Here is a 115343-nt window from a genome sequence, read left to right on the forward strand (position 1 = left end):
CCATCCCGAACTCAGAAGTGAAACGATGCATCGCCGATGGTAGTGTGGGGTTTCCCCATGTGAGAGTAGGTCATCGTCAAGATTAAATTCCGAAACCCCAATTGCGAAAGCAGTTGGGGTTTTGTTTGTCCTTGAAAAAAGCATCCTGAGATTATACGGAGGTTGACCGTCAACCACGTTAGAGTAGGTCCATGGTGACCATGGAATCAGCCATACGGTAGCCCATCGCTTTGTAACCCGCCTGGCGCTTATCCCACATTCTCAGCAGCGCGACATTTCCCCCGTCAACGAAGTCAATCACTCGCACGTCGGCCTTATCGGCATGCGATCGATGCAACCGCCCTGCATATTGCTGAAGGATTCCCTTCCATGAGATGGGCATTGCCAGTACCAGCGTGTCCAACGGCGGGTGATCGAAACCTTCACCTACTAGTTTTCCTGTTGCCAACAGCACCCGTGGAGCATCAGGGGGAAGGGACTCAAGGTCATGCATGCGGGAAATGCGCTGTTTCTTAGGTACTCGCCCATGAAGCGTGAAAAGGTTATGCACGCGCTGCTTCAATTCTAATTCAAGGGCATCCACATGTTCCGTCCGCTCCGTTAGTACTAGAATTTTTCTACCCTCCCTGTACGCCAACTCAATCTCCGAAACGATTTTGGCTGTTCGCTCAGAGTCGTCGGCTAGATGCCGAAAAACGTCCTGAATCCCAAAGCCGTCGGGGACCACTATTGGTTTTGACAGCAATCGAGGCACGACAGATAGGTCATGAGGCGCACTCGCTGGCCGAGCAGCAGAATGTCGGATCGGTCCGCACTGCATGAAAATAATAGGCTGTTGCCCATCTCGACGCACTGGGGTTGCGGTGAGTCCCAGTACGTACCGCGCGGTCGCGCTCCTCAGTAGTGCCTCGAATGACACGGCTGATAGGTGATGACACTCATCAACGATGATCTGGCCGTAGTTTTTTACCTGATCGCTGATCTCGCCTTTTCGCGATAACGACTGCATTACGGCAATGTCGATGATGCCGGTAAGCTTCGTTTTTCCGCCCCCAAGGGTACCAACGACACCATTCCCGACTCCCAGGAACGCCTGCAAGCGCTCTTGCCACTGCCTTAACAGCTCCGTCCGATGCACAAGCACCAACGTGTTAATGCCACGTGCGGCAATCAACGCAGCAGCACTCACCGTTTTACCGAAAGCTGTCGGTGCGCAGAGGATACCGGTGTCATGACTTAGCATTGCGCTGACAGCGGCCTCTTGGTCAGAACGCAGGGTCCCGAGAAAGCTCACGTCGATGGGGGCGCCCGCGAAGCGTTCGTCTTTAAGAATAGGGGTAACCCCGTTTTCCTCTAAAAGCTCCAGCGCAGCATCCAAACAGCCACGCGGTAACGCAATATGTTTGGGGAAATTCTGGGCACAGCCGATAATCCTTGGCTTGTTCCACACTGACATGCGCATGGCCTGAGCTTTGTAGAACTCAGGATTTTGAAAAGCAGCGAGCCGGACAAGCTGGTTTGCCAATGGCTGTGGCAATCCCGACTTTTCAAAGTAAATTAGGTTGGCCAGCGTGATGTTGACAGCAGCAGGCAACGGGCATGTCAATTTACGTGATCTCGATTCACGATCTTTCCAAGGTTCCGCATCACCTTCGTCATCGACATAGGCGACCCCTAGAGGGTCTCGATTACCCATCGCCTGGATAATAACGGGCTGGATATCTTTTGGGCTCATGCGTTGAATCGATGCCAGGAAGGCCCATTGATCAGGATGGGGCTCAAGCGAGTCGTCTACAAAAATGCTGTTGTTTTGGGCCCTGGCGCGCTTTTGCAAAGGGAGCGCTATGAGATTTCCAAAGCCGCCTTTGGGCATATAGTCCTGGTTTGGAAACAGTCGATCATAGGAGCTGAGCGCCAACTGGCGGGTGCGCTCACAGGCATGACTGATGATTGCGGCACCGAGGCGGCGCGCATCGCAGGCAGGAACATTACGCTCAAAGAAAATCCAGCCATGAGCCCCTTGGCCTGAGCGCGATATTTCAAGCGCCACCGGGACGTTCAGCTCATGGCATGACTGCACAAAAGCTTTGGAATCATCACGCCATTCGGCTTCATCGAAGTCGACAGCCAAAAAATAACAAGTGTCATCAGAGAGTAGGGGGTAGATACCAACGACCACTTCGCCCGCCAGATGGCGATAGACCACCTCATCGGTCAGCGGAAGCAGCTGGCGGTTACCGCAGTCGCCACATTTAATTCGGGGCTTCTCACAAACGCCTGGCCTCCATTCGTTTGCGCAAGCGGGTGCGTATCCTGATTTGCCTGCCTTGCTTTCCCAGCGGATGGGATAAACGTCCGTCCTGCCACGAAACAAGCTTCGGAATAGGGCAAGCTTTCCTTCAGTATCGAGTTGCTGTGATTGCTCTGCTTGGACAATCGCTATTTTGACTGGCTCAGCAGGCGGGCGCCATTCGATGCCATGAGCATTCAGCAAGGCAACCAATCTTGCATTCTCAGCTCTTAGCTTCGCCACCAGACTAGTGTCTATCACCGCCTTCAGCCTCTACGTCTCAGGTGAAGCCTGTAGCCTCGAGCTACAATCCTCAGTCCATCAGTAAAACATAGAGGTTATCAAACAACAGGGGGTCGGTTCAGGAGCTCAAGAGGTCCGCCCCAGTCCCAATCAAATCATTGGCTGGCTCAATCTGCCGGTGAGGGATACAGAGCGCGCAGTTGCTGGCATTCGGCTAGCGTGGAAAGTTCCAGGATTTTCCTGGGCGCAGAGTGATCAGGTTTGTAGTCAGCAGGTAGTAGTAGCGCGTCGATTTCGAGTTTGAGTTCATGTGGTCGTTCAAAAACCAAACGAGATATTCAGTGCGCCACTATCAATGCCGAAGGTGCACCGAAATCAAAACCCGCTGGAGCCAACGCCTGCCAGCTCACCGCAACCCTCTGTGGGAGCGAGCTTGCCCGCGAAGGCGCCAGCCCAGCCAACACAAAACCCAGAACTGAACCACAACCCCCTGTAGGAGCAGCCCGCTCGCGAAAAACCCAAGGCATCCACATGTCCCGCTGAACACCCCGCCCACCGCAACCAAGCCCGCCCTCACAACATCACGCCCGACGCTTGAAACCAAAAGCGATCCCGGCGCGCCGCCCACTACCCCTCAGCCTTAGCCCCCGCTCGCTTGGACGCTACTTCATTATCCCGATCCCGCATCAGCACCTTCACCGCATCATCCACCAACGCCTTACTCATTGAAGTCAGATAATGCGCAGCCCAAGCGTGACGGTCAGTGTCCCTGGCATAAGCGGCATCTTCAGTGAGTGTCTTGGCCAAGAACAAAAAATCGGAAGCCATGGACAACGCATCGCCAAGAGGAACACCGCGGGTCACATGAAACAACGCTTGAACCGCACAGTAGATCGCGGGTATCAGGCCGATGGTTTTGAGTTCAGATTGTCCAGTCATTGGCCACCTCCGAGGAGGGAGAGGCAATGGGGTAGGGCGTTTCGCGATTGGGAATTGCGTATTGGGGAAAACCAAATTTCGTACGGATTTATTCTAGTCATGGTCAACATCCTTGATTTGAGGAGCTGCCACGAGCCTTCTCAGGGGCTTGATAGAGCGGCGGCGTTCGGCGGGCTATCCGGAACGATGGTGTCATGCCATTATCGAGTCAGCAAAATAACAAAGGACGTGTCTCATGGCAGCTGTCGAAACAGGGCTTCGCGTCGTCGGAGCAACCAATGCTGGAAGCGATTTTGATGATGTGCTTGCTATTGAAAGGACATTAACGCCACAAGTGGTCATTGCGCTATGTGGTCCGTTGGGAACGCCACTGCACGAAGTCGCTCAAAGTTTTAAAGATTTATTGCTGAGTACAGATTACGGCTATGAACATGTCGAAATAATTAGGCTTAGTGAGGAGATTAAAAACAAAGTTGGTTTGGGTTCTAACAGTTCGATCAAAGATCTTATTGAGGCTGGGAATGATCTGCGCAGGGATCACGGCAATGAGGTCTTGGCGAAACTGGCTGTTCGGAAAATAAGTATCGCAAGAGCCGCTGAGCAGGCGAAAGCGACGGCCGCGAAAAAAGCTGAGCATCCCGACTTGTTTAACGACGAAGGTGATGACGGGTTGGTGCCTAATGTTACTCTAAAGTGGTGCCACATTATCGATTCAGTAAAGCATGTTGATGAGCTGCGGCTATTACGATCGATCTATGGAGAGATGCTATACGTAGTCGGTGTCTATTCACCAATAGAGATGCGAATAGCGCGACTTGAGGGTGCCTTAAAAACGAGAAAATCCATGAGTTGATTGATCGTGATTCGGGGGAAGAGATAGACCATGGACAGCGAGTTGAGGATACCTTTCCTCAATCCGACTTTTTCCTTCGGGTTGAGAAAACAACCGATTCTCACCGACTCAGTAGGGTGAAGAGGTTTTTGGATTTAATGTTGGGGACCGTAATTGCGACGCCAACAGTAAATGAACGAGCCATGTATGCGGCTTTTTCTGCAGCAAGAAATTCAGCGTGCCTATCTAGGCAAGTTGGTGCGGCAATAACAAGTGAAGATGGGGAGTTGATATCAACAGGCTGGAATGATGTTCCTAAGGCATTCGGAGGGCTATACCAGACTGAGGGGGATGGACTTAACTCAGACGAGGATCGACGATGCTGGAACATGGGAGGGGGTGTTTGTTCGAATGATCAAGAGAAGAAGGCAATATCTAATTATATTGTGGATAAGTTGGTTGAATCTGAAATAATATCGCCTGATAAGAAAGAGGCGGCGCTATCGGTTATTAGAGGTAAAACTCAACTTAAAAGTTTGATTGAATTTTCCAGGGCGGTACATGCTGAAATGCACGCGTTGCTCAATGCGGGGGCAACAGATGGAGCTAAAATTCGGCATGGGAAATTATTTGTCACCACATACCCTTGCCATTCATGTGCTCGACATTTGGTAGCGGCTGGAATTAAAGAAGTCATTTTTCTTGAGCCTTATCGTAAGAGTCTTGCTACGAGGCTTCACCAAGATGCTATAACTGAGAATGAGAGTGATACCACGAAGGTACGCGTGCTTCCTTTTGATGGCGTAGCGCCATCGCGATTCCTTAAATTCTTTTCCGCCAATCCCGCTGGTCGGAAAAAAGACGGACGTATGATCCTAAGAGACGCGGAACCAGTGGCACGTATCTCGATGGAGGCGGTCTCTACCCTTGAAGGATTGGTAGTGAAGGGGCTAGAATCCCGCCGCCTTTAAAGGCCAGAAGCGAAGGAGCTTGTGTATGGACCTGTTAGAAGAAAAACGCGAAGCTGAGACTATGGCGCAGCTATCCTTCTGTTTCGAGGCCGCAAGCTCCACAAAATTTGCAGGTAGTGAAATTGACAGCATATCGAGCAGGTCGGTAGCCGATATCGGCCAAGCGAAGAGTGTGGTGCTTTCGTTTCCTCAAAATCGTTGCTCATCTGGCACTCAGGCTCAGCTAATTCAACGAATTCTCCAGCGCTATCGTTTTTTTTGATCTGTTCGAAACAATGTCATCTCTGCAAATCGGTGCTGGCAACGTTCTCTTTGTAATTGATTGAGAGAGTGTGGCTGGTGCCTTTTTTTGCGCTAGCGACAGGTCGGCCGACAGTACAGCATTTTTTTGTCCCGGATTCCGCGGCCTACAAACATTTACAAGATGTCTTTCAAGTAATCCTTGAGTGATATGAGTGGAGTATTAAGCTGCTCCATCGTCTGCGCACTGCGGAGTTCCCCCACCAACCTCCCCAACTCCCGCCCCAACGGCTTATCCACACCTCCAACAGCATCCAACGCCAACCCCACACACTCACCTACCTTCACCAGAATCCCTTCAACATCCCCTCGCCGCACCAACAACTCAAACACATCCCGCTGGTAATCACCCATGACTAAATCATCCCGCAAGATCGGGCTCTGGCCTTCCGATTCATAAGCCAGTTTGAGGGAGAAGAGGGCGACGGTTTCCAGGTGCAATTCCATGGGGGGAATCCTTGTGAAATGTTCTTCCGGCGAGAGGGGCAGAAGAGAGCAAGATCAAAAGATCGCAGCCTTCGGCAGCTCCTACAGGTTGGTGCGTTGTCGGGGTGTTTGTCGGTGGGGGGGCTGGCCACTTTATCGCGGGCGAAAAAAAAGGCCTTGCTAAGCAAGACCTTTCTTAATTTTGGTGCCCCGAGGGAGACTCGAACTCCCACTCCTTTCGAAAACGGATTTTGAATCCGCCGCGTCTACCAATTCCGCCATCAGGGCTCAATGGCGGCGAAGTATAGAGATGAGATAACCGCTGGTCAATCAGGTACATGGAGAATTTTTGATAATTCCGCTAGACTTCCCGGCCCTGCTAGACGAACCCCATCATGCGCGTTGCTGACTTTACTTTCGAGCTCCCTGATTCGCTGATTGCCCGCCATCCTTTGGCCGAGCGTCGCAATAGTCGTCTGTTGACCCTGGATGGGGTCAGCGGCGCCCTGGCACACCGTCAATTCACTGATTTGCTGGAGCATTTGCGCCCTGGCGATTTGATGGTGTTCAACAATACCCGGGTGATTCCGGCGCGGCTGTTTGGCCAGAAGGCTTCCGGCGGCAAGCTGGAAATCCTGGTGGAGCGCGTGCTCGACAGTCATCGCGTGCTGGCCCATGTGCGTTCCAGCAAGTCGCCCAAGCCTGGGTCGAAGATTCTCATCGACGGCGGTGGCGAGGCCGAGATGCTGGCGCGGCACGATGCGTTGTTCGAGCTGGGGTTTGCCGAGGAGGTGTTGCCGCTGCTCGACCGCGTCGGGCACATGCCGTTGCCTCCTTATATAGACCGCCCGGATGAAGGTGCCGACCGCGAGCGTTACCAGACCGTCTACGCCGAGCGTTTGGGCGCGGTGGCGGCGCCGACGGCGGGGCTGCATTTCGATCAGGTGCTGATGGAGGCGATTGCCGCCAAGGGCGTCGAGACGGCGTTCGTGACCCTGCACGTTGGCGCAGGGACGTTCCAGCCGGTGCGGGTCGAGAAGATCGAAGACCACCACATGCACAGCGAATGGCTGGAAGTCGGCCAGGACGTGGTCGATGCCGTTGCGGCTTGCCGTGCTCGCGGTGGTCGCGTGGTGGCGGTGGGGACCACCAGCGTGCGTTCCCTGGAAAGTGCGGCGCGCGATGGCGTGCTCAAGCCGTTCAGCGGCGATACAGACATTTTCATTTATCCTGGCCGGCCGTTTCATGTGGTCGATGCCTTGGTCACCAACTTCCATTTGCCCGAATCCACGCTGTTGATGCTGGTTTCGGCGTTCGCCGGTTATCCCGAGACCATGGCGGCCTACAAGGCTGCGGTCGACAACGGTTACCGCTTTTTCAGCTACGGTGATGCGATGTTCATCACGCGTAATCCTGCGCCGACTGCCCCTAAAGAATCGGGCCCAGAGGAAACAGTATGAGTCGCACCTGTCGTATGTCTTTCGAGTTGCTGGCCACTGATGGCAAGGCTCGTCGCGGTCGTTTGACCTTCCCGCGCGGTACCGTCGAGACCCCGGCCTTCATGCCGGTGGGCACCTACGGCACGGTCAAGGGCATGCTGCCACGGGATATCGAGGCGACTGGCGCTGAAATCATTCTGGGCAACACCTTCCACCTGTGGCTGCGCCCGGGCACGGAAGTGATCAAGAAGCACGGCGACCTGCACGATTTCATGCAGTGGAAAGGGCCGATCCTGACCGACTCCGGCGGTTTCCAGGTGTTCAGCCTGGGCGCCATGCGCAAGATCAAGGAGGAGGGCGTGACCTTCGCCTCCCCGGTCGACGGCGCCAAGGTGTTCATGGGGCCGGAAGAGTCGATGCAGGTCCAGCGTGACCTGGGCTCCGACATCGTGATGATTTTCGACGAATGCACGCCGTACCCGGCGGATGAAGACGTCGCCCGTATTTCCATGGAATTGTCCCTGCGTTGGGCCAAGCGTTCGAAAGAAGCCCATGGCGACAACACGGCGGCGCTGTTCGGCATCGTTCAGGGCGGCATGCACCAGGACCTGCGCATGCGCTCCCTGGAAGGCCTGGACAAGATCGGCTTCGATGGCCTGGCCATCGGCGGCCTGTCGGTGGGCGAGCCCAAGCACGAGATGATCAAGGTGCTGGATTACCTGCCGGGCATGATGCCGGCTGACAAACCTCGTTACCTTATGGGCGTTGGCAAACCGGAAGACTTGGTTGAGGGTGTGCGCCGCGGTGTGGACATGTTCGATTGCGTGATGCCAACCCGTAATGCCCGCAATGGGCATCTGTTCATCGATACCGGCGTGCTGAAGATCCGAAACGCGTTCCATCGCCATGATGATTCGCCGCTCGATCCGACCTGCGATTGCTATACCTGCCAGAACTTCTCCCGCGCTTATCTGCATCATCTGGACAAGTGCGGCGAAATGCTGGGAAGCATGCTCAATACCATCCATAACTTGCGTCATTATCAAGTGCTTATGGCTGGTTTGCGCGAGGCTATTCAACAGGGTACATTGGCCGCCTTTGTCGATGCCTTCTACGCCAAACGCGGGTTACCTGTTCCGCCTTTGGACTGAGTTTTCTGACCCCAAGATTCAACATTTGCAACTGGAGTGCTAAATGAGCTTTTTTATCTCTAATGCCATGGCAGACGCTGCAGCACCTGCGGCAGCCCCTATGGGCGGCGGTTTCGAGTGGATTTTCCTGGTCGGCTTCCTGGTCATCTTCTACCTGATGATCTGGCGTCCACAGGCCAAGCGCGCCAAAGAGCAGAAAAACCTGCTGAGCAGCCTGCAAAAGGGTGACGAAGTTGTGACCACCGGCGGCATCGCCGGCAAGATCACTAAAGTGGCCGACGATTTCGTCGTTCTGGAAGTTTCCGACACCGTCGAAATGAAATTCCAGAAAGGTGCCATCGCCGCGACGCTGCCAAAAGGCACGCTCAAAGCGATCTAAGTTTCAACTTCATCTTCAATCGACGGGGCGCGCAAGGCGCCCCGCGTCATAAACGGGCGGCGTGATGCTGAACAAATATCCTCTGTGGAAATACATTCTGATCCTGGCGGTGCTGGCGGTCGGTCTGATTTATTCCGCTCCCAATCTTTACCCTGATGACCCGGCCATTCAGGTCAGCGGTGCAAGCACTGCGCTGCAGGTCAATCAGGCTGATCTGGATCGTGTAAGCACGGCGCTCAAGGAATCCGGGATCAACGTCAAGGCTGCCACCCTGGCCGCCAACGGCAAGGGCGGGCTGATTCGCCTGACCAAGGCTGAAGACCAGCTGCCGGCCAAGGACGTTGTGCGCAAGGCGTTGGGTGATGACTACGTCGTCGCGCTGAACCTGGCACAAACCACCCCGCAATGGCTGCGCAACCTCGCTGCGCACCCGATGAAGCTGGGTCTGGACTTGTCCGGTGGTGTGCACTTCCTGCTGGAAGTGGACATGGACAAAGCCCTCGACGCGCGTCTGAAAGTCTACGAAGGCGATGTAAAGAGCCTGCTGCGTAAAGAAAAGCTGCGCTATCGCAGCCTGCCGCAACTCAATGGCGCCATCCAGCTGGGCTTCGCTGATGAAGACAGCCGTGAACAGGCCCGTGTGCTGATCCGCAAGAACTTCAACGATTTCGACATTGTTCCGGCCGACCTCAATGGTCAACCGGTGCTGCGTCTGGCGATGACCCCGGCCAAGCTGGCGGAAATCCGCGAATACTCCATCAAGCAGAACTTGACCACGGTACGTAACCGCGTCAACGAGCTGGGTGTTGCCGAACCGATCGTCCAGCGCCAGGGCGCCAACCGCATCGTGGTTGAGCTGCCGGGCGTGCAGGACACCGCCGAAGCCAAGCGTATCCTCGGCAAGACGGCCAACCTCGAGTTCCGTCTGGCTGCTGAGCCGGGTGCTTCGAAAGCCACTTCCGAGTCCTTCGAGTTCCGTGAGGGCAAGCGTCCTCCTGCGCTGATCGAGCGTGGCCTGATCATCACCGGTGACCAGGTGACTGACGCCAAGGCTGGTTTCGGCGAGCACGGTACGCCGGAAGTGAACATTCGTCTGGACGGCCACGGCGGCGAGCTGATGAGCCGTGCGACCCGTTCGAACGTCGGTCGCAGCATGGCGGTGATCTTCATCGAGCAGCGTCCGGTCACCACTTACACCAAGCAAGTGGTCAACGGCGTCGAGAAAGACGTGGCGGTGCAGAGCTTCAAGGAAGAGAAGAAGATCATCAGCCTGGCGACCATCCAGTCGCCGCTGGGTGCGCAGTTCCGTATTACCGGCCTGAACGGCCAGGGCGAGTCGTCCGAGCTGGCACTGCTGCTGCGTGCCGGTGGTCTGGCTGCACCGATGTACTTTGCTGAAGAACGCACCATTGGTCCAAGCCTGGGTGCCGACAACATCACCAAGGGTATCGATGCGTCGCTGTGGGGCATGTTGTTCGTCTCGCTGTTCATCATGGCCATCTACCGCTTCTTCGGCCTGATTGCCACCGTCGCTCTGGCGGTGAACATGGTGATGCTGCTGGCGCTGATGTCGCTGCTGGGTGCAACGCTGACCCTGCCGGGTATCGCCGGTATCGTGTTGACCATGGGTATGGCGGTCGACGCCAACGTGCTGATCTTCTCGCGGATCCGTGAAGAGATCGCCGCCGGCATGACCGTGCAGCGCGCAATCAACGAAGGCTTCGGCCGGGCTTTCACCGCGATTCTCGACGCCAACCTGACCACACTGCTGGTCGGCGGCATCCTCTTTGCCATGGGCACCGGCCCGGTCAAAGGCTTCGCAGTGACCATGTCCCTCGGGATCTTTACCTCGATGTTCACGGCCATCATGGTGACCCGCGCGATGGTCAACCTGATCTTCGGCGGTCGTGACTTCAAGAAGTTGTGGATTTAAGGGGCTGCCATGTTACGTACAATCAACTTCATGGGCGTTCGCAACTTTGCGTTCGGCGTCACATTGTTCCTTACCGCACTGGCCTTGTTCAGTGTCTTCCACAAGGGCATGAACTGGGGCCTGGACTTCACCGGCGGTACGCTCATCGAGCTGACCTACGAGCGTCCGGCCGATGTCACCAAGGTGCGTGAACAGCTGGTGACTGCCGGCTATCACGAAGCCATCGTGCAGAACTTCGGTGCGACCACCGATCTGCTGGTGCGTATGCCGGGCGAAGACCCGCAACTGGGTCACCAGGTAGCCGAAGCCTTGCAGAAGGTCGGCGGCGAGAACCCGGCGACGGTCAAGCGCGTCGAGTTCGTCGGCCCGCAGGTGGGTGAAGAGCTGCGCGACCAGGGCGGCCTCGGCATGCTCATGGCGCTGGGCGGCATCCTGATCTACCTGGCGTTCCGCTTTCAGTGGAAGTTCGCGGTCGGTGCGATCGTGTCCCTGATCCACGACGTGATCGTGACCATCGGTATCCTGTCGTTTTTCCAGATCACCTTCGACCTGACGGTGCTGGCGGCGGTACTGGCGATCATCGGTTACTCGCTCAACGACACTATCGTGGTATTCGACCGGGTTCGTGAGAACTTCCGCGTACTGCGCAAGGCCAGCCTGATCGAGAACATCAACATCTCGACCACGCAGACCCTGCTGCGGACCATGGCGACTTCGATCTCCACCTTGCTGGCGATCGCGGCCCTGCTGTTCTTCGGCGGCGACAACCTGTTCGGTTTCTCCATCGCCCTGTTCATCGGTGTTCTGGCGGGTACCTACTCGTCGATCTACATCGCGAACGTGGTGCTGATCTGGCTGAACCTGAGCACGGAAGACCTGATTCCTCCTGCCAATACCGAGAAGGAAGTCGACGACCGTCCTTGAGGGAAGTTTCTCTCTGCGATGTAGTCCAAAAAAGGCGCGAGTTGAACTCGCGCCTTTTTTTGTGCTCCAAGGCTGGGAGAAGCGCGGACACGTTCCGCATGTGATGGTCCAGGAGGTTCATGTGAACAAGTCGATGCTGGTTGGTGCTGTACTGGGTGCTGTCGGTGTGACTGCCGGGGGCGCTGTGGCCACCTACAGCCTGGTTAAAAGCGGTCCTGAGTTCGCACAAGTACTCGCCGTTGAGCCGGTCAAGACACAAATCAAGACTCCACGTGAAGTGTGCAAGGATGTAACGGTCACCCGGCAGGCGCCGGTGAAAGATCAACATCAGATCGCCGGTACGGTGGTCGGTGCATTGGCAGGTGGTTTGCTGGGTAACCAGATCGGTGGCGGCACCGGCAAGAAGATCGCCACGGTCGCGGGTGCTGTCGGTGGTGGTTATGCCGGCAACAAGGTGCAGGAAGGCATGCAGGAGCGTGATACCTACACCACGACCCAGACCCGCTGCAACACGGTCAACGACATCAGTGACAAGGTTGTAGGTTACGACGTGCGGTATTCGCTGGACGGCAAGGAAGGCAAGGTGCGCATGGATCGTGATCCGGGCAACCAGATTCCGGTGGATAAGGAAGGCAAGTTGATCCTGTCGGAGAATCAGCAGGGTCAGTGATCTGGATAAAAAAGAAGCACCCTGCGGGGTGCTTTTTTTGTGCCCGCAAATCACTGATTTCAAATGTAGGAGCTGCCGAAGGTTCGGGCCGCGTTCGGACGATCTTTTGATCTTGATTTTTAAAATCAAAAGATCGCAGCCTTCGGCAGCTCCTACAGGGGTGAGGTGTAGCAGTCGGCATCAATGGTGAATGTCAGGTCGGATCGCCAGCAAGCCGGCTCGAATTGCGGGCATAAAAAAAGCACCCCGCAGGGTGCTTTCTCTGTCGCGGGAAGCTTAACGCTTCAGCGAGGCTGGCAGGTGCGGCTGGATCGCCGTCAAAACTGCCTTGAAGCATTTGGTGTTGCCGGCAACGACGTGGCCTTTCTCGAGGAAGTCGTGACCGCCGGTGAAGTCGCTCACCAAACCGCCGGCTTCCTGGATCAGCAGGGCGCCTGCGGCCATGTCCCACTCGGACAGGCCCGACTCCCAGAAGGCGTCGAAACGGCCGGCAGCCACGTAGGCCAGGTCCAGGCTCGCCGAACCTGCGCGACGGATGCCGGCAGTCTGGCCAACCAGGGCGCGGAACATGCCCAGGTAGTTGTCGAGGTTGTCCATCTGCTCGTCACGGAACGGGAAGCCGGTACCCAGCAGGGCGCCGTCCAGGCTGGTGCGACCGCTGACGCGCAGGCGACGACCGTTCAGTTGAGCGCCGCGACCACGGCTGGCGGTGAATTCTTCCTGGCGAACCGGGTCCAGAACAACAGCGTGCTCCAGGCGACCGCGGTATTTGCAGGCAATGCTGACAGCGAAGTGAGGAATGCCGCGCAGGAAGTTGGTGGTGCCGTCCAGCGGATCGATGATCCACAGGTACTCTTCGCCTTCGATGCCGGTGCCGGCGTGCATGCCGGTCTCTTCACCCAGGATCGAGTGATTCGGGTACGCCTTGCGCAGGGCGTCGATGATTTTCTGTTCGGCGGCGCGATCCACCTCGGATACGTAATCCTTGGCGTCTTTTTCGTCGACCTTGATGGTATCCAGGCGCTCGATGGAGCGGAAGATCAATTCACTGGCGCTGCGGGCGGCGCGCAGCGCGATATTCAGCATGGGCTGCATGGATGTGTCACCTAAGGTTGTTAAAGAAAGCCGGGCATTCTATCAGAAAGTTTCTACAGGAGAAGGACGACGTTCGCTTTCATGGCTTAACGGTAGCTTCAGCTGTAAGATTCCGCTCCCGATTATCGTGTTCGAGAGCGCCTCCCTTGCTGCATAACATTCGTGTCGTCCTGGTCAATACCAGCCATCCGGGCAATATCGGCGGGGCTGCGCGTGCCATGAAGAACATGGGCTTGTCGCGGCTGGTGCTGGTCGAGCCTCGTCAGTTCCCGCATCACGAGGCCGACGCCCGTGCTTCCGGTGCCGGTGACATCCTTGAAAACGCGCAAGTCGTCGCCACCTTGGAAGATGCCCTGGTCGGCTGCAATCTGGTGCTGGGTACCAGTGCCCGCGACCGGCGCATTCCCTGGCCGCTGCTCGATCCCCGCGAATGCGGAACGAAGGTGGTCGAGGAAGCCGGGCAGGGCGCGGAAATCGCCCTGGTGTTCGGTCGTGAAGATTCCGGCCTGACCAACGAAGAGCTGCAGCGATGTCATTATCACGTGCACATCCCATCCGACCCTGAGTTCAGTTCTCTGAACCTGGGGGCGGCGGTGCAGGTGTTGAGCTATGAAGTGCGCATGTCCTGGCTGGCGGCCCAAGGCCAGCCAAGCAAGGTCGAGAAGGAAGAGGTGGCTTCGGTCAAAAGCGCTGAGCTGGCGACCATGGACGAGCTGGAGCGATTCTATGAACACCTGGAGCAAACCCTGGTGGCCATCGAATTCCTCGATCCGGAAAAACCACGGCACTTGATGGCGCGCCTGCGCCGGTTGTACGGACGCAGCTCGGTCAGCCGGGCGGAAATGAATATTTTGCGTGGCATCCTCACGGAAACCCAGAAAGCGGCCCGTGGTGAGCTCCTGAAGCGGAAGGATTAATGATGTTTGAGCGTTTGCGTGAAGATATCCAGAGCGTATTCCATCGAGACCCGGCGGCGCGTAACGCTTTTGAAGTCCTGACCTGCTACCCCGGCATGCACGCCATCTGGATTCACCGTTTGTCGGCGATGCTGTGGCGCGCGGACCTGAAGTGGCTGGCGCGGCTGGTGTCGAACTTCGGTCGCTGGCTGACCGGGATCGAGATCCATCCGGGGGCCAAGGTCGGTCGTCGTTTCTTCATTGACCATGGCATGGGCATCGTCATCGGTGAAACCGCCGAGATCGGCGACGACGTCACTATTTACCAGGGCGTGACCCTGGGCGGCACCAGTTGGAACAAGGGCAAGCGTCACCCGACCCTGGGTGATGGGGTCGTTGTCGGTGCCGGCGCCAAGGTACTTGGCCCGTTCACTGTAGGTGCGGGTGCAAAGGTTGGCTCCAACGCCGTGGTGACCAAGGAAGTTCCGCCGGGCGCCACGGTGGTGGGGATTCCGGGGCGGATCATCGTCAAGCCCGACCAGGAGTTGGACGCCAAGCGCAAGGCGATGGCCGAGAAGATTGGTTTTGATGCCTATGGCGTGACTGAAGACATGCCTGACCCGGTAGCTCGCGCCATCAACCAGTTGCTTGACCACCTGCAGGCGGTCGATGGGCGTCTGGAGGGGATGTGCGGGGCGTTGAAGGATCTGGGCAGTAATTACTGTGCGAAAGATCTGCCTGAGCTGCGCGAAGAAGACTTCGCCTGCGTAAAAGACAAAGACCAGACCCAGGCCAGCTGACGCCTTTGTGTAGGAGCTGCCGCAGGCTGCGATCTTTTGATCTTGTTTTTTTAAAAATCAAAGTCAAAAGATCGCAGCCTGCGGCAGCTCCTACAGGGATCGGAGGTCGTATTTGGGTAATGGCGCTGCGCTAAGCGGTGTGCCATTAAGCCGCAGACCCTGCTATGATGCGCCCGCTCTTTGCGGGTAATCCCGACTAAAGTACTAGGTCTTATAGTTGACTTAAATACTCGGGAATTGCATACTCGCCTCATTCCGAACTCCGTGGTAATTGTCCATGCGACTGACTACAAAAGGCCGATACGCCGTGACCGCCATGCTTGACCTGGCGTTGCACGCGCAGCACGGGCCCGTGTCCCTGGCCGATATCTCCGAGCGCCAAGGCATCTCCCTGTCCTACCTCGAACAGCTTTTTGCCAAATTGCGCCGCAGCAATCTGGTGTCCAGCGTGCGTGGTCCGGGCGGTGGCTACCAATTGTCCCGCGACATGCAGGGCATCCAGGTCGCCCAGGTGATCGATGCGGTGAACGAATCGGTCGATGCCACCAAATGCCAGGGGCAGGGTGATTGCCATCAAGGCGACACCTGCCTGACCCACCACTTGTGGTGCGACCTGAGCCTGCAGATTCACGAATTTCTGAGCGGTATCAGCTTGGCTGACCTTGTGACTCGCCGTGAGGTGCAAGAAGTAGCCCAGCGTCAGGACCAGCGCCGTTGCAACAGCAAGGTGCCACGCCTGGACAAGATTGAAGCGTCCGCCGTCGAATGACAGCCAAAGAGCTAGCGGCACGCCAGCCAGCCTGATTTAGGAGATAGTCCATGAAATTGCCGATTTACCTTGATTACTCTGCGACCACCCCGGTTGATCCGCGTGTCGCGCAAAAGATGAGTGAATGCCTGCTGGTCGACGGAAACTTCGGTAACCCGGCGTCCCGTTCCCACGTGTTCGGCTGGAAAGCTGAAGAGTCCGTTGAAAACGCCCGTCGTCAGGTGGCCGACCTGGTCAATGCCGATCCGCGTGAAATCGTCTGGACCTCCGGTGCCACCGAATCCGACAACCTGGCAATCAAGGGTGCGGCACATTTCTACGCCACCAAAGGCAAGCACCTGATCACCACCAAGATCGAGCACAAGGCTGTCCTGGACACCATGCGCCAACTGGAGCGTGAAGGGTTCGAAGTGACCTACATCGAGCCTCGCACCGATGGCCTGGTAACGCCTGAGATGATCGAAGCCGAACTGCGCGACGACACCATCCTGGTGTCGGTCATGCACGTGAACAACGAAATCGGCACCATCAACGACATCGCAGCGATCGGCGAACTGCTCCGTTCCAAGGGCATCCTGTTCCACGTCGACGCCGCTCAGTCCACCGGCAAGGTCGAGATCGACCTGCAGAAGCTGAAAGTCGACATGATGTCTTTCTCCGCCCACAAGACCTACGGTCCTAAAGGCATCGGCGCCCTCTACGTCAGCCGCAAGCCGCGCGTACGTATCGAAGCGACCATGCACGGTGGCGGCCACGAACGTGGCATGCGTTCCGGCACCCTGGCGACCCACCAGATCGTCGGCATGGGTGAAGCGTTCCGCGTAGCCAAGGAAGACATGGCTGCCGAGAACGTGCGCATCAAGGCCCTGAGCGACCGTTTCTACAAGCAGGTCGAGCACCTGGAAGAGCTGTACGTCAACGGCAGCCTGACCGCCCGCGTTCCGCACAACCTGAACCTGAGCTTCAACTACGTTGAAGGCGAGTCGCTGATCATGGCGCTCAAGGACCTGGCGGTTTCGTCCGGTTCGGCCTGCACCTCGGCATCCCTTGAGCCTTCGTACGTACTGCGCGCCCTGGGCCGCAACGACGAACTGGCTCACAGCTCGATCCGTTTCACCTTCGGCCGTTTCACCACCGAAGAAGAAATCGACTACGCCGCGCAGAAAGTCTGCGAGGCCGTAACCAAGCTGCGCGCTCTGTCGCCGCTGTGGGACATGTACAAAGACGGCGTCGATATCTCGAAGATCGAGTGGGCGGCACACTAACTATAGAAGCCGCCGGATACAGGTCCTGTAGCAGCGCGGCGGTAAATGCAGCGCAACTACAGGGTCTCAAGAGCGGCCCTGATGAGTGAGGATTGAGAATCATGGCTTACAGCGAAAAGGTCATCGACCACTACGAAAACCCGCGCAACGTCGGCAAGATGGACGCGGAAGATCCTGATGTCGGCACCGGCATGGTCGGCGCTCCGGCGTGCGGCGACGTGATGCGCCTGCAGATCAAGGTCAACGACGCCGGCATCATCGAAGATGCCAAGTTCAAGACCTACGGCTGCGGTTCGGCTATCGCTTCCAGCTCCCTCGCCACCGAGTGGATGAAGGGCAAGACCCTGGACGAAGCGGAAACCATCAAGAACACCCAGCTGGCTGAAGAACTGGCCCTGCCGCCAGTGAAAATCCACTGCTCGGTACTCGCAGAGGACGCCATCAAGGCGGCTGTTCGCGACTACAAGCAGAAGAAAGGCTTGATCTAAGCATTTGGCGACGAGTAAGGAGTCAACGATGGCTATCAGCATGACAGAAGCGGCGGCCAAGCACGTGCGGCGCTCCCTCGACGGGCGCGGCAAGGGTGAAGGGATTCGTCTGGGTGTCCGCACCACGGGCTGTTCCGGCCTTGCCTACGTGCTGGAGTTTGTCGACGAGGTGGTTGCTGAGGACCAGGTGTTCGAAAGTCACGGCGAAAAAGTGATTATCGACCCGAAAAGCCTGGCCTACCTGGACGGCACCGAGCTCGATTTCGTCAAGGAAGGGTTGAACGAAGGCTTCAAGTTCAACAACCCCAACGTGCGCGGTGAATGTGGCTGCGGCGAAAGCTTCAACATCTGAGGCTTGTCGTGGGTACTCCTTGTCATTTCGCTTTATTCGAGCTGCAACCGAGTTTCGATCTGGACCTCGATCAGCTGGCTACGCGCTACCGTGAGTTGGCGCGCGGCGTTCATCCGGACCGCTTTGCAGACGCTTCCGAGCGCGAGCAGCGGCTGGCGCTGGAGCAATCCGCGAGCCTCAACGAGGCCTATCAGACGCTCAAGAGTCCACCCAAGCGCGCGCGTTACCTGCTCGCCTTGAATGGTGGCGAGCTGCCGCTGGAGGTCACGGTGCATGATCCGGAGTTCCTTCTGCAGCAGATGGAGCTGCGTGAAGAGCTCGAAGACCTGCAGGACAGCGCCGATCTCAATGGCGTTGCCGTCTTCAAGCGTCGCCTGAAGGCTGCCCAGGATGAACTGAACCAAAGCTTCGCAGCTTGCTGGAACGATGCCGCGCAACGTGAACGGGCCGAACGCCTGATGCGGCGCATGCAGTTCCTCGACAAGCTCACCTACGAAGTGCGCCAGTTAGAAGAGCGCCTCGACGATTAACCCAGTGCCGCTCCGGTCGCACGCCTGATATACAGATAAGTCCTGATAACGATGGCCCTACTGCAGATCGCCGAACCCGGCCAAAGTCCTCAACCGCACCAGCGTCGTCTGGCTGTGGGGATCGACTTGGGCACTACCAATTCGCTGGTTGCTGCATTGCGCAGTGGACTTTCCGAGCCTCTGGCTGACGCGCAAGGGCGGGTCATCCTGCCGTCTGCCGTGCGCTATCACGCCGATCGCGTCGAGGTTGGCGAATCCGCCAAGCTGGCTGCCGCCACCGACCCCCTGAACACCGTGCTGTCGGTCAAGCGCTTGATGGGGCGTGGTCTGTCCGACGTCAAGCAGCTGGGCGAGCAACTGCCCTACCGCTTTGTCGGCGGCGAGTCGCACATGCCGTTCATCGACACGATCCAGGGCCCGAAAAGCCCGGTCGAAGTGTCCGCCGATATCCTCAAGGTCCTGCGCCAGCGCGCCGAAGCGACCCTGGGCGGTGAGCTGGTGGGTGCGGTGATCACCGTTCCGGCCTATTTCGATGACGCTCAGCGTCAAGCCACCAAGGATGCGGCCAAGCTGGCCGGCCTGAATGTGCTGCGTTTGCTCAATGAGCCGACCGCTGCCGCTGTGGCCTATGGTCTGGATCAGCATGCCGAAGGTCTGGTCGCCATTTACGACCTGGGCGGCGGCACCTTCGATATTTCGATTCTGCGCCTGACCGGCGGTGTCTTCGAAGTCCTGGCCACCGGCGGCGACAGCGCCCTGGGCGGCGATGACTTCGACCACGCGATCGCTGGCTGGATCATCGAGAGCGCCGGTCTGTCCGCCGACCTCGATCCGGGTGCGCAGCGCAACCTGCTGCAAACCGCCTGCGCCGCCAAGGAAGCCCTGACCAATGCGGCGGCCGTCGAAGTTGCCTATGGCGACTGGAAAGCCCAGCTGACCCGTGAAGCCTTCAATGCGCTGATCGAGCCGATGGTCGCGCGCAGCCTCAAAGCCTGCCGTCGTGCGGTACGTGATTCCGGTATCGAGCTGGAAGACGTGCACGCCGTGGTCATGGTCGGGGGTTCGACTCGCGTACCCCGCGTTCGCGAAGCCGTCGCCGAAGCGTTCGGTCGCCAGCCCCTGACTGAAATCGACCCGGATCAAGTGGTCGCCATCGGTGCTGCGATCCAGGCCGATACCCTGGCCGGTAACAAGCGCGATGGCGGCGAATTGCTGCTGCTCGACGTGATTCCGTTGTCCCTGGGCCTGGAAACCATGGGCGGCCTGATGGAGAAGGTGATTCCACGCAACACCACCATCCCCGTCGCTCGCGCCCAGGACTTCACCACCTATAAAGATGGCCAGTCGGCCATGGCGATCCACGTGTTGCAGGGCGAGCGCGAGCTGATAAGCGACTGCCGCTCGCTGGCGCGCTTTGAATTGCGCGGCATTCCGGCAATGGTGGCGGGTGCGGCGAAGATTCGCGTGACCTTCCAGGTCGATGCCGACGGTCTGCTCAGTGTTTCCGCTCGCGAACTGGGTTCGGGCGTCGAAGCCAGCATTCAGGTCAAGCCGTCCTACGGCCTGACCGACGGCGAAATCGCCAAAATGCTCAAGGACTCGTTCCAGCACGCCAATGACGACAAGGTTGCCCGTGTACTGCGCGAGCAGCAGGTCGACGCCCAGCGCCTGATCGAAGCCGTGCAGGCCGCTCTGGAGGCTGATGGCGAGCGCTTGCTCGACGCCGAAGAGCGCCTGGTCATTGATCTGCAGGTGCAGGAACTGACCGAACTGATGAAAGGTACCGATGGTTACGCCATCGAGCAGCAGACCAAGCGTCTGTCGCAAGTGACCGACGCCTTTGCTGCCCGCCGCCTGGACTCGACGGTGAAAGCCGCACTGGCGGGGCGCAACCTGAATGAGATTGAGGAATAACGATGCCGCAGGTCATTTTTCTGCCACACGAGAAGTTTTGCCCCGAAGGCATGGTTGTTGAAGCTGAGACGGGGGTTTCCATCCTCGAACTGGCCCATGAGCACCACATCGAGATGGAAAGTGCCTGTGGCGGCGTGTGTGCCTGCACCACCTGTCACTGCATCATCCGCGAGGGTTTCGACTCGCTGGAAGAGGCCGACGAGCTGGAAGAAGACTACCTTGATAAGGCCTGGGGTCTTGAGCGCGAGTCCCGCCTGGGGTGCCAGGCCAAGGTCGGTACCGAAGACCTGACGGTCGAAATTCCGAAGTACTCGCTCAACCACGCCGCCGAAGCGCCGCACTGATTCAAGGAATTGTCATGAGTCTGAAATGGGTTGATGTGCTGGAAATTGCAATCCAACTGGCTGAATCCAAGCCGGATGTGGACCCGCGCTACGTGAACTTCGTCGATCTGCACAAATGGGTGCTGGCATTGCCGGAGTTTAGCGATGATCCGACACGTGGTGGCGAGAAGGTGCTTGAAGCCATTCAGGCCGCCTGGATCGAAGAAGCAGAGTAGGAGCTGACGAGCGGAGCGAGGCTGCGATCTTTTCCGATGCCACTTGAATCTCGAGTGCACGATCAAGAGATCGCAGCCTTCGGCAGCTCCTACAGAGGGCACGACCCGTGTAGGAGCTGACGAGCGGAGCGAGGCTGCGATCTTTTCCGATGCCACTTGAATCTCGAGTGCACGATCAAGAGATCGCAGCCTTCGGCAGCTCCTACAGAGGGCGCGACCCGCAAGCAGTTAGGCAATACCCAAGAACCCGCGTATAATTCGCGGGTTTAATTTTTCGTAAATTACCGTTTCTGGAGTTACACCATGGCTGTTCAACGTACTTTCTCCATCATCAAGCCTGACGCCGTTGCTAAAAACGTGATCGGCGAGATCACCACTCGTTTCGAAAAAGCCGGCCTGCGCGTTGTAGCTTCGAAACTGAAGCAACTGTCCAAAGCTGAAGCCGAAGGCTTCTACGCTGAGCACAGCGCTCGCGGTTTCTTCAACGACCTGGTTGCCTTCATGATCTCCGGTCCGGTAGTCGTTCAGGTTCTGGAAGGCGAAAACGCTATCGCTCTGAACCGTGAGCTGATGGGCGCTACCAACCCTAAAGAAGCTGCTGCCGGCACCATCCGCGCTGACTTCGCTGATTCCATCGACGCCAACGCCGTACACGGTTCGGACTCCGAAGCCGCTGCCGCTCGCGAAATCTCGTACTTCTTCGCAGCTACTGAAGTAACCACTCGCTAAGCATTGGCTTAAGAGTGAAGGTGAATCCATGACTACATCGACTGTAAAAACTAACCTGCTGGGTCTGACTCAACAGGAAATGGAAAAATTCTTCGACTCAATCGGGGAGAAGCGTTTCCGTGCCGGTCAGGTAATGAAATGGATTCACCACTTTGGTGTCGATGATTTCGATGCCATGACGAACGTCAGCAAGGCCTTGCGCGAAAAGCTCAAGGCTGTTGCTGAGGTCCGTGGTCCGGAAGTGGTCAGCGAGGACATCTCCAGCGACGGCACCCGCAAGTGGGTGGTGCGCGTGGCGTCCGGCAGCTGCGTCGAGACCGTGTACATTCCCCAGGGCAAACGCGGCACCTTGTGCGTTTCGTCCCAGGCAGGCTGTGCCCTGGATTGCAGTTTCTGCTCCACCGGCAAGCAAGGCTTCAACAGCAACCTCACCGCCGCCGAAGTCATCGGCCAGGTGTGGATTGCCAACAAATCCTTTGGCAGCGTCCCGGCAACCGTCGACCGTGCCATCACCAACGTGGTGATGATGGGCATGGGTGAGCCGCTGCTGAACTTCGACAACGTCGTCGCGGCCATGCATCTGATGATGGACGACCTGGGCTACGGCATTTCCAAGCGTCGCGTGACCCTGTCGACCTCCGGCGTGGTACCGATGATCGATGAGCTGTCCAAGCACATCGACGTCTCCCTGGCGTTGTCCCTGCACGCACCGAATGACGCATTGCGTAACCAATTGGTGCCGATCAACAAGAAGTATCCGCTTAAGATGCTGCTCGAGTCGTGCCAGCGCTACATGTCGTCCCTGGGCGAAAAGCGTGTGCTGACCATCGAGTACACCTTGCTCAAGGACGTCAACGACAAGCTTGAGCACGCCGTGGAAATGATCGAGCTGCTCAAGAACATCCCGTGCAAGATCAACCTGATCCCGTTCAACCCGTTCCCGCATTCCGGGTACGAGCGTCCGAGCAACAACGCCATTCGTCGTTTCCAGGATCAGCTTCATCATGCCGGTTTCAACGTCACCGTCCGCACCACCCGTGGTGAAGACATCGACGCCGCCTGTGGTCAATTGGTAGGGCAGGTGCTGGATCGCACCCGTCGCAGCGAACGTTATATCGCCGTGCGTGAATTGAACGCCGACAGCGATGTTGCTTCGAGCACTGCGAACAACAATTAAGAGAGGATCTCTATGTCCCTGCGCTTTGCGCTGCTTTTGCTGTTGGCCAGCCTGTGTGCTGGCTGCGTGCTTTCGGGTGATTACAACCCGATGAAGACCAGCAAGGGCCGTGATCAAGCGCGTGAGGCATACGTGCAGCTCGGTATCGGGTATTTGCAACAAGGCATGACCGAGCGCGCGAAGGTTCCGCTGAGAAAAGCCCTGGAACTCGATGGCTCCGACCCGGATGCCAATGCGGCGCTGGGGCTGGTGTTCCAGGCCGAGATGGAGCCGGAGCTGGCCGACGAGCATTTTCGCAAGGCACTGTCTTCCCGTCCGGGCGACGCACGAAACCTCAATAATTACGGCAGTTTTCTTTTCGAGCAGAAACGTTACAAGGAAGCCTACGAGCGCTTTGAACAAGCCGCTGCCGATACGCTGTACCCTGAGCGTTCGCGGGTGTTCGAGAACCTGGGCATGACCGCTGCGATGCTCGGCCAGCGTGATCTGGCCCAGCAGCAACTGGAAAAAGCCCTGCGCCTGAACCGGCAACAACCTCGTGCATTGCTGGAAATGGCTGAGTTGTCTTACGAAGACAGGCATTATGTGCCCGCGCGAGATTATTACGACCGTTTCAGCCAGCTCTCCGAGCAAAATGCACGTAGTCTATTGCTCGGCGTTCGGCTGGCAAAAGTGTTCGAAGATCGCGACAAGGCTGCAAGTAAAGGCCTGCAACTAAAAAGACTCTATCCCGGTACGCCGGAATATCAGCAATACCTGTCGGAGCAATGATGAAAGCGGCGCATCCCGAAGTTGTAGCAGCGAATCGCGTTAACCCTGGTGAGACTTTGCGCCAGGCCCGCGAAAGCAATGGCTGGTCGCTGGCCGAAGTGGCCCTCAAGCTCAACCTCACCACTACTTCCTTGAGCAATCTGGAAGCCGGCGCGTTCGACAAGCTGCCCGGGCATACCTTTGCCCGTGGTTACATTCGCGCCTATGCCAAGTTGCTCGGCATGGACCAGGCCGTTCTGGTCCAGCAATTCGATCAATCCACCGGCACCGACTCCCAGGGCAGCAATGTTCACAGCCTGGGTCGTATTGAAGAGCCGGTGCGGGTTTCCCACACCATTTTGCGAATCGTCAGCCTGCTGTTGCTGGTCGCGGTGATCGGGGGCGGTTTCGTCTGGTGGCAGGATCAGACCTCGATGCGCACCAAGGACCTGATCGGTCTGGCACCAGAACACGTAGAAGTCGAAGGTGCCGACGGTACCACTCAGATTCATCCGCTGGATGAGCCGGAAGACCAGGCCGTCGCGGAAGGTCAGACCGAAGGCGGCACGGCTCTCGCGCTGCCACAGGCCGAGGCTCCGGCTGAAGCACCGGAACAGGCTCAAGTGACTGCACCAGTTGCCCCGGCAGCGCCGACCACGCCAGCGGCTCCTGCGCACACTACCGCGCCCGTTGTCGCAGCGCCGGTGGCCCCGGCAACTCCGGCCCCGGCAGCGCCTGCCGCCCCGGTCCCTGCGGTGACTGCACCGGTAGCCGCTGCGGCTCCTGCTCCAGCGGCATCCGCAGCCGCACCTGTGGCCGGTCAGGGCCAGGTTCAGGTGCAGTTCACCTCCGATTGCTGGACACAAGTGACCGACGGTAGCGGCAAGGTGCTGTTCAGCGGTCTCAAACGCAAAGGCGACAGCCTGGCGGTCAATGGCAAACCACCGTTTTCCGTACGCCTGGGCTTTGCCCGGGGCGCTCAGGTCAGCTACAACGGCCAGCCAGTCGATGTCGCTCCGTTCACCAGTGGCGAGACTGCTCGCCTGAAGTTGGGTCAATAAGTCATGCACGGCGAATCTCCAATCAAACGTCGCGAATCCCGCAAGATCTGGGTCGGTAACGTGCCTGTTGGCGGCGATGCGCCTATCGCTGTGCAGAGCATGACCAACAGCGACACCAATGATGTCGCGGCCACGGTCGCACAAATCAATCGCCTGGAAGCGGCCGGCGTCGATATCGTGCGGGTTTCCGTACCGGACATGGACGCCGCCGAAGCCTTCGGCAAGATCAAGCAACTGGTCAAAGTCCCCCTGGTCGCCGACATCCACTTCGACTACCGCATCGCGTTGCGCGTCGCCGAACTGGGTGTCGATTGCCTGCGGATCAACCCGGGCAACATCGGTCGCGAAGACCGCGTGCGCGCGGTGGTCGATGCCGCCCGTGACCGCGGGATCCCGATCCGTATCGGCGTGAACGCCGGCTCCCTGGAAAAAGACCTGCAGAAGAAATACGGCGAGCCCACACCTGCTGCGCTGGTCGAGTCTGCCTTGCGTCACGTCGAGCACCTTGAACGCCTGAACTTCCAGGACTTCAAGGTCAGCGTGAAAGCCTCCGACGTGTTCATGGCCGTCGAAGCGTACCGCCTGCTGGCCAAGGAAATCGTCCAGCCACTGCACCTGGGCATCACCGAAGCCGGTGGTTTGCGTTCCGGCACGGTGAAATCTGCCGTCGGCCTCGGTATGCTGCTCGCCGAAGGGATTGGCGATACTATCCGCATCTCGTTGGCGGCCGACCCGGTCGAGGAAGTGAAAGTCGGCTACGACATTCTCAAATCCCTGCACCTGCGTTCCCGTGGCATCAACTTCATCGCCTGCCCGAGCTGCTCGCGGCAGAACTTCGATGTGGTCAAGACCATGAACGAGCTGGAAGGGCGCCTCGAGGATTTGCTGGTGCCGCTGGATGTCGCGGTCATCGGTTGCGTGGTCAACGGCCCGGGCGAAGCCAAGGAAGCCCATATCGGCTTGACCGGCGGCACGCCGAACCTGATTTACATCGACGGCAAGCCGTCGCAGAAACTGACGAATGACAATCTGGTGGATGAGCTTGAACGCTTGATCCGTCAGAAAGCGGCCGAAAAGGTCGAAGCTGACGCTGCCGTAATTGCGCGTGGCTGAACCTGACTGAAGAGCCGAACGAATTTAAGGATTTAAAGTGAGCAAGTCTCTGCAAGCCATTCGTGGCATGAACGACATCCTGCCCGAACAGACCCCCCTGTGGCGTCATTTCGAAGGCACCGTTTCGCGCCTGCTGGATAACTACGGTTACAAGCAGATCCGTATGCCGATCGTCGAGTTCACCGAGCTGTTCAAACGCTCCATCGGTGAAGTGACCGACATCGTCGAAAAAGAGATGTACACCTTCGACGACCGCAACGGCGACTCCCTGACCCTGCGCCCCGAAGGCACGGCGGCCTGCGTGCGTGCGGTGCTGGAGCACGGCATTACCGGTGGTGGCCAGGTTCAGAAACTCTGGTACATCGGCCCGATGTTCCGCCACGAGCGTCCGCAGAAAGGTCGTTATCGCCAGTTCCACCAGATCGGTGTCGAAGTGTTCAACCTCGACGGTCCGGACATCGACGCCGAACTGATCGTGCTGACCTGGCGCCTGTGGGGCGAACTGGGCATCCGCGATGCGGTAAAACTCGAGCTCAACAGCCTGGGTACCAGCGAATCCCGCGGTCGTTATCGCGAAGCGCTGGTCGAATACCTCTCGGCGCACATGGACAAGCTCGACGAAGACAGCCAGCGTCGCCTGAAAACCAACCCGCTGCGGGTTCTTGATACCAAGAACGCCGACACCCAGGCGGTATTGGTCGATGCGCCGAAGATGGCCGACTACCTCGACGAAGAATCCCGTGTGCATTTCGAGGGCCTCAAGGCTCGCCTGGATGCCGCCGGCATTCCTTACGTGATCAACCCGAAGCTGGTTCGCGGGCTGGATTACTACAGCAAGACCGTTTTCGAATGGGTCACCGACAAGCTCGGCGCCCAGGGCACCGTGTGTGCCGGTGGCCGTTACGACGGCCTGGTAGAGCAAATGGGCGGCAAGCCGACCGCTGGCGTGGGCTTTGCCATGGGCATCGAACGCCTGGTGCTGTTGCTGGAAACCCTGGAGCAGATTCCGGAGGAGATCTCCCGTCAGGTTGACGTCTACCTCTGCGCCTTCGGTGAAGCCGCCGAACTCGCCGGGCTGACCCTGGCAGAGCGCGTTCGTGACCAGTTGCCCAACCTGCGCCTGCAAGTGAATGCCGGCGCCGGCAGTTTCAAAAGCCAGTTCAAGAAGGCCGACAAGAGCGGTGCGCTGTACGCGCTGATCCTCGGTGACGACGAAATGGCCCAGCAAGTGGTAGGTTTCAAACCCCTGCGTGGCCAGGGCGAACAACAAAGCATTGCCTGGGATGCGCTTGCAGCGCACCTGGCCACCTGCGTCGTGCAGGGTTGAAGCTGTCTAAACAGCCGAATTAGCGATTAAGGAGTATTGGGGTGTCGAGTACCGAAGACGAACATGTGGCGGAATTGAAGGAATGGTGGTCACGCAACGGTAAGCCCCTGGTTACTGGCGGCCTGTTGGCGCTGGTCATCGTGTTCGGCTGGCAGGCGTTCCACAAGTATCAGAGCAATCAGTCGCAAGGCGCCTCGATTCTCTATCAGCAATTGCTCGAGACCACGCTGACACCTGACGGCAAGCCTGATGCGGCCCGTGTTTCGGACCTGGCCGGCAAGCTCAACAGCGAGTACGGCGGCAGCGCCTACGCGCAGTACGGCAGCCTGTTCGTGGCCAAGGTAGCGGTCGACAGCGGCAAGCTGGACGACGCCGCCACCGAACTCAAGGCCATCGTCGCCAAACCGGCCAACCCGGCGCTGGGCGAAATCGCCCGTCAGCGTCTGGCCCAGGTACTCGGCGCGCAGAACAAGGCCGACGAAGCACTGAAGTTGCTCGAAGGCGATGCCGACAAGGCATTCCTGGCCACTCGCGAAGAACTCAAGGGCGACCTGCTGGTGCAGTTGGGGCGTACCGACGAGGCGAGCGCGGCGTATCAAAAAGCCAAGGCGGCACTGTCGGATGAAGCGGCGGTCGGTGGCCTGCAAATCAAGCTGGACGACCTGGCCAAAGGGGATGCGTGACGTGATTCGTTGGAAACATGCAGCATTGCTGGCCTTGGCCATTTTGGCCGCGGGTTGCAGCAGCAACAGCAAAAAAGAACTGCCTCCGGCCGAACTGGTCGACTTCAAGGAAGAAGTGGTTCTGCACAAGCAGTGGAGTCGTTCGATCGGTGACGGTCAGGGCGAAACCTACAACATGCTGGTTCCGGCCATCGATGGCGATACCATCTATGCCGCCGACGTCACTGGCGTGTTGATGGCGATGGATCGCCACACGGGCGACGTCAAATGGAAGAAAGACCTCGAGCTGCCTGTTTCCGGTGCTGTCGGCGTTGGTTACGGTCTGGTCACGATCGGTACGATCAAGGGTGAAATCGTTGCCCTGGACGCGATCAACGGTGAAGAAAAATGGCGCGCTCGCGTGTCCAGCGAAGTGCTGGCACCGCCAGCCAACAACGGTGACGTTGTGGTGGTCCAGACTCAGGACGATCGCCTGATCGGCCTGGATGCCTCCACCGGTAATCGTCGCTGGATCTATGACAGCACGCCTGCGGTTCTGACCCTGCGGGGCACCAGCGCGCCGATCGTGACCAACCGCCTCGCGGTGGCTGGCCTGTCGACCGGTAAAGTGGTTGCCGTGGATATCTCCAACGGCGTACCCGTGTGGGAACAGCGCGTAGCGATCCCGCAAGGTCGTTCGGAGCTGGAGCGCGTGGTCGATATCGACGGTGGCTTGCTGCTGTCGGGCGAGACGCTGTATGTCGCCAGCTATCAGGGGCGCGTTGCCGCTCTGGACCTGCAAAGCGGCCGTCAGCTCTGGCAGCGTGATGCTTCCAGCTACGCCGGTGTCGCCCAGGGCTTTGGCACCGTTTATGTAAGCCTGTCTTCGGGTACCGTTGAAGGCGTCGACGAGCGTTCCACCACAGCCTTGTGGAGCAACGATTCGCTGGCCCGTCGTCAACTGTCGGCCCCGGAAGTGTTCTCCAGCTACGTTGCAGTCGGTGACCTGGAAGGTTACCTGCACCTGCTGAGTCAGGTGGACGGTCGATTCGTCGGCCGCGAGCGCATCGACAGCGACGGCCTGCGTGCCCGTCCGCTGGTGGTGGGTGACACGATTTATGTGTATGGCAACAGCGGCAAACTGGAAGCCCTGACCATCAAGTAACGACTATGCTTGGGTTTTAACCCCCAAGCGGCTTCACCGTTTGTAGGACTGTAGGAGCGAGCTTGCTCGCGATGGACGTTAACGATGACGTTGGCGGCCTGAATAAACGCGGTGTCTTGGCGTTTTTCGCGAGCAAGCTCGCTCCTACAAATGACAACGTGATTGCCCCGAGCACCAGCCGCTGCCTCGCAGCGGCTTTTGTATTTTCTGAAATAACGAAGTGGAGAGCCGCATGGTTCCCGTAATCGCCCTGGTGGGCCGACCGAACGTCGGCAAGTCCACCTTGTTCAACCGCCTGACCAGGACTCGTGACGCCATCGTCGGCGACTTGTCCGGTCTGACCCGTGATCGCCAGTACGGTGAGGCCAAATGGCAAGGGCGTTCCTACATTCTGATCGACACCGGCGGTATCTCCGGTGACGAGCACGGTATGGACGAAAAGATGGCCGAGCAGTCGCTGCTGGCCATCGAAGAAGCCGATGTCGTTCTGTTCCTGGTAGATGCCAAGGCCGGTTTTACCGCCGCCGACCAGATGATCGCCGAGCATTTGCGCAAACGTAACAAGCGTTCCCACGTGGTTGCCAACAAGGTCGACAACATCGACCCGGAAATGGCTCGCGCCGAATTCGCCCCGTTGGGCATGGGCCATGCGATCCCGATCGCCGGTGCCCACGGCCGTGGTATCACCCAGTTGCTGGAAGCGGCACTGAGTGAATTCCCGCGTGACGAAGACGAGCCGCAGGAAGGCGAAGAGGAAGAAGTCGTCGCCGAAGGCGAGGAAGCCAAGCGCATTCCTGGCCCAAGCGAAAAAGACGGGATCAAGATCGCGATCATCGGCCGTCCGAACGTCGGCAAGTCGACCCTGGTCAACCGCATGCTCGGTGAAGACCGGGTCATCGTCTACGACCAGCCTGGCACCACCCGCGACAGTATCTACATCCCGTTCGAGCGTAACGACGAGAAGTACACGCTGATCGACACCGCCGGTGTGCGCAAGCGCGGCAAGATTCACGAAGAAGTCGAAAAGTTCTCCGTGGTCAAAACCCTGCAGGCGATCAAAGACGCCAACGTGGTGATCTTCGTGATGGACGCCCGCGAAGGCGTGGTCGATCACGACCTCAACCTGCTGGGCTTCGCCATTGAATCGGGTCGTGCGCTGGTCATCGCGATCAACAAGTGGGACGGCATGACGCCGAGCGAGCGCGACTTCGTGAAGGTCGAGCTGCAACGTCGGCTGTTCTTCGTTGACTACGCCGATATCCACTTCATCTCGGCCTTGCACGGCACTGGCGTGGGCAACCTCTACGCGTCGGTACAGAACTCGTTCAAGTCCGCGGTTACCCGTTGGCCGACCAGCCGCCTGACCCAGATCCTCGAAGACGCGGTCAGCGAGCACCAGCCGCCGATGGTCAACAGCCGCCGGATCAAGCTGCGTTATGCCCACCTCGGTGGTGCAAACCCGCCAATCATCGTGATCCACGGCAACCAGATCGAGAAGGTGCCGAAGTCCTACGTGCGCTACCTGGAAAACACTTACCGCCGTGTCCTGAAGCTGGTCGGTACGCCGATCCGCATCGAGTTCAAGGGCGGCGAGAACCCGTACGAAGGCAACAAGAACACGCTCACCGACCGTCAGGTCAACAAGAAGCGTCGTTTGATGTCGCACCACAAGAAAGCCGACAAGAAGCGCCGCGACAAGCGCTGAGTCCAAGCCCTCACACTGTCTTGTGTGGGGGCTTGTTGTGGCGAGGGGGCTTGCCCCCGTTCGGTTGCGCAGCAGCCGCAATACCTGTACGTGCGGTCTGCCAGACACACCGAGAATGCAGGATTGGGGTCGCTTCGCGACCCAACGCGGGCAAGCCCGCTCGCCACAAGGTACGGTGTTGATCAATTGAAAAAGGGCGTCTTTAAGGCGCCCTTTTTCATGCCTGCCGTTTGGGCTATCCTCGGACTCCCCCGCGCCGCCGTAGAGCCGGGTGTAGAGCAGGGAACCACCGATGATCACCAGCAAGCTGCCGAATGTCGGCATCACCATCTTCACGCAGATGTCTCAGCTCGCGGCACAGACCGGCGCGCTCAATCTGTCCCAGGGCTTTCCCGATTTCGCGGCTCCGCAGGCCCTGTGCGATGCGGTCGGCCGGCATATCGCCAGTGGCCATAACCAGTATTCGCCGATGACCGGGTTGCCGGTGTTGCGTCAGCAGATTGCGGTGAAAGTCGCCCGCAGCTATGGCACGCAAGTGGATGCGGATACTGAAGTGACGGTCACCCCAGGCGCGACCGAAGCGATTTTCTGTGCCATTCAGGCGGTTATCCACAGCGGCGACGAAGTCATCGTGTTTGACCCGGCCTACGACAGCTACGAGCCCTCGGTAGAGCTGGCCGGCGGTCGTTGCGTGCATGTACAGCTGGGCTTGAACGATTTCAGTATCGACTTCGAGAAGCTTGCCCAGGCACTGAGCCCGCGCACGCGGATGATCATTCTCAACTCCCCGCACAACCCCAGTGGCGCATTGATCAGTCGTGCCGAACTCGATCAGTTGGCCGCCTTGATCCGCGATCGCGACATCTATCTGATCAGCGACGAAGTCTACGAACACCTGGTGTACGACGGGGTGCCCCATGTCAGCGTGCTGGCCCATGAAGAGCTGTATCAGCGTGCTTTCGTGGTCAGCTCGTTCGGCAAGACCTACCACGTCACCGGCTGGAAAACCGGCTACGTGGTCGCGCCGCCGGCCCTGACGGCGGAATTGCGCAAGGTGCACCAGTACGTCAATTTCTGCGGGGTGACTCCGCTGCAATACGCCTTGGCCGATTTCATGGCCGAACACCCGGAGCATGTCGAAGAGCTGCCGGACTTCTATCAGGCCAAGCGTGATCTGTTCTGCGATCTGCTGGCGCCGTCGCGTTTCAGTTTCACTCGGGTTTCCGGCACCTATTTCCAGTTGGTCGATTACTCGCAGATCCGCCCGGACCTCAATGATGTCGAGATGGCCCTGTGGATGACGCGCGAGCATGGTGTGGCCAGTATCCCGATCTCGGTGTTCTACCAGACACCGCCTGAAGGACAGCGCCTGGTGCGGTTGTGCTTTGCCAAGCGTGAGGAGACCCTGCGTGAAGCGGCGGAAAAACTATGCGTGATCTGAGTGCATTGCCGAACCTGACCGTGGCGCTGATCCAGACATCCCTGGCCTGGCACGACCGTCAGGCCAACCTGGAGCATTTCGAGCCATTGCTGGAGCAGGCTCGCGGCGCTGACCTGATCATTCTGCCGGAGATGTTCACCACCGGTTTTTCCATGGAGTCCGAGACCCTCGCAGAATCGGAGAACGGCCCCACCAGCAAGTGGCTGCGGGTTCAGGCGGCAAGACTTGATGCCGTGATTACCGGCAGCGTGATCATCCAGGCCGCCGACGGCAGCCATCGCAATCGCCTGTTGTGGGCACGCCCGGATGGCGAGGTGTTGCATTACGACAAGCGTCACCTGTTCCGCATGGCCGGTGAGCATAACCACTACACCCCGGGCGAGCGTCAGGTGCAGTTCGAGTTAAAGGGCTGGCGCGTGCGGCCGCTGATTTGCTACGACTTGCGCTTCCCGGTGTGGAGTCGTGACGCTCAGGACACGGATCTTCTGCTGTACACCGCGAACTGGCCGGGTGCGCGGCGTCAGCATTGGAACCGCCTGTTGCCGGCGCGAGCGATCGAGAACCTGTGCTATGTGGCGGCAGTCAATCGCGTTGGCACCGATGGCAAAGGCTTTGCCTATACCGGTGACAGCCAGGTGCTGGATTTCCAGGGCGAGACGTTGCTTAGTGCAGGGGAAGCGGATGGAGTGTTTCAGGTCGTTCTGAATGCTGCAGACCTTCAAGCTTATCGCACACGGTTTCCGGCGAATCTGGATGCCGATACCTTCGAGTTCACTTGAAATCTTCTCTGTCTGACCCGGCCCCTTCGCGGGCAAGCCCGCTCCCACATTGATCGCATTCTCATGGAATTACGCGGTCCCTGTGGGAGCGGGCTTGCCCGCGAAGGGGCCCTGACAGGCGCCTCAAAAATGGCAGGCAAACAAAAAGGCCCCGAGATTCTCACCCCGGGGCCTTTTGCATTGCAGCAAAGTCTTACGCCGCTTTCGCTTCCGGCTGGCTCAGCGATCGGTTCAGCGCGCTGAACAGGGCCTTGAAGCTGGCGGTGGTGATGTTTTCATCGATGCCGACGCCGTGCACCGCACGTTCGCCGTTCACGCGCAGTTCAATGTAGGCCGCGGCCTTGGCATTAGTGCCCGCGCCAATGGCGTGTTCGTTGTAGTCCATGATCTCCACCGGGATCGGCAGACCGGCCACCAGCGCCTCCAGGGCGCCGTTGCCCTTGCCGCGCCAGTGCAGGTTGGTCTCGCCCTGGCCCTTGCTGGCCACTTCCACTTCGACGGCGCTATGACCGTTTTCTTCCTGCAGGCGATGGCTGACCAGCGCGTACGGGGTGTTGGCCTGCAAGTACTCGCTGTGCAGCAGCGCGTGGATTTGCTGGGCGGTCATCTCAAGGCCCAGGCGGTCGGTTTCACGCTGCACGACCTGGCTGAATTCGATCTGCATGCGACGTGGCAGGCTGATGCCGTATTCCTGCTCCAGGAGGTAGGCGATGCCACCCTTGCCCGACTGGCTGTTGACGCGGATGACCGCCTCGTAGCTACGGCCGATGTCAGCCGGGTCGATCGGCAGGTACGGCACTTCCCACAACTCGTCCGGTTTCTGCTGGGCAAAGCCCTTGCGGATCGCATCCTGGTGCGAGCCGGAGAATGCGGTGTGCACCAGGTCGCCGACGTACGGGTGACGCGGGTGCACCTGGATCTGGTTGCACTCTTCGACGACTTTGCGCACGCCGTCGATGTCGGAGAAGTCCAGCTCAGGGTTCACACCCTGGGTGTAGAGGTTCAGGGCCACGGTCACCAGGTCGACGTTGCCGGTACGCTCGCCGTTGCCGAACAGGCAGCCTTCGACGCGGTCGGCGCCGGCCATCAGGCCCAGTTCGGTGGCGGCAACGCCGGTGCCACGGTCGTTGTGGGTGTGCAGGCTGATGATCACGCTGTCACGACGGTTGATGTGGCGGCCGAACCATTCGATCTGGTCGGCATAGATGTTCGGGGTCGCGCATTCGACGGTGGCCGGCAGGTTGAGGATCATCTTGTGCTCAGGCGTCGGGTTCCAGACTTCGATGACCGCGTCGCAGACTTCCTTGGCGAACTCCAGTTCGGTGGCGCTGAAGGTCTCCGGCGAGTATTCGAAGGTCCACTCGGTGTCCGGCTGCATGGCTGCGTATTTGACGAACAGCTTGGCGGCGTTCACGGCGATGGCCTTGATCCCGTCCTTGTCCTGGTTGAAGACAATGCGGCGGAAGGAAGGGGAGGTCGCGTTGTACAGGTGAACGATGGCTTTCTTCGCGCCGCGCAGGGATTCAAAGGTACGCTCGATCAGGTCTTCACGGCCCTGGGTCAGCACCTGAATGGTGGTGTCGTCCGGGATGTGGTTGCCTTCGATCAGGGTGCGAACGAAGTCGAAGTCGGTTTGCGAGGCGGCCGGGAACGATGCTTCGATTTCCTTCACGCCGACCTGCACCAGGGTTTTCCAGAAGCGCAGCTTCTTGACGGCGTCCATCGGCTCGATCAGCGACTGGTTGCCGTCGCGCAGGTCGGAACTGCACCAGATCGGCGCGGCGGTGATGGTTTTCGATGGCCAGGTGCGGTCCGGAATGTCGATGGTCGGGAACGCGCGGTATTTCGAAGACGGGTCTTTGAGCATGCTCATCGGGAAATCCTTATTGTGTGGGCCGAAAAAAGGCGGCCTGCCGGTGGATCAAAAGTTCTTGGATTGACGCTTGGGACGAGGCACCACGATTCAGCCCGGCAGTCGTGCACTGACAAGGCACAGGCTGCTGTGCTGGCGGAGCTGAATGAGGGTGTGAGAGGTTTTCATGCCTTCAACCCTAACCGCGGGGGGAAAGGATGGCAAGCAGTCGAAAAAAATTGAGAGGAATACTCGTGGGCGGGTATTTATCGAGATTTTATTGCTTCAAATGGTTGCGATGATCTTGTTTTTTGCGCGAGGTTCAGGCGGTGCGCAATTGGTGTGGGGCATGGCTGGACGACTTTCGGTGCCTGTGAAATTGCCATCGCGAGCAAGCTCGCTCCCACATTGGATCTGCGTGAACACGGACACTGTGGGAGCGAGCTTGCTCGCGATGGCGTCAGCTGCCTTACGCAATAATCAAGGTTGAAACGCACCAATGAAAATGGCCGGATCCACCCGCGCATCGTTCAGGCTGACGTTCCAGTGCATATGCGGTCCGGTCGCCCGACCAGTCGCCCCGACCTTGCCAACCACACCACCCCGGGCCAGTTGCTGCCCCACCTTAACGTCGATTTTCGACATATGGCAGAACATGCTGATAAAGCCCTGACCATGGTCGACGAACACCGTATTGCCATTGAAGAAGTAGTTGCCGATCAGGATCACCTTGCCCGCGGCCGGGGTCTTGATCGGCGTGCCGGCGCCCACCGCGAAATCCAGCCCCGAATGAGGATTACGCTCCTCACCGTTGAAGAAACGGCGCACGCCGAACTTGCTCGACAGCGGCCCGTTCACCGGTTTGTCCAGCAGCAGGTTGCTTGGCGTATTGGGGCTGAACGTGCGGTAAGCGGCAATCTGCTCGGCCAGTTCACGCTCGATGCGCTTGAGATTTTCCGGGTCCGGATTGACCTGCTGGGTGTTCTTCAGGGTGATGCGCTGTTCCGGGTATTTCTTGTTGCCAACCGTAAAGTTCAGATTGCGACCACCGCTGCTGATCGATTGGGCCCCCGGCTTGACCGTCAGCGGCACGCCAACGATGGCCAGCCAGTTGTTCTGCTCCTTCACGACCAGTACGGGTTTGCCTTGATAACTGGCTTTTGGCGCCTGGGCGGACGGGCCCAGATCCACCACCGCCACGCCGCCCGGCACCGGTTTGTTCAACAGGCGGGTGATATAGCTGTCGGCGTGGGCGTTGAAGGTCAGGAGCAGCAACAGCAATGGAGCCAGGAAACGCGGCATGGATCAGTCCAGTAAAGAAAGGGTGACAGGCGTCAGGTGGTTGTCTTCGACCCGCACTTGCAGTTCGCCTTCGCCCAGCTTGGCCTTCAGGCGCTGGCCGGTGTGGGTTTGCGCGGCGTTGCGGATCGCATTGCCGCGCTCGTCCAGCAGGATGCTGTAGCCACGGCCGAGGGTCGCCAGCGGGCTGACCACATGCAGGGTCTGCATCTGGCTATGCAATTGCAGGCGACGGTTCTTCAGCCCTTCGCGGATGGCGCGCGGCAGGCGTTCGGCCAGGCTGTCGAGGCGCTGGCGTAACATTGCCAGTTGCCGGCCCGGATGTTGTGCGGCCAGGCGGGTTTCCAGGCGGATCAAGCGTTCGCGACGGGTGTTGAGGCTACGCTCGAACGCGCGGCGCATGCGCATGTCCAGGTCATCCAGGCGTTGCGCTTGCTGGCGCAGGCGCTCGCCGGGATGGCGCAGGCGGCGAGAGATACCTTCCAGGCGCAGGCGGTCGCGCATCAAGCGGTCACGCATGCGCATCACCAGCCGGCGGTGCAGGCTCTCGACCCGACGCACCAGGTCACTGGAGTCCGGTGCCAGCAATTCGGCGGCAGCGGAAGGGGTGGGCGCGCGAACATCGGCCACGAAGTCGCTGATCGACACGTCGGTTTCATGGCCGACCGCGCTGACAATCGGCGTCACGCAAGCGTCCACGGCGCGGGCCACGGCTTCTTCGTTGAAACACCAGAGGTCTTCCAGCGAACCGCCGCCCCGGGCCAGGATCAGGGCGTCGAAACCGCGGGCATCCGCCAGTTTCAGCGCGCGGACAATCTGTGCGGTGGCTTCGCGGCCCTGTACGGCAGTGGGGATCAGCGTCAACTGCACCTGCGGTGCGCGACGGCGGAACACGCTGATGATGTCGCGGATCACCGCCCCGGTGGGCGAACTGATGATGCCGATGCGTTGCGGATGCGCCGGTAGCGGGACCTTGCGCTCGGCACTGAACAGGCCTTCGGCGCTGAGCTTTTCCTTGAGTGCATCGAAGGCCAGGCGCAAGGCGCCATCGCCGGCCGGTTCCACGGTGTCGAGGATCAGTTGATAATCACCGCGCCCCTCGAACAACGAGACCTTGCCGCGCACCTTGACCGCCAGCCCGTCCTTCAAGGCCTGGCGAACCCGTGCCGCGTTCTGCCGGAACAGCGCGCAACGCACCTGGGCGCCGCTGTCCTTGAGGGTGAAATACACGTGGCCGGACGCCGGGCGGGCAAGGTTGGAGATTTCGCCCTCTACCCAGATATTGCTGAACACGTCTTCGAGCAACACCCGCGCGCGGCCGTTGAGCTGGCTGACGGTCAGGACTTCGCGGTCCAGGCCGAGTCTTGCAAAGGGATCTTTAATCATGGGGCGCAGTTTAAAGGCATTCTTCAAGTGAATGCACGACCCCTATATCACCAAATGCTCGAGGAACTGTTGAACCAGTGCTGTGGGGTGTTTGCGGTACGCAAGAGCGACGCAGCTATGGCTGCCGGGGTCTGCCAAAGGCAGGAAATGAACGTTGGGTGGCGCAATGTCTTGCATCGATTCCGGCAAGAGTGCGATACCAAATCCCGCCTGGATCAGTTGCAGTTGCGTGGTCTTACGCGAAATTACCCGAGCTGCTTTGGGAAAGAAGCCTTGGCGCATGCACAACTCGGCAGAAAGGTAGCTAAGACCACCTCGCTGGGGGTGAGGGATGGAAATAAACGCTTCGTCGCGTAGCTGCCCCAGGTTGATCTGCCGCCCGGATTTGTCCCTGGCCAGCCAGTGATCGGGCGGGACTGCCACCAGCAAAGGTTCGTCGTAGAGCGGGTCGATTTGCACCTCTTCACACTGACGGAGCACTGGCAGGCGCAATAGGCCGATGTCCAGTCGGCCGTCTGCCAACTCTTGCAGCTGCGCCTCGGAAGACAACTGAGCGATGTCCATGGACACGCCGGGATTATGTTCGAGATAACGGCCGACGCTGCGCAGCAGTCGGCCGCTCATGGGCACAGTGCTGGAATGGCTCAAACGTAAGGTGCCGTGCTGACCTTTGCCGATCCTGGTGGCCGTCTCGCTGGCTTTGATCAGCTCGCTCAACAGGTTTTTGGCGCGGGGTAAGAAAGCCTCACCCGCTGGAGTGAGCTGGGGCCGCCGCGCAGTACGTTCGAAAAGTGGGGTTTGCAGGTGGACTTCCATGTCCTTGATTTGCCGGCTCAGGGCCGATTGGGCGATGAACAGGCGCTCGGCTGCGGCGCTGAAGCTGCCGCATTCAGCGATTTCAACGAAGTAACGCAGTTGCCGGGTTGAAAGCACAAGGCATGCCTTTTTGAGATGGGTTAATGGCTTTGATGATATTAGTCGCAACGCTCAGCGATGGCTAAAGTCAGCGAACTTAAAGTAGGGGAACGCTGCAATGAGCGTATTGACGTTGTTGAACCAATGGCCTTTCAGCGCCATGGACTGGCTGGTCATCGGCGCGGGAATCGCCCTGGCCTACATTGTGTTCGGTATCGCCGGGTTCGGCACCGCGCTGGTGGCGGGGCCGATTCTGATTCTGTTCATGCCGCTGTCCAAGATCGTGCCGTTGCTGGTGTTGCTCGATTTTGTCGCGGCATTCGGCAACCTGTTGCCTTCGCGGCGGGATGTCGCCCGGCCGGAGCTGTTGCGGCTGTTACCTTGCATGGCGGTGGGCTGCACGCTGGGGGTGATTTTCCTGCTGAACCTCAAGTCCGATCTGTTGTTGCTGTTGATGGGGCTGTTTATCAGCGCCTATGCGATCTACAGCCTGTGGGTCAAAACCCGCCCGACGCAATTGTCTGCCGTGTGGGCTCTGCCGATGGGCGCGGTGGGTGGGATGTTTGGCGCGTTGTTTGGCAGCGGCGGCTTTCTCTATGCGATCTATCTGAACAGTCGGTTGCCGAAAGATGCGGCAAGGGCGACCCAGAGTGCGCTGATCAGTTGCAGCACGGTGGTCCGTTTGAGTCTGTTTGCTATTGCCGGGGTGTATGCCGATTTGCCGTTGCTGGTGCTGGCTGTGTGTCTCTTGCCGGCGATGGTGCTGGGGTTGTGGATCGGGCGGCGCCTGACTATACGGATGTCTCGCGAGGCGTTCGTGCGCCTGGTGACGTGGCTGGTGCTGGCCAGTGGGATTGCGTTGATCGGGCGCTATCTCAGCACCTGAAGATTCAACCTGTGGCGGGGGCTTTTTGTGGGAGCGAGCTTGCTCGCGATGAGGGCGTCACATTCAACATTGATGTGTCTGTTCGACCGCTATCGCGAGCAAGCTCGCTCCCACAGAAGAGCCCTCGCCGCAAGTTGTTCAGTCGTTGTACTGGCTCAACAACCGCTCCAGTCGTGCGCTGAGGCGGCGTTTGATTTCGGTCTCGATGTGCGGGGCGAAATCGTCGATCACGTCTTGCATGATCAACTGCGCGGCGGCGCGAAGTTCGCTGTCCAGGTGCAACAGGTCATCCGGGTTCTTGCTGACGGCAGGCGCCGGCGCAGCCGCTATGACCGGTTCTACGATCGGGGCAGGGGGTGTCGGTTCGATGGGTGGCGAAGGCTCGCTGACAGCGTCGAACAACATGGGAATCTGTTCCTGATCGCCTTCCTCGACCGTATCGGTCAGCAGGGGCGGTTGCAGGTTGTCATCGCCGAGCAATTGGCGGATCGACTCAAGGTCGTCCAGCAGGTGCGCGGACTGTTGCAGCGGTTTTGGAGTGTCCATTGGAAGGCTCAGAGTCGCTGTAAACGGTGATCTTGCAGAGGATAGCCCTGTTCGCGGTAGAAACGGAAACTCTCCCGCGCGGCCTGGCGAATCGTCGGGTCTTCCACCACCACTTCCGCCACGCGGGCGAAACGCTGGGCGAAGGCCGGGACTTTCAGGTCGAGATTGACCAGCAAGTCCTGATGCTGACCGCAATCGTCACCCAGACCCAGGACAATCAGGCCATCCGGTTCGTTTTCGGCGGGGCCGTGGGGCACGAAGCTTTCACCCTTGAACGTCCAGAGGCGTGCGTCGAGATCGTTGCGTTGGGCGGCGTCGCTGCAATGCAGGTAGACACGGTGCCCCATGCGCCAGGCCTTTTCGGTGAGCTTGCAGGCGAAATCCAGGCGTGCCGAAGGATCGGCGCTGGGCAGGATATAGAAGTCGACTTTGGTCATTGCGGTTCCTGATCCCTGGGGGGCACTGCCCGAAAGCAATGCCCCCCAGGGTCATTGGTTTCAGGCTTTGGCGCGGTCCAGCAGGTATTGGGTCAGCAACGGAACCGGACGGCCAGTGGCGCCCTTGTCCTTGCCGCCGCTGGTCCAGGCGGTGCCGGCGATGTCCAGGTGCGCCCAGTTCAGGTTCTTGGTGAAGCGCGACAGGAAGCAGGCAGCGGTGATGGTGCCGGCTTTCGGGCCGCCAATGTTGGCGATGTCGGCGAACGGGCTGTCCAGCTGTTCCTGATACTCATCGAACAGCGGCAGTTGCCAGGCGCGGTCGTCGGCAGCCTTGCCGGCGCTCAGCAGTTGGCCGATCAGTTCGTCATTGTTGCCCAGCAGGCCCGAGGTGTGGGAGCCCAGCGCAACGATGCAGGCGCCTGTCAGGGTCGCGATGTCGATCACGGCTTGTGGCTTGAAACGCTCGGAGTAGGTCAGGGCGTCGCACAGCACCAGGCGGCCTTCGGCGTCGGTGTTGAGGATTTCGACGGTCTGGCCGCTCATGGTGGTGACGATGTCGCCAGGGCGCGAAGCGTTGCCGCTCGGCATGTTCTCGGCACAGGCCAGGATGCACACCAGGTTGATCGGCAGCTTCAGTTCCAGCACGGCACGCAGGGTGCCGAACACGCTGGCGGCACCGCCCATGTCGTACTTCATTTCATCCATGCCGGCGCCTGGCTTGAGGCTGATGCCGCCGGTGTCGAAGGTGATGCCTTTACCGACCAGCGCATACGGCTTCTCGGATTTCTTGCCGCCGTTGTATTGCATGACGATCAGGCGTGGCGGCTGGGCACTGCCCTGGCCTACGGCGTAGAACGAACCCATGCCCAGCGCCTTGATCTTCTTCTCGTCGAGGACTTCGACTTTCAGATCCTTGAATTCCTTGCCCAGGTCTTTCGCCTGCTCACCGAGGAAAGTCGGGTGGCAGATGTTCGGCGGCAGGTTGCCCAGGTTGCGGGTGAAGGCCATGCCGTTGGCGATGGCGGTGGCGTGGGTCACGGCGCGCTGCACTTCAGCCTGGGCGGCCTTGATGGTCAGCAGGGTGATTTTCTTCAGGGCGCGGGGTTCGGCTTTCTGGCTCTTGAACTGCTCGAAGCTGTATTCGCCGTCCACCAGGGTTTCGGCCAGCAGGCGGGTCTTGCCATAGCTGTCGCGGCCTTTGACCACGATTTCGTCGAGGGCCAGTACCGCGTCGCTGCCGCCCAGGCCCTTCAGGGTATTGAGAATACCGGCGATGATCTTGCGGAACGGGCGGTCACCCAGCTCGTCGTCCTTGCCAACGCCCACCAGCAGCACGCGCTCGGCCTTGAGGTTCGGCAGACTGTGCAACAACAGGCTCTGGCCAACCTTGCCGGCCAGGTCGCCGCGCTTGAGCACTGCGCTGATCGCGCCGCCGCTCAGTTCGTCGAGTTGCTTGGCAACGGCGCCGAGCTTGCGGCCTTCGCCGACGGAGACCACGAGAGTGGCGGTCTTCAACGTTTCCGGGTTGACGCTTTTTACAACCAGTTCCATGTCCGGGTCCCTGAATTGATGGTTATCACGCATGCGCCCGACACCTTATGTGCGTCGATTGCTTATATAAAGAAAGGCGCCAGGATCGACCGGCGACAAAGGCCGCAGTTTGAACCTCGCTACCGGCGGCTGACAACCCTCGGTTGTACGATCTTCATGGAATTGACGGCCCTGTTGTAGGAGCGAGCCTGCTCGCGAAGAACCCGAGACCACCGCGGGGCTTCAGGCTCCCCGCGTTATCATTGACGACCATCGTCGGAACGCCGCCCGGAGCAAGCTCACCCCTACACCCTGCACCCCAATGCATTGCGCAGTGACAGGCGCACCCAATCACAGGATAATGCGCCATCTTTTTTTCGGCGGCTCTGTCTTGCGGGCTGTCCGATACGTTTGCTTGTTTGGCCGCCTTAGCCTGACAACCCTGGAGTGTCTGGTTTGATCGTCTTCCGTTATCTGTCCCGCGAAGTCCTGTTGACCTTGAGCGCCGTCAGCGCCGTGCTGCTGGTCATCATCATGAGCGGTCGCTTCATCAAATACCTCGCCCAGGCCGCCTCGGGCCTGCTGGATCCGGGCTCGCTGTTCCTGATCATGGGCTTTCGCATGCCGGGGTTCCTCCAGCTGATCCTGCCGCTGGGGCTGTTTCTCGGGATCCTGTTGTCCTACGGGCGGATGTACCTCGAAAGCGAAATGACCGTGCTCTCGGCCACCGGCATGAGCCAGCAGCGGTTGGTCTGGATGACGATGTTTCCGGCCACCCTGGTTGCACTCGTCGTCGCGTGGCTGAGCCTGAGCCTGGCGCCACAGGGGGCCAATCAGTTTCAGCTGCTGCTGAACAAGCAGGATGCCCTCACCGAATTCGATACCCTGGAGCCGGGGCGCTTCCAGTCCCTGCGTGACGGCACCCGGGTCACCTATACCGAGCGCATGTCGGATGATCGCGTGAACCTGGGTGGCGTGTTCATCTCGCAGAAGAACATCAGTTCCAACAACAAGGATCGCGGAATTTCAGTGCTGGTGGCGGAAAAGGGGCGTCAGGAAATTCGACCGGACGGCAACCGCTACCTGATCCTGGACAACGGCTATCGCTATGACGGCAGTCCGGGTCAGGCCGACTACCGGGCGATCAAGTACGACGAATACGGTGTGTTGCTGCCAAAACCGGAAGTCAGCGACGAAGTCACCGACCGCGATGCGATGCCGACCAGTACGTTGATCGGCAGTGAAGACATTCGCATGCGTGCCGAATTGCAATGGCGCATCTCGCTGCCATTGCTGGTGTTCATCGTCACCTTGATGGCGGTGCCACTGTCGCGGGTCAACCCGCGTCAGGGTCGATTCCTCAAATTGCTGCCGGCGATTCTTCTCTATATGGCTTACCTGACCATTCTGATTGCCGCCCGTGGTGCCCTCGACAAGGGCAAGATTCCTGCAGTGTTGGGCTTGTGGTGGGTGCACGGGATTTTCCTGGCCATTGGCCTGGGCCTGCTCTATTGGGAACCCTTGCGCTTGATGAGGGCGAGTCGCCGCAGCGCGCTGGAGGTGGCCCGTGGTTAAGCTGGATCGCTACATTGGTAGCAGTGTGTTCATGGCGATTCTGGCGGTGCTCGGGATCATTCTTGGTCTGGCGACGCTGTTTGCCTTCATCGACGAGATGAGTGAAGTCAGCGACACCTACACCCTGGTCGATGCGCTGAGTTATGTGTTGTTGACCGCGCCGCGCCGGATGTACGAAATGCTGCCGATGGCCGCGCTGATCGGTTGCCTGATCGGCCTGGGCACTCTGGCCAGCAACAGTGAATTGACGATCATGCGCGCCGCCGGTGTGTCGATCGGCCGGATCGTCTGGGCGGTCATGAAGCCGATGCTGGTATTGATGCTGGCCGGTTTGCTGATCGGCGAGTACGTCGCTCCGCCCGCTGAAACCACCGCGCAGGCCAATCGCTCGCTGGCCCAGGGCAGCGGCGATGCACAAAGCGCCAAGCACGGTTTGTGGCACCGCCAGGGCGATGAGTTCATTCACGTCAACTCGGTGCAACCTAACGGCATTCTGTACGGCGTGACCCGCTACCGTTTCGACAACGAGCGACACATGCTGTCGGCGAGCTTCGCCAAGCGCGCCGAGTTCGACACGGATCACTGGCAGTTGACGGACGTCACGACCACGGTGTTCCACGAACGCAGCACTGAAGTGGTGTCGACCCCGGTCGAGCGTTGGGGCGTGGCCTTGAGTCCGCAATTGCTGAGCACCGTGGTCATGGTGCCAGAGTCGCTGTCGATCAGCGGTCTGTGGGGTTATATCCACTACCTGGCGGACCAGGGGTTGAACAACAGCCGTTACTGGCTGGCATTTTGGGTCAAGGTGTTGCAACCGCTGGTGACCGCCGCACTGGTGTTGATGGCGATTTCCTTCATCTTTGGTCCGCTGCGGTCGGTAACCCTGGGGCAACGGGTGTTCACCGGTGTGCTGGTGGGCTTCACCTTCCGCATCGTTCAGGATCTGCTGGGCCCTTCGAGCCAGGTGTTCGGCTTCCCACCCTTGCTTTCGGTGCTGGTGCCGGCGGGTATTTGTGCCGTGGCCGGGCTCTGGCTGTTGCGCCGGGCCGGTTGATGGCGGGCTTTTTCCGAGCGCTTTGACGATAAAAAACGCCCTTGTCGCAAGACCGGGGCGTTTTTGTAGGTGCCGTCTGACCTGCGAACGTGACGCTTGTGCCGTGGATCAGGTACAATTCCCGGCTATTTTTCGGCGGGCTATGCCTGCAGCCTTTTTGAGTGTTGATCCGTGAGTGATTTGAGTCATATCCGCAATTTCTCCATCATCGCCCACATTGACCATGGCAAGTCGACGCTGGCCGATCGCTTCATCCAGATGTGTGGCGGCCTGGCCGAGCGCGAAATGGAAGCCCAGGTCCTGGACTCCATGGACCTCGAGCGCGAGCGCGGGATCACCATCAAGGCGCACAGCGTTACTCTGTATTACAAAGCCAAAGACGGTATCAACTACCAGCTGAACTTCATTGACACCCCCGGCCACGTCGACTTCACCTACGAAGTCAGCCGTTCGCTGGCGGCCTGTGAAGGCGCGCTGCTGGTGGTCGACGCCGGTCAGGGCGTTGAAGCGCAGTCGGTTGCCAACTGCTACACGGCGATCGAGCAGGGCCTGGAAGTGATGCCGGTGCTGAACAAGATCGACCTGCCACAGGCCGATCCTGAGCGCGTCAAGGAAGAAATCGAAAAAATCATCGGCATCGATGCCACCGACGCGGTCACTTGCTCTGCCAAGACCGGTCTGGGCGTCGATGAAGTGCTCGAGCGCCTGGTGACCACCATCCCCGCGCCGACCGGCAACATCGAAGATCCGCTGCAAGCGTTGATCATCGACTCCTGGTTCGACAACTACCTGGGCGTTGTCTCCCTGGTGCGCGTGCGCCACGGCCGCGTGAAGAAGGGCGACAAGATCCTGGTCAAGTCCACCGGCAAGATCCACCTGGTGGACAGCGTCGGTGTATTCAACCCGAAACACACCCCGACCGTTGACCTGAAGGCCGGCGAAGTGGGCTTCATCATTGCCAGCATCAAGGACATTCACGGTGCGCCAGTGGGCGATACCCTGACCTTGAGCTCGACGCCGGACGTCGACGTGCTGCCAGGCTTCAAGCGCATTCAGCCGCAGGTGTACGCCGGCCTGTTCCCAGTCAGCTCCGACGACTTCGAAGACTTCCGCGAGGCGCTGCAAAAGCTCACCCTCAACGATTCGTCGCTGCAATACACGCCGGAAAGCTCCGACGCCCTGGGCTTCGGCTTCCGTTGCGGCTTCCTCGGCATGCTGCACATGGAAATCATCCAGGAGCGCCTGGAGCGCGAGTACAACCTGGACCTGATCACCACGGCGCCGACGGTAATCTTCGAGCTGCTGCTCAAGACCGGCGAGACGATCTACGTCGATAACCCGTCGAAACTGCCGGACCTGTCTGCGATCGAAGACATGCGCGAGCCGATCGTGCGAGCCAATATTCTTGTGCCGCAAGAGCACCTGGGCAACGTCATTACCCTGTGCATCGAAAAACGCGGTGTACAGGTCGACATGCTGTTCCTCGGCTCTCAGGTACAAGTGACCTACGACTTGCCGATGAACGAAGTGGTGCTGGACTTCTTCGATCGTCTGAAATCCACCAGTCGCGGCTATGCTTCTCTGGACTACCATTTCGATCGTTACCAATCGGCCAGCCTGGTGAAACTGGACGTGCTGATCAACGGTGACAAGGTCGACGCCCTGGCGCTGATCGTGCACCGTGACAATTCGCACTACAAAGGTCGCCAGTTGACCGAGAAGATGAAGGATCTGATTCCGCGGCAGATGTTCGACGTGGCAATCCAGGCCGCCATTGGCGGGCAGATTGTGGCGCGGACAACCGTCAAGGCGCTCAGAAAGAACGTATTGGCCAAATGCTACGGTGGTGACGTCAGCCGTAAGAAAAAGCTGCTGGAAAAGCAAAAGGCCGGTAAGAAACGCATGAAGCAGGTCGGCAACGTGGAAATTCCACAGGAAGCCTTCCTTGCAGTGCTCAGGTTGGATAGTTAGGTCCTATGTCACTAAATTTCCCGCTGTTGCTGGTCATCGCCGTATTTGTCTGCGGCCTGTTGGCGTTGCTCGATCTGTTGATCCTGGCCCCGCGTCGGCGTGCCGCCATCGCTTCCTATCAGGGCAGCGTCAGCCAGCCTGACATGGTCGTGGTCGAGAAGCTGAACAAAGAGCCGCTGCTGGTCGAATACGGCAAGTCGTTCTTCCCGGTGTTGTTCATCGTGCTGGTGCTGCGTTCGTTCCTGGTGGAACCGTTCCAGATTCCTTCCGGTTCGATGAAGCCAACCCTGGAAGTCGGCGACTTCATCCTGGTGAGCAAGTTTTCCTACGGGATCCGCTTGCCGGTGATCGACAAGAAAGTCATCGAAGTCGGTGATCCGCAGCGCGGCGATGTGATGGTATTCCGCTACCCGAGCGATCCGAACGTCAACTACATCAAGCGTGTGGTTGGCTTGCCGGGCGACACGGTTCGCTACACTGCGGACAAGCGTCTGTTCGTCAACGGTCAATCGATTGCCGAGCAACTGGTGGGCTCCGAGCCGGGCACGCTGGGCAGCGCCGAGCTCTACAAGGAAAAACTCGGTGCCGCCGAGCACATGATCCGTAAAGAGATGAGTCGCTACCGCGCCATGCCGGACCATTCGTGGACCGTGCCGGCCGGGCACTACTTCATGATGGGCGACAACCGCGACAACTCGAACGACAGTCGCTACTGGGATGATCCGAGCATTCCCAAGGATCTGCTGGGCATGGTTCCCGACAAGAATATCGTCGGCAAGGCCTTCGCGGTCTGGATGAGCTGGCCGGAACCCAAACTCAGTCACCTGCCGAATTTCTCGCGGGTTGGCCTGATCAAGTAATCAAACACGGCGCTGTTGAACACAGCGCCGAATGCATTTCTGGAACCTGAAGAAGGTGACGGAAAAAGCATGAAGCCAATGATATTCAGGACGTTATTTTTGAACACAGCGTTAATTGTCCCAAGCCTGCGCCGCCTCACGGCGATGGCAGTGCAATCGAACCACGAACTCAGCGTGGGTAAACCGTGAGCGTCTCCTTAAGCCGTCTAGAGCGTCAGCTCGGCTACACCTTCAAGGATCAGGAACTGATGGTCCTGGCCCTGACCCACCGCAGTTTTGCCGGGCGTAACAACGAGCGCCTGGAATTCCTCGGTGACGCCATCCTCAACTTCGTCGCCGGTGAGGCGTTGTTTGAGCGTTTCCCGCTGGCCCGCGAAGGCCAGTTGTCGCGTTTGCGCGCACGCCTGGTGAAAGGTGAGACCCTGGCCGTACTGGCCCGTGGTTTCGATCTGGGCGAGTACCTGCGCCTGGGCTCGGGCGAGCTGAAAAGCGGCGGTTTCCGTCGCGAGTCGATTCTGGCCGATGCCCTGGAAGCGCTGATCGGTGCGATCTACCTCGATGCCGGCATGGAAGTGGCCCGCGAGCGTGTGCTCGCCTGGCTGGCCGGAGAGTTCGAAGGCCTGACGCTGGTCGACACCAACAAAGATCCGAAGACCCGCCTGCAGGAGTTCCTGCAGTCCCGTGGTTGTGAGCTGCCGCGTTACGAAGTGGTGGATATCCAGGGTGAGCCGCATTGCCGGACGTTCTTCGTCGAATGCGAAATCATCTTACTGAATGAAAAAAGCCGAGGTCAGGGTGTGAGCCGTCGTATTGCCGAACAGGTAGCGGCCGCCGCAGCACTGATTGCCCTGGGTGTGGAGAATGGCAATGACTGATACAAACGCAACGCGCTGTGGCTATGTTGCCATCGTCGGCCGTCCGAACGTGGGCAAGTCCACGCTGCTGAACCACATCCTGGGTCAGAAGCTGGCGATCACCTCGCGCAAGCCGCAAACCACCCGTCACAACATGCTCGGTATCAAGACCGAGGGCGACGTGCAGGCGATCTACGTCGACACCCCCGGTATGCACAAGGGTGGCGAGAAGGCCCTGAACCGCTACATGAACAAGACCGCTTCGGCAGCGTTGAAAGACGTCGACGTGGTGATCTTCGTGGTCGACCGCACCAAGTGGACCGAAGAGGACCAGATGGTACTCGAGCGCGTCCAGTACGTGACCGGCCCGCTGATCGTGGCCCTGAACAAGACCGATCGCATCGAAGACAAGGCCGAGCTGATGCCGCACCTGAGCTGGTTGCAGGAGCAGCTGCCGAATGCGCAGATCATCCCGATTTCCGCGCAACACGGGCACAACCTCGATGCACTGGAGCGGGTGATTGCCGAGCACTTGCCGGAAAACGATCACTTCTTCCCGGAAGACCAGATCACCGACCGCAGCAGCCGTTTCCTCGCCGCGGAGCTTGTGCGCGAGAAAATCATGCGCCAGATGGGCGCCGAGCTGCCATATCAGATCACCGTTGAAATCGAAGAGTTCAAGCAGCAGGGCAAGACCCTGCACATCCATGCCTTGATCCTCGTCGAGCGCGATGGCCAGAAGAAAATCATCATTGGCGACAAGGGCGAGCGCATCAAGCGTATCGGCACCGAAGCGCGCAAGGACATGGAGCTGCTGTTCGACTCCAAGATCATGCTCAACCTGTGGGTCAAGGTTAAGGGCGGCTGGTCCGATGACGAGCGTGCGCTGCGTTCGCTGGGTTATGGCGACCTGTAACTGGATTCAAAGATCAAAAGATCGCAGCCTGCGGCAGCTCCTACATGGGTTTTGTGCATACCTGTAGGAGCTGCCGCAGGCTGCGATCTTTTTGCTATCCCTGACAGGTAAACCCATCACCATGTCGACCGCTCCCATCGCCCAACCCGCTTACGTCCTGCATTCGCGCGCCTACCGTGAAAACAGCGCGCTGGTGGACTTCCTGACACCGCAAGGCCGGCTGCGGGCGGTGTTGCGCAGTGCGCGGGGCAAGGCCGGGACGCTGGCGCGGCCGTTCGTGCCATTGGAAGTCGAGTTCCGAGGCAAGGGCGAGCTGAAGAACGTCGGGCGCATGGAAAGTGCCGGTGTTTCCACCTGGCTCAATGGCGAGGCACTGTTCAGCGGTCTTTACCTCAATGAACTGCTGATTCGCCTGTTGCCCGCTGAAGATCCGCTCCCCTCGGTGTTCGATCATTACGCCGCCACCTTGCTGGCCCTGGCCGAAGGTCGACCCCTGGAGCCCTTGCTGCGCTCCTTCGAATGGCGCTTGCTCGATGACCTTGGCTACGGGTTTTCCCTGACGACGGATATTCACGATCAGCCCATCGCACCGGACGGCCTCTACCGTTTGCAAGTGGATGCCGGGCTGGAGCGGGTCTACCTGCTGCAACCGGGTCTGTTCAACGGCGCCGAACTGCTGGCCATGGCTGAGGCCGACTGGTCTGCCCCTGGCGCTTTGTCTGCCGCCAAGCGCTTGATGCGCCAGGCGTTGGCCGTACATCTGGGTGGCCGTCCACTTGTCAGTCGCGAGTTGTTTCGCAAGCCCTGATCACACCGTATGCTGTGCACCGAACTTTCTCTTCTTCTGGAGCGCTTTCCGTGACCACCAGCACCCGTATTCTTCTTGGCGTGAACATCGACCACGTTGCAACCCTGCGTCAGGCCCGGGGCACCCGTTATCCGGACCCGGTCAAGGCAGCGCTGGACGCGGAAGAGGCGGGCGCTGACGGCATCACCGTGCACCTGCGCGAAGACCGCCGGCACATTCAGGAGCGCGACGTTCTGGTGCTCAAGGACGTGCTGCAAACCCGCATGAACTTCGAAATGGGCGTCACCGAAGAAATGATGCAGTTCGCTGAACGCATCCGCCCGGCGCACATTTGCCTGGTGCCGGAAACCCGTCAGGAGCTGACCACCGAAGGCGGACTGGATGTGGCGGGGCAGGAAGCGCGGATCAGGGCGGCGGTTGAACGCCTGTCGAAGATCGGCTCCGAAGTGTCGTTGTTCATCGACGCCGACGAGCGCCAGATCGAAGCCTCGCGCCGTGTTGGCGCCCCGGCCATCGAACTGCACACCGGGCGTTATGCCGATGCCGAGACACCGACCGAAGTCGCCGAAGAACTCAAGCGTGTCGCCGATGGCGTGGCCTTTGGCCTGGCCCAGGGCCTGATCGTCAATGCCGGGCATGGCCTGCATTATCACAACGTTGAAGCCGTGGCGGCGATCAAGGGCATCAACGAGCTGAACATCGGGCATGCGCTGGTGGCCCATGCGTTGTTCGTTGGCTTCAAGTCGGCGGTGTCGGAGATGAAGGCGCTGATTCTGGCGGCTGCCTTGAAGGGTTAAGATCAAAAGATCGCAGCCTGCGGCAGCTCCTACAGGGTTTTGTGTACACCTGTAGGAGCTGCCGAAGGCTGCGATCTTTTGCTTTAAAGCGGCGCTGGCTCTTGAGCCGGCTTGGTCTTGTCGATCCCCGGCACAAGCAGTTTGCCCTCGGCGACCTGGTCGCCTTCAAGCTGCGGCTGGGTTACCCAGGTCAGGATGTCGTAGTAGCGACGGATGTTCGCCACGAAATGCACCGGTTCGCCGCCGCGGGCGTAGCCGTAGCGGGTCTTGCTGTACCACTTCTTCTCGGACAGGCGCGGCAGGATCTTCTTCACGTCCAGCCATTTGTCCGGGTTCAATCCTTCCTTGGCCGCCAGTTTGCGCGCGTCGTCCAGATGGCCGCTGCCGACGTTGTAGGCCGCCAGGGCAAACCAGGTGCGGTCCGGTTCCTGGATCGAGTCGTCGAGCTGGTCCTTCATGTAGGCCAGGTACTTGGCGCCGCCCATGATGCTTTGTTTCGGATCGAGGCGGTTGGACACGCCCATGGCCTGCGCGGTGTTCTGGGTCAGCATCATCAGGCCGCGCACTCCGGTCTTGGACGTGACGGCCGGTTGCCACAGGGATTCCTGATAGCCGATGGCCGCCAGCAGGCGCCAGTCGACTTTCTCTTTCTTGGCGTACGACTTGAAGTGCTGTTCGTACTTGGGAAGGCGTTGCTGCAAGTGTTGGGCAAAGGTGGTGGCGCCCATGTAGCCGAGCACGTCGACGTGCCCGTAGTAACGATCCTTGAGGCGTTGCAGGGTGCCGTTTTTCTTGACCTTGTCGAGGTAGTCGTTGATTTCGTTGAGCAGGCTGTTGTCATCGCCCAGCCCTACGGCCCAGCTCTGGTTGCTGGCGTCACCGAGGTCGAAGGCGACCCGGATGTTGGTGAAGTACACCTGGTTCATCGCGACTTCGTTGGAGTCGACCAGCGTCAGGTCGATCTGACCTTCGTCGACCATGCGCAGGAGATCGACGACCTCGACTGCGTCAGACTCTTCGTATTCGATGCCGGGAAATTTCTGTTTCAGCTGCGCCAGCTGTTCGGCGTGGGTGCTGCCCTTGAGCACCATGATCTTCTTGCCCACCAGATCCTTGGCGTCGGTCGGCCGTGACTGGCCGTTGCGGTAGATGACCTGCGGGGTGACTTCCAGATAGGAGTGGGAGAAGCGCACCTGCTTCTTGCGTTCTTCGCTGCTGACCAGGCCGGCCGCTGCCAGCACCGGGCCGTTGGGCTTGCCGACCTGGTTGAACAGGTCATCGAGGTTGTCGGCGGTCTCGATCTTGAGCTCGACCCCCAGATCGTCGGCGAAGCGCTTCACCAGCTCGTATTCGAAGCCGGTTTCACCGTTGCGATCCTGAAAGTAGGTGGCGGGGCTGTTTCGGGTAACCACCCGCAGCACACCATCCTCCTTTACGCGCTCGAGCGTGTTGGGTTTATCAACACAGGCACCGAGCATCAGGAAGAGTCCGGTTGCGATCAGCCATTTGGCGTACCGCGGACGCAAAGCCATTGGGAAAAACATCTGCGCAGTATACGCAAAGGACCGCGGGCGCCATATCTCGACAGTGAAGGGGTTGTCTGCTAGCGATCACAAATCTGGCCGAAACCCCGCAGGAACGGGCCTTGTCTGGGTTTTGTTACAGTAAAAATAAGCTGTCGTCACACGCCCGGTTAACCTGACTTTCGGGGCAGAAACACAGATCGACACCCGAGTGCAACCGTGCGTAGCGTTTCGGGTGATGTCGCGGGCTGTTTAGGCTAGAATGCACGGCCTCAAAGCACACCCCTTCCCGAGGCTGTCCCGAAGATGTTGATCCTGCGCGGCGCTCCTGCCCTTTCCGCCTTTCGCCACAGCAAGCTCCTTGAGCAACTGAGCCAGAAGGTTCCGGCTGTCAGCGGCCTGTATGCTGAATTCGCTCACTTCGCCGAAGTTACCGGCGTCCTGACCGGCGACGAACAGCAGGTGCTCGCGCGCCTTCTGAAGTACGGTCCAAGCGTTCCGGTACAAGAACCGACCGGTCGTCTGTTTCTGGTACTGCCGCGTTTCGGCACCATCTCGCCGTGGTCGAGCAAGGCCAGCGACATCGCCCGCAACTGCGGCCTGGCGAAAATCCAGCGTCTGGAGCGCGGCATCGCGTTCTACGTGGCCGGCCAGTTCAGCGATGCTGAAGCCCGGTTGATCGCTGACGGTCTGCACGACCGCATGACCCAGATCGTGCTGGGCAACCTCGAACAGGCCGCCGGCCTGTTCAGCCACGCCGAACCGAAACCCCTGACCGCCATCGACGTGCTGGGTGGCGGCCGCGCCGCGCTGGAAAAAGCCAACACCGAGCTGGGCCTGGCCCTGGCCGAAGACGAGATCGACTACCTGGTCAACGCCTTCGTTGACTTGAAGCGCAACCCGCATGACATCGAACTGATGATGTTCGCCCAGGCGAACTCCGAGCACTGCCGTCACAAGATCTTCAACGCCAGTTGGGACATCGACGGCCAGAGCCAGGATAAAAGCCTGTTCGGCATGATCAAGAACACCTACCAGATGCACAGCGAAGGTGTCCTGTCGGCTTATAAGGACAACGCTTCGGTGATCGTCGGCTCCGTGGCCGGTCGTTTCTTCCCGGACCCTGAAACCCGCCAGTACGGCGCGGTCCAGGAACCGGTGCACATCCTGATGAAGGTCGAGACCCACAACCACCCGACCGCGATTGCCCCGTTCCCGGGCGCTTCCACCGGTTCCGGTGGCGAGATCCGCGACGAAGGCGCCACCGGTCGCGGTGCCAAGCCGAAAGCCGGCCTGACCGGTTTCACCGTGTCCAACCTGCAGATCCCGGGCTTCGAACAGCCGTGGGAAGTGCCGTACGGCAAGCCTGAGCGCATCGTTACCGCGCTGGACATCATGATCGAAGGCCCATTGGGCGGCGCCGCGTTCAACAACGAATTCGGCCGTCCGGCGCTGACCGGCTACTTCCGTACCTTCGAACAGTCGATCAGCACCCCGCACGGTGACGAAGTTCGCGGCTACCACAAGCCGATCATGCTGGCTGGCGGCATGGGCAACATCCGCGAAGAACACGTCAAGAAAGGCGAGATCGTCGTCGGCTCCAAGCTGATCGTGCTCGGTGGCCCGGCGATGCTGATCGGCCTGGGTGGCGGCGCGGCTTCCTCCATGGCCACCGGCACCAGCTCGGCGGACCTGGACTTCGCTTCGGTTCAGCGTGAAAACCCGGAAATGGAACGCCGCTGCCAGGAAGTCATCGACCGTTGCTGGCAACTGGGCGACAAGAACCCGATCAGCTTCATCCACGACGTGGGTGCGGGCGGTCTGTCCAACGCCTTCCCGGAACTGGTCAACGACGGCGACCGTGGTGGCCGTTTCGAACTGCGCAACATTCCAAACGACGAGCCGGGCATGGCCCCGCACGAAATCTGGTCCAACGAATCCCAGGAACGCTACGTTCTGGCGGTCGGCCCGGCTGACTTCGAGCGTTTCAAGGCGATCTGCGAACGTGAGCGTTGCCCGTTTGCCGTGGTCGGCGAAGCCACTGCCGAGCCGCAGCTTACTGTCACCGACAGCCACTTCGGCAACAGCCCGGTGGACATGCCACTGGAAGTGTTGCTGGGCAAGGCGCCGCGCATGCACCGCTCGGTGGTGCGTGAAGCCGAGCTGGGCGACGACTTCGATCCGTCGACCCTGAACATTGCCGACTGCGTCGAGCGCGTCCTGCATCACCCGGCCGTGGCCAGCAAGAGCTTCCTGATCACCATCGGCGACCGCACCATCACCGGCCTCGTGGCCCGTGACCAGATGGTCGGCCCGTGGCAGGTGCCGGTGGCCGACGTTGCCGTCACCGCCACCAGCTTCGACGTCTACACCGGTGAAGCCATGGCCATGGGCGAGCGGACTCCGCTGGCACTGCTGGACGCTCCGGCGTCGGGCCGCATGGCCATCGGCGAAACCCTGACCAACATCGCGGCCTCGCGCATCGGCAAGATCTCCGACATCAAGCTGTCGGCGAACTGGATGTCCGCTGCCGGTCACCCGGGCGAAGACGCACGTCTGTACGACACCGTGAAAGCGGTCGGCATGGAACTGTGCCCTGAGCTGGGCATCACCATTCCGGTGGGCAAGGACTCGATGTCCATGGCCACGCGCTGGAACGATGAAGGCGTGGACAAGTCCGTCACGTCGCCGATGTCCCTGATCGTGACCGGTTTCGCGCCAGTGACCGACATCCGTCAGACCCTGACCCCGCAACTGCGCATGGACAAGGGCACCACCGACCTGATCCTGATCGACCTGGGCCGCGGCCAGAACCGCATGGGCGCGTCGATCCTCGCGCAGGTCCACGGCAAGCTCGGCAAACAGGCGCCGGACGTCGACGACGCCGAAGATCTGAAGGCCTTCTTCGCCGTGATCCAGGGCCTCAACGCCGACGGTCACCTGCTGGCTTACCACGACCGTTCCGACGGTGGTCTGCTGACCTCCGTCGTCGAGATGGCGTTCGCCGGTCACTGCGGCCTGAGCCTGAACCTCGACGGCCTGGCAGAAACCTCCGCCGACATCGCCGCCATCCTGTTCAACGAAGAACTGGGTGCCGTGATCCAGGTTCGCCAGGACGCCACCCCGGACATCCTCGCGCAGTTCAGCGCTGCCGGTTTGGGTGATTGCGTGTCGGTGATCGGTCAGCCGATGAACAACGGCGAGATCAGCATCACCTTCAACGGTGACACCGTGTTCGAAGGCCAGCGTCGTCTGCTGCAGCGTCAGTGGGCCGAGACCAGCTACCAGATCCAGCGCCTGCGTGACAACGCCGACTGCGCCGAGCAAGAGTTCGACGTGCTGCTGGAAGAAGACAACCCTGGCCTGAGCGTCAAGCTGAGCTACGACATCAACCAGGACATCGCCGCGCCTTACATCAAGAAAGGCATCCGCCCACAGGTTGCCGTGCTGCGTGAGCAGGGCGTCAACGGTCAGGTGGAAATGGCGGCGGCGTTCGACCGCGCCGGTTTCAACGCGATCGACGTGCACATGAGCGACATCCTGGCCGGCCGTGTCGACCTGAACGAGTTCAAGGGCATGGTCGCTTGCGGCGGCTTCTCCTACGGCGACGTATTGGGTGCCGGTGAAGGCTGGGCGAAATCCGCGCTGTTCAACAGCCGTGCCCGCGATGCGTTCCAGGGTTTCTTCGAGCGCAGCGACAGCTTCACCCTCGGCGTGTGCAACGGTTGCCAGATGATGTCCAACCTGCACGAGCTGATCCCGGGCAGCGAGTTCTGGCCGCACTTCGTGCGCAACCGTTCCGAGCAGTTCGAAGCCCGTGTTGCCATGGTGCAGATCCAGGAGTCGAACTCGATCTTCCTGCAGGGCATGGCCGGTTCGCGCATGCCGATCGCCATCGCCCACGGTGAAGGTCATGCCGAGTTCGCCAGCGAGGAAGCACTGCTGGAAGCCGATCTGTCCGGTTGCGTGGCGATGCGTTTCGTCGACAACCACGGCAAGGTCACCGAAAGCTACCCGGCCAACCCGAACGGCTCGCCGCGCGGGATTACCGGTTTGACCAGCCGCGACGGTCGCGTGACCATCATGATGCCGCACCCGGAGCGTGTGTTCCGCGCCGTGCAGAACTCGTGGCGTTCGGATGACTGGAACGAAGATGCACCGTTGATGCGCATGTTCCGTAATGCTCGCGTTTGGGTGAACTAAGCGTCGTGTACAAGCTCAGCTTCTTTGTTCCCGACAGTCATGTCGACGTGGTCAAAAGTGCCGTATTCGCTGCCGGTGGCGGACGGATCGGTGCTTACGACCACTGTGCATGGCAAGTGTTGGGCCTGGGCCAGTTTCGTCCACTGGACGGCAGTCAGCCGTTCATTGGCGAGGCAGGGCAGGTCGAACAGGTCGAGGAATGGAAGGTCGAGCTGGTAGTGGCTGATGAGTTGATTCGCTCGGTGGTGGCGGCTCTGAAACAGAGCCACCCCTACGAGACACCGGCTTATGAAGTGTGGCGGCTGGAGGATTTCTGATCCTCCGGCACTGAAATGAAAAAACACTGTAGGAGCTGCCGAAGGCTGCGATCTTTTGATCTTAAAAGATCGCAGCCTTCGGCAGCTCCTACAATGTGTACGTCGTCGATTAAACCTTGGCACTGACCTCGCTGCGATTGACCATCGCTTCCAGCGCATCACTCAAACTCGGCGCCTTGTCGCCAATCAACAGATGCCAGATCCCGCCTTCCAGCTGACTCACACCCTGGCAACCCAGCGCTTTCAAATCACACTCCGACAACGCCTTGCCATTGGCCAGTTGCAGGCGGATGCGCGTCATGGCGATGCAGTCGAGTTGCAGCACATTGTCGCCACCCCCCAGCGCATTGAGCCATTGCTGCGCCTCGGGTGTTGCCACAGCGGCGGGTGGAGGCGCGTCGATTTCTGCTGCCGGCGACGACACCATGGCACGCCCCAGCGCCGGCATCGCCAGGCGAATTTCGTCGGCAATTGCATCGGCCATCGGCCCGACCACTACCTGCAGACTCCCGCCCTTGCCCGGACGCACTACGGCCATGGCGCCGAGCGCCTTCAGATCGGTATCCGAGGCCTTGTTGCGATCCACCATGTCCAGGCGTAACCGCGTGGTGCAGGCACCGACAGTGATCAGGTTTTCGGCGCCGCCCAAGGCCTTGATGTAAGCCCCGGCGCGTTCATTGTCGGCCACCGCCACTTGCGGGGCGGCAGCGCTGGTTTCGCGCCCCGGTGTCTTCAGGTCAAAACGACGGATGCAGTAATCGAACACCACGTAATAGATCACGGCATACGCCAGGCCCACCGGGAACACCAGCCAGCCGTTGGTGGACTTGCCCCAGCCCAGCACCATGTCGATGAAGCCACCGGAGAACGTGAAGCCCAGGTGAATGTTCAGCGCGTTGGTGATGGCCATCGACAGACCGGTCAGCAACGCATGCAGCAGAAACAGCAGCGGCGCGAGGAACATGAAGGCGAACTCGATCGGCTCGGTCACGCCGGTCAGGAACGCGGTCAGGGCCATCGACAGGAAAATCCCGCCCATCACCTTGCGCCGCTCCGGCAGGGCGTTGCGGTACATCGCCAGGCACGCAGCGGGCAGGCCGAAGATCATCACCGGGAACATGCCGGTCATGAACTGGCCGCCTTTCGGGTCGCCGGCGAAGTAGCGCGACAGGTCGCCGGTGACCAGCGCACCGGTGGTGGGGTCGGTGAAATTGCCGAACACGAACCACGCCATGTTATTGAGGATATGGTGCAGGCCGGTGACGATCAGCAAGCGGTTGAACACGCCGAAGACGAACGCACCAATGCTGCCGCTCTCCATCATCAGCGTGCCGAAGCTGTTGATGCCGTGCTGGATCGGCGGCCAGATATAGCCGAACACCACGCCCAGGCCCACGGCGGCGAACCCGGTGACAATCGGCACGAACCGTCGGCCACCGAAGAACGCCAGGTATTCCGGCAGCTTGATGTCCTTGAAGCGGTTGTACAGCGCGCCGGCCATCAGGCCGCTGACGATCCCGGCGAGCATGCCCATGTTGATGCTCGGATCGAGCACCTTGAGGGTGGCGATCATCACCAGGTAGCCGATCACCCCGGCAAGTCCGGCCGTACCGTTGTTGTCCTTGGCGAAACCGACCGCGATGCCGATGGCGAAGATCATCGCCAGGTTGGCAAAGATCACTTGGCCGGCGTCGTGGATGATCGCGATGTTCAGCAGGTCGGTATCGCCCAGACGCAGCAGCAGGCCGGCAATCGGCAGGATCGCGATCGGCAGCATCAGCGCGCGGCCGAGGCGTTGCAGGCCTTCAATGAAAAGTTGGTACATGGCGGATCTCCCTGGATTTTGTTCTTCTTTTGTAAAGAGCTCAGCTCAGAGGCCAATGCTGGTGGCAGGCATGACGCACGGCGCTGGCGCTGCTCAGCTTGAGCAGGCCCTGACTGATGCGCCGGCATTCGCTGGCGTCGAGATGACGCACGCGGTCCTTGATTTCACCGATCTGTACCGGGCTCACCGACAGCTCGCTGACCCCCAGGCCGATCAACACCGGCGTGGCCAGCGGATCGGACGCCAGTGCACCGCAGACACCGACCCAGCGTTTGTGCTGCGCCGCGCCAGCGCAGGTCTGGGCGATCAACCGCAGCAGGGCCGGGTGCAGCGCATCGACGCGCGCGGCGAGCCCGGCATGGTCGCGGTCCATGGCCAGGGTGTATTGCGACAGGTCATTGGTGCCGATGGACAGGAAGTCCGCGTGTTCGGCCAGTTGCTCGGCCAGCAGCGCGGCGGCCGGCACTTCAATCATCACCCCCAGCTCCGGGCGTTGCGCCAGACCCAGTTCGGTACACAAGGCGTCGAGGCGTTGGCGGATGTGCAGCAGTTCATCGACCTCAGTGATCATCGGCAGCAGGATCCGGCAGCGTGACAGCGGGCGCAGGTGCAGCAGCGCGCGCAGTTGCTGGTCGAGCAGTTCCGGGCGGACCTGGGCCAGGCGAATGCCGCGCAGGCCGAGCACCGGGTTGGCCTCGGCGGGCAGGGGCAGGTAGTCGAGTTGTTTGTCGCCACCGACGTCGATGGTGCGGATGATCACCGACTTGTCGCCCATGGCATCGAGCACGGCTTGATAGGCCTGGTGTTGTTCCTGTTCGTCCGGGGCGGTGAGGCGGTCGACGAAGAGAAATTCGGTGCGCAGCAAGCCGACGCCGTCGGCGCCATTGGCCAATGCGTCCGCCGCTTCCGTGCTGGACGCCACGTTGGCGGCGACTTCGATGCGCAGGCCATCGGTGGTCAGCGCCAGTGTGTGCGCCTGGGCCTGTTGTTCGGCCCGGCGTTGTTGCTGTTGCTGTTGCAGCTGGCGCACGTCGGCCAGGCGCTGTGTGCCGGGTGTCAGTTCGAGGCGGCCGCTATCGGCGTCCAGCACCACCGGTTGCCCCTGTTGCTGATCCAGCAGCGTCGAGCCCAGTGCGACCAGGCACGGCAGGCCCTTGCCCCGGGCAAGAATCGCCACGTGGGAGGTCGCACCGCCCTCGGCCATGCACAGCCCGGCGACGCCTTGCTGGCTCAGTTGCAGCAAATCGGACGGAGTCAGTTCATGGGCCGCGACGATGGCACCGGCCGGCACGTCGTAATGCCAGGTATCGCCGAGCAATACGCGCAGCACCCGTTGCTTGAGGTCGCGTAGGTCGTTGGCGCGTTCGGCGAGCAATGTGCTGCCGGTTTGCTGGAGCACTTCGCATTGCGCGTCGATGGCCTGGCTCCAGGCGTGGGTCGCGGCGGTGCCCTGGGCGACGGATTGGCTGGCAGCGTCGAGCAAGGCCGGATCTTCGAGCAGAGCCAGGTGCGCGGCGAAAATGGCCTCTTCAGCGCTATCCTTGTGTTTTTTTGCCTGGGCCAGGGTGTGGTCGATTTCGCTGCGCACCTGGCTCAGTGCCGCGTCCAGAACCTGGCGTTGCTGTTGCGGATCATGCTGGCCGGCATCCACGGGCAGGCTGATCGCATTCAGGCGAAACAGCGGTCCGCCGACCAGGCCCGGCGCTGCGCAGACACCGTGCAACACACCGGTTTCGGCGGGGCGATTGCGTTGGGCGATCGTTGGTGGCGCGACGGCGTGACTGTCTTCGGCCAGGGCTGTGGATAACGCGGTGAGCAAGGCTTGCAATGCGGCTTCGGCGTCCGGGCCCTGGCAACTGACCTGGACTTCTGCCTGCTCGCCGATGGCCAGCCCCATCAGGCCGATCAGGCTGTCGCAGGTGGCCGACTTGCCGGCGAAGTGCAGCTGCGATTTGCTTTTGAAGCCTTGTGCGGTCTGACGGATCAACGCCGCCGGCCGCGCGTGCAGGCCGCCACGGTGAGCAATGCGCACGTGACCGACAATCTCGGCGCCGGCAAATTCGACATCGACCTCTGCGGTCGATGTCTGTCGACGAATGATGTGCAGCAGCGGCTCACCGACTTTCACCGATTTGAGGGTGATGGGCCGCGCCTGAAAATCCTGGCTGTTGGTGAGGATCAGCAGGCTGACCAGGCTTTTGCATTGTTGCGCGACCTTGTCCAGGTCGTAGCGCAGCAGGGGTTGGCCATTGGCGACGCGCGCGCCTTCCTTGACCAGCATCGAGAAACCCTGGCCCTGCAGCTCGACCGTGTCGAGGCCCAGGTGCAGGAGCAATTCCGCGCCGTTGTCGGCACGCAAGGTTAGCGCGTGACCGGTGCGCGCGACATGCACCACCACACCCGCGCAGGGGGCGTGGAGCGTGTCGTTGAGCGGATCGATGGCGATGCCGTCGCCCATGGCGCCACTGGCAAACACTGGATCCGGGACTTTGGCGAGCGTGAGCACCGGGCCGCTGAGCGGGGCGCTTAAAGTCAGCTCTTTATTGTTGTTATGCATGGCTCGGTCTCATCAAATAAAGGTTCGCTTCGCACCCTTTTGTAGGAGCTGCCGCAGGCTGCGATCTGTTGGTCTTCAAAAACAAAATCAAAAGATCGCAGCCTGCGGCAGCTCCTACACACGGGGCACCGGTCATCAGTGGGTGCGGGTGACTTTGCTCAAGTGCCGCGGCTGGTCCGGGTCCATGCCGCGGGCCACGGCCAGGCCGGCGGCCATCACGTAGAAACTCTGGATCGCCAGGATCGGGTCGAGGGCCGGGTGTTCGGCGCGGGTCAGGGTCAGGTCGCGCTCGAGCACGTCATCCGGTGCGGCCAGCAGGACACGGGCGCCGCGCTGGCGCATGTCGGCGGCCAGGCTCAGCAGGCCGGCCTGCTCGGCGCCCCGTGGGGCAAACACCAGCAACGGGTAGTTGTCGCCGATCAGGGCCATTGGGCCGTGACGGACTTCGGCACTGCTGAAGGCTTCGGCCTGGATCGCCGAGGTCTCTTTGAATTTGAGCGCTGCTTCCTGGGCGATGGCGAAACCGGCGCCACGGCCGATCACCATCAGCCGCTGGCAATCGCGCAAGGCCTCGATGGCCGGGCTCCAGTCCTGCTGCGCGGCGTTGCGCAGGCCGTCGGGCAAGGCCAAACCAGCCTCGAGCAGTTCGGCGTCGTCCTTCCAGTGCCCGATCAACCGCGCGCTGGCGCTCAGGGTGGCGATGAAACTCTTGGTCGCGGCGACGCTGCTTTCAGTGCCGGCACACAGCGGCAGGCTGAACTCACAGGCGGCTTCCAGCGGCGAGTCTTCGGCATTGACCAGCGAAATGCTCAAGGCGCCGCGCTTGCGCAACAGGCGCAGGCTGTTGACCAGGTCCGGACTTTGCCCCGATTGCGAGAAGGCGAATGCCACCTGGCCGCTGACCTTCAGCGGCGCCTGCTGCATGGTCACCACCGACATCGGCAACGACGCCACCGGGATGCCCAACAGCTGCATGGTCAGGTAGGCGAAGTAGCTGGCGGCGTGGTCGGAGCTGCCGCGCGCCACGGTCATGGCCACTTGCGGCGGCTGACGACGCAGGCGTCCGGCGATCTCGATCATCTGCGGGTCGAGTTGCTGCAGTTGGGCTTGCACGGCCTCGAACGAGGACAGCGCCTCTTCAAGCATTTTTGAAGTCAATGTCTTCTCCTTCGACCATGACGGCGGTCAGTTTCAGTGAGCGATCCAGCCGCACGCAGTCGGCCCAGGCCCCCGGTTGCAGGCGCCCGCGTTCGGTGAGGCCGAGGTAGTCGGCGGGGAATTGCGACAGGCGCTGCGAGGCTTCGGCGATGGGCAGGCCGATTTTCACCAGGTTGCGCAACGCCTGATCCATGGTCAGGGTGCTGCCGGCCAGGGTGCCGTCGGGCAGGCGCACGCCGCCCAGGCACTTGGTCACGGTGTGGCTGCCGAGTTTGTACTCGCCGTCGGGCATGCCGGCGGCGGCGGTCGAGTCGGTGACGCAGTACAGGCACGGGATCGAGCGCAGGGCGACGCGGATGGCGCCGGGGTGCACGTGCAGCAAGTCCGGGATCAATTCGGCGTACTTCGCGTGGGCCAGTGCGGCGCCGACGATCCCCGGCTCGCGGTGATGCAGTGGGCTCATGGCGTTGTAGAGGTGGGTGAAGCTGCTGGCGCCGGCCTCCAGTGCCGCGACGCCTTCCTCGTAACTGCCCAGGGTGTGGCCGATCTGCATGCGGATGCCGCGGCGGCTGAGGTCGCGGATCAAGGCGTCGTGACCGGCGATTTCCGGGGCAATGGTGATCACACGGATCGGCGCCAGTGCCAGGTAAGCTTCGACCTCGGCCATCAATGCGGTATGGGCGAAGTTGGGTTGCGCGCCGAGCTTGCCGGGGTTGATGTAGGGGCCTTCGAGGTGCACGCCGAGCACCCGGGCGCAACCTTGTGGCCGCTGCTCACAGAATTCGCCGACGGCTTCGAGCACGCTGGCGATCTCTTCGCTCGGCGCCGTCATGGTGGTGGCCAGCAGCGACGTGGTACCGAAGCGCACGTGGGTGCGGGTGATGGTTTCGAAGGCGGGCGTGCCTTCCATGATGTCTTTGCCGCCACCGCCGTGAACGTGCAGGTCGATGAAACCCGGCAGCAGATAAGGCAGGTCGTTGTCCGCCGGATCGCAAGGGACGCCTTCGATGGACACGACCTTGCCGTGGGCGTGGACCAGTCGGCCGCGAACCCAGCCGTGGGCGGTGAGGATGTTGTCTTCGGACATGTCGGGATCTCGGTTTTTAGCGACCGGCTGTTTTGTCAGCGACGCAGTTCGGCCACAAAGTCGTAGTAGTCGTTGCGGCAATAGGTGTCGGTGACTTCGATGGGCGTGTTGTCTTCCAGGTAGCCGACCCGGGTCATCAGCAGCATGGCGGTGCCGGGGGCGATGCCGACCAGCGCGGCGAACTCGTCCGAGGCGTTGATCGCCTGGATATGCTGCAAGGCGCGCACCACCGGCTTGCCGATGCCGTCGAGGAATTCGTAGAGGGAATCACCCACTGATTGCGGCTTGGGAATGATCGAGGCGGGCAAGGTGCTCATCTCGATGGCCATCACGGTGTCGTCGGCCTTGCGCAGGCGTTTGAGGCGCGCGACCTTGTCGTTGGGCGACAGGCCGAGGCGGATCAGCTCTTCGTGTGTCGGCAGGGTGATTTCCCGCTCCAGCCATTGCGAGCCGGGCACGAAACCCTTGAGGCGGAGCATTTCACTGAAGCCGGACAGACGCGATAGCGGTTGTTCGAGGCGCGGCGTGATGAAGGTGCCGGAGCCTTGGTTACGGCGGATCAGGCCTTGTTCGAACAACACTTCCAGCGCCTTGCGGGCGGTGACGCGGGAGATACCCAGGGTTTCGCTCAGATGGCGCTCCGACGGCATGGCCTGTTCGGCTTTCCACTGGCCGGCATGGATCGCCGCTTCCAGATTGCGTGCCAGTTGCAGGTACAACGGCGTGGGTTGAGTGTCGTCGGGGCGCAGGGCCTGTAGGTCGTTCATGTAGGCATTGTCCGATGCGGATATAGGATTGTTGTCGCCCGGTTGTGAGGCGAAACTAATACCACTTGCATACCATGTCAACGCGGGTGTTTTACAAGAATTGCCTGATTGTGGCCGGCTGGAGGTGGGGTGGTTTGAAGTGGTATTAGCGGTGGGCTTTAAAACGACAAAGATCGCAGCCTGCGGCAGCGCCTACAGAGCGAAATGGTATTCACCCTGTAGGAGCTGCCGTAGGCTGCGATCTTTTGATTTTATTTTTTGATGCCGACCAATGGTCGAGGGAATTACGGACGAATTTCGATCATCGTGCCGTCCGGCACCAGGTTCCAGACTTCACGCATGTCCATGTTGCGCATGGCGATGCAGCCGTCGGTCCAGTCCAGGGTGTGGAACAGGTCTTCCGGGGTGTCTTCGGTGTCCGGGGTGCCGTGGATCATGATCATGCCGCCGGGCTCGACGCCTTCACGACGGGCGCGGGCCGAATCGCTGATGTTCGGGTAGGAAATGTGCATCGCCAGGTTGAATTTATCACTGACCTTGCGCCAGTCGACCCAGTAGAGGCCTTCCGGGGTGCGCTTGTCGCCTTCCATCAGTTTCGGCCCCTTGGGACGCTTGCCCAGGGAAATGCGATAGGTCTTGAGCGGCTTGCCGTCATTGATCAATTGCAATTGATGGGACGACTTGAGAACCAGGATTTTCTCGATGACCTTGCCGTCCAGGGGTTCCAGGGCAGAAGCCTGGGACACCGCGACGAAAGACAAACAGAACAGGGCAAGCAACCAGCGCATTGAAACGATTCCCCAGGAGGTGTCGCGACTATTCATTTATAGATGTTTTATGTAAGAGCTGCCGAAGGCTCAAGCCGCGTTCGGACGATTCTTCAGCTGCTACCAATGATACCAATATGGCATCAGATAATGGCAGGCTGGGCAAGCGGCGGAATCGATTCAGACCGTACGGGATAGATCTCGGTCCGCCGGTCAGCGAAGAAGCATTCTAAGGTACGGCCCACCGTGCGGAAAGCCAGCTCATCCCAAGGAATGTCCGCTTCGTCGAATAGTTGCACTTCCAGGCTCTCGGGGCCGGCAGAAAAATCCAGATCGGCCAGCTCGGCACGGAAGAACACATGCACCTGGCTGATGTGCGGCACATCGATCAGGGTATAGATGCTCAGGTTGCGCACCCGGGCGCAGGCTTCCTCGGCGGTTTCGCGAATGGCGGCCTGTTCGATGGTCTCGCCGTTCTCCATGAAACCGGCGGGCAGGGTCCAGTAGCCGCGGCGCGGCTCGATGGCCCGCCGGCACAGCAACACCTTGCTGCCCCAGGTCGCCACGCAGCCGGCGACGATATTGGGGTTCTGGTAGTGGATGGCCTGACAGCTGTCGCAGACAAAACGCAGGCGTGAATCGCCCTCGGGAATGCGCTGGGTCACCGGGTTACCGCACTGGCTGCAAAATTTCATGCTGGGGTTCCTGAATGCTGCGCCTATCTTGGCGTGCGGCAGTGCCGGTCGGCAAGTTGTCGTTTCGCGACATGGGGCGGTTGCGGGGGTTGGGCGACCGCAGCGATTGGTGCATGATGCCGGGTAAGGCACAAATCGAGAACACTCATGCTGGACGAGCTACTGCATCGGGTTAGTCACCATACTCCACGCACACTGGAGACCGATCGTCGTTTTCCCGAGGCCGCAGTGCTGGTGCCCATCACCCGCAGTGACGAGCCCGAGCTGGTTTTGACCCTGCGTGCCAGCGGCCTGTCGACCCATGGCGGCGAAGTCGCCTTCCCCGGTGGTCGCCGCGACCCCGAAGACTCCGACCTGATTTTCACCGCCCTGCGTGAAGCCGAAGAAGAAATCGGCCTGCCGCCGGGGCTGGTCGAGGTGATCGGCCCGCTCAGCCCGCTGATCAGCCTGCATGGCATCATGGTCACGCCCTATGTCGGGGTGATCCCGGATTTTGTCGAATACCGGGCCAACGATGCCGAGATCGCCGCGGTGTTCAGCGTGCCCCTGGAATTCTTCCGCAAAGACCCTCGCGAACATACCCATCGCATCGACTATCAGGGCCGCAGCTGGTACGTGCCGAGCTATCGCTTTGGCGAATACAAGATCTGGGGGCTGACGGCGATCATGATCGTCGAGTTGATCAACCTGCTGTATGACGCCAAAATCAGCCTGCATCAACCTCCCAAAAGCTTTATCAATACCTGAAGCCATCGTTCGAATGGCACTGCCCGAGCCCTGAGGAATACAACAATGAAATACCGCCTGGGCGACGCCCGTGTCGAAACCCATCCACAGAGCTGGGTCGCCCCCAATGCCGTGCTGGTGGGCAAGGTCAAGCTGGAGGAGGGCGCCAACGTCTGGTTCAACGCCGTGCTGCGCGGCGACAACGAGTTGATCCTGATCGGCAAGAACAGCAACGTCCAGGACGGCACCGTGATGCACACCGACATGGGCTATCCGCTGACCATCGGTACCGGCGTGACCATCGGCCACAACGCCATGCTTCACGGCTGCACCGTCGGCGACAACAGCCTGATCGGCATCAACGCGGTGATTCTCAATGGCGCGAAGATCGGCAAGAACTGCATCATCGGCGCCAATTCGCTGATCGGCGAAGGCAAGGAGATCCCGGACGGATCGCTGGTCATGGGGTCGCCGGGCAAAGTGGTGCGCGAATTGACCGAACCGCAAATCAAGATGCTGGAGGCCAGCGCAGCCCACTATGTGCACAACTCGCAGCGTTATGCCCGCGATCTGGTCGAGCAGGAAGAATGAGCACGCCCGAACGCCCGGTGGCATCGCCCTGCGTGAGCATTTGTGCGCTGGATGACGATGATATCTGCACCGGTTGCCAGCGTACGGTTGAGGAAATCACCCGCTGGAGCCGCATGACCAACGACGAACGGCGCAAGGTGCTGGGGTTGTGTCATGAGCGGGCCAAGGCCAGTGGGTTGGTGTGGATGATCGGCAAAACACCTGGTCGATAATTGAAGATCACGAGATCGCAGCCTTCGGCAGCTCCTACAGGGGATCGCATTCCATGTAGGAGCTGCCGCAGGCTGCGATCTTTTGATTTTGCGTTGGGCTGAAGTACCCTGCACACCAAATTACAGGTACTCCCATGCTCTTCCTGATCACCTACATCAGCAGCGTCGTGCTGATCAACTTCGCCTTCTCCACCGCCCCCCACCTGGACATCATCTGGTCAGCCTGGGGCGGGCTGGTGTTTATTTTGCGCGACATGGTGCAAACCCGTTTCGGGCATGGCTCCCTCGTGGCGATGCTGGTGGCGCTGGTGTTGTCCTACGCCACCTCCGATCCGTCCATCGCCCTGGCCAGCGCCACGGCGTTCGCGGTTTCCGAGTGCATCGACTGGCTGGTGTTCAGCATCACCAAGCGCCCGCTGCATGATCGCCTGTGGATAAGTTCGGCCCTGAGCATTCCCCTCGATACCTTTATCTTTTTCGGCATGATCGACGCCCTGACGCCGGGGGTGATCCTCACCGCCCTGGGTTCGAAATTCGCCGGGGTCACCGCCGTGTGGCTGATCATGGCCTGGCGCCTGCGCAAACAGGCTGTCGTCAGCTGAAGTTCATGTAAAATGCCGCGCTTTCTCCCCATGGGAAGCGTGCTTCCCTCGATGATCCGCTTCTTGAGGACCTTCAGATGACCCGTATCGGAACTCCATTGTCGCCCACCGCGACCCGCGTATTGATGTGTGGCTGTGGCGAGTTGGGCAAGGAAGTGGTGATCGAGCTGCAACGCCTGGGCGTTGAAGTGATTGCCGTGGATCGCTACGCCAACGCGCCGGCCATGCAGGTGGCGCACCGCAGCCACGTGATCAACATGCTCGATGGCGCTGCCCTGCGTGCCGTGATCGAGGCCGAGAAGCCGCATTTCATCGTCCCGGAAATCGAAGCCATCGCCACCGCGACCTTGGTGGAATTGGAGGCCGAAGGTTTCACCGTGATCCCGACCGCCCGCGCCGCGCAACTGACCATGAACCGCGAAGGCATCCGTCGCCTGGCCGCTGAAGAGCTGGACCTGCCGACCTCGCCGTACCATTTCGCCGACACCTTCGAGGACTACAGCAAGGCCGTTGAAGACCTCGGTTTCCCGTGCGTGGTCAAGCCGGTCATGAGTTCCTCGGGCAAGGGCCAGAGCCTGTTGCGCAGCGTCGATGACGTGCAGAAAGCCTGGGACTACGCCCAGGAAGGTGGCCGTGCCGGTAAAGGTCGGGTGATCATCGAAGGCTTCATCGATTTCGACTACGAAATCACCCTGTTGACCGTGCGCCACGTTGGCGGCACCACCTTCTGCGCACCGGTCGGTCACCGTCAGGAGAAGGGCGACTACCAGGAGTCCTGGCAGCCGCAGGCCATGAGCCCGATTGCCCTGGCTGAATCCGAACGCGTCGCCAAAGCCGTGACCGAAGCCCTGGGTGGCCGTGGTCTGTTCGGCGTCGAGTTGTTCATCAAGGGTGACCAGGTGTGGTTCAGCGAAGTCTCGCCGCGCCCGCACGACACCGGGCTGGTCACGCTGATCTCTCAGGACCTGTCGCAGTTCGCCCTGCATGCACGGGCCATTCTCGGCCTGCCGATCCCGTTGATCCGTCAGTTCGGGCCATCGGCTTCGGCGGTGATCCTGGTGGAAGGGCAGTCGACCCAGACCGCTTTCGCCAACCTGGGCGCCGCCTTGAGCGAGCCGGATACCGCGCTGCGCTTGTTCGGCAAGCCTGAAGTCAACGGCCAGCGCCGCATGGGCGTGGCCCTGGCGCGCGACGAGTCGATCGAAGCCGCCCGCGCCAAGGCGACCCGTGCTTCGCAGGCGGTTGTGGTAGAGCTGTAAAACTTCTCGGGCAAGTCTGCAATCCCTGTGGGAGCGGGCTTGCCCGAGAAGGCGTCGGCACATCAAACATAGGTGTTGACTGACCCACCGTCTTCGCGGGCAAGCCCGCTCCCACAGGATCGGCGCCAGGCATCAGGTCGGGGTCGACCTATAATTTGTGGATGCCCAAGACCCTTCATCAATGCTCCAGGCCTGTACCCATGAATTCCCAAAGCATCATCGTCCCGAAAATCTCCACCCTGCCGGTGCACGAGCCCCGGGCCCGGGCCGTTGTGCGCTGGCTGGTGCGCAAGAACATCATCCAGGAAGAGCTAACCACCTGTGGTCGCACCGGCAATCGCATGGCCCATGCCATCGCCGACGGTGCCCGCGCAGTGGTCCTGCACCCCGAAGCCCTGCCGTTCGGCGAGCCGGTCAATGGCCTGGAGATCATTACCAAGCGCTGCATCTATACGCCAGCCAAGGGGTTCCTTGAAGAAGCCGGCTGCGCCGAGTGTCGCAAGGAAGTCGGTGAAGCGCTGTTCGAAAGCCTGGAAGACTGGATGCCGGGGCGCACCGATAACTTCACCTGCCCGGAATGCGGGCATGAAGACGACATCAACGGCTTTCTGTTCCTGCAGGAATGCGGCTTCTCCAACCTCGGGTTCATTTTCAACAACTGGGCCGAAGCCGGGTTCAAGCAGAGCTTTCTCGACGAATTCGCCGATTGGCTCGATCAACCGGTCAGCTGGGTGAAAGTCGAACTCTGACTGTAGGAGCTGCCGAAGGCTGCGATCTTTTGACTTTGATTTTTCAAGATCAAGATCAAAAGATCGCAGCCTTCGGCAGCTCCTACAGGAACGTGGTGAATACCGTAGATTCGGGCATTAATTCCCGTATGTCAGTAATGCCAATAATAGTCAGAGTTTTACATTGAACCCGAGGGGGTGTCTGACTATAATGGCGCGCTTCCATTTTCCCGCTCGGGAGCCCCCGCGATGCTGCGTATCAGCCAAGAAGCTCTGACATTCGACGACATTCTCCTAGTGCCCGGTTATTCCGAGGTGCTTCCTAACGAAGTCAGTCTCAAGACCCGCCTTACCCGTGGCATCGAGCTGAATATTCCACTGGTCTCCGCTGCCATGGACACCGTCACTGAAGCCCGTCTGGCAATTGCCATGGCTCAGGAAGGTGGTATCGGCATCATCCACAAGAACATGACCATCGAGCAGCAAGCTGCCGAAGTCCGCAAGGTCAAGAAGTTCGAAGCCGGCGTCGTAAAAGACCCGATCACCATCGAGGCTGATGCCACGGTGCGCGACCTGTTCGAACTGACCCGCCTGCACAACATCTCCGGCGTTCCGGTACTGCACAATGGCGACCTGGTCGGCATTGTCACCTCCCGTGACGTGCGTTTCGAGAACCGTCTGGAAGCCACTGTCCGTGAAGTGATGACGCCTAAAGAGCGTCTGGTCACGGTCAAGGAAGGCGCCGACAAGAACGATGTGCGTGAACTGCTGCACAAGCACCGCATCGAGCGCGTGCTGATCGTCGACGACAAGTTCGCCCTCAAAGGCATGATGACCGTCAACGACATCGAAAAAGCCAAGGCTTACCCGCTGGCCAGCAAGGACGATCAAGGTCGTCTGCGCGTTGGCGCTGCCGTCGGTACCGGTAAAGACACCGGTGACCGCGTCGCGGCCCTGGTCAACGCCGGCGTTGACGTGGTGGTGGTCGACACCGCTCACGGTCACTCCAAAGGCGTGATCGACCGCGTTCGCTGGGTCAAGCAGAACTTCCCTGAAGTGCAGGTCATCGGCGGCAACATCGCCACCGGCGCTGCCGCCAAGGCCCTGGCCGAAGCTGGCGCTGACGCGGTCAAGGTCGGTATCGGCCCTGGCTCGATCTGCACCACCCGTATCGTCGCCGGTGTCGGCGTACCGCAAATCAGTGCCATCGCCAACGTCGCCGCTGCCCTTGAAGGCACTGGCGTGCCGTTGATCGCCGACGGCGGCATCCGTTTCTCCGGTGACCTGTCCAAGGCCATCGTGGCCGGTGCCTCCTGCGTGATGATGGGCTCGATGTTCGCCGGTACCGAAGAAGCGCCGGGCGAGATCGAACTGTTCCAGGGCCGTTCGTACAAGGCTTATCGCGGCATGGGTTCGCTGGGCGCCATGTCCCAGGCCCAGGGTTCGTCCGACCGTTACTTCCAGGACTCCTCGGCAGGCGCCGAGAAGCTGGTTCCGGAAGGCATCGAAGGGCGTGTTCCGTACAAGGGCACCCTGAGCGCCATCATCCATCAACTGATGGGCGGCCTGCGTTCTTCCATGGGCTACACCGGTAGCGCCAACATCGAAGAAATGCGCACCAAGCCCGAGTTCGTGCGGATCACCGGCGCCGGCATGGCCGAGTCCCACGTCCACGACGTGCAGATCACCAAGGAAGCGCCGAACTATCGGGTCGGCTGACGCCGACAGCTATAAGCCACAAGTTACAAGCTGCAAGCGGTGCTGTGATAGTGCAGTGCCGCGCGGTTTCCGATTACTTGCAGCTTGCAGCTTGAAGCTTGCAACTGCTTTTAAGAGTTTCCCCCATGGCCCTCGACATTCACGCTCACCGCATCCTGATCCTCGACTTCGGTTCCCAGTACACCCAGCTGATTGCCCGCCGCGTGCGCGAAATCGGTGTGTATTGCGAACTGCACCCGTTCGACATGGACGAAGATGCGATCCGCGAATTCGCTCCTAAAGGCGTCATCCTCGCCGGTGGCCCGGAGTCGGTTCACGAAGACAACAGCCCTCGCTGCCCGCAAGCCGTTTTCGACCTGGGCGTGCCGGTCTTCGGTATCTGCTACGGCATGCAGACCATGGCCGAACAACTGGGCGGCAAGGTTGAAGGTTCCGAGCTGCGTGAGTTCGGTTACGCCCGCGTAGACGTGGTCGGCAAGAGCCGTCTGCTCGACGGCATCGAAGACCACATCGACGCCGACGGCCTGTTCGGCCTCGACGTCTGGATGAGCCACGGTGACAAGGTTACCCGGATGCCGGAAGACTTCCACATCCTGGCCAGCACCCCGAGCTGCCCGATCGCCGGCATGTTCAGCGACGAGCGTCGCTACTACGGCGTGCAGTTCCACCCGGAAGTGACCCACACCAAGCAGGGCGGTCGCATCCTGTCGCGCTTCATCCTCGACATCTGCGAGTGCGAAGCGCTGTGGACCCCGTCGAAGATCGCTGAAGACGCCATCGCCCAGGTTCGCGCTCAGGTCGGCACCGACAACGTTCTGCTGGGGCTGTCCGGCGGTGTTGACTCGTCCGTGGTTGCCGCACTGCTGCACAAGGCCATCGGCGACCAGCTGACCTGCGTGTTCGTCGACAACGGCCTGCTGCGCCTGCACGAAGGCGAGCAGGTGATGGCCATGTTCGCCGAGAACATGGGCGTCAAGGTGATCCGCGCCAACGCCGAGGACCAGTTCCTCAACAACCTTGCCGGCGAAGCCGACCCGGAGAAGAAGCGCAAGATCATCGGCCGCACCTTCATCGACGTGTTCGATGCCGAATCCTGCAAGCTGGACAACATCAAGTACCTGGCCCAGGGCACCATCTACCCGGACGTGATCGAGTCGGCTGGCGCGAAAAGCGGCAAGGCCCACGTGATCAAGTCGCACCACAACGTGGGCGGCCTGCCGGAAGAGATGAACCTGAAACTGGTCGAGCCACTGCGCGAACTGTTCAAGGACGAAGTGCGCCGTCTGGGCCTTGAGCTGGGCCTGCCTTACGACATGGTCTACCGTCACCCGTTCCCGGGCCCGGGCCTGGGCGTGCGCATCCTTGGTGAAGTGAAGAAGGAATACGCCGACCTGCTGCGTCGTGCCGACCACATCTTCATCGAAGAACTGCGCAAGGCCGACTGGTACCACAAGGTCAGCCAGGCCTTCGTGGTATTCCAGCCGGTGAAATCGGTTGGCGTGGTTGGCGATGGCCGTCGTTACGCCTGGGTCGTGGCCCTGCGTGCCGTGGAAACCATCGACTTCATGACCGCGCGTTGGGCTCACCTGCCTTACGAACTGCTGGAAACCGTATCCGGCCGCATCATCAATGAAATCGAAGGCATCTCCCGCGTCACCTACGACGTGTCGAGCAAGCCGCCGGCGACCATTGAGTGGGAATGATCCCGCGCCAGCCTTGATGTGCTGAAGGCTGGAACACAAAAACCGTGTGAAATCCGATTTCACACGGTTTTTTTGTGCGCCGGTTACAGCGGTTGCGACCAGCCGGCCAGTGTCATGCCCATCTGATCCAGCCCATTCAATAGCGCTTTCATGCTGCCAAAGCGCTTGCCATTGATCGAAGGCCATTCGGGGCGTTCGATGTAGAAGCGGCCGTTATCGTTCTCGATGAGCGTACGCACGATTGCATTACTGCGGCTGCGGTGCACCAGGAAGGTCATGCGCGGTTGCAGTTTCAAGGTGTACATCCCGCGGTGGGGCAAGGCCGCTTCGATTTCCGACTGGGTCTGCGCTGTCCATGGCGTTGCCATTCGCAAGAGCAAATCACCTTTGACCAAGGCGCTGCGATCGAACGCGGTTCCGCCCAGTGGCAGGATTCTTCCGGGGTCGGGCTCGATGCCCACCGGGGCGCCTTCGGCGACATCTTCAACGCGTATGCCGATGGCTTCTTCCAGTTCGCTGACGCCCGCCACGCCTTCGAAGGTGTTGGAGTGGGAGTTGCCCATCAGCGCCACCCATTTGTGCGCGCCACGCAGGGCCTGGTCGCTGCGGATGATCGAGCGGGCGAAATAGTTCATCATTTTCTGTCGCGCCGTGGGCTCAACCGCAGGCTCCAGCGATCCGACCTTCTCCATGCCGTTGAGCCGGTAGCTCGCCATGCAATCGATGGCCTGCACCCGAATCTTGAAACGGCGCGCCTGTTTGACCAGTTGCAGAAACGTATCGCGCCCCAGCGGGTCGGTCATGTTGCCGACATCGAGTGCGTTGAGGTAGCTCTCCAGATCTTTCGCCATCGTCCCGGTTTCGAAAAACGTATCCAACGCCGCTTGATGGAAATCGGTCAGCAGATGTTCCATGTACAGGGTCTTCACGTTCTTGTTGGCCAGCAGCTCCATGTTCTCGATCAGCCACTGCTTGCTGGCGATGGAGCTATGGCTTTCGCCGATCACCAGGCCTCGGGCATGTTCGAGGCTTTCCGCGATGATGTCTTTGGCACTGGCCTCGGGAGCAAGCGCCGGGATCGGCGGACGTGCGGGAAGTTGTAGCTCGGCGTAAAAGCGCACGGCATCGCGATGCAGGCGTTTTCTGATCGCCTTGAAGTCGCGGTAGGGATCGTGCTCGTTGAGGCTGTCGTAGAAGTCGCGCAACGACTCGTCGTCCTGGCCGTTCGCGCCACCTTTCAGTTCGGCCTTCAACTGCTCGGGCATGTCGTACTCCGAGGCGGGCAAGCGCAGCATGGGTGTCTTGCCACCACCGTTGAGCCCGCCGCGCGGCATGGTTTGCCATTCACCCTCAGCGTTCAGGCGCACGGGGATCGAGTTGGAGAACGCGTGAGGGTTTTCCGGGTCGATGACGGCCCAGTGCCCGCCGCCGTTGAGGTCGGCCTCCCAACGCACGTAGTAAGGCGTGTGATTGAGCATGATGGCGGTTGAAGGATTGGAGTTGAGTCGATAGATGCCCTGGAATTTTCCGGGCTCATCAACCATCGTTTCACCTTCAAGCAGTTCGTTGGCCTGCCAGTTGGAGGGAATGGCCGGTCGCGGGATGTCGGGCAGTGCCTGTGCCACGTCTTGAAGTACTGGCCAGCCCATTGGCCGCATGCCTTTTGCGATCAGTGCCTGTTTCAGTTCCTCGTAACTATCCACCGTCATGGACTCGTAGGTCGGTGCGAGCGGGGTATCCAGATTGATCCTGCCGCCGGGAGTCAAACGGACAACACTGTCGGCCATGCGCCCCTCGGCGTTGCGATAGACCACCAGCACGCTGCTGCGGTAGCGCTGGAAGGTGAACATTCCCGGTTCCGGTAACAGCGCCCGCAGGTCTTGTGGCGTTCTGTAGGCCCACGGGGTTTCCACTTGCACACGCCAGTCGCCTTTGATCCGGGCCTGGAGGCTGTCGGGATCGGCCAAGCCTTCCGATTCATAAACAGGGGAGTCTGGGTAGTCGGCAAACTCCACCGTCAACCCGGGATCGGCACTGACGGGCTGCGCCTGTCCCTGCGTGACGTCAGCGATGCGCACACTCAATGCATCGGTCTGTTCGCTGATGCCTTGGTAACCTCTGAATGCCGTCATGTTTTCTTGATTGACCAGGGCAACCCATTTCGACGACTCCTTCAATTGTTCGTTGAAGTTGATCACTTCACTGGCGAAAAAACCTCGCACCATCTGGTTCTGCGGTTCCGGGTCGAACGGGTCGTCATTGACGTTGTAAGTGGTGGACATGTCGATGGCCTGCACCCGGATGCGCTGGGCATTGGCCGCTTTCACCAACTGTTTGAGATTGAATTGACCTTCGGGATCGTTGCCCGCCTTCAAGTCGAGTTTGTTCAGGTAGTTCTCCAGTTCTTCGGACATCTCTGCGCTGCGGGCGAAGGCGTCCAGGTCGAGCTGATTGGCGTTCGCCAGCAGTTCCTGCAAGTACAGCGTCTTGACCCCACGCCGAGCCAGTTCGGGCATGTTCTCGATCAGGAACTGTTTGCTGCCGATGGCGCCGCGGCTCTCGCCGAAGACCAGCCCCGGCTTGCTTGCGAATGCAGTGTCGAGCAATTGCGCCGGGGTTTCGATCAGTTCGGCAGCAGGCCTCGGCAGGCGGAGCGTCGGTGGATGAAGCTGGTAATGCGCGTTGGCATCGCTGATCAGGTTTCGGCGAGGTACATCCTGGGCCAGATCGAACTCGCTCACCGACTCCGTTGCCCCTGATTCGGTGGTGAATGCCGTGCGCACCTCGGCGCCGCCGAGTGCCCAGCTGCGCATTTCGGGGTCATCCAGTCCGGGCACATGAATGCCCTCCGATCGCGCCCACTCTTCGACGACGGGCGCGCCCGTTGCGCTTGCATCCGGTACAGGTGGCACGTCCATACCGCCCTGCAACCCCAGGCGCGGAATGACTTCCCACTTGCCATCGGCGGCCAGACGCACGGGAATCGAACCGGAAAGGGCGTTGGGATTGGCCGGGTCGATGATGGCCCAGTGGCCGCGACCGTTGAGATCGCTTTCATAGCGCACGTAGTACGCGCTGTCGTTGAGCTCGATCGCGGTGGACGGGTTGGACGCGAGCTGATGAATGCCCTGGAACTTGCCGGGCTCTCGCATCAGCGTGTCCTCGGACAACGGCACGTCGATCCTGAAGTTGTCCGGCACCGTTGGCGTGCGCTCGGTGGGCAGACCGGTTTCCCTCGGTGCTGGTTTAACCGCGGGTTCGGTCGATTCAAGCAGATCGGACATTTCCTTGGCTTCGGCGGCTTCGATATCAGGGCCGATTTCCTCCAGCGAGCCCGGGCCCTTTAGGACCAGCAGGTTGAACAGCAAATCAATGCCGCTGAGCACCGCACCGAGGATCCCGGCCTTGCGCTCCTGCGCGGTTTTGCCATTCACCGCCTGATCGATGTTCAGACCGATACTGGCGATGCTGGCGCCGATCACGGGCAGGGCGACCGGCCAACCGACCACCGCCATCGGGCCGAAGACTTTCATACCGGCGCTGAGGTAGCCGAGCCAGAGTTTTTTGCGCAGGTCGCCATTGGAGGTCAGCGAGAGCGCGGCTTCGGCGAACATCGCGTCCTTGGTCGAGTCGCGCAACCAACTGAAGGCATCGCCGCTGACGACCTGATCTTCCTGGTTGATCAGGTGGTGATCGTACTGGCCCCAGGAGCTCACCAGCCGGTTCATGAGGTCGGTGATGTTCTCGTCGATTGCCTGCCGGTCAGCCTGGGAGAAGTGCGTCATGAACTGCCGGCGCACTTGTTTTTTGTTCATCTGCTGCAACACCCAGAAGTGCATGTCCGTCGCGGTTTCCAATACCGTGAACGCATTGATCTCACCGGGCAGGTAGACGATCTGCCGCCCCTTGGGCGCGACAATGCGCAGCGCATTGATGGCGACGTAGCCGGCGACATCGAGGCTGCGAACGTTGCCGGCGCAAGGGTGCAGTGCTTGCGGCATCGGCAGGCTGACGGGCCAGGTGACAGGGCCGATCACGGCTTGAGTGACGTACTGGAAATCCTCGTCACTCAACTGGCCTTTGTCCCGTGCTTTAACGGCTTTGATGAGAAAGTTGCACTTGGCGAGGGTGCGGAAATCGTCGCCCGACCGGGTCCAGAAGGTGGTCAGACGTTCTTCGTACAGCGCGCTGAAATTGATGCTCCAGAAGTCCTTCAGCACGTCGTTGCCGTGCAGGCGCACTTCATTGCTTTCGTTGTAGATCTCTGCGTGGGGCCCTGCGGTGTAGAAGCCGCCATACACGTCGAGCAGGTCGGCGTTGTCCTGGTCGCCGACCCGAAAACGCTGGATCACCAGTTGCGTCAGGGTCATGGTCGACGTGGGCGTTGCGTGCACGTGCTCCCAGCCAGTGAAGGCTTTCGAGCTGCTTTGGGAAGCGTCGAAACGGTGGAAATAGACCTTGTCCGGATCGAGGCCGGTGACGTGGTACTTCTTCAGCAAATCGCTGGCGACTTCGTGGGCCGTGTCCTGCAGGCTCGGGCAGGTCTGGATCACGGTGGTGGCGATCGCCTTGAGGGCGGTCTTGTCGGCGGCGTTGGGCAACGGCCGGGTTTGTGTCGAGTTCATTGCACTCTCTTTCCTTGAGAATTCGAATGCCGAGGATGCTGCCCTCGTTCGATGAAGGTGCGCTGCATAGTTATGTCTCTTTATCCGCGAAATGGGTGTAGAGACAAGGCCATCTGCGTCCATCCGCCGCGCAGCCCTTACTGTTTCGCAATCGCAGGTGTATCGTATTCGCCTTTTGCGGGCCCCCGGGGCCTGTCCGATTCGCGAGGTGGTTGGTTAATGTCCTTTTCCCGTCGACAAATACTCGGTGGTCTGGCCGGTCTTGTGGTGGTTGGCGTGGGAGCCGGTGGTGCGTCGCGTTACTGGCTAGGCAAGATGGCCCATGCGGATGCCGGTCACGACTATGAGTTGATCGCCGCGCCGTTGGACGTGGAGTTGGTGGCCGGGCACAAGACCCAGGCCTGGGCCTTCGGCCCGTCGGCGCCGGGCACCGAGTTGCGGGTGCGCCAGGGTGAATGGCTGCGGGTGCGCTTCATCAACCACCTGCCGGTGGCGACCACCATTCACTGGCACGGCATCCGCCTGCCGCTGGAAATGGACGGTGTGCCCTACGTCTCGCAATTGCCGGTGCTGCCGGGCGAGTACTTCGACTACAAATTCCGTGTGCCGGATGCCGGCAGCTATTGGTATCACCCGCATGTGAACAGCAGCGAAGAACTCGGCCGTGGCCTGGTCGGCCCGCTGATCATCGAAGAACGCGAACCCACCGGTTTCAAGTACGAAAAGACCCTGAGCCTGAAGAGCTGGCATGTTGACGAGGTCGGCAATTTCGTCGAGTTCAGCATTCCCCGGGAAGCGGCCCGGGGCGGCACGGCGGGGCGCCTGGCGACCATCAACGGTGTGCCGCAGGCAGTGATCGACTTGCCGGCCGGGCAGATCACCCGGGTGCGCATTCTCAATCTCGATAACACCCTGACCTATCGACTGAACATTCCCGGCGTCGAAGCGCAGATCTATGCGCTGGACGGCAACCCCATCGAACCGCGCCCGCTGGGCAAGGAATACTGGCTCGGCCCTGGCATGCGCATTTGTCTTGCGATCAAGGCGCCGCCGGCCGGTGAAGAATTGTCCTTGCGCAACGGCCCGGTGCGCCTGGGTACCTTGCGTTCAGTGGCCAACACCGACGCGCCAACCGAGTGGCCGCCGTCACTGCCGGCCAACCCGATCGCCGAGCCGGACCTGGCCAATGCCGAGAAACTCAACTTCAATTTCGAATGGGTCGGCTCGGTGTCGGTCAACGTCGACAACGGCAAGCCGCCGAGCCTGTGGCAGATCAACGGCAAGGCCTGGGACATCACCGACAAGACCTGCGCCGACCGCCCGATTGCCAAGCTGGAAAAGGGCAAGAGCTACATTTTCGAATTGAAGAACATGACCCAGTATCAGCACCCGATTCACCTGCACGGCATGAGCTTCAAGGTCATCGCCTCGAACCGGCACAAGGTGATTCCGTACTTCACCGACACTTATCTGCTGGGCAAGAACGAGCGCGCGCAAGTGGCGCTGGTGGCGGATAACCCCGGGGTCTGGATGTTCCACTGCCATGTGATCGATCACATGGAAACCGGCCTGATGGCCGCCATCGAGGTGGCGTGATGCGTCAGATTCGTCCCGCCGCCATCATCGATCGCAGCCGTGATCGCGAATTCATGCGTGAAGCCCTGGCCCTGGCCGCCCAAGGCGCGGCCCTGGGCGAAGTGCCGGTGGGCGCGGTGCTGGTGCAGGACGGTGAAATCATCGGGCGTGGCTTCAATTGCCCGATCAGCACCAGCGATCCCAGTGCCCACGCCGAGATGGTCGCGATTCGCGCCGCCGCCGAGGCCGTCAGCAACTATCGCCTGCCCGGCAGCACGCTGTATGTGACGCTGGAGCCGTGCAGCATGTGCGCCGGGCTGATCGTGCATTCGCGGATCACGCGGGTGGTGTATGGCGCGCTGGAGCCCAAGGCCGGGATTGTGCAGAGCCAGGGGCAGTTTTTTACCCAGGGCTTTTTGAATCACCGGGTGTTGCATGAGGGGGGGGTGTTGGCGGAGGAGTGCGGGGCGGTATTAAGCGAGTTCTTCAAGGCTCGACGGGCCAAGCCCGCCCTCTGAACCACGCCACCATTCCCTGTGGGAGCTGGCTTGCCAGCGATGGCGTCGGTACATCAAACATTGATGTCGACTGAACCACCGCTATCGCTGGCAAGCCAGCTCCCACAGGTTTTTGCAGTGTCTGGGAGAGATCGGTTACTTCTTCGCGACAATCACCGCCCGCATCGGCGCCGGCAGCCCTTCAATCGTCTTGCTGTGATCCTCGGGATCGAGAAAATCGCTCAGCGACTGATACTTCATCCACTCCGTCCCGCTGTTCCTCGACGGTAGTGGTGCTTGAAGTCAAAAGATCGCAGCCTTCGGCAGCTCCTACAGGGGATCGCGATACACGTGTAGGAGCTGCCGAAGGCTGCGATCTTTTGATCCTGCTTTTATTTACGGGCGACAATCACCGCCCGCATCGGCGCCGGCAGTCCTTCAATCGTCTTGCTGTGATCGTCTGGATCCAGAAAATCGCTCAGCGACTGATACTTCATCCACTCGGTGCCACGCTGTTCCTCGACAGTGGTGGTGCTCACATCCACGCACCTCACATCGCTGAACCCGGCACGTCGCAGCCACAACTCCAGCGCCGGCACCGACGGCAGGAACCACACGTTGCGCATCTGCGCGTAGCGGTCTTCCGGCACCAGCACCTGGTGCTTGTCGCCTTCGACCACCAGCGTTTCCAGCACCAGCTCACCACCCTTGACCAGGCAGTCCTTCAGCGCCAGCAAATGTTCGATGGGCGAGCGGCGGTGGTAGAAAACACCCATGGAAAATACCGTGTCGAAGCCTTCTAGGTTCGGCGGCAGGTCTTCGAAGGGGAAGGGCAGGTGCCAGGCGTTCGGTTCGGACAGGTAGCGCTGTACCGCCTGGAACTGGCAGAAGAACAGCCAGTTCGGGTCGACACCGATCACGCTGTCGGCCCCGGCGCCGAGCATGCGCCACATGTAATAGCCGTTGCCGCAGCCGACATCGAGGATGCGCTTGCCCACGAGGTCCAGATGCGGGGCGACCCGCGACCACTTCCAGTCCGAGCGCCATTCGGTGTCGACGTGCACGCCGAACAGGTCGAACGGGCCCTTGCGCCACGGCGACAGGCCCATCAATGCGGAACGCATTTGCGCGCGGGTTGCATCGTCGCAATCGGTGTCCAGCTTCAGGCCGTTGAGCAAATCGACTTCGCTTGGCTGGATCTGCGGCAGGGCGTCCAGCGCGCTTTGCCAGCGCTCCAGGTCGCCATGGCCTTTTTCCATTTTCTTGTCGAGTTGCGCCTGCAGGGTGTTGGCCCATTCGGCCAGCGGCGTGCCGGCCAGACGGCGGGCGAGGGGAGACAGATCAATCATGGCAGGGCAATCAACGAGGCAAAGTTAAGACACTGGAACCACGGCACGACTTTCGAGAACCCGGCGGCCAACAGGCGTTCGCGGTGTTCTTCGAGGCTGTCGGGCTTCATGACGTTTTCGATGGCGCTGCGCTTCTGGGCGATTTCCAGTTCGCTGTAGCCGTTGGCGCGTTTGAAGGCGATGTGCAGGTCGGTGAGCAACGCGTGTTCCTGCTCGTCTTCGAAACGCAGTTTTTCCGAGAGGATCAGGGCGCCGCCGGGCAGCAGCGACTGACGGATACGCGTCAACAGCGCGGTGCGTTGGTCCGGGGCGATGAATTGCAGGGTGAAGTTCAGCGCTACCACCGAGGCCGGCTGGAATTCCAGCGCCAGGATGTCGCCCTCGATCACCTCGACCGGCAGCAACTCCTGGAACATCGAGTCCTGGCCATTGAGGTATTCGCGGCAACGCTCGACCATGGCGGCGGAGTTATCCACAGCGATGACGCGGCAACCTTCGGTGCGCACATGCCGGCGCAGGGCCTGGGTCACGGCACCCAGCGACGAGCCCAGGTCGTAGAGCACGCTGCCCGGTTGGGCGAACTGCGCGGCGAGCACGCCGAGGTTTTCGACGATGGTCGGATAGCCCGGCACCGAGCGCTTGATCATGTCCGGGAACACCCGCACCACGTCCTCGTTAAAGGCGAAGTCAGGCACCTGGGCCAAAGGCTGGGCGAAAAGGCGATCGGGTTCTTTGCTCACGGCGGTTCCAGCGGTATCGGTGAAAAGGCCGGCATTTTAGCCAAGTTGGCGCGGGGATGCGCGGGTTGTCTGATCAACCGCCAAATCAAAAGATCGCAGCCTGCGGCAGCTCCTACACAGGCTGCGATCTTTTTAACGTTCTTTCTGAGCAAACGCGGAAGCGGTAATACCCCACTGCCCCAGCCAATAGCTGAGGATGATCACGTAGGGCGCCGCATCGAACGGCACCACGAACCGGCTGATGCCAATCACACTGTCCGAAAACACAAACGCCACCGCACCACCGGCGGCCAGCAGGGCCGAACGCTTGGGCACATCACTGCCAAGCCGGGCCAGCGCGCGCCAGAGCATGGCGCTGATTGCCAGGCCGTAGACGATCACCGGAACCAGTAGTGGCCCCAGTCCATGAGAAATCAGAATCCCCAACAGCACCACACCCACGCCGAGGGCGATGATCAGGGGTAAAAGAGCCAGGCGCCGGCAATCGCTCAAGTAAGCTTTCAGATACGCCAGGTGGGCGACCAGAAATGCGCCGAGGCCGAACACGAACAAGTCACCCGGCAAGGCCAGCAACACGTCGCCGACCAAGGAGAAAATCAAGCCCAGGCTGATCCAGCGCCGATATTCGCCGGGTGGTGCGTCGTGCAGCCAGCCGAGCAAGGCCAGCACCGGCAGCGGCTTGACCAGCAGGCACAGCATGGAGGCATGCACGCTCAGGCCATAAAGGAAGGTCACCGCGCCCATCAGCGCCAGAATCAGCCAGCCCACGGTCAGTTAACCGAGATCGCGCAGTCGAACGAGTCCACCGGCAGCACTTCCGGCGCCCACGGCTGTTGCGAGGTCAGGCGCAGACGTCCTGTGCCGGTCGCAAAAGCCTGGAAGCGCCAGGTCGAAACCCCGGCCGAACCGACGATGCCGGCATCTTCCGGATTTCGATACACCTCTGGCCCCAAGGCGTGCAGTACGCCGCCGGCCGAATCCTGGATCGCCCAGCGATAACCCGTGGTCGGGTTGCTTGGCAGGGACAGGATCAGGTTTTGCCCGTTGCTGAGTTTCACCGGGCATTCGCTCTGTTTTTCCACGGTCACGTTGTGTGCAGGTTGCGTGGCGCACGCGGCCAGCAAGGCGAGGGCGAGGGGGACAAGCAGGCGAATGGAGGACATGGGGTCGGGGGCTCCGGCGTTGGCGACGAACGGCGAGCATAACTGAAGATGAGACAAAGTGTGACGGTCGACCAGGGATAGCCGAGGAAGTGGTATCGACAGTGCTGGCGCCTTCGCGGGCAAGCCCGCTCCCACAGGGAATTGAGTCGGTCACAAAATTTGTGTGCACCCTCAATCACTGTGGGAGCTGGCTTGCCAGCGAAAGCGGCGGAACAGACGCTAGATAACTATCAGAACAATACTTTTGCCACATCCGCAAAGCGCTTGGCAAAGTGCACGGTAATGCCCTCCTTCAGATACTCCGGCAGTTCCTCGAAATTACCCCGGTTGGCCTCCGGCAGAATCAGCTCGAAAATCTTCTGCCGCCGCGCTGCAATCACCTTCTCGCGAACCCCGCCAATCGGCAGTACATGCCCGGTCAACGTCAGCTCACCGGTCATGGCCACGCCTTTTTTCGGTGGTTGGTTGCGTGCCAGCGACAGCAGGGCGCTGGCCATGGTCACGCCGGCGCTAGGGCCGTCTTTCGGCGTGGCGCCTTCCGGCACGTGCAGGTGCACGAAGGCTTCGTCGAAGAACTTCGGATCGCCGCCATAGGACTTCAGGTGCGAGCTGACGTAGCTGTAGGCGATCTCCGCCGACTCTTTCATCACGTCACCCAGTTGCCCGGTGAGCTTGAACCCACGGTTGAGGGTGTGGATGCGCGTGGCTTCGATCGGCAGGGTCGCGCCGCCCATGCTGGTCCAGGCCAGGCCAGTGATCACGCCGACCCCCGCCAGCACCTGCTCGTTGCGGAACACCGGTTTGCCGAGCGACGCTTCGAGATCTTTCGGGCCGAGCTTGATCACCGCTTTCGGTTCGTCGAGCAGTTTCATCACCGCTTTGCGCACCAGTTTGCCGAGGTTTTTTTCCAGCTGGCGCACGCCGGCTTCACGGGCATAGCCGTCGACCAGCGCCTTGAGCGCGCTATCGCTGATGCTCAGGCTGCCCTTGGACACGCCGGCTTTCTCAAGTTGCTTGGGCCACAGGTGACGCTTGGCGATGGCGACTTTTTCTTCGGTGATGTAGCCCGACAGGCGAATCACTTCCATGCGGTCGAGCAACGGGCCGGGGATCGAGTCCAGGGTGTTGGCGGTGCACACGAACAACACCTTCGACAGGTCCATCCGCAGGTCCAGATAGTGGTCGAGGAATTCGACGTTCTGTTCCGGATCGAGGGTTTCCAGCAAGGCCGAGGCCGGGTCGCCCTGGTAGCTCTGGCCCATCTTGTCGATCTCGTCGAGCATGATCACCGGGTTCATCACTTCGACGTCTTTGAGCGCTTGCACCAGTTTGCCCGGCTGCGCGCCGATGTATGTGCGGCGATGGCCCTTGATCTCGGCTTCATCGCGCATGCCGCCAAGGCTGAAGCGATAGAACGGCCGACCCAGGGATTCGGCGATGGATTTGCCGACGCTGGTCTTGCCCACGCCCGGCGGGCCGACCAGCAGCACGATGGAGCCGCTGATCTCGCCTTTGTAGGCACCAACGGCGAGGAATTCGAGGATGCGGTCCTTGATGTCGTCGAGGCCGGCGTGGTGTTTGTCCAGCACCTTGCGCGCGTGCTTGAGGTCGAGTTTATCCTCGCCGTACACGCCCCACGGCACCGAGGTCGCCCAGTCGATGTAATTGCGGGTGACCGCATACTCCGGCGAGCCGGTCTCGAGGATCGACAGTTTGTTCATTTCCTCTTCGAGGCGTTTCTGCACCTGCGCCGGCAGGACTTTGCCCACCAGCCGCTGCTCGAACTGTTCAAGGTCGGCGCTGCGATCGTCCTTGGTCAAGCCCAGCTCCTGCTGGATGACCTTGAGTTGCTCCTTGAGGAAGAACTCGCGCTGATGTTCACCGATCTTGCGGTTAACTTCGGCGGAAATCTCTTTTTGCAGGCGCGCGACCTCGACTTCCTTGCGCAGCATCGGAAGGACTTTTTCCATGCGCTTGAGCATCGGCACGCAGTCGAGCACTTCCTGCAGCTCACTACCGGTGGCCGAGGTGAGCGCGGCGGCGAAGTCGGTCAGCGGCGACGGGTCGTTGGGGCTGAAGCGGTTGAGGTAGTTCTTCAACTCTTCGCTGTACAACGGGTTGAGCGGCAGCAGTTCCTTGATCGCGTTGATCAGCGCCATGCCGTAGGCCTTGACCTCGTCGGTCGGCTCGGTGGGCTGGTGCGGGTATTCGACTTCCACCAGATACGGCGGGCGATGGTGCTTGAGCCAGGTTTTCAGACGCACACGGGTCAGGCCCTGGGCGACGAATTGCAGTTTGCCGTTTTCGCGGCTGGCGTGGTGCACCTTGACCAGGGTGCCGTAGAGCGGCAGGGCCGAGGTGTCGAAGTGACGCGGATCTTCCTGGGGCGTGTCCATGTAGAACAGGGCCAGGGAGTGGTGTTCGGACTTGGCCACCAGGTCGAGGGTCTCGGCCCACGGCTCTTCGTTGACGATGACCGGCAGGACCTGGGCCGGGAAGAATGGCCGGTTGTGGATCGGGATGATGTAGACCTTGTCCGGCAGGTTCTGGCCGGGCAGGGCCAGGCCTTTGCCGGGTTTGTGCTGTGGAGCGTTTTGCGGATCGGCGTATTCGCTCGGGTCTTCGGGGAATTCTTGCTGGTCGCTCATGGGGGCACCTGCACAATGGGTATGGGTCTTAGATGGGGCAGGTTGGCGGTGGTTTCAACGGTCATTTTCTGCAACGCCGTGTTTCGAAGGCGTGTTCAGCGCAGAGACAGGTTAGCTGGATTTCGGCACGACACTCCGCGCCTTTGCTTTTGTAGGAGCTGCCGAAGGCTGCGATCTTTTGATTTTCCAAGGTCAAAAGATCGCAGCCTTCGGCAGCTCCTACAGAGTGATAATAAAAAAGGCGACTCCTTCGCAGGAGTCGCCTTCATTTTGACTGCCGCTAAAACTTACTCGGACAGTTTGTACGCAATCACATAGTCACCCATCTTGGTGCCCAGTGAGCCGTGGCCACCGACGACCAACAGCACGTACTGCTTGCCGTCCTTGCCGGTGTAGGTCATCGGCGTAGCCTGACCGCCAGCCGGCAGGCGCGATTTCCAAAGCTCCTTGCCGGTATTGACGTCATAGGCGCGCAGGTACTGATCCAGCGTACCGCTGAGGAAGCCGACGCCGCCAGCGGTGACTATCGAACCGCCCATGCTTGGCACGCCGAGTGTCAGGCCGATCGGCAATGGCGAGCTGTCGCGGCTGGTGCCGTTCTTGCGTTTCCACACGACTTTGCCTGTGGTCAGGTCGATGCCGGCCACATAGCCCCAGGCCGGCGCCTGGCAGGGTACGCCGAACGGCGACATGAACGGGTGCATGATCACCGCGTAAGGTGCGCCGGTGTTCGGTTGCACGCCCGCGGTTTCGCTCTCGCGCTTGCTGTCGGCCGCGACTTCGGCGCGAGGCACCATTTTCGAGACGAAGGCCATGTAGTTCGGGCTGGTGAACAGCATCTGGCGAACCGGGTCGACCGAAACGCCGCCCCAGTTGAAGACGCCGACGTTACCCGGATAGATCAGGCTGCCCTGTTCCGACGGCGGGGTGTACTGGCCTTCGTAGCGCAGTTCCTTGAACTGGATGCGGCACAGCATCTGGTCGAACGGGCTGGCGCCCCACATGGCTTTTTCGGTCAGTTCCGGGGCCAGCAGGTTGAGGTCCGAACGGGCCTGGGTCGGTGCGGTGTGGTCACCTTTCACGGCGCCTTGCGGAGCCGGGATTTCCTTGATCGGGATGATCGGCGTGCCGTCACGACGGTCGAGTACGTACAGGCTGCCTTGCTTGGTCGGTTGGATCACCGCCGGCTTGATGCCGTCGGCGGTCTTCATGTCCAGCAGGGTTGGCTGGCTGCCGACGTCCATGTCCCACAGGTCATGGTGAGTGAACTGGTAGTTCCAGCGCACCTTGCCGGTGGCCAGGTCCAGTGCGACCAGGCCGGCACTGAACTTCTCGGCGCCCGGGGTGCGGTCTGCGCCCCACTGGTCAGGGGTCTGGTTGCCCAGTGGCAGGTAGACCATGCCGAGTTTTTCGTCGACGCTGGCCAGCGACCACATGTTGGCCGAGTTGCGGCTGTAGTGTTCGCCTTCTGGCAGCGGTTCGGTCGCGTCAGGATTGTTGCTGTCCCAGTTCCACACCAGATGACCGTCGTGTACGTCAAAGGCACGGATCACGCCGGAGGGCTCGTTGGTCGACTCGTTGTCGGTGACGTGGCCGCCCATGATCACCAGGTCACGGGTGATCGCTGCCGGCGAGGTGGCGTAGTAGCCACCGGGGGTGAACGGTCCGATGCCTTGGGTCAGGTCAACCACACCGTTTTTACCGAAACCTTCGCAGACCTTGCCGGTGTCGGCGTTGAGCGCGATCAGGCGTGCATCGGCAGTTGGCAGGTACAGGCGACGCGGGCAGGCCTGGGCGACGGCTTTGCCGGCTTCAGAGATGACGGCGGAGGCAGCGTTTTCAGACTGGGCGTAGGCCGCTTCGTCGTAGTACGACACGCCACGGCAGGTCATGTGGGCGAAGCCCTTGAAGCCCACCGGGCTCTTGATCTGCGGGTCGAAACGCCACAGTTCCTTGCCGGTGTCCGGGTCCAGCGCCAACACCTTGCTATGGGCGGTGCAGGCATAGAGCATGCCGTTGGCCTTGAGCGGGGTGTTTTCGTTGGTCAGTTCCACCGGGTCATCGGCGGTAGGCAGATCGCCGGTCTGGATACGCCAGGCTTCCTGCAGCTTGCCGACGTTGGCCGGGGTGATCTGCTTGAGCGGCGAGTAGCGGTCACCGAATTCGCTGCGGCCATAGGCCTGCCAGTCGCCTTCGGGCATCTGCGGCGCGGTGCTGGTCATGTCCGCAGTGTCACGGCCCAGTTCGCCCAGGGTCTCACCCGGGTGGGTGAACTGGCTGGCCACGGCGGTGACACCGGCCAGGACCACGGCCACGCTCAAGGCGCCCGTGCCCACAGGGGCAGGGCCGTTGATCAGCAATGGACGACGGAACCACGGCAGCAGCATCACCACGCCGAGGGCAAACCACAGCGCCAGGCGCGGCACCAGTTGCCACCAGTCGAGGCCGACTTCCCACAGCGCCCACACAGTACTGGCGAACAGCACCAGTGCGTACAGGCCCAGCGCCGCTCGGCGGGCGGCGATCAGCAACACGCCGCTCAGCGCAATGCCAATGCCGGCCAGCACGTAGTACAGCGAGCCGCCGAGCATGCTCAGCTTGATCCCCCCGGCCAGCATGGCCAGGCCCATTAGCAGAAGCAGTATGCCGAGCAGGGTCGGCAACAGACGGCTTCGACCCAAGGCACCATCAGTGCTCATAGTGTGATTCTCCGTGATGTTTCATAGAGTCCCGCGCAAGTTCACTGTAGATGACGATCTTGTGCGGGCATGGTTCAGATAAAAGCTGTTGGGTTCACGCAATCCCTTGTGGGAGCGGGCTTGCTCGCGAAAGCGGTGGTTCAGGCAGCACAAATGTTGGCTGTAATGACGCCTTCGCGAGCAAGCCCGCTCCCACAGGGTTTTATGGTGTTGCTCAGAACGACGACTGGATCTTGATCCCGCCAATCAGCGCGTCGTCGACCTCGTTCACGCCACCGGGATGGCGGATGTATTGCAGGTTCGGGCGCACGGTCAGCCAGTTGGTCACGTGCACGCCGTAATAGAGTTCGGCGCTGTATTCGGTGTCCTGGGGTGGCAGGTAGGACGGATTGTCGTAGTCGAAAACGGCGTGGGCCTGGTTGGTCGCCTCGGCGTTCTTGCGATAGGCCGGGTTGACGTGGACGCGGGCCATGGCAAAACCGATGTCGTCCCGGGCGCGCGCGTCGAACGGGCCTTTGTAGACGAGGCCGGCCTGGACGTAGTTGTCGATGGCATTGGTCTTCTTGTCGTGCATTGTGCCGTTGGCGAACAGGCTCAGGCCGCGGGAATGATCGCTGGCCAGGCTGGTGACTTGCTGCTGGAGACCCAGCCACATGCCGTGTTTGCTCGAGGCGCTGCGGTAGGCTTCGCCACTCAGGGCGGCAGGCTGGCCGTTGCTGTCCTTGTAGACGTCGGTGGCGTTGGCGCTGCTGTAGTAGTAACCGGCGCGGTATTCACCCGGCAGGCCGTTGAGTTTCGGCGTCCACACCAGCTCCACCGGCAGGAGCGCACCCTGGGTGCCGCTGCCGCTGAGTTTGAAGCCGTTGTCGCGATCCAGGTTCGACGGGTTCTGTTCGTACGCGCCGACCTGTGCATATAGCTCTGGCGTCAGGTGATATTTGACCCGCATCGCCCACTGGCTGACCGGCCAGTTGTACCAGATGTCGCCCGCCCAGTTGCCGACCTGGGAGCCGCAGAACGCCAGGTTCTGGAAATCGCAAGGGAAGCTGTTGAAGTCTTCGCCTTCGCCGAAACGGCCGACCTTGATGTCGAGTTTTTCGTCGAAGAACTTCTGCTGGTACCACATCTGCGTCAGGCGCCAGGTCTGGCCGCGGCCCCAGACTTCCTGGGCCGAGGTGAAACCGCCGACACGCGGATCGTTGATGCGGTCGTTGCTGATGTTGTTGCCGCTGCGTTCGGTGATGGTCAGCTGGAACTCGGCGTCGTCCCAGCCGAGGATTTTCTGCAGGTCCAGATGGGTGCCCAGGCCGAACTGGTCGCTGTAGCGGGCCGTGCGGTCGTGGTCGTAGCCGCCGTGCAGGTTGCTGCCCATTTCACCGGTGTAGTCGACTTTGAAGTCGTAGCCTTTTTCCGCAAGTTCGCTGCGAGTGCCGTTCCAGTCGCCGAGCATCCACGGCGAATCGCTATCGAAGGCCGGAGCCGAGTGAGCGCAAGTGGCAAAGCCCAAAGCGGTGAGTCCGCCTATCAGGTTGAAGGTTTTTCGGCAGGCAACAGGTTTGAAGACAGCGCTGTCTTTCGAAAGCTGGAAATCAGGCATAGAGAAGAAATTCTTGATCTTTTTCTGGGGATTAAACGGAAGAAATGGCTAGCAGAAGCGTTTCAGCTAAAGCGGGCGCAAGGATAATGATCTGTTACAAATAGAGAAAGGGCTTTTACTGACATGCAGCCTTTCGGATTTGGTAACAGTGACAAAAGATCGCATGCCTTTGTAGGAGCTGCCGAAGGCTGCGATCTTTTCCGTTTCACCTACATTTAACGTAAGGTGCGCGACTTCCAATTCCCACTCTGCTTGAAGGCCCGGCATGACCGAACACAACATCGACCCGCTGCACGGCGTGACGCTGGAGCAAATCCTCAACGCCCTGGTTGAACACTACGAATGGTCGGGGCTGGCCGAACGCATCGATATCCGTTGCTTCAAGAGCGACCCGAGCATCAAGTCGAGCCTGACGTTCCTGCGTAAAACCCCGTGGGCGCGGGAGAAGGTCGAACGCCTGTATGTGAAGTTGATGCGCACTAAACGACCGCTCTGAACATGGTCAGTCCGTGCGCGTTGCGCCGCCGTTTTGTGGTCGTGGCTGCCATGCTCGGCTGGGCGGGATTGAGCATCCAGATGTACCTGATTTTCTATTCGCGCTGGACGCTGGGGGCCAGTCTGATCGGTGGGCTGATGAGTTTTTTCAGCTATTTCACCGTGCTGAGCAACACCCTGGTGGCGACGGTGCTGACCTGTGAACTGACGTCTCGCGAGTCCGCCGCGCGACGCTGGTTTTTACAGCCCTGGGTCAGTAGTGGCATTGCTGTGAGCATCACGGTCGTCGGTCTGGCGTACAGCGTATTGCTTCGCCATCTATGGCATCCCGAAGGCTGGCAATGGCTGGCCGATGAGCTGATGCATGACGTCATGCCGCTGCTGTTCCTGGGGTATTGGTGGTTCTGTGTACCGAAAGGCTCATTGCGCTGGGGGCATATCGCGTTGTGGGTGATTTATCCGCTGGTGTACTTCGCTTACTCGTTGCTGCGCGGGCATGTGCTGGCGACTTATCCGTACCCGTTCATTGATGTGGACAAACTGGGTTATCCACAGGTGTTCATCAATGCCGGGGGATTGTTGGCGGGGTTTGTAGTGATTGCGCTGGGGGTGGTGGCGCTGGATCGGTGGCGTGCTCGAATGTAGGCACTTTTGTGGCGAGGGAGCTTGCTCCCGCTGCACTGCGCAGCAGTGCTAAAACCCGGGTTGTGCCTGGATAACTTCGGTTGCTGATTTTGCGACTGCTTCGCAGCCGAGCGGGAGCAAGCTCCCTCGCCACAGGTACGGTGGTCACTCCTCGTCGCTGCCATCCAGCCGCCAGTAACCCACCGCTTTGACGAACTGCTCATCCAGCCCATGCTCATCGAGCAACACCCGACGAATCTGCCGCGACACCTTGCTCTCGGTCGCCACCCAGGCGTACAGGCTGCCGGCCGGCACCTGGATCTGGCGCACGGTGGTCAGCAGATTGTCCTTGCCACCTTCGCGCAGCACCCAGATCACGTTGACCTCGGCAGCACTTTCCAGCACTTGCTGCTCCTTGCCGTTTTCCACTTCCACGATCACCAGCGCACGGCGGTTGGCCGCCAGGCTTTCGAGCCGCCGGGCGATGGCGGGCAGGGCGGTTTCGTCGCCGATCAGCAAGTAGCTGTCGAACATGTCCGGCACGATCATCGAACCCCGCGGCCCGCCGATGTGCAGGAACTGCCCCGGTTTGGCCTGTTCCGCCCATGTCGAGGCCGGGCCGTCGCCGTGCAGCACGAAGTCGATGTCCAGTTCCAGGGTGTTCAGGTCATAACGGCGCGGCGTGTAGTCGCGCATCTCGGGCAGCGGGCCGTTGTCCTTGCCGGCGCCCAGCACCAGGGTTTCCAGGGCCGCAGACTGCTCGGCGTTCTGCGGGAACAACAGTTTGACGTGATCGTCGGTACCCAGGCTGACGAAGCCTGCCAGCTCCGGCCCGCCCAGGGTAATCCGGCGCATGCGCGGGGTCAGCTCGACCACACGCAACACTTCCAGGCGACGGCGTTTGATTTCGTGCATGACGCGGTGAATGGTTTGCGCGATCACTTCAGTCATTCGGCTTTCTCCTGAACGGGTTGAACGGCAGGGCCGTCGACGATGGCTTTGGCGGTGTTGTTGAGCAGGGCCGCGACGCGCTGGATTTCTTCCGGGCTCCAGCGGCCGTGATGCAGTTGCAGGGCATGGCGCAGGTTGTGCACCGCCTCGTGGATTTCGGCCGGGCGATCATGGCCGCGCAACGAACGCTTGCTGACATCGATGCGCACCCGCACACCTTCAAGGGCAACGGCCTGCTCGGTCAGGGACTGGCGTCCGGCGTCGGTCGCGCTGTAGCGTTTTTTGCCGCCTTCGGCGTCGCCGGTGATCAGTTCGCTTTCTTCAAGAAAAGTCAGGGTCGGGTAGATCACGCCGGGGCTGGGACTGTAGGCGCCGTCGAACATGCCTTCGATCTGGCGGATCAGGTCGTAGCCGTGGCACGGCTGTTCGGCGATCAACGCCAGCAACAGCAATTTCAGGTCGCCGGGGGCAAATACTCGCGGGCCACGACCACCGCGTTCGCGGCCAGGGCGTTTCTCGAAGCCGTCGCGGCCGTCGCCGTGTTCGCGATGGGGGGAATGATGGTCTCTCATTTTTTGCGTTCTCTCTCGTCGTGTTTAGATACAACTTAAGATATATCTTAATTGGTCCGCAAGCCCCCCCGACCAACGGCTGATCACCACGCCAGGCGAAACCGCCGCTGAAAATGGCGCTTTCGCGGCGCCGAAAAAGGCTTTTAGAACGGGCGAACAAGTTGAAATTAGTGTTAACTCTCTAAATTGACGATTCACGCCTTAATACATTGGTTGTGTAATATCCCTCCTACAGAAGTTACTGTGTCGTTGTCGACCTTAATTGCCTGTGTATTGGCTTTATGTAGTCTTAATCTGACAGCCGAACAGTGACTTTATCAATATTCAAGTATTTTTCATGCCATGGTCGTGGCCCTTTGGCTACGCGCTTTGAGGAACTTGCCTGCTTACTTTCCAGATTGTTTGATCGATCATCTTTCGGCGTTGAGAGTTGCGCTGGAACATCACTGCTCGTGACTGTTTTGCTTCAGCGAAACTTTCAATACTTAGATCCTTTTTTTAAACGACAGGTACTGAAAGATGTTCAAGAAAATCGCGTTCGCTGCTCCTCTGGCTGTTCTGGCTCTGAGTTCCTCGATGGCGTTTGCCGCGGAAGAAGCGCGCAGCACCATCAATATCAGCGCCACCATCCCAACTAGTGTATTTCACGCCAAGTCGGTGAACCCTGACTTCGGTAAAGATGAAAAAATGAACTACAACTTGGTAGATGGTACCCTGAGCTCACTGCGTGCTGCTTACGACGTCCGGCATACCAATGGCTCGGTCGGCGCTTATGTGGAAGGGGGACCACAGCCCCTGTTCAACGGTGCCAACAGCATTGCATTGACCTACACCTTCAACGGTGTGCCTTTGACCGGTGTTTCTCAAGAAGTGGTAGGCGATACCGAATCCAACGGCGGTATGCGCGCTGATCTGGTTATTGCCGCGGCCAAGCCATTGGACACTCAAACGGGGCTTTACACGGCCAATCCGGTTGTGATCTTCGATGCTATCCCGCGCATCCCTTAACAGGGTTATGACTTAAGGCTTGCCCTTATTCGTTAACGCTTACCGGTCGATAGGAAATCACTACCTGTCGATCGGGTTTTAACGCACTTATCTTCAGAGTATTTCGTTCATGTTCCCGATGACTCCCATCGCGACGGCGCTTGCCCTTTTTTTCTGCGCAACGGCTCTGGCTACAGCGGCGGAAAACGCCCATACACCTCGAAGTTTGTTGGCGCAGGCCAAAGGTTTGCCTAGCGAGTTTGAAGAGCATTTTTTTGATGTGCCATTAGCGGTGCGCGTGAAACTTGATAGACAATTTCTGGGGGAGGCGATGGTGGTGTTAACCCGCGACGATCGAATCACCCTTGTTGACTTCGCCGATGTCGGCGACAGCACGATCAAGGCCAGTGAACGCGACACTTGGTCGAACTATCTGAAACAGGGTGTCGCACTGGGCGGCTGCCAGGCCAAGTGCCCGGAGCAACTGTTGGCAGTGCACTACAGCCTTGAAAACTCGCTGGTGTCCATCCTCACGGAAAATGCCGAACGTGACGATCAGGCACAGCGTTACTACACACTGCCTGAAGGCGGTAGCACCGGGTTGATCGTACGTAATCAACTGAACCTCAACGGTGGCCAAAATCAGGATTTGGGTGGACGCTATGGTCTTGAGGCCAGCAGTAGCCTGGGCAGCTGGACTCAGGCGATCAATATGCAATTGTCCCGATTGGGCGGTATGGACAACACGCTCTATCACTCGGTGAATGAGCTTTTCACCCAGCGTGAACTGGAGGGTAGCTTCCTGCGCCTGGGCCTTTTCACACCTTCGTCCGAAGGGTTGACCCGACAGCCGCGCACCTTTGGCACCACTCCAGACACTGCGCTGGGCGTCATGTACGGCAGCTCCGACAGCCTGGCCATCAATAATCCGAAACCGGCGGTCTATCCGATCTACGTCACCGCCAATCGGCAAGGCTCGGTGGAAATCTACCGTGATGGCTTATTGATCAATACCCAGGCAATGCCCGCCGGGTTGCAGACCCTCGATACCCGGCCGTTGCCGGGAGGGATCTATGAAGTGGAAGTACGCCTGATTGAAGACGGTCAGATCACCTCCAGCACCCAGGAGCTGGTCTACAAGCCCAGCAATTGGCGCAATCACGACGAGCGCTGGCGCTACAACCTGTTCGCCGGACGTGAATCCAAAGTGCTAAGCAATTGGGACGAACAGGACGACGGCGACATGACCGCCGGTGCGGCGTTCAACTACCTGTTGCATCCACGGGTCATCCTTGGCCTGAGCGGGCGGCAGGTGGGTGACGCCTTGCAATACGGCACGTCGGTCGACTGGGCGGTCGTCAACAATGCCAGCCTCTATGCCAATGTCTATCAGACCGAGAACTACGGCACCGGCCTCGACGTGCAGGGGCTCTACTCCTACGGTAGCGGCAGCATCGTCGCCAGCCACAACCGCAGCTGGCTCGACACGACTCGGCTCTACGACACCTTGCCCGACGGTACACGAGTGCGGCAGCGCAATGTGTTTGTCGGTCAGACCAGTAACTCTTCGCTGTCAGTCAATCATCGGTTGACCAGTAAAAGCTCGGTCAATGCCCGGGTGTCCCACAGCGAAGGCAACACCGAAGGTACGGGCATTGACCTTGGTTGGACCCAGCGCACCCAACTGTTTGGCAGTGATGCCAACTGGCGGTTGTCTGTGTTCGACCGACCCGGCAGTTTCAGTTCAGGTGACGACAGAAATCGAGGAATCGACCTGAGCGTCAACATCGCCCTTGGTGGCCCGGGTGAGCAGATCTCCGGCAGTATCGGTACCCGTACGGCTCGTGAGGGTGGCCGGGATAACAACGCGTCAATCACCTATCGCAAAGACCTTCAGGACCACCTGCTGCAAAGTGTTTCGGCCACGGCCATTACCGATACCTACGGTGTCGGCTTGAATGCCATGGCAAATATGCAATCAGACTTGGTCAACGGCGACGGTTTTATCCAGCGCTCGTCTTTCAACAACGACCTTACCGGCGGATTGAATCTGGACAGCACCATTGCCGTCGGCGCGCGCAAGATGGTCATGACTAGCCAGTACCACCGCGATGGTGCCGGCATGATCATCGATGTTGAGTCGGATATCGATGGCATCGTTCTACGCGCCGACGACTTGAGTGGCGGCAGTGCGGTACTGCGCCCGGGTCGTAATTTCGTGCCGCTCACGGCGTACAAAAGCAGTTCCGTCAGCTTCGATTTCGAGGGCAATCATGTGCCAGCGGCGAGTATCCAGCCGGCCCGCTCCAGCTATCACCTGAACAAGGGCGGCGTGGAGTACCGCAAGATCACCGTCAGCAAAAGCGTCACCGTGCTCGGTCGCCTCGTCGACCCTCAGGGTAAGCCGCTTAAGGGCCACCACATCATCAACCACGCCAGTCGTGGCGTGAGTGAGGTCGACGGCTTCTTTTCGATGGAAATGAATGCCAGTTCGCCAACGCTGGAAGTGCGTTTCGGTAATCAGCTGCTCTGTCAATTCCGCCTTGACCCGAACAACGCACGTAGTGAAAACGATGTGCTGATGATTGGGGATTTGCGCTGCACCGCGGAGACGTTGGCGGATGTGGCTGAAATCGTGCAGAGCGCCGGTTGAAAATTGCAACTTACGGTTTGGAGTCTTTATGTTGATCCCTTGGACTGTCTCGCAAATGCCCACGGCAAGGGCGATTGTGATCGGTTGCTGCCTAGCTGTATTGGCCATGGAAGCTGGTGCGATTGTGTTGCCTGTTACAGCAACCTTTAATCCTGAGCCGGGCAACCCCTTGAAAAACGAATTCAAGAACACAACACCCAATGTCGGGTTCTGCAACAACAATCCTGCTATTTGCCAGGCTCACAACATCTTCAGCCTGCGCTCCCACGTTGGTAACATTCCTCTCAATGGCCCCATCGAGCCTGATCACGCAGATGTGCGAAAAGGCGCGATGATCAAAACCCCTGCAGCTTGGCGTTCATTGCAAGTCAGGCACCGCGAAACCGGCGAAACAGCTACCGTGGAAGTGCGCATTGCAGGGATGGGAGGGGTTTACACACTGAGTCATTCTGCTCAGGAACTCACCGGCGTTTCGAATTTATTTCAGGCGCATTTACGATTGTGGGGAAGCCGATGGACAACTGCGCCGAATTCCTGCGTCAGCATCGGTAAAGAAGTTTACTACGGTTTTACGGGCTACGAGTTCTTTTGGCTTACTCCAAAAGAGGAAGTCTGTGCCAAACAGGCTAAATTTCAAATTCCAGGATTCGGCTTCCAGTATCTGGACTTTACCTATGAGCTGCGTACCCCAGATCCTCTAAAAATGTCCACGGGGATCTATGATGGCACACAGGTCTACACCATTAAGCCAAACGGCGATTTTGATTTGGGTGATGTCGTCGCTCCTCCGGATGATGTAATCCAGCTCGACTTTACCCTGACCGTTCAACATGCCCTTCGAGTCGATATTCCACCCGGGGGCAATCAAATTGAATTGGTACCCCAAGGCGGCTGGCAAGCCTGGCTGAATCAGGGACGTAAACCCACGCGCCTGTTCCGCGACCAAACCTTCAATATCTCTTCTTCGAGCCGCTTCAAGATGCAACTCGAATGTCAGTACGTCGTTGGCAACACCTGCGCATTACGCGACGCCGACTCTGCTGATCTGGTGCGCTTGAATACCAGCGTAAGCCTGCCCAGCGGCCTGGCTGATGCTGGGGGCCGAACCGTCCAGCGGCGGCCCTTGTTTCTCGATGGCAGCGGCACCGAGTTGTTCCAACCCAGTATTTATGTCGATCGCAAACCGGGAGCCCTGCACTTTGAAATAACTAAGGAATACGTCGAGCCGATGTTGCGCGAAGGCGTGGGTAAAACCTACACGGGCAATGTCACGGTGATTTGGGATTCGGAAGTTTAGGCCGTATTAGGGTCGGCCCGATTGGGCTGTGTTCAATAATTGAGGTATTACGTCATGAAGCGCCTGTTGGCACTGTTTGGTTATTCGCTGTTTTCTCACATGGCCCTTGCCGCGCCGCAGATCAATGTTGGGGTGGTCTACGAGTATCTGGATGGCGATAAAAGTTCATATCTGAAGCGCGTATTCAATGGTGGCGATAGCACCGCGTTCGTCAAGATCAATATTCTCGAAATTATCTACGATGCCGATGGCAAAGCCCGGGAGGTTCCTCTGGTGAACCAGGCGGATGGTACGTCGCGCGACGGGCTGATGGCCAGTCCGGCGCGATTGATCGTACCGGCCAATGGCATGCAGGGTTCGCGTTTGTTGTACATGGGCGAGCGTGACAAAGAACGTTACTTCCGCGTGCGTTATGTGCCAGTAGTGCCAGAAAAGGAAGATGAGTTCGTCATCTCCGAGCAGGAACGCGACGACTACAAGAAAAACCTGTCGGCCGGGGTTAACGTACTGGCGGGTTATGGCACGGTTTTTTTTGTTCGACCGAGAGAGACTCGCTTTGACAGCGTGATCGAGAACCAGGCAGGACAGTACCGGATCCGCAACAACGGCAATAGTGTGGTGGTGATCGACGAATTCAAGGATTGTTCGATCAAGAACGAGCAGGAATGCCAGCCAACCACCAAGCATCACATTCTGACCGGCCGAACATTCCAGTTCGAAAAGCAGGCTGGTCGGCACTACCGTTTTACGATGGTTGAAGGAAGCAAAAGCCAGAACCTGGATATCAAGGGTTGAAGTCGTAGTGGGGTGAGCGTCTGTTTGCTTCCAGGCTTTTTAGTTTTATATCGATTTCTTTGTTTGCAACATTGAAGTGCAAGCAACAGGTGAAGATCATGTTGAAAAAATGGATAACTGTCACCTCGATGGTGTGTCTGACGCTGGTGAGTGTTTACGCCTTTGCAATAGTGGAACGCGAAACCTTTGAAGTGTCAGTGACTATCCCTGTTGCGGAGTTTTATGTGTTGCCGGTGGATCCAGGGTGGATAGGGCATGAACAAAAATTGCCCTGGGATCTGACGACGGAGGAACTTGGATCGCTGCGTAAATATTTCGATGTAAAAAACGCCAATGGAGCGATTGCTGCGCGTTTGAGTGAGGAACCTTACTTAAGTAACGGCAGAGACGTCGACAACATTGTGCTGGATGTCACGTTCAATCGGATAAAACTCACGGTGGACAATGCCGAAGTAATTTCGGAACTGGACGGTAAAGCTGGCAAACGCGTGGAGTTGGTGATTGCAGCAGTCAAACCGGATGTTGGTTACAAATCCGGTGAGTACTACGGCAGTGTGCATATGATTTTTGAGGCTATCGCTCCTTGATTACCCTTGGCGCAATAAATGGCGTGTATTCCGTCATGTTGGAATTTCAGGTTAACTCATAATGAAGCTATTTTTTTCGCTAAGAACAATGGCAACGTTCTTGTTAATGGGAAGCTTGTTGGCTGGGTTGAATGCCACGCCCGCCAGCGGGGTGGAGCAGGAAATAAGCGCCAGGTTCGTGCCTGATCCGGCGAATCCCCTGATCAACCGGTTCGTTAACACGACCCCACAGAGCGGAGTGTGCCCAAACCATATAGCTGGCCGCTGTGCGCAATTAGGTATCTTCAGCCTGAGGGTACCCGGTTTGAGATTTGATTCTTCGCAGCCTATTCCAGCCGGGCATGCCGATCCCCGGCAAGGGGCGACCTTCAGTGTGCCGTCGAGCTGGCGCGCACTGGACGTTGTCCACAGTCGTACAGGTGAGCGAGAGACCGTTGAAGTACGAGTTGCAGGCATCGGTGGTACCTGGAATATCGCCCGCCCACCAGGAGTCAGTGCATGGACGCCGCCGGAGGGAGGCTATTGGCGCGGTCCATGGGTAAGACCGCCATCCCCCTGTACCGGTCTTAACATTAATGTTGCAGGAGTTAACTTCGCGTTTTTCTTTTGGCTGATTCCTGAAGGAGCGGGGTCCTGTGGCTTAGTACCTACTATGGATATTCCCTGGTTCAGGTTCAGCTCAGTCGAATACGTTTATGAGCTCAGGACCCCCAACCCCCTGGGCATGTCGTCAGGGGAATATCGTGGCTCATTGACCTACACCACCGGTCCAGGTGGTGACTTCGACATGGGGGATGTATTGCTGCCCAACGACAATGCGGTCACCCTTAACTTCACCCTGAGTGTCGAGCACTCGCTCAAGGTCGAAATCCCCCCAGGCGGCCATCGTATCGAATTGGTACCCCAAGGCGGTTGGCAGGCCTGGTTGAATCAGGGACGCAAGCCAGTGCGCCTGTTTCGCGACCAGACCTTCAACGTCTCGGCCTCCTCACGGTTCAAGATGCAGCTTGAATGTCAGCATTCCGTTGGCAACACCTGCGCATTGCGCGATGCCGACTCTTCTGATCTTGTGCCCTTGAGCACCAGCGTGACACTGCCACACGGCTTTACCGATGGAGCGGGACAACTCGTTGATCGTCGCCCCCTCCGACTTGATGGGAGTGGTACTGAGTTGTTTCAGCCTGGTTTATACGTCGATCGAAAGCCGGGAACTCTGCACTTTGAAGTGGCTAAGGAGCACGTCGAACAGATGTTGCGCGAAGGGGTTACCAAAACCTATATGGGGAATGTCACAGTGATCTGGGACTCGGAAGTGATCTGATAGCACGCCCCTGAAGACTCATTTACGAGTTCTTCAGGGGCGGTATAAGTTATTGATCGTTTAAACGTTGGCTCTTGTCATTGCTTCTCGAGTCAGACGCCGTGATAGTTCCTTTTCTTCGTCTCCCAAGTCGATGAGCAGCCGATTGTAAATATCTTCACTTATTGGAGTGCCGGAAAATACGATGTCTTGCTGAATCGAAAAACCGTTCATGAGTCCTATTAGTCTATTTCGCAATTCCGTGCGTTGAGTTGTTGTCAATTGTGTCGAATTGACCCATTCAAGCTGGGTGCTCCGTAGAGTATCGAGTCGTTCTGACTTGCCCAGATAGACCTGTTTGTTTTCTTCGAACTGCGAAGGGTATGTTTCACGAAGAAAACGTTCCCAGAAATCAAGCTCAAGCATTTTATTGACCAGTCCATCATCTTTCTCCAAGGACAGAACTGTGTCGTAGGCGCCGTCAATCATGGCATCGGTTACGCCAGCAACCGGTCTGTGAAGCATGCCTTCGGATTGCCAAGGGAGGCCCAGTCGTTTTGCCAATCCGGTCTGATAGGCCAAGTAAACTTCAACTTCGTCTGGATCACCTTCTCGGCTACTCATATCGGCTCTGGCAATATCGTTAACCAGCTCAAGGCGTGCCGAGCCTTTGGCGAGTGTCACTAGCTTGTTTTCAAGTTGCGCAGTATCGGTGGAGCCGGAATACGCTTCGAAGGCAAGTACTTCGATACCCATGTTGTTGAACAATTGTGCACCGGCATCGGAACATCTAACGGGATCGCTGGCCATAGCGAACAGTTTTTCCCTAAGCGGAGTATCAATATAGGTGGCGTCAAGCATGCGCCAAAGGCGTACTAGTAGTTGTGTCCGTGCTTCACCGCCGGTCTTATAGTCGGCAAAGTTCTGTGCCGCGTTAATGAAGGACATAAAAGGTTCGGCATTGGGTTCGTTTTTCAGTTCTTCCCAATGTTTAACACGTTCAGCAGCCAACTCAGGAACACCGATCCATATTGAAGTTGGGCGTGAAACACCGGTTGGGGGCAGCGCCCTTATCTCGTTTGGAAGAGCTAATTGTCGACGTATCTCACTAATGATCAGTTGGTGATAAGTCGATAGGTTTTCAGTGTCGAGGCGTGTTTGAGCTATTATCCATGCAGGGTTAGATCTTGGGCGCACATCTGGTATCAAGTTGATTGTGTTGCCCCGCATATCCAAGACAAAGTTTCGAGGTGCTGATCCCGAGAAAATACCTGCGGGCCAGGTGGTTACTCTAGTGTTTCTCAATCCGAGGAGTGTCAGTTTTCTCATGAATGAAATATCGGGCGGTATGGTTAATGGATTGTCGTCTAGTTCAAGTACCTTCAAACTCACCAGCCTAGATAGTCTTTGAACCGCTTCATGGCTAAAAGTAATCGTGTTAGCACTCAATCGCAGATATTCCAGTTGATGCATCGCGCCGATGTCAAATGGAAGCCATCTCAGTTCGCAACGGTTGGCGTTGAGTTCCCTGAGATTAGGGAAGTCCTTCAACACGCCGTATCGCTCGCTTGAAAATTTTGTGTCGTCGAGATTGAGGATCGTGATTTTGTTGAGATATTTTCTTAGCGCCGGAAGCTTTGACCACCAAATTTCCAAATCTAACGGCAACATCAGCCCTGAGAGATCTAGCGAGTAGGAGGATGGATCAGTGCGGCTGCCAAGTTCTGTGTTTTTTCGCTCGAAACAGTTGGTAAGGCGTTCGACGATGTGACTTACCCCATCGTTGAAAACTCTATAATCTTCCGAGTCCGGGCTATAGAGTTGCAACGGCTCCCAGCGATTGAGTATCCCCCTTAACTCAGCGAGATCCTTTTCCTGCTCTTCTATAGCCTTAAGCGGTTCACCTCGGGAGGTCAAAGCACTAGCAAATACATCAACCTCAGCCTCGCTAAAGTGCGGATGAAGATCCTGAATACGTTCGTGCAGTGTTTTTCCTTCTTTGCTGAGACCGCCTCCACGAACCAACAGCATCGTTTCATGCTCGACAATCGAACGGATGGGGGGCGTGGCGAGGACAGTCCTGCGCTCGCTTGACGGTGCTGACTTTACAATGACCCACTGCCTGAAATGCTCTGTATCGCCGGGTTTGTACCCCAACGCTTTTTGACCTTCGTTGCCCATGGCATGCAGCAAGGCCTCAAAGAAGACATCAGCATCGTGGATGGACTGATTCGAAGCATCGCGTACCTGATATTTTCCCGAGTTGTCTCGAATCAATACCCGAACCTGTGTTGCGTCCTCGGGCCCGGCACTACAACGAAGTTCGCCATCGAGTGCTCCCTGACGGATTTCTATACGCAGGTCGCCAAACATATCTGTATTAAGTCGCAACGCTCCCAATGCCAAGCGTTCGGTGTCGATGTTGCTCAATGTGTCGAGGTACAGACCCTGGGCTGCACGGACCGATTGCACTTCGAACTGGAGCTCTCGTGCCTGGGTTTTGAGTCGCAAGGGGAGCCGAAGTTTTCGCTCAATATATTGATGCTCCGAGGGTGTTGCGCCCGCCATGATGTTTTCTACAACTTGAGCAGGCAGTTCGGGGAAGTCGCTGAACAGCAAGGTGATCTTGGGAGATAACACAACTGGTGGGTTCACCGGTGCGCCCAGGCGCTGCAAAGTATCGGTAAGCAATGGAGGCGGTGGAGCGTTCTCCACATGCATCCGGCGCAGGGAGGCTTCTTCGGTACTGCTGATCTGACGGATCTGCTCAAGTTGCGCGTCGCTGAAGGTATCGGTTGTATGACCAAGTCGCCGCATCAATGTCGAGCCTTCCCACTCGCGCGGGTTTTCCGTTTCGCAGACCCAGGCCCCGTGACCATTGTGGCGCAGGGTCGGTGCGTAGGCATCGAAACGCTGCGGATGGCGGATGCGCTGTTGTCCGGTGACCGGATCGTCCAGCACTTCGAAGTGTTGATCGTTCAGGGGCAGGATACGCCGGCCCTGATGCTGGTGAAGACCCTGTCCATCAGGCCGGGCGTCCGTGGGTAAATCCACGTCGGTTCGTTGATAGGGGCTGAGGTCAGGGTTCCACAGGCGGGTCTCACCGTTTGCCAACTGCACCGGTTTCAAGCTTTCGAAAAACGGTGAGAGTTGCGCCCTTGCGACGTTGCCAATCGCGCCTCCCGCGGCGAACGCACCCAGTTGCACAACGCTTTGCAGCACGCCGATGGCTTGTTCGCCAGCCTCGGCGACGCGGCCTTCGGCCAGATCGACGAGGCCCTCGACCACCTCATCGGTCAGTTGATACGCGGTGTAGGCCAGCATCAATTCGCCCATGCCGGGCACCAGTGGCGTCGCCACCAGCAACGCGGCATTGAGAATGTCCGAGAGCATTTTTTCCAGGTTGTCCCACCAGGCCCAGCGAGCCATGCGGTCGGCGTACTCGGTGGAAATCGCGATGTCCCATGCGTCGTTGAGTACCTTGTTTATTTTTTGTCGGTGGAAGTAGCCCCACAGGTCGCCGTTGAAAACAGTGTCCCGATCGTTCCTGACGCTCGACAGGTGAAATTGCAGGTTGGGGTTATCCACCGGCGTATCCCGCCAGCTCGGCAAGTTGGAACCAGCCGGGGCCGGTTGCCATTTGACCTTGCTCAGTCGGTTGTTCAACCCGGCAAAAAAATGCCCGCGCTGCTGATGGGGCACGAACTGGCTGAAGAATTTTTGGTAGCTGCCGGGAGCGTCGGCATCGCGCAGTTGGCGTGTCAGTTCGGCCATGAACTCGAGCGACGACGGGTACTGCTTGAGCGGGTGCTGCGGGTCATGGGGAACATAGGCGATCACGGGCACGGTATCGGTCGCGGTGTTGGCATCAGGGGTGATCAGCACGATGCCGGTCAGGTGAATGTCCATCATCGACAGGTTGTAGCAGTCGACGGAGCGGCCCCTCCAACGCAGGTTCTTGCGGTCATCGAGCAGTCCCTGCACCAGGTCAAAGGCATCCTGCCCGATGTCGTTTTTCATCAGCGCCATGTTCGCCGCGATGTTGAGCGCGGTCTTGTGACTGAGGGTGACTTTGTGGCGCAGGACGTTGCTGGCCACCCGGTTATGCGGCAGCAGAAAATCTCTCAGGTGTTGTTGGTAACGGCTGCCGATATCCAGCTCGCGGCACAGCGACTTGAACTGCTCGATACTCAGCTTGTGCTTGAGCTGTACCACGCTGAAATGTCCGCGGGCGTCGGGGCGGGTGATGAATTCGGAGGCTTGGGTGAACGCCTCGTCACGGGAAAAATTGTGCAGGGCGGCATCCAGCAGCGAGACGGTGCGGCTGGTGGTTCCGCCGGAAAAGTCATGCACCCACCATGACGTTTCTGCCGGTGCATACAGCCGCAACCAGGTTTCTTCGACGTCATCTTCAACGCCGAAACGTTCTTTCAGTGCCTGTTGCAACAAGGGTTTGGCGAAGGCGTAGACATCCTGCAGTTTGCTGAACACCCGATCGACATCGTTTTGCGCGTTCCAGCCGAGCTTGATGCTCTGTTTTAACCGCTCCTGTAACACTTTTGTGGCATCAGCCTGCCAGTCGGGAATGCTTACCCGGTCAGTTTTCAGTGCGTTGATACGGGGGAGTGAGGCCTCTGATAGCCAGGAGGGGAGGGCCTTCCTGACCAGGTCGAAGTGGATGCTTTGATCCGGGTCTGAAATTCGATGTGGGTGGGGCATTGCCTGATCGTCCGTTGATCATGGATGGAGCGATCAGACTAGGCAGGCGGCAGTCCCAAAAAAAGCGCAAAAACCGGTTCGGAACGACGTCGATTGCGCCCCGAACCCGGTAAAAATCAGGAGTGAAAAATACATAGTTACAGCCACGCGGGCACATCTGCCGATCCATGCCTAGCGGCGGGCGGTTGCCTCGGTTGCCGCCTTTGGCTGGCACATCGTGTGGGTGCCCGGTTGCAGGTACGGCGTCAGGATCGGCGCCATGCCCTTGAGCACCTGCACCGGCAACGCCGAGGTGAAGGTGAAGTTCTCCGCCGAGCGGCCCGGCACGAACGCCGTCAGCGTGCCGAAATGGTTATCGCCGATGTAGAACACGAACGTGGCCGTGCGGTTGAGTGATTTGGAACTCAGGATCCGTCCGCCCGAACCGATGGCCTCGATGCGGTTGTCACCGGTGCCGGTCTTGCCGCCCATGGCCAGCGGGGTTCCATCCGGCAGTTTGAAACTGCCGGACACGCGTTTGGCCGTACCGGCATCCACCACTTGCGAAAGGGCTTCGCGCATGGCCGTGGCGACTTCGGATGGCATCACCCGTTTGCCGACGTCGGGGTCATTGATCAGCTGGGTTTCATAGGGGGTGTGCGCGGCGAAATGCAGGCTGTCGATACGCAGGGTCGGCATACGCACGCCATCGTTGAGGATGGTGCCGATCAATTCGGCCAGGGCTGCGGGCCGGTCACCGGAGCTGCCGATGGCGGTGGCCAGTGACGGCACCAGGTGGTCGAACGGATAACCGACTTTCTGCCAGCGCTGGTGAATGTCGAGGAATGCCTCGATCTCCAGCATGGTGCGGATGCGACTGTCACGGGCGCCCTTGTGCCGGCTTTTGAACAACCAGCTGTAGACCTCCTGGCGCTCGAACTGGCTGGCTTTGACGACGTCGGCCCACTTGGCGTCGGGGTGATTGAGCAGGTAGCCCATCATCCACAGGTCCAGCGGGTGAACCTTGGCGATGAAGCCCTGGTCCGGCAAGTCGTAAATGCCGGGACCGTAGGCTTCGTAGAGCCGTACGAGACGTTCGTCAGTGAGTTTTTCCGTGAGCTTGGCACCCGTCAGGTGCGAGCGCACGAAGGCGTTGAAGCTTTCCTGGCTGGCCTGTGGCAGCAGGTAGCGATGGACGGCGGCCATGCGGATCGGTGTCGGGCGCATGCTGTCCAGGAAGGTTTCGAGCCGTTCCTGGGTGTCCTTGTTCCTGTACTTCTTCCAGAACTTGAGCAGGAACGACGTGCCTTCGCGGTCGGCGAATTCGGCCAGGTATTCCTGGCGCCGCGGGTCGCGGTCGTCCTTGAGCAGTTCGGCACTGCTGTTGGGGCCGGAGTAGGTGGTGTAGCGCACCAGGTCCCGCATCAGGCGAATGAACGGCAGGTTGATCGACTCGCGCAGGGCGTCGCGCAGGGTCGGTATCCGGCCGTTGTCTTCCTTGCGGAAGTTGTGGAACACATGCAGGCCGCCCCCGGTGAAAAACGCCTCGCCCGGGCTGGCGGAGTATTTGCGGTCCAGGGCTGCACCGAGCATTTTTTGCAGGTCGCGGTCCTTGTTTTCAATCAGGTAATCAACGGCCCAACGGCTCAGGCGGTCCTGATCCGGCACCTCGACTTTCTTCAGTTCCGGAACGGCCATGCCGGCGTATTTGTCGTGCAACTCGGCGATGATTTGCAGGTAGGTGGTCAGCACGCGCATTTTTGCGGTGGAACCCAGTTCCAGTTTGCTGCCTTCATTGATGTCGAAGGGCTGGTCGGTGCTGTCGGTCTGTACCCGAACCCGCGAGCCGTCCGGGGTCAGTTCGAACAAGGTGAAGCTGTAGCGCACCTGGGTAGTGCTGGTGGTAGTCAGGAGGCGTTCGCCGATCAGGCCGATTTGCGTGGCAAACTCAGGGTCGGCGAGCTTTTTCAGGTACTCGGTGGCCTCGGATTGCAACTCGCCTTGCAGGGTGCTGGTGGCGGAGAGGTCAAGGCGGTCGAGGTCATACAGCGGGCGGTTGAGCATGCCGGCCAGACGGCTGCGCGCCACGCTGATGCCCTTGTTGGTTTCGATCGGTTGCATGGTCGGCTGGGTGGCCCAGTCGCGGTAGGTCACTTTGCTGGCCAGGGCGGCGGCGGCGAAGTCGGCGTCGATCACGTGGTTTTGCGCCAGCAGGCGAATATGGCTGTCGGTGAGGTCGGCCAGTTCGTCATGGCCCTTGGTCAAGTAATGCGACGGGCGGCGCTGCGCAATCATCAACGACAGCATTTCACGCAAGGCCAGGCCTTTTTCCGCCATGGTTTTTGGATCCGTCGCGGTGCTGTTCAGTACCTTGTTGGCGCTATCGAAATCGGAGCCGTACCACACACGCAAACCCTCAGCCATGCCATGCACTTCACCGTGGCCCGGTACGGCTGACAACGGCACGCTGTTGAGGTAGTCGCGAACCACGTTCTGCCGCGCTTCGAGGGTTTGTGGCCCGGCCTGATAGGCGCGAACGGTGGCAGAAATCATCTGGCGAATTTTTTCCGCGCCATTGACCGTCAAGCCATCGGGGGAATGGCGGTACTTCTCCAGTTGCGTGGCCAGGGTACTGCCACCGGCGGATTGGCCGGGTACGTGCAACATCTTGGCCAACTGGGACCATGCCGCCATGCCGAACCGCGGCCAGTCCACCGCCGGGTTGGCGAGCGGCTGCCTGGGGTCGAGCAGGAAGCGGTTCTCGATGAACAGCAGGCTGTTGACCACCACCGGCGGGATCGAGGCAAAGGTTGAGTAAAGTTGCTGCGGGTAGTTGTACTGGTACAGCGGCGCTGCGCGGCAATCGGTGATCGACAGCCCGGCCTGGATTTTCTCGGCATAAGGCACGAACAGGCCCTTGTCGGTGTACTTCAACAGCTCCGGAGAAAAGCGGGTTTGCGCCTCAACGACGAAATTGCGCTTGATCAGGCGCGGCAGGAACTCATCCAGCGAGCTGTAGCCCAGGCGCCGATCGAACGGGCCGTCGCCCGGATAGCGAATCGCATCGCTGGGGCCGGGTTTGAGCTCATAGTTCAGTGACGCGGCGTATTTGCTGACTTCCCGGGCCTGGAACTTCGAGGTGCGCATCTCCCTCATGGCGGCCAGCCCCACGACAATCGCGATAATCAACAGCAATAGCCAGAACGCTCCCCATCCGTGCCTGGAACGACGGGGTTTTTCAGGTATAGGCGCTTCATCCACACTCTCAGTCGGAACCACGGTTTTACTCGAATCGGTTTGCCACAAAGCGCCCATAGTCGATTGATCCATTCACGCAGATTGATCGGACTTGACTCAAGCTTAGACGGTGGTTGGCGAGGGTGAAAAAAATGTGAAGGGCAAAATGTCGGGTTATTGCCGTTTCCTGTGGCGAGGGAGCTTGCTCCCGCTGGGCTGCGAAGCGGCCCCCAGCCTGATAAATGCGATTCGTCCGGTTGATCTGGTTCTCTGGTTTTACGACTGCTACGCAGTCGAGCGGGACGGTGCGGCGATCCGACAAGCTCCCTCGCCACAAAGAGGAGCAAACATTGGGAGCTTTATTCAGAGCCAGCACGCATCCCAGAGCGGGTAGTCGCCAATTTTATCCACAAGCCCAGCCCTGAGTGGATTGGCAACAATGTAGCGGGCGAACGGCAGAAGATCTTCTCCATCGCGAATGGCCCGGTCGTGGTAGCCGGATTGCCAGAAGGCTCCACTTTCGTTCAATGCCCAGTTGATGGTGAGGGTGCTCCGGGATTTGATGGCTTGCATGAGTCGCGCCAGCGTTTGCTGCTCAAGCTGGATCAACCAGTGGAAGTGGTCCGGCATGATGACCCAAGCCATTGAATTGACCCATTTTTGATCATGGGCTCGCCTGAGTTCTTCAACCAAAAGGCGTCCAACCCGCCAGTTTGCGAATATTCGGCGGCGCTGATGCACGACTGCGGTTATCAGATAGCCCCGTCCTGGTTCTGAGTACCGTCCGTAACGCAGTCGGTGAGAGTTTGGATGTGGGTGCATTCCGTTGCGTCCTTTAACTGCTGTCTAAGTACGCTAGCTCCTCGCTTTCCTGCTTGAGCCTGTATTGGCTGAGTGAAATTTCCCAACTCATTGAAGGATTCGGATCCAGGTAGCGCTGGTGTGGCGAGGGAGCTTGCTCCCGCAGGGCTGCGAAGCGGCCCCAAACCCTGCAACTACAGTTACAGGTTTTGCGCCTGCTGCGCAGTCGAGCGGGAGCAAGCTCCCTCGCCACAGTAGGTGGCTGTCTGAAACACCTGAGTTAGAGCTTTCCAGGCTTTGGCAGGGGCATGACGATGCACCATTGTTGTGCAATACTCGGCGCCGCTTTTCCCACTGATCCAGCGGGTTTTTCCTACAGGACGGCGTTGCCCACGAGGCAGGGCCGGTTCGGGATGCGATGGCTTATCGGCCTGCGCTTCGCCACTCGGTGGTCATATCCAATAACAAGACGAGGTTGTCCCCAATGCCCGTAGGCAATCACCTGCCCCAAGGCGAGACCGCTCAGGGCGGTCCGCTCAAACGTGAACTCGGCGAGCGGCATATTCGCCTGATGGCACTCGGTGCCTGTATTGGCGTCGGCCTGTTCCTGGGCTCAGCCAAGGCCATCGAAATGGCCGGCCCGGCCATCATGCTGTCCTACATCATCGGCGGTCTGGCGATCCTGGTGATCATGCGCGCGCTCGGCGAGATGGCCGTGCACAACCCGGTTGCCGGCTCGTTCAGCCGTTACGCCCAAGACTACCTGGGCCCGCTGGCGGGCTTCCTGACCGGTTGGAACTATTGGTTCCTGTGGCTGGTGACCTGCGTCGCGGAAATCACGGCCGTGGCGGTGTACATGGGTATCTGGTTTCCCGATGTACCGCGCTGGATCTGGGCGCTCGCTGCGTTGATCAGCATGGGCTCGATCAACCTGATCGCGGTCAAGGCTTTCGGTGAGTTCGAGTTCTGGTTTGCCTTGATCAAGATCGTCACCATCATTGCGATGGTGCTCGGCGGCATCGGCATCATCGCCTTCGGTTTCGGCAACGACGGCGTGGCCCTGGGGATTTCCAACCTGTGGACCCACGGCGGCTTCATGCCCAATGGCGTACAGGGCGTGTTGATGTCCCTGCAAATGGTGATGTTCGCCTACCTGGGCGTGGAGATGATCGGTCTGACCGCCGGTGAGGCGAAGAACCCGCAAAAGACTATTCCGAACGCGATCGGCTCGGTGTTCTGGCGGATCCTGCTGTTCTACGTCGGCGCGTTGTTCGTGATCCTGTCGATCTACCCGTGGAATGAAATCGGCACCCAGGGCAGTCCGTTCGTGATGACCTTCGAGCGTCTGGGCATCAAGACCGCAGCCGGCATCATCAACTTCGTGGTAATCACGGCGGCGTTGTCGTCCTGCAACGGTGGCATCTTCAGTACCGGGCGCATGCTCTACAGCCTGGCGCAGAACGGCCAGGCCCCGGCCGGCTTTGCGAAGACCTCGAGCAACGGCGTGCCGCGTCGTGCATTGCTGCTGTCGATTGGCGCGTTGCTGTTGGGCGTATTGCTGAACTATCTGGTGCCGGAAAAGGTGTTTGTCTGGGTGACGGCCATTGCCACCTTCGGCGCGATCTGGACCTGGGTGATGATCCTGCTGGCCCAGCTCAAATTCCGCAAAGGCCTGAGCGCCAGCGAAGCGGCCGGCCTGAAGTATCGCATGTGGCTGTATCCGGTCAGTTCGTACCTGGCGCTGGCGTTCCTGGTGCTGGTGGTCGGCCTGATGGCGTACTTCCCGGACACCCGCGTGGCGCTGTATGTGGGGCCTGCGTTCCTGGTGCTGCTGACGGTGTTGTTCTACGTGTTCAAGCTGCAACCGACCAATGTGTCGCAGGGTGCGGTGCGTTCGGTTTCGTAAGTTGTAATGCCTGAAAGACAAAAGCCCCGGTCGATATGATCGGGGCTTTTTGGTTTTGAAGATCAAAAGATCGCAGCCTGCGGCAGCTCCTACAAGGACATGCCGGGATGCGATCTTTTGATTGGCTGGTTCAAACGCTTGTTGAACTCAAGCCAGGTTGCCAGCAACCCCATCAACCCGGCACCCACCAGCGCCGTGAAGATCTGCATGGCAAACGCATCGTCGGTCAGGGCATTGACCATGTCCGCCAGGGGCGCCAGCAGCACGCCCAGGCAGAAAATCTCCAGCGAGAAACGGCCCATGCGGCAGCTTTGCTGCGCCAGCCAGTTTTGCGTCCATCCGCTGTCGGGCATCAGTTTCGCCGTGACGTAGGCCAGTGCGAGGAAGTGCAGCAGGCGCACGGGGGACAGGTTGGTCTTGCTGATGGGGTAGAAGACGTTTTGCAGGCTCGCGGGCACCACGGCGTCGTGCAGGTCCGGCCAACGCCACAGGACGGTCAACACACCGGCGACCACGACATACAACGCCGCACTCACAAACAAGGGCTGGCGTACCAATGGGCGGGTCTCGGGCAAGCGCGGGCGCTGGCTGTGAATCGCAGCGGCACCGCCGAGCACGAACAGCAACTGCCAGGCGACCGGGTTGAAGTACCACACGCCGTCCTTGATGGCCGCCAGGTTCCAGCCCGCCAGTGGCACCATCAGGTACAGCGCCACTGACATCGCAACCACCACCCAGGCCTTGCGCACCAGTATCGGCAGCACCAGGGGCAGCCCGGCCAGCAGCACGATGTACAGCGGCAACGGGTCCATCAGGTTCGGCTTGAAGCGCAACAGCAGTTCATCGATCAGGGCCTGCTGAGGGTTGCTGATGAAGTGGTGCATGCCCATTTCCTCCACCAGATCCCGTGTTTCCACGTGACTGTTGGCGAAAAACACAATGCCCATCAGCATCGCCAGCAGGAAGATATGCACCACGTAGAGCACCCACGCGCGGCGCAGGATCTTCACGCAGGCGATCAGAAAGCCTTCGCGCGCCAGGACTTTGCCGTACGCCAGCACCGCCGCGTAACCGGCCAGAAACACGAAAACCTCGGCCGCATCGCTGAAACCGAAGTTACGCAGGGTGATTTGCCCCAATGGGTTGTGGGGCACGTGATCCCAAAAGATGAAGATCAGTGCCAGACCACGAAAAAAGTCGATCCGGTGATCGCGCGCTAACGTCATGACAGCAGGCTCGTATCAGCGAGTGAAAATGGGATTGGCTGCGGGCGCAAAGGGCCGTGCGCCAAGTCGGCGGCGCGCAGGGTGGCGTGATTCGCAGTGAATTGCAAAACCGGGATATTACCGGATGTCTCGGGCGTTGCTCCAAGGCTCAACCGCTGGTCTGAAAGGTCGGTCAATATGCGATTTCTGACAGCAGACAGGCTCAAATACTCATAAGTACAACGTTCTTGAAACGGGAGCCTCACATGAGACTGTTGTGGAAAGGGCTGTCCAGTTACACGGTGATCGGGGTCGCCAACACCCTGATTCACTGGCAGATCTTTTTCCTGTTGAGCGTGGCGGCCGGCCTCAGTCAGGCGATCAGCAACCTGAGCGCCTTCTGCGTGGCTGCGTCGTTTTCCTTCTACATGAACGCGCAATTTACCTTCGCCGCCAGTGCCTCGATCGGCGGTTATCTGCTGTTTCTTCTGGGCATGGGGACACTGAGCCTGGGCGTCGGTCACCTGGGGGATGTGTGGCGCCTGCATGGCCTGCTCACCGTCATGCTGTTTTCGGCGTTGAGCCTGGTGTTCGGTTTCCTGTATTCCAAATACGTGGTGTTTCGCGAGCGTGATCAATGAAAATCTCGCTCATCGTCCCGGTATTCAACGAGGAGCAGTCGATCAACCTGTTTTACCAGGCGGTGCGTCGCGAGTTGAAACTGGGCGATGCCGAGGTCGAAATCGTCTTCATCAACGACGGCAGCTCCGACCGCACGGCCGAACAGGCTACGGCACTGGCCAAGGCGGATGAGCAGGTGCTGCTGATCAATTTCTCGCGCAACTTCGGCAAGGAACCGGCCCTGTTTGCCGGCCTGGAGCACGCCAGCGGCGATGCCGTGATCCCTATGGATGTCGACCTGCAGGACCCGATCAGCGTCATCCCGCTGTTGGTCGAGCAATGGCAGAAGGGTGCCGATGTGGTGCTCGCCAAGCGCCGCAATCGCGACGTCGACGGCTACCTCAGGCGCCACAGCGCTTCAATTTTCTACCATGTGCTCAATCGCATCGCCTACACCCGGATCGAGGAAAACGTCGGGGATTTCCGGCTGATGGATCGCAAGGTGGTCGACGTGATCCGTTCCCTGCCCGAGCATCAGTTATTCATGAAAGGCGTATTGTCGTGGGCTGGGTTCAACACCGTGGTGGTGGAGTACGAGCGGGCCGGGCGGGTAGCGGGGAGCAGCAAGTTCAATGGCTGGAAGCTGTGGAACCTGGCCCTGGAAGGCGTGACCTCGTTCAGCACCGTGCCGCTGCGCTTGTGGACTTACGTTGGTGGCGCGGTGTCGGTTTTCGCGGTGCTTTACGCGGTGTACATGGTGCTGGAAAAGATTTTCTTCGGCAACAACGTCCCCGGGTATCCGTCGCTGATGACCGCGATCCTGTTTCTCGGCGGCGTGCAACTGATCGGCATCGGCATCCTCGGCGAGTACATCGGTCGCATCTATATCGAGGCCAAGCACCGGCCGCGTTATGTGATCAAGGACATCGTCGGCGGCAAAGACCGGGGCGGGCACTAGCATGGGCCGGTTCAGCGACTTTTTCGTTCGCGAGCTCAGCCGGCATCAGGTCTGGCGGTTTTTTCTGCTCGCCACCCTGGTGTATGTCCTGCCGTTGATCCTCGCGGACTATCCCTACATCGACGACAACTGGCGCTCGTTGGCGGCGGGCATGGCCTGGTCCGAACAGGGTCGACTTTTCGCCCAGCTGTTCTACAACGCGCTGACCTTCAGCCATGCCGCGCCGAACATCTTTCCCTTGCCCCTGTTGATCGCCACGCTGGCCATGGCGGCCGCGCTGAGCAGCCTGACCTTCCATTACTTTCGCCAGCCGACCATTGCTTGCTGCCTGGTGTTGTTGCCGCTCTGGTACAACCCGTTCTTCCTGCAGAACCTGTCCTATCAATACGACGGTCCCGCCACGGCCCTGAGCCTGGTGGCGGTGATCTACGCGATCACCTTTCGTCATCCGTGGCGCAGCGTGCAATGGCTGGTGCCTTCGTTTCTGATTGCACTGGCGCTGGGGTTGTATCAGATCAGCCTGAATGTGTTCCTGGGCCTGTGTTGCCTGGAATTGCTCAGGGCTGCCAACGATAAAGCTGCCCCGGTGCCATGGCGCGACCTGCTGGGCTGGAAAGCCGCCCAGGTCATCCTCGGCGGGTTGATCTACAGCGTCAGCGCTTATCCGTTCATGGACTCCAATCGCACGTTGCTGCTCGATTGGACGGCGCATCCTTTACTGCAGATCCAGATCAACATTGCCCGGGTCCTGGAGAAAGTCGTGCTGCTGTTCCATGGCGGATGGCTCTGGGTGTTCGGCGGGTTGCTGTTGTTGGCGATAGCCGGGGCGGTGCGGCTGGGTCTGAACGTGGCGGCGCGTCAGGACGACGGGCCGAAGAAGCTGTTGATCGGCGTGATGTGCTTGCTGACATTGCCGGTGGTGACGCTATTGGTGTCCGGTGTCGCGCTGTTTTTCCGCGACTTCAACGAGGGCGCCCGCACCTTGATGGGCTTCGCCGTGCTGCTGGTGTTGCTGTGCTATTTGAGCCATCTGGCGCTGGCGTCGATTCATGAGCGACTGCCACTGTTGTTGATCATTCCGCTGCTGGCCATGCTGTCGCTGTCGTTTGCCTATGGCCGGGTGCTGACGGTGCAGAAAACCTTCGCGTCCACGGCGCTGGCCGGTCTTGCGTACGATATCGCCAGTCATCAGTCGCTGCGCGAGGCCAGGCGGATTTACCTCTCGGTGACTTACTCCGACCATTGGTTGGTGGCGGCGGTAGGCTCGTTCAAGCAGATGCCGGTGCTGCACTACCTGCTCAATACCGATTTTTACATGCTGGCCGAGAACCTGCCGAAAGCGGGCATCACCAATGTGGTGGCGGAGCGCGAGCGGCGCAATGCGACGCGGGTCGGCTATCAGGGCTATCCGGCGCTGGTGGACAGCCAGTTCTACCGGATTTACCTGATTGGCGATTACGGTTTTATCGTGATGAAGGAGCCGGCCCCGAGCAAAACGTTGCGTTGGTGACGGGCGAAGATCAAAAGATCGCAGCCTGCGGCAGCTCCTACAGAGTCAGGCGGC

General features: G+C 59.7%; 97 protein-coding genes, 1 tRNA gene and 1 pseudogene (1 of these 99 running past the window's edge). 63 read left to right on the forward strand and 36 right to left on the reverse strand.

What is annotated here, in order from left to right:
• Nucleotides 1-178: 178 nt before the first annotated feature.
• Together C9422_RS20105 and C9422_RS20110 are read right to left on the reverse strand one after the other, a co-directional pair.
• The gene (locus tag C9422_RS20105) at nt 179-2551 is read right to left on the reverse strand and encodes a DEAD/DEAH box helicase family protein (RefSeq protein WP_116581891.1); all 2373 of its coding nucleotides are present in this window, start codon (nt 2549-2551) and stop codon (nt 179-181) included.
• Nucleotides 2552-3160: 609 nt separating this feature from the next.
• Complete coding sequence (locus tag C9422_RS20110) at nt 3161-3472, reverse strand: DUF3077 domain-containing protein (RefSeq protein ID WP_116581892.1); 312 nt, start codon at nt 3470-3472, stop codon at nt 3161-3163.
• 235 nt (nt 3473-3707) lie between these two features.
• On the opposite strand from C9422_RS20110, the gene C9422_RS32405 reads away from it, so the two are divergent.
• The 3 genes from C9422_RS32405 (at nt 3708) to C9422_RS20120 (ending at nt 5537) form a co-directional block, all read left to right on the forward strand.
• Complete coding sequence (locus C9422_RS32405; RefSeq protein WP_218279153.1) at nt 3708-4325, forward strand: hypothetical protein; 618 nt, start codon at nt 3708-3710, stop codon at nt 4323-4325.
• 137 nt (nt 4326-4462) lie between these two features.
• Complete coding sequence (locus C9422_RS32410) at nt 4463-5275, forward strand: deaminase (RefSeq protein ID WP_256590001.1); 813 nt, start codon at nt 4463-4465, stop codon at nt 5273-5275.
• Nucleotides 5276-5300: 25 nt separating this feature from the next.
• Nucleotides 5301-5537, forward strand: a complete 237-nt coding sequence (locus tag C9422_RS20120; protein ID WP_116581893.1) for a hypothetical protein — start codon at nt 5301-5303, stop codon at nt 5535-5537.
• Between the two features lie 155 nt (nt 5538-5692).
• On the opposite strand, the gene C9422_RS20125 is transcribed toward C9422_RS20120, so the two are convergent.
• On the reverse strand, nt 5693-6022 hold the full coding sequence (locus tag C9422_RS20125; protein WP_116581894.1) for a hypothetical protein: 330 nt from the start codon (nt 6020-6022) through the stop codon (nt 5693-5695).
• Between the two features lie 182 nt (nt 6023-6204).
• A tRNA-Leu gene (locus C9422_RS20130) sits at nt 6205-6289 on the reverse strand.
• 107 nt (nt 6290-6396) lie between these two features.
• Between C9422_RS20130 and queA the strand changes: the two genes are divergently transcribed.
• The 6 genes from queA to C9422_RS20160 all read left to right on the forward strand — a co-directional run bounded on the left by queA (nt 6397) and on the right by C9422_RS20160 (nt 12497).
• A complete protein-coding gene (gene queA / locus C9422_RS20135) occupies nt 6397-7461 on the forward strand; it encodes a tRNA preQ1(34) S-adenosylmethionine ribosyltransferase-isomerase QueA (protein WP_116581895.1) in 1065 nt (354 codons plus the stop codon).
• Nucleotides 7462-7475: 14 nt separating this feature from the next.
• Entirely contained in the window at nt 7476-8591 is a 1116-nt protein-coding gene (gene tgt, locus C9422_RS20140; RefSeq protein WP_162130301.1) for a tRNA guanosine(34) transglycosylase Tgt, read from the forward strand.
• A gap of 43 nt (nt 8592-8634) precedes the next feature.
• Nucleotides 8635-8970, forward strand: coding sequence for a preprotein translocase subunit YajC (gene yajC, locus C9422_RS20145; RefSeq protein ID WP_007956696.1), 336 nt, complete (start codon nt 8635-8637; stop codon nt 8968-8970).
• Between the two features lie 64 nt (nt 8971-9034).
• A complete protein-coding gene (secD, locus tag C9422_RS20150) occupies nt 9035-10903 on the forward strand; it encodes a protein translocase subunit SecD (protein WP_007980595.1) in 1869 nt (622 codons plus the stop codon).
• Between the two features lie 9 nt (nt 10904-10912).
• Complete coding sequence (secF, locus tag C9422_RS20155) at nt 10913-11827, forward strand: protein translocase subunit SecF (protein WP_007980597.1); 915 nt, start codon at nt 10913-10915, stop codon at nt 11825-11827.
• A gap of 121 nt (nt 11828-11948) precedes the next feature.
• Nucleotides 11949-12497, forward strand: a complete 549-nt coding sequence (locus C9422_RS20160) for a glycine zipper 2TM domain-containing protein (RefSeq protein WP_104450787.1) — start codon at nt 11949-11951, stop codon at nt 12495-12497.
• 276 nt (nt 12498-12773) lie between these two features.
• On the opposite strand, the gene suhB is transcribed toward C9422_RS20160, so the two are convergent.
• Entirely contained in the window at nt 12774-13592 is an 819-nt protein-coding gene (gene suhB / locus C9422_RS20165; protein ID WP_007974015.1) for an inositol-phosphate phosphatase, read from the reverse strand.
• A 146-nt stretch (nt 13593-13738) separates the two neighbouring features.
• On the opposite strand from suhB, the gene trmJ reads away from it, so the two are divergent.
• The 21 genes from trmJ to C9422_RS20275 all read left to right on the forward strand — a co-directional run bounded on the left by trmJ (nt 13739) and on the right by C9422_RS20275 (nt 33074).
• Complete coding sequence (trmJ, locus tag C9422_RS20170; RefSeq protein WP_007974014.1) at nt 13739-14509, forward strand: tRNA (cytosine(32)/uridine(32)-2'-O)-methyltransferase TrmJ; 771 nt, start codon at nt 13739-13741, stop codon at nt 14507-14509.
• A 2-nt stretch (nt 14510-14511) separates the two neighbouring features.
• A complete protein-coding gene (cysE, locus tag C9422_RS20175; protein WP_116581896.1) occupies nt 14512-15288 on the forward strand; it encodes a serine O-acetyltransferase in 777 nt (258 codons plus the stop codon).
• Nucleotides 15289-15565: 277 nt separating this feature from the next.
• Nucleotides 15566-16057, forward strand: a complete 492-nt coding sequence (gene iscR, locus C9422_RS20180; protein ID WP_007974010.1) for a Fe-S cluster assembly transcriptional regulator IscR — start codon at nt 15566-15568, stop codon at nt 16055-16057.
• Between the two features lie 50 nt (nt 16058-16107).
• Nucleotides 16108-17322, forward strand: coding sequence for an IscS subfamily cysteine desulfurase (locus C9422_RS20185; RefSeq protein ID WP_008057730.1), 1215 nt, complete (start codon nt 16108-16110; stop codon nt 17320-17322).
• A 101-nt stretch (nt 17323-17423) separates the two neighbouring features.
• The gene (gene iscU, locus C9422_RS20190; RefSeq protein WP_007974006.1) at nt 17424-17810 is read left to right on the forward strand and encodes a Fe-S cluster assembly scaffold IscU; all 387 of its coding nucleotides are present in this window, start codon (nt 17424-17426) and stop codon (nt 17808-17810) included.
• A 28-nt stretch (nt 17811-17838) separates the two neighbouring features.
• Nucleotides 17839-18162, forward strand: a complete 324-nt coding sequence (gene iscA, locus C9422_RS20195) for an iron-sulfur cluster assembly protein IscA (RefSeq protein ID WP_007974004.1) — start codon at nt 17839-17841, stop codon at nt 18160-18162.
• Nucleotides 18163-18170: 8 nt separating this feature from the next.
• Nucleotides 18171-18692, forward strand: coding sequence for a co-chaperone HscB (gene hscB, locus C9422_RS20200; RefSeq protein ID WP_007974002.1), 522 nt, complete (start codon nt 18171-18173; stop codon nt 18690-18692).
• A 51-nt stretch (nt 18693-18743) separates the two neighbouring features.
• Nucleotides 18744-20606 (forward strand): Fe-S protein assembly chaperone HscA, encoded by a 1863-nt coding sequence (gene hscA / locus C9422_RS20205; RefSeq protein ID WP_116581897.1) that lies wholly within the window; start codon nt 18744-18746, stop codon nt 20604-20606.
• A 2-nt stretch (nt 20607-20608) separates the two neighbouring features.
• Nucleotides 20609-20950, forward strand: coding sequence for an ISC system 2Fe-2S type ferredoxin (fdx, locus tag C9422_RS20210; RefSeq protein WP_015093626.1), 342 nt, complete (start codon nt 20609-20611; stop codon nt 20948-20950).
• Between the two features lie 14 nt (nt 20951-20964).
• The gene (gene iscX, locus C9422_RS20215; protein ID WP_116581898.1) at nt 20965-21165 is read left to right on the forward strand and encodes a Fe-S cluster assembly protein IscX; all 201 of its coding nucleotides are present in this window, start codon (nt 20965-20967) and stop codon (nt 21163-21165) included.
• Nucleotides 21166-21468: 303 nt separating this feature from the next.
• Nucleotides 21469-21894 (forward strand): nucleoside-diphosphate kinase, encoded by a 426-nt coding sequence (gene ndk / locus C9422_RS20220; protein WP_007903599.1) that lies wholly within the window; start codon nt 21469-21471, stop codon nt 21892-21894.
• A 28-nt stretch (nt 21895-21922) separates the two neighbouring features.
• Nucleotides 21923-23071 carry a 23S rRNA (adenine(2503)-C(2))-methyltransferase RlmN gene (rlmN, locus tag C9422_RS20225; RefSeq protein ID WP_015093627.1) on the forward strand — a complete coding sequence of 383 codons (1149 nt, stop codon included), beginning with the start codon at nt 21923-21925 and terminating at the stop codon, nt 23069-23071.
• A 12-nt stretch (nt 23072-23083) separates the two neighbouring features.
• Nucleotides 23084-23842: a type IV pilus biogenesis/stability protein PilW gene (gene pilW / locus C9422_RS20230; protein ID WP_116581899.1), complete on the forward strand. Its 759-nt coding sequence runs from the start codon at nt 23084-23086 to the stop codon at nt 23840-23842.
• Nucleotides 23842-24882, forward strand: coding sequence for a RodZ family helix-turn-helix domain-containing protein (locus C9422_RS20235; RefSeq protein WP_116581900.1), 1041 nt, complete (start codon nt 23842-23844; stop codon nt 24880-24882). The genes pilW and C9422_RS20235 overlap by 1 nt, the downstream gene beginning before the upstream one ends.
• A 3-nt stretch (nt 24883-24885) precedes the next feature.
• On the forward strand, nt 24886-25995 hold the full coding sequence (gene ispG, locus C9422_RS20240) for a flavodoxin-dependent (E)-4-hydroxy-3-methylbut-2-enyl-diphosphate synthase (RefSeq protein ID WP_003185136.1): 1110 nt from the start codon (nt 24886-24888) through the stop codon (nt 25993-25995).
• Between the two features lie 37 nt (nt 25996-26032).
• Nucleotides 26033-27322, forward strand: coding sequence for a histidine--tRNA ligase (hisS, locus tag C9422_RS20245; RefSeq protein ID WP_007973994.1), 1290 nt, complete (start codon nt 26033-26035; stop codon nt 27320-27322).
• Between the two features lie 41 nt (nt 27323-27363).
• The gene (locus tag C9422_RS20250; RefSeq protein ID WP_007973992.1) at nt 27364-28005 is read left to right on the forward strand and encodes a tetratricopeptide repeat protein; all 642 of its coding nucleotides are present in this window, start codon (nt 27364-27366) and stop codon (nt 28003-28005) included.
• Complete coding sequence (bamB, locus tag C9422_RS20255; protein WP_104450782.1) at nt 27998-29149, forward strand: outer membrane protein assembly factor BamB; 1152 nt, start codon at nt 27998-28000, stop codon at nt 29147-29149. The genes C9422_RS20250 and bamB overlap by 8 nt, the downstream gene beginning before the upstream one ends.
• Nucleotides 29150-29381: 232 nt before the next feature.
• Entirely contained in the window at nt 29382-30854 is a 1473-nt protein-coding gene (der, locus tag C9422_RS20260) for a ribosome biogenesis GTPase Der (protein ID WP_007973987.1), read from the forward strand.
• A 292-nt stretch (nt 30855-31146) separates the two neighbouring features.
• Nucleotides 31147-32295, forward strand: coding sequence for a pyridoxal phosphate-dependent aminotransferase (locus C9422_RS20270; RefSeq protein ID WP_116581901.1), 1149 nt, complete (start codon nt 31147-31149; stop codon nt 32293-32295).
• Nucleotides 32283-33074: an amidohydrolase gene (locus C9422_RS20275; RefSeq protein ID WP_116581992.1), complete on the forward strand. Its 792-nt coding sequence runs from the start codon at nt 32283-32285 to the stop codon at nt 33072-33074. The genes C9422_RS20270 and C9422_RS20275 overlap by 13 nt, the downstream gene beginning before the upstream one ends.
• Before the next feature lie 193 nt (nt 33075-33267).
• Here C9422_RS20275 and leuA read toward each other — a convergent pair whose 3' ends face one another.
• The 4 genes from leuA to C9422_RS20300 all read right to left on the reverse strand — a co-directional run bounded on the left by leuA (nt 33268) and on the right by C9422_RS20300 (nt 38544).
• The gene (gene leuA / locus C9422_RS20280; RefSeq protein ID WP_116581902.1) at nt 33268-34947 is read right to left on the reverse strand and encodes a 2-isopropylmalate synthase; all 1680 of its coding nucleotides are present in this window, start codon (nt 34945-34947) and stop codon (nt 33268-33270) included.
• A gap of 459 nt (nt 34948-35406) precedes the next feature.
• Nucleotides 35407-36228 carry a M23 family metallopeptidase gene (locus C9422_RS20290; protein ID WP_102699114.1) on the reverse strand — a complete coding sequence of 274 codons (822 nt, stop codon included), beginning with the start codon at nt 36226-36228 and terminating at the stop codon, nt 35407-35409.
• Between the two features lie 3 nt (nt 36229-36231).
• The gene (xseA, locus tag C9422_RS20295; RefSeq protein WP_008053235.1) at nt 36232-37611 is read right to left on the reverse strand and encodes an exodeoxyribonuclease VII large subunit; all 1380 of its coding nucleotides are present in this window, start codon (nt 37609-37611) and stop codon (nt 36232-36234) included.
• A gap of 42 nt (nt 37612-37653) precedes the next feature.
• The gene (locus C9422_RS20300) at nt 37654-38544 is read right to left on the reverse strand and encodes a LysR family transcriptional regulator (protein ID WP_116581904.1); all 891 of its coding nucleotides are present in this window, start codon (nt 38542-38544) and stop codon (nt 37654-37656) included.
• Nucleotides 38545-38644: 100 nt separating this feature from the next.
• On the opposite strand from C9422_RS20300, the gene C9422_RS20305 reads away from it, so the two are divergent.
• Nucleotides 38645-39412, forward strand: a complete 768-nt coding sequence (locus tag C9422_RS20305) for a sulfite exporter TauE/SafE family protein (protein WP_116581905.1) — start codon at nt 38645-38647, stop codon at nt 39410-39412.
• A gap of 138 nt (nt 39413-39550) precedes the next feature.
• Here C9422_RS20305 and C9422_RS20310 read toward each other — a convergent pair whose 3' ends face one another.
• From C9422_RS20310 to C9422_RS20320, 3 genes are read right to left on the reverse strand one after another with little or no spacing between them, the layout of a single operon-like run.
• The gene (locus C9422_RS20310; protein ID WP_116581906.1) at nt 39551-39958 is read right to left on the reverse strand and encodes a DNA polymerase III subunit chi; all 408 of its coding nucleotides are present in this window, start codon (nt 39956-39958) and stop codon (nt 39551-39553) included.
• A gap of 8 nt (nt 39959-39966) precedes the next feature.
• Nucleotides 39967-40395 (reverse strand): DNA polymerase III subunit chi, encoded by a 429-nt coding sequence (locus C9422_RS20315; protein WP_015093639.1) that lies wholly within the window; start codon nt 40393-40395, stop codon nt 39967-39969.
• Nucleotides 40396-40455: 60 nt separating this feature from the next.
• A complete protein-coding gene (locus C9422_RS20320) occupies nt 40456-41946 on the reverse strand; it encodes a leucyl aminopeptidase (RefSeq protein ID WP_033047791.1) in 1491 nt (496 codons plus the stop codon).
• A 435-nt stretch (nt 41947-42381) separates the two neighbouring features.
• Here C9422_RS20320 and lptF point away from each other — a divergent pair, with 435 nt between their 5' ends.
• The 8 genes from lptF (at nt 42382) to pdxJ (ending at nt 50760) form a co-directional block, all read left to right on the forward strand.
• Complete coding sequence (gene lptF / locus C9422_RS20325; protein WP_116581907.1) at nt 42382-43500, forward strand: LPS export ABC transporter permease LptF; 1119 nt, start codon at nt 42382-42384, stop codon at nt 43498-43500.
• A complete protein-coding gene (gene lptG / locus C9422_RS20330) occupies nt 43493-44554 on the forward strand; it encodes an LPS export ABC transporter permease LptG (protein WP_116581908.1) in 1062 nt (353 codons plus the stop codon). The genes lptF and lptG overlap by 8 nt, the downstream gene beginning before the upstream one ends.
• A gap of 171 nt (nt 44555-44725) precedes the next feature.
• Nucleotides 44726-46525, forward strand: coding sequence for a translation elongation factor 4 (lepA, locus tag C9422_RS20335; protein ID WP_007973962.1), 1800 nt, complete (start codon nt 44726-44728; stop codon nt 46523-46525).
• A 5-nt stretch (nt 46526-46530) separates the two neighbouring features.
• Entirely contained in the window at nt 46531-47385 is an 855-nt protein-coding gene (gene lepB / locus C9422_RS20340; RefSeq protein WP_116581909.1) for a signal peptidase I, read from the forward strand.
• A 185-nt stretch (nt 47386-47570) separates the two neighbouring features.
• Nucleotides 47571-48260 carry a ribonuclease III gene (rnc, locus tag C9422_RS20345; RefSeq protein ID WP_007973960.1) on the forward strand — a complete coding sequence of 230 codons (690 nt, stop codon included), beginning with the start codon at nt 47571-47573 and terminating at the stop codon, nt 48258-48260.
• Nucleotides 48253-49155, forward strand: coding sequence for a GTPase Era (gene era, locus C9422_RS20350; RefSeq protein WP_007973959.1), 903 nt, complete (start codon nt 48253-48255; stop codon nt 49153-49155). The genes rnc and era overlap by 8 nt, the downstream gene beginning before the upstream one ends.
• Nucleotides 49156-49276: 121 nt before the next feature.
• A complete protein-coding gene (gene recO, locus C9422_RS20355; RefSeq protein WP_116581910.1) occupies nt 49277-49963 on the forward strand; it encodes a DNA repair protein RecO in 687 nt (228 codons plus the stop codon).
• A 50-nt stretch (nt 49964-50013) separates the two neighbouring features.
• Nucleotides 50014-50760, forward strand: coding sequence for a pyridoxine 5'-phosphate synthase (gene pdxJ, locus C9422_RS20360; RefSeq protein WP_116581911.1), 747 nt, complete (start codon nt 50014-50016; stop codon nt 50758-50760).
• 83 nt (nt 50761-50843) lie between these two features.
• Here the strand turns inward: pdxJ and mltF are convergent, their stop codons facing one another.
• Nucleotides 50844-52304, reverse strand: a complete 1461-nt coding sequence (mltF, locus tag C9422_RS20365) for a membrane-bound lytic murein transglycosylase MltF (RefSeq protein ID WP_104450772.1) — start codon at nt 52302-52304, stop codon at nt 50844-50846.
• A gap of 285 nt (nt 52305-52589) precedes the next feature.
• On the opposite strand from mltF, the gene purL reads away from it, so the two are divergent.
• A complete protein-coding gene (gene purL, locus C9422_RS20370) occupies nt 52590-56486 on the forward strand; it encodes a phosphoribosylformylglycinamidine synthase (protein ID WP_116581912.1) in 3897 nt (1298 codons plus the stop codon).
• Between the two features lie 5 nt (nt 56487-56491).
• Entirely contained in the window at nt 56492-56803 is a 312-nt protein-coding gene (locus tag C9422_RS20375; protein ID WP_116581913.1) for a YqfO family protein, read from the forward strand.
• 109 nt (nt 56804-56912) lie between these two features.
• Here the strand turns inward: C9422_RS20375 and nagE are convergent, their stop codons facing one another.
• The 7 genes from nagE to C9422_RS20410 form a co-directional block, all read right to left on the reverse strand.
• On the reverse strand, nt 56913-58628 hold the full coding sequence (gene nagE, locus C9422_RS20380) for an N-acetylglucosamine-specific PTS transporter subunit IIBC (protein ID WP_116581914.1): 1716 nt from the start codon (nt 58626-58628) through the stop codon (nt 56913-56915).
• Nucleotides 58629-58668: 40 nt separating this feature from the next.
• Nucleotides 58669-61185: a phosphoenolpyruvate--protein phosphotransferase gene (gene ptsP / locus C9422_RS20385; RefSeq protein ID WP_116581915.1), complete on the reverse strand. Its 2517-nt coding sequence runs from the start codon at nt 61183-61185 to the stop codon at nt 58669-58671.
• 135 nt (nt 61186-61320) lie between these two features.
• Entirely contained in the window at nt 61321-62343 is a 1023-nt protein-coding gene (locus C9422_RS20390; RefSeq protein WP_116581916.1) for an SIS domain-containing protein, read from the reverse strand.
• Entirely contained in the window at nt 62324-63430 is a 1107-nt protein-coding gene (nagA, locus tag C9422_RS20395; RefSeq protein WP_116581917.1) for an N-acetylglucosamine-6-phosphate deacetylase, read from the reverse strand. The genes C9422_RS20390 and nagA overlap by 20 nt, the downstream gene beginning before the upstream one ends.
• A 35-nt stretch (nt 63431-63465) precedes the next feature.
• Nucleotides 63466-64197 carry a GntR family transcriptional regulator gene (locus tag C9422_RS20400; RefSeq protein ID WP_007973947.1) on the reverse strand — a complete coding sequence of 244 codons (732 nt, stop codon included), beginning with the start codon at nt 64195-64197 and terminating at the stop codon, nt 63466-63468.
• A 284-nt stretch (nt 64198-64481) separates the two neighbouring features.
• Entirely contained in the window at nt 64482-64985 is a 504-nt protein-coding gene (locus C9422_RS20405) for a murein L,D-transpeptidase family protein (protein WP_007973946.1), read from the reverse strand.
• 122 nt (nt 64986-65107) lie between these two features.
• On the reverse strand, nt 65108-65659 hold the full coding sequence (locus C9422_RS20410) for an NUDIX hydrolase (protein ID WP_116581918.1): 552 nt from the start codon (nt 65657-65659) through the stop codon (nt 65108-65110).
• Between the two features lie 147 nt (nt 65660-65806).
• Here C9422_RS20410 and C9422_RS20415 point away from each other — a divergent pair, with 147 nt between their 5' ends.
• From C9422_RS20415 to guaA, 8 genes are all read left to right on the forward strand, one after another.
• Nucleotides 65807-66406 (forward strand): CoA pyrophosphatase, encoded by a 600-nt coding sequence (locus C9422_RS20415; RefSeq protein WP_095964846.1) that lies wholly within the window; start codon nt 65807-65809, stop codon nt 66404-66406.
• Between the two features lie 45 nt (nt 66407-66451).
• The gene (locus C9422_RS20420; protein ID WP_102699098.1) at nt 66452-66976 is read left to right on the forward strand and encodes a gamma carbonic anhydrase family protein; all 525 of its coding nucleotides are present in this window, start codon (nt 66452-66454) and stop codon (nt 66974-66976) included.
• Nucleotides 66973-67188 carry a DUF1289 domain-containing protein gene (locus C9422_RS20425; protein ID WP_102699097.1) on the forward strand — a complete coding sequence of 72 codons (216 nt, stop codon included), beginning with the start codon at nt 66973-66975 and terminating at the stop codon, nt 67186-67188. The genes C9422_RS20420 and C9422_RS20425 overlap by 4 nt, the downstream gene beginning before the upstream one ends.
• 134 nt (nt 67189-67322) lie before the next feature.
• A complete protein-coding gene (locus tag C9422_RS20430) occupies nt 67323-67790 on the forward strand; it encodes a preQ0 transporter (RefSeq protein WP_116581919.1) in 468 nt (155 codons plus the stop codon).
• A 77-nt stretch (nt 67791-67867) separates the two neighbouring features.
• Complete coding sequence (gene purT / locus C9422_RS20435) at nt 67868-69049, forward strand: formate-dependent phosphoribosylglycinamide formyltransferase (protein WP_007982831.1); 1182 nt, start codon at nt 67868-67870, stop codon at nt 69047-69049.
• Between the two features lie 200 nt (nt 69050-69249).
• Nucleotides 69250-69798: a hypothetical protein gene (locus C9422_RS20440; protein WP_007973932.1), complete on the forward strand. Its 549-nt coding sequence runs from the start codon at nt 69250-69252 to the stop codon at nt 69796-69798.
• Between the two features lie 228 nt (nt 69799-70026).
• On the forward strand, nt 70027-71496 hold the full coding sequence (gene guaB / locus C9422_RS20445) for an IMP dehydrogenase (RefSeq protein WP_007973930.1): 1470 nt from the start codon (nt 70027-70029) through the stop codon (nt 71494-71496).
• A gap of 125 nt (nt 71497-71621) precedes the next feature.
• Nucleotides 71622-73199 carry a glutamine-hydrolyzing GMP synthase gene (gene guaA, locus C9422_RS20450; RefSeq protein ID WP_116581920.1) on the forward strand — a complete coding sequence of 526 codons (1578 nt, stop codon included), beginning with the start codon at nt 71622-71624 and terminating at the stop codon, nt 73197-73199.
• A gap of 83 nt (nt 73200-73282) precedes the next feature.
• On the opposite strand, the gene C9422_RS20455 is transcribed toward guaA, so the two are convergent.
• Entirely contained in the window at nt 73283-77824 is a 4542-nt protein-coding gene (locus C9422_RS20455) for a membrane-targeted effector domain-containing toxin (protein ID WP_116581921.1), read from the reverse strand.
• Between the two features lie 219 nt (nt 77825-78043).
• On the opposite strand from C9422_RS20455, the gene C9422_RS20460 reads away from it, so the two are divergent.
• A complete protein-coding gene (locus C9422_RS20460; protein ID WP_116581922.1) occupies nt 78044-79420 on the forward strand; it encodes a multicopper oxidase family protein in 1377 nt (458 codons plus the stop codon).
• Nucleotides 79420-79917 carry a tRNA adenosine(34) deaminase TadA gene (tadA, locus tag C9422_RS20465; RefSeq protein ID WP_116581923.1) on the forward strand — a complete coding sequence of 166 codons (498 nt, stop codon included), beginning with the start codon at nt 79420-79422 and terminating at the stop codon, nt 79915-79917. Before C9422_RS20460 ends, tadA begins: the two co-directional genes overlap by 1 nt.
• A 135-nt stretch (nt 79918-80052) precedes the next feature.
• Here tadA and C9422_RS20470 read toward each other — a convergent pair.
• The 8 genes and pseudogenes from C9422_RS20470 to C9422_RS20510 form a co-directional block, all read right to left on the reverse strand.
• Nucleotides 80053-80166 (reverse strand): annotated as a pseudogene (locus C9422_RS20470) (DUF1698 domain-containing protein); the annotation flags it as partial.
• Between the two features lie 122 nt (nt 80167-80288).
• Nucleotides 80289-81245 carry a tRNA 5-methoxyuridine(34)/uridine 5-oxyacetic acid(34) synthase CmoB gene (cmoB, locus tag C9422_RS20475; protein ID WP_116581924.1) on the reverse strand — a complete coding sequence of 319 codons (957 nt, stop codon included), beginning with the start codon at nt 81243-81245 and terminating at the stop codon, nt 80289-80291.
• Nucleotides 81242-81985 carry a carboxy-S-adenosyl-L-methionine synthase CmoA gene (gene cmoA, locus C9422_RS20480; protein ID WP_007971757.1) on the reverse strand — a complete coding sequence of 248 codons (744 nt, stop codon included), beginning with the start codon at nt 81983-81985 and terminating at the stop codon, nt 81242-81244. The genes cmoB and cmoA overlap by 4 nt, the downstream gene beginning before the upstream one ends.
• A gap of 132 nt (nt 81986-82117) precedes the next feature.
• Nucleotides 82118-82753 carry a lysoplasmalogenase gene (locus tag C9422_RS20485; protein ID WP_116581925.1) on the reverse strand — a complete coding sequence of 212 codons (636 nt, stop codon included), beginning with the start codon at nt 82751-82753 and terminating at the stop codon, nt 82118-82120.
• Nucleotides 82754-82755: 2 nt separating this feature from the next.
• A complete protein-coding gene (locus tag C9422_RS20490) occupies nt 82756-83148 on the reverse strand; it encodes a protease inhibitor I42 family protein (protein ID WP_116581926.1) in 393 nt (130 codons plus the stop codon).
• Between the two features lie 230 nt (nt 83149-83378).
• Entirely contained in the window at nt 83379-85796 is a 2418-nt protein-coding gene (gene lon, locus C9422_RS20495; protein ID WP_116581927.1) for an endopeptidase La, read from the reverse strand.
• Nucleotides 85797-86083: 287 nt separating this feature from the next.
• Nucleotides 86084-88495: a glucose/quinate/shikimate family membrane-bound PQQ-dependent dehydrogenase gene (locus tag C9422_RS20500; RefSeq protein WP_116581928.1), complete on the reverse strand. Its 2412-nt coding sequence runs from the start codon at nt 88493-88495 to the stop codon at nt 86084-86086.
• 214 nt (nt 88496-88709) lie between these two features.
• Nucleotides 88710-90092, reverse strand: coding sequence for a carbohydrate porin (locus C9422_RS20510; protein WP_116581929.1), 1383 nt, complete (start codon nt 90090-90092; stop codon nt 88710-88712).
• A gap of 265 nt (nt 90093-90357) precedes the next feature.
• Between C9422_RS20510 and C9422_RS20515 the strand changes: the two genes are divergently transcribed.
• Nucleotides 90358-90588 (forward strand): VF530 family DNA-binding protein, encoded by a 231-nt coding sequence (locus C9422_RS20515; protein WP_007975135.1) that lies wholly within the window; start codon nt 90358-90360, stop codon nt 90586-90588.
• 2 nt (nt 90589-90590) lie between these two features.
• Nucleotides 90591-91232 carry a Pr6Pr family membrane protein gene (locus tag C9422_RS20520; RefSeq protein ID WP_116581930.1) on the forward strand — a complete coding sequence of 214 codons (642 nt, stop codon included), beginning with the start codon at nt 90591-90593 and terminating at the stop codon, nt 91230-91232.
• Between the two features lie 144 nt (nt 91233-91376).
• Here C9422_RS20520 and C9422_RS20525 read toward each other — a convergent pair whose 3' ends face one another.
• Nucleotides 91377-92162 carry a siderophore-interacting protein gene (locus C9422_RS20525; protein WP_116581931.1) on the reverse strand — a complete coding sequence of 262 codons (786 nt, stop codon included), beginning with the start codon at nt 92160-92162 and terminating at the stop codon, nt 91377-91379.
• Nucleotides 92159-92734: a PadR family transcriptional regulator gene (locus tag C9422_RS20530; protein WP_116581932.1), complete on the reverse strand. Its 576-nt coding sequence runs from the start codon at nt 92732-92734 to the stop codon at nt 92159-92161. The genes C9422_RS20525 and C9422_RS20530 overlap by 4 nt, the downstream gene beginning before the upstream one ends.
• A gap of 519 nt (nt 92735-93253) precedes the next feature.
• On the opposite strand from C9422_RS20530, the gene C9422_RS20535 reads away from it, so the two are divergent.
• The 6 genes from C9422_RS20535 to C9422_RS32980 all read left to right on the forward strand — a co-directional run bounded on the left by C9422_RS20535 (nt 93254) and on the right by C9422_RS32980 (nt 100374).
• On the forward strand, nt 93254-93742 hold the full coding sequence (locus C9422_RS20535) for a CS1 type fimbrial major subunit (protein WP_095964862.1): 489 nt from the start codon (nt 93254-93256) through the stop codon (nt 93740-93742).
• Between the two features lie 109 nt (nt 93743-93851).
• Nucleotides 93852-96374 carry a TcfC E-set like domain-containing protein gene (locus tag C9422_RS20540; protein WP_116581933.1) on the forward strand — a complete coding sequence of 841 codons (2523 nt, stop codon included), beginning with the start codon at nt 93852-93854 and terminating at the stop codon, nt 96372-96374.
• A gap of 28 nt (nt 96375-96402) precedes the next feature.
• Entirely contained in the window at nt 96403-97671 is a 1269-nt protein-coding gene (locus C9422_RS20545; RefSeq protein ID WP_256589998.1) for a hypothetical protein, read from the forward strand.
• 54 nt (nt 97672-97725) lie between these two features.
• Nucleotides 97726-98466 carry a molecular chaperone gene (locus C9422_RS20550; protein ID WP_116581934.1) on the forward strand — a complete coding sequence of 247 codons (741 nt, stop codon included), beginning with the start codon at nt 97726-97728 and terminating at the stop codon, nt 98464-98466.
• A 98-nt stretch (nt 98467-98564) separates the two neighbouring features.
• Entirely contained in the window at nt 98565-99053 is a 489-nt protein-coding gene (locus C9422_RS20555; protein ID WP_116581935.1) for a CS1 type fimbrial major subunit, read from the forward strand.
• A 751-nt stretch (nt 99054-99804) separates the two neighbouring features.
• Nucleotides 99805-100374, forward strand: a complete 570-nt coding sequence (locus tag C9422_RS32980) for a hypothetical protein (protein ID WP_371924809.1) — start codon at nt 99805-99807, stop codon at nt 100372-100374.
• Nucleotides 100375-100434: 60 nt separating this feature from the next.
• Here C9422_RS32980 and C9422_RS20565 read toward each other — a convergent pair whose 3' ends face one another.
• The 3 genes from C9422_RS20565 to C9422_RS20575 form a co-directional block, all read right to left on the reverse strand.
• Nucleotides 100435-105072 carry a dermonecrotic toxin domain-containing protein gene (locus C9422_RS20565; RefSeq protein WP_116581937.1) on the reverse strand — a complete coding sequence of 1546 codons (4638 nt, stop codon included), beginning with the start codon at nt 105070-105072 and terminating at the stop codon, nt 100435-100437.
• 171 nt (nt 105073-105243) lie between these two features.
• Complete coding sequence (locus C9422_RS20570) at nt 105244-108366, reverse strand: transglycosylase domain-containing protein (RefSeq protein WP_116581938.1); 3123 nt, start codon at nt 108364-108366, stop codon at nt 105244-105246.
• A gap of 285 nt (nt 108367-108651) precedes the next feature.
• Nucleotides 108652-109110: a transposase gene (locus C9422_RS20575; protein ID WP_116581939.1), complete on the reverse strand. Its 459-nt coding sequence runs from the start codon at nt 109108-109110 to the stop codon at nt 108652-108654.
• Between the two features lie 463 nt (nt 109111-109573).
• Between C9422_RS20575 and C9422_RS20585 the strand changes: the two genes are divergently transcribed.
• On the forward strand, nt 109574-110995 hold the full coding sequence (locus C9422_RS20585) for an amino acid permease (protein WP_116581941.1): 1422 nt from the start codon (nt 109574-109576) through the stop codon (nt 110993-110995).
• Between the two features lie 89 nt (nt 110996-111084).
• Here C9422_RS20585 and C9422_RS20590 read toward each other — a convergent pair whose 3' ends face one another.
• Nucleotides 111085-112221: an OpgC family protein gene (locus C9422_RS20590; protein WP_116581942.1), complete on the reverse strand. Its 1137-nt coding sequence runs from the start codon at nt 112219-112221 to the stop codon at nt 111085-111087.
• Between the two features lie 245 nt (nt 112222-112466).
• Between C9422_RS20590 and C9422_RS20595 the strand changes: the two genes are divergently transcribed.
• Genes C9422_RS20595 through C9422_RS20605 form a run of 3 tightly spaced genes read left to right on the forward strand, consistent with a single transcriptional unit; the run spans nt 112467 to nt 115289 of the window.
• Complete coding sequence (locus C9422_RS20595; protein ID WP_007975111.1) at nt 112467-112841, forward strand: GtrA family protein; 375 nt, start codon at nt 112467-112469, stop codon at nt 112839-112841.
• Nucleotides 112838-113779 carry a glycosyltransferase family 2 protein gene (locus tag C9422_RS20600; protein WP_116581943.1) on the forward strand — a complete coding sequence of 314 codons (942 nt, stop codon included), beginning with the start codon at nt 112838-112840 and terminating at the stop codon, nt 113777-113779. Before C9422_RS20595 ends, C9422_RS20600 begins: the two co-directional genes overlap by 4 nt.
• Nucleotide 113780: 1 nt before the next feature.
• On the forward strand, nt 113781-115289 hold the full coding sequence (locus C9422_RS20605; protein WP_116581944.1) for a glucosyltransferase domain-containing protein: 1509 nt from the start codon (nt 113781-113783) through the stop codon (nt 115287-115289).
• 45 nt (nt 115290-115334) lie between these two features.
• On the opposite strand, the gene C9422_RS20610 is transcribed toward C9422_RS20605, so the two are convergent.
• On the reverse strand, nt 115335-115343 hold the end of the coding sequence (locus C9422_RS20610) for an FMN-binding glutamate synthase family protein (RefSeq protein ID WP_116581945.1). It continues 1611 nt past the right edge of the window; the window shows 9 of its 1620 coding nt (coding positions 1612-1620); its start codon lies off the right edge, out of view; it ends in the stop codon at nt 115335-115337.

The sequence above is a fragment of the Pseudomonas sp. B1(2018) genome, assembly GCF_003097365.1.
GTDB lineage: Bacteria > Pseudomonadota > Gammaproteobacteria > Pseudomonadales > Pseudomonadaceae > Aquipseudomonas > Aquipseudomonas laurylsulfatiphila.

Excerpts from the sequence above, each read along its gene's own strand:
- tgt (WP_162130301.1), top strand. The coding sequence starts at position 7,476 with ATGTCTTTCGAGTTGCTGGCCACTGATGGCAAGGCTCGTCGCGGTCGT.
- C9422_RS20440 (WP_007973932.1), top strand. The coding sequence starts at position 69,250 with ATGAATTCCCAAAGCATCATCGTCCCGAAAATCTCCACCCTGCCGGTG.
- C9422_RS20550 (WP_116581934.1), top strand. The coding sequence starts at position 97,726 with ATGAAGCGCCTGTTGGCACTGTTTGGTTATTCGCTGTTTTCTCACATG.
- purT (WP_007982831.1), top strand. The coding sequence starts at position 67,868 with ATGACCCGTATCGGAACTCCATTGTCGCCCACCGCGACCCGCGTATTG.
- C9422_RS20605 (WP_116581944.1), top strand. The coding sequence starts at position 113,781 with ATGGGCCGGTTCAGCGACTTTTTCGTTCGCGAGCTCAGCCGGCATCAG.
- secD (WP_007980595.1), top strand. The coding sequence starts at position 9,035 with ATGCTGAACAAATATCCTCTGTGGAAATACATTCTGATCCTGGCGGTG.
- recO (WP_116581910.1), top strand. The coding sequence starts at position 49,277 with ATGTCGACCGCTCCCATCGCCCAACCCGCTTACGTCCTGCATTCGCGC.
- era (WP_007973959.1), top strand. The coding sequence starts at position 48,253 with ATGACTGATACAAACGCAACGCGCTGTGGCTATGTTGCCATCGTCGGC.
- C9422_RS20455 (WP_116581921.1), bottom strand. The coding sequence starts at position 77,824 with ATGAACTCGACACAAACCCGGCCGTTGCCCAACGCCGCCGACAAGACC.
- iscX (WP_116581898.1), top strand. The coding sequence starts at position 20,965 with ATGAGTCTGAAATGGGTTGATGTGCTGGAAATTGCAATCCAACTGGCT.
- C9422_RS20535 (WP_095964862.1), top strand. The coding sequence starts at position 93,254 with ATGTTCAAGAAAATCGCGTTCGCTGCTCCTCTGGCTGTTCTGGCTCTG.
- ndk (WP_007903599.1), top strand. The coding sequence starts at position 21,469 with ATGGCTGTTCAACGTACTTTCTCCATCATCAAGCCTGACGCCGTTGCT.
- purL (WP_116581912.1), top strand. The coding sequence starts at position 52,590 with ATGTTGATCCTGCGCGGCGCTCCTGCCCTTTCCGCCTTTCGCCACAGC.
- cmoB (WP_116581924.1), bottom strand. The coding sequence starts at position 81,245 with ATGATTGATCTGTCTCCCCTCGCCCGCCGTCTGGCCGGCACGCCGCTG.
- ptsP (WP_116581915.1), bottom strand. The coding sequence starts at position 61,185 with ATGCATAACAACAATAAAGAGCTGACTTTAAGCGCCCCGCTCAGCGGC.
- C9422_RS20430 (WP_116581919.1), top strand. The coding sequence starts at position 67,323 with ATGCTCTTCCTGATCACCTACATCAGCAGCGTCGTGCTGATCAACTTC.
- C9422_RS20515 (WP_007975135.1), top strand. The coding sequence starts at position 90,358 with ATGACCGAACACAACATCGACCCGCTGCACGGCGTGACGCTGGAGCAA.
- xseA (WP_008053235.1), bottom strand. The coding sequence starts at position 37,611 with ATGATTAAAGATCCCTTTGCAAGACTCGGCCTGGACCGCGAAGTCCTG.
- C9422_RS20415 (WP_095964846.1), top strand. The coding sequence starts at position 65,807 with ATGCTGGACGAGCTACTGCATCGGGTTAGTCACCATACTCCACGCACA.
- C9422_RS20520 (WP_116581930.1), top strand. The coding sequence starts at position 90,591 with ATGGTCAGTCCGTGCGCGTTGCGCCGCCGTTTTGTGGTCGTGGCTGCC.
- C9422_RS20565 (WP_116581937.1), bottom strand. The coding sequence starts at position 105,072 with ATGCCCCACCCACATCGAATTTCAGACCCGGATCAAAGCATCCACTTC.
- C9422_RS20555 (WP_116581935.1), top strand. The coding sequence starts at position 98,565 with ATGTTGAAAAAATGGATAACTGTCACCTCGATGGTGTGTCTGACGCTG.
- guaB (WP_007973930.1), top strand. The coding sequence starts at position 70,027 with ATGCTGCGTATCAGCCAAGAAGCTCTGACATTCGACGACATTCTCCTA.
- C9422_RS20275 (WP_116581992.1), top strand. The coding sequence starts at position 32,283 with ATGCGTGATCTGAGTGCATTGCCGAACCTGACCGTGGCGCTGATCCAG.
- C9422_RS20120 (WP_116581893.1), top strand. The coding sequence starts at position 5,301 with ATGGACCTGTTAGAAGAAAAACGCGAAGCTGAGACTATGGCGCAGCTA.
- C9422_RS20540 (WP_116581933.1), top strand. The coding sequence starts at position 93,852 with ATGTTCCCGATGACTCCCATCGCGACGGCGCTTGCCCTTTTTTTCTGC.
- iscU (WP_007974006.1), top strand. The coding sequence starts at position 17,424 with ATGGCTTACAGCGAAAAGGTCATCGACCACTACGAAAACCCGCGCAAC.
- C9422_RS20575 (WP_116581939.1), bottom strand. The coding sequence starts at position 109,110 with ATGCACCCACATCCAAACTCTCACCGACTGCGTTACGGACGGTACTCA.
- cysE (WP_116581896.1), top strand. The coding sequence starts at position 14,512 with ATGTTTGAGCGTTTGCGTGAAGATATCCAGAGCGTATTCCATCGAGAC.
- C9422_RS20310 (WP_116581906.1), bottom strand. The coding sequence starts at position 39,958 with ATGGACACTCCAAAACCGCTGCAACAGTCCGCGCACCTGCTGGACGAC.
- C9422_RS20420 (WP_102699098.1), top strand. The coding sequence starts at position 66,452 with ATGAAATACCGCCTGGGCGACGCCCGTGTCGAAACCCATCCACAGAGC.
- C9422_RS20110 (WP_116581892.1), bottom strand. The coding sequence starts at position 3,472 with ATGACTGGACAATCTGAACTCAAAACCATCGGCCTGATACCCGCGATC.
- C9422_RS20600 (WP_116581943.1), top strand. The coding sequence starts at position 112,838 with ATGAAAATCTCGCTCATCGTCCCGGTATTCAACGAGGAGCAGTCGATC.
- C9422_RS20460 (WP_116581922.1), top strand. The coding sequence starts at position 78,044 with ATGTCCTTTTCCCGTCGACAAATACTCGGTGGTCTGGCCGGTCTTGTG.
- iscA (WP_007974004.1), top strand. The coding sequence starts at position 17,839 with ATGGCTATCAGCATGACAGAAGCGGCGGCCAAGCACGTGCGGCGCTCC.
- C9422_RS20305 (WP_116581905.1), top strand. The coding sequence starts at position 38,645 with ATGAGCGTATTGACGTTGTTGAACCAATGGCCTTTCAGCGCCATGGAC.
- iscR (WP_007974010.1), top strand. The coding sequence starts at position 15,566 with ATGCGACTGACTACAAAAGGCCGATACGCCGTGACCGCCATGCTTGAC.
- C9422_RS20595 (WP_007975111.1), top strand. The coding sequence starts at position 112,467 with ATGAGACTGTTGTGGAAAGGGCTGTCCAGTTACACGGTGATCGGGGTC.
- C9422_RS20290 (WP_102699114.1), bottom strand. The coding sequence starts at position 36,228 with ATGCCGCGTTTCCTGGCTCCATTGCTGTTGCTGCTCCTGACCTTCAAC.
- nagA (WP_116581917.1), bottom strand. The coding sequence starts at position 63,430 with ATGTCCGAAGACAACATCCTCACCGCCCACGGCTGGGTTCGCGGCCGA.
- lon (WP_116581927.1), bottom strand. The coding sequence starts at position 85,796 with ATGAGCGACCAGCAAGAATTCCCCGAAGACCCGAGCGAATACGCCGAT.
- leuA (WP_116581902.1), bottom strand. The coding sequence starts at position 34,947 with ATGAGCATGCTCAAAGACCCGTCTTCGAAATACCGCGCGTTCCCGACC.
- hscA (WP_116581897.1), top strand. The coding sequence starts at position 18,744 with ATGGCCCTACTGCAGATCGCCGAACCCGGCCAAAGTCCTCAACCGCAC.
- C9422_RS20490 (WP_116581926.1), bottom strand. The coding sequence starts at position 83,148 with ATGTCCTCCATTCGCCTGCTTGTCCCCCTCGCCCTCGCCTTGCTGGCC.
- pilW (WP_116581899.1), top strand. The coding sequence starts at position 23,084 with ATGTCCCTGCGCTTTGCGCTGCTTTTGCTGTTGGCCAGCCTGTGTGCT.
- C9422_RS20590 (WP_116581942.1), bottom strand. The coding sequence starts at position 112,221 with ATGACGTTAGCGCGCGATCACCGGATCGACTTTTTTCGTGGTCTGGCA.
- C9422_RS20405 (WP_007973946.1), bottom strand. The coding sequence starts at position 64,985 with ATGCGCTGGTTGCTTGCCCTGTTCTGTTTGTCTTTCGTCGCGGTGTCC.
- C9422_RS20500 (WP_116581928.1), bottom strand. The coding sequence starts at position 88,495 with ATGAGCACTGATGGTGCCTTGGGTCGAAGCCGTCTGTTGCCGACCCTG.
- fdx (WP_015093626.1), top strand. The coding sequence starts at position 20,609 with ATGCCGCAGGTCATTTTTCTGCCACACGAGAAGTTTTGCCCCGAAGGC.
- C9422_RS20410 (WP_116581918.1), bottom strand. The coding sequence starts at position 65,659 with ATGAAATTTTGCAGCCAGTGCGGTAACCCGGTGACCCAGCGCATTCCC.
- C9422_RS20320 (WP_033047791.1), bottom strand. The coding sequence starts at position 41,946 with ATGGAACTGGTTGTAAAAAGCGTCAACCCGGAAACGTTGAAGACCGCC.
- C9422_RS20425 (WP_102699097.1), top strand. The coding sequence starts at position 66,973 with ATGAGCACGCCCGAACGCCCGGTGGCATCGCCCTGCGTGAGCATTTGT.
- C9422_RS20585 (WP_116581941.1), top strand. The coding sequence starts at position 109,574 with ATGCCCGTAGGCAATCACCTGCCCCAAGGCGAGACCGCTCAGGGCGGT.
- C9422_RS20570 (WP_116581938.1), bottom strand. The coding sequence starts at position 108,366 with ATGGGCGCTTTGTGGCAAACCGATTCGAGTAAAACCGTGGTTCCGACT.
- tadA (WP_116581923.1), top strand. The coding sequence starts at position 79,420 with ATGCGTCAGATTCGTCCCGCCGCCATCATCGATCGCAGCCGTGATCGC.
- der (WP_007973987.1), top strand. The coding sequence starts at position 29,382 with ATGGTTCCCGTAATCGCCCTGGTGGGCCGACCGAACGTCGGCAAGTCC.
- C9422_RS20270 (WP_116581901.1), top strand. The coding sequence starts at position 31,147 with ATGATCACCAGCAAGCTGCCGAATGTCGGCATCACCATCTTCACGCAG.
- C9422_RS20510 (WP_116581929.1), bottom strand. The coding sequence starts at position 90,092 with ATGCCTGATTTCCAGCTTTCGAAAGACAGCGCTGTCTTCAAACCTGTT.
- C9422_RS20185 (WP_008057730.1), top strand. The coding sequence starts at position 16,108 with ATGAAATTGCCGATTTACCTTGATTACTCTGCGACCACCCCGGTTGAT.
- C9422_RS32410 (WP_256590001.1), top strand. The coding sequence starts at position 4,463 with ATGTTGGGGACCGTAATTGCGACGCCAACAGTAAATGAACGAGCCATG.
- C9422_RS20315 (WP_015093639.1), bottom strand. The coding sequence starts at position 40,395 with ATGACCAAAGTCGACTTCTATATCCTGCCCAGCGCCGATCCTTCGGCA.
- yajC (WP_007956696.1), top strand. The coding sequence starts at position 8,635 with ATGAGCTTTTTTATCTCTAATGCCATGGCAGACGCTGCAGCACCTGCG.
- C9422_RS32405 (WP_218279153.1), top strand. The coding sequence starts at position 3,708 with ATGGCAGCTGTCGAAACAGGGCTTCGCGTCGTCGGAGCAACCAATGCT.
- C9422_RS20125 (WP_116581894.1), bottom strand. The coding sequence starts at position 6,022 with ATGGAATTGCACCTGGAAACCGTCGCCCTCTTCTCCCTCAAACTGGCT.
- C9422_RS20530 (WP_116581932.1), bottom strand. The coding sequence starts at position 92,734 with ATGAGAGACCATCATTCCCCCCATCGCGAACACGGCGACGGCCGCGAC.
- C9422_RS20400 (WP_007973947.1), bottom strand. The coding sequence starts at position 64,197 with ATGAACGACCTACAGGCCCTGCGCCCCGACGACACTCAACCCACGCCG.
- lepB (WP_116581909.1), top strand. The coding sequence starts at position 46,531 with ATGTCACTAAATTTCCCGCTGTTGCTGGTCATCGCCGTATTTGTCTGC.
- guaA (WP_116581920.1), top strand. The coding sequence starts at position 71,622 with ATGGCCCTCGACATTCACGCTCACCGCATCCTGATCCTCGACTTCGGT.
- bamB (WP_104450782.1), top strand. The coding sequence starts at position 27,998 with ATGCGTGACGTGATTCGTTGGAAACATGCAGCATTGCTGGCCTTGGCC.
- suhB (WP_007974015.1), bottom strand. The coding sequence starts at position 13,592 with ATGCAGCCCATGCTGAATATCGCGCTGCGCGCCGCCCGCAGCGCCAGT.
- secF (WP_007980597.1), top strand. The coding sequence starts at position 10,913 with ATGTTACGTACAATCAACTTCATGGGCGTTCGCAACTTTGCGTTCGGC.
- C9422_RS20545 (WP_256589998.1), top strand. The coding sequence starts at position 96,403 with ATGTTGATCCCTTGGACTGTCTCGCAAATGCCCACGGCAAGGGCGATT.
- rlmN (WP_015093627.1), top strand. The coding sequence starts at position 21,923 with ATGACTACATCGACTGTAAAAACTAACCTGCTGGGTCTGACTCAACAG.
- ispG (WP_003185136.1), top strand. The coding sequence starts at position 24,886 with ATGCACGGCGAATCTCCAATCAAACGTCGCGAATCCCGCAAGATCTGG.
- C9422_RS20525 (WP_116581931.1), bottom strand. The coding sequence starts at position 92,162 with ATGACTGAAGTGATCGCGCAAACCATTCACCGCGTCATGCACGAAATC.
- queA (WP_116581895.1), top strand. The coding sequence starts at position 6,397 with ATGCGCGTTGCTGACTTTACTTTCGAGCTCCCTGATTCGCTGATTGCC.
- nagE (WP_116581914.1), bottom strand. The coding sequence starts at position 58,628 with ATGTACCAACTTTTCATTGAAGGCCTGCAACGCCTCGGCCGCGCGCTG.
- C9422_RS20235 (WP_116581900.1), top strand. The coding sequence starts at position 23,842 with ATGAAAGCGGCGCATCCCGAAGTTGTAGCAGCGAATCGCGTTAACCCT.
- mltF (WP_104450772.1), bottom strand. The coding sequence starts at position 52,304 with ATGTTTTTCCCAATGGCTTTGCGTCCGCGGTACGCCAAATGGCTGATC.